Consider the following 112,283-nt stretch of genomic DNA (forward strand, 5'->3'; position numbering starts at 1 on the left):
ATCCCCCGGCCGTCGATCAGGATCAACCGCACAGGGGGCTGCATCGCGTCAAGCTCTAGGCGCGGTCTACCCGCGCCTGATAGCAATTGTTTCGAGCCGAACGCACATGGATATAGGCCACATCGGGGCGCTCAAAGATATCCGTGATCGCGGCGCTCATCTGATCTGTCGGCGTCACGATCCCGGTGCCATAGACAATGCGATCATTGGCACCATAGCCCTTGATAAGATAATCGGGCGACGAGGTCAGAATGTCCGGCAGGTCTTCAGTTGCGTGCCGTTCGCATGGCTCGGCGCACAGAAAGATTGGCCCAGTTTCCGCGTATGGATGTGTCTCTGAAAAGGGCCTGTGGGCCAATATCAGCATCTCGGCGCCTTTGGGAATGTTCTTCAGACAGTGTCGGCATGGGTTACCGGCCCCGGTCGAAATGGCCCGTTCAGGCGGCGTCCCATACGCATCCGGTGCGCCGGCCTGATAGGCGCGGACCTCTTCGGTGGGCAAGGCGGTGATCATATACATGTCAGGTCTCCTTCTTTGACCCAGCATGCTCGTTTGGGTGCGTTCAAACGACCCGTTTCCTGCGCAATGGCGCAAAGGACTCGAAAAAGAACAAAACGTGAATATAATAGGGAATCGCCATGTATGCCGAACTGTCGATCACGTCGAATTTCACCTTCCTCACCGGGGCCTCGCACCCCGAAGAGTATATGGAGCGTGCCGTGACCCTCGGCCTGCCCTCTATCGCGATTGCCGATGACAACTCGGTCGCCGGGATCGTTCGCGCCCACACGCAAGGGCGCGAGATCGCCCGCAAGGTGCGTGAACGGCTGGAATGGGAGGCACAGAATACCTTGATCGGCCCGCCCTGTCCCGATCACATCCCCAAACCGCCCTCCTATCCCGTCTATGCGGTGCCACGCCTGATCCCGGCAGCGCGGCTGATCTTTACCGACGCGCCCACCGTCACCGCTCTGCCCCTGAACCGGCAAGGGTGGGGGAACCTGTGCCGTATCCTGTCCACAGGCCGCCTGCGTGCCGAGAAAGGCGACTGCATCCTGCATCTGTCCGACCTGCTGGAATTTTCCGACGGTCTCCATCTGCTGCTCTGGCCACAGGCGATCCGGTCGCAGGGCGGCGCGGGTACATGGCGGACACAGGCGCAACAGCTGACGCGCCGCTTTGCCGGGCGGATGCATCTGTTGATGCACCCTCGCTATGATGGCGCAGACGACGCTTTTTTCTCTTTGTTAGAGACTGAATCGAAGCAGCTCGACCTCCCCACCCTCGCCAGTGCCACGCCGCTGATGCATCACGGTGCCCGCCGCAAACTGGGTGATGTGCTGACTGCCATCCGTTTGCGCCGCAAGGTCGATGAACTGGGCCGTGACGCGCTGGTCAATGGCGAACAGCGCCTGCGGTCTGAGGGCGAGATGCTGCGGATATTTAAAGGTCATGAGAGGGCCGTTGCCTGCGCCCACGCACTCAGCGAGCAACTCACTTTCTCACTTGATGAATTGCGCTATGAATATCCCAACGAAGGCAGCGAACAGGAAACCCCAACCGAACGCCTGCACCGTCTGGTGCATGAAGGGTTGGCTTGGCGCTATCCGGAAGGGGCGTCGGACAAGGTCAAGAAGATGCTGACCCATGAGCTCACCCTCATCGGCAAGCTGAAATACGAACCTTACTTTCTGACTGTTCATGACATCGTCACCTTCGCCCGCTCACGCGACATCCTGTGCCAGGGGCGCGGATCGGCGGCCAATTCGGTGGTCTGCTTCTGCCTCGGCATCACCGAGGTGAGCCCCGAGATGGGTACGATGGTGTTCGAACGTTTCGTGTCCGAAGCGCGGGATGAGCCGCCCGATATCGACGTGGATTTCGAGCATGAACGCCGCGAGGAAGTGATTCAGCACATCTATGACCGCTACAGGCGGGAACGCGCTGGTATTTGTGCTACGGTCGTCCATTACCGCGGCAAGCGCGCCATCCGCGAAGTCGGGCGCGCCATGGGCCTGACAGAGGACACGATTGCCGGGCTCAGTTCGCAGCTATGGGGCTTTTTTTCAGCCGAAGGGCTTGAGGCGCAGCGAATGCGCGAGATCGGTCTTGACCCCGATGATCATCGCCTGAAACAGACTCTATCCCTAGTCTATGAGATCAACGGCTTCCCCCGCCACCTGTCTCAGCATGTCGGCGGTTTCGTCATTACCGAGGGGCGATTGGACGAGCTGGTTCCCATCGAAAACGCCACGATGGAGGGCCGCACAGTCATCTGCTGGGACAAGGACGATATCGACAGCTTGGGCATTCTCAAGGTCGATGTGCTGAGCCTTGGGATGTTGACCTGCATCCGCAAAGCATTCGATCTGATCCACCACCATCATCATACGGCTTATACGCTGGCCACCCTGCCACCCGGAGATTCAAGGGTCTATGACATGCTGTGCAAGGCTGACAGTATCGGCGTGTTTCAGGTGGAAAGCCGGGCCCAGATGAACTTTCTGCCGCGGATGAAACCACGCAATTTCTATGATCTGGTCATCGAGGTTGCCATCATCCGCCCCGGCCCGATCCAGGGCGATATGGTCCATCCCTATATTCGGCGGCGGAATGGCGAAGAACCGGTTGTCTTTCCTTCGGATGAACTGGGCGAGGTACTGGGCAAGACCATGGGGGTACCGCTGTTTCAGGAACAGGCGATGCAGATCGCCATCGTTGGCGCGGGGTTCACCCCGGAACAGGCGGACCGGCTGCGCCGCTCGCTGGCGACGTTCAAGAAGCACGGCAATGTCAGCGAGTTCCGCGCCCTGTTCCTGCGCGGGATGAAGCGCAACGGATATGAGGATGACTTTGCCGAACGCTGTTTCTCGCAAATCGAAGGCTTCGGTTCTTACGGTTTCCCCGAGAGCCACGCGGCCAGCTTTGCGCTGCTGGTCTATGCCTCGGCCTGGATCAAATGCCACCATCCGGGCATCTTCGCCTGCGCGCTGCTGAATTCCCAGCCGATGGGGTTCTATGCCCCCGCCCAGATCGTACGGGATGCCCGCGAACACGGGGTTCAGGTGCGCCCGGTCTGTATCAATGCCAGCTTCTGGGACAACGTGATGGAGCCGGACGGCCATGGCGGGCTGGCCCTGCGGCTGGGGTTCCGCCAGATCAAGGGCCTTTCCGAAGAAGACGCCAGCTGGCTGACCGCTGCACGCGGCAATGGCTACCATCAGGTCGACGACGTCTGGCGCCGGGCGGGACTTGGCCCCTCGGTGATCGAACGGCTGGCCGAGGCCGATACCTTTGCCGCCTGCGACCTGACCCGGCGCGAGGCGTTGTGGCAGGCCAAGGCAATTGCCACCGCCAAACCCCTGCCTCTGTTCTCGCAGGATCTGGAAGGCGAGGCGCTGGACGAACCCGAAGCCTACCTGCCGCAAATGACGTTGGGTGAGCAGGTGGTCGAGGATTACGTCGCCACCCGCCTCAGCCTGCGCGCGCATCCGGTCGCCTTGTTGCGACATCTGCTGACACCGGACGGGCGCGACAAAACCACCTCTGTCACATGACAGCGGAGCAACCTATCTGGCGTTGAACAGAGTCGCAATTCAGGCCATCATGACCAGACCCACCCTTCCCCCGCGCTTTCCCGCGACGCCCGAGCAGATCAACGTGCAGGTCCGCGCCTTTTACGCCCGCGTGCGGCAGGACGCGGTACTGGGTCCGGTTTTCAACAAACATGTCCATGACTGGCCCGCACATGAGGACAAAATCGCCGCCTTCTGGCGCAACGCCATCCTGTTCGAGCGCAGCTATGATGGCAATCCGCAACGGATCCATATCGAACGACCCGATGTGAAACCCGAGATGTTCGCCCATTGGCTGGACCTGTTTGAAGAGGTCGCCACCCAAACCCTACCCTATGAGACAGCTACCCCTTGGGTCGCGCTGGCCCGACGCATCGGTGTTGGGATGAAGGCGGGCGTGCAATCCGCAAGACAGCCCAAGGACGCGCCTCCGATCCTGCGTTGATCCCACGACATGGCAGCTTTGCATGTTAGCGGTAAAATAGGGGCTATGCGGACCTGCCAAATGGGTTTACTCAGGGGCAAGACAGCCCCTTTTGGCTGCAACGGCATCGTGCCACCACACCGACATCGCCTGAGGCCAGACCATGAGCACTCAAAACACCACCCTCCGGGGACTTGGGTTCGCGTTTCTTGGATTCGCGGTCTTTGCCAGCCATGACGCGCTGATCAAGGTGCTGGGCGGCACATATTCCGTGCTGCAGATCATATTTTTTGCAACCTTGTTTTCCTTTGTGCCCATGGCGGTCACGATCCTGGCCGACCGCACGACCGACAACTTCCGTCCGCATCACCCGTGGCTGGTGCTGTTGCGATCGGGTCTGATGGTCACGGCCATGTCCTGTGCATTCTATGCCTTTTCGGTTCTGCCTCTGGCCGAGGTCTATTCGCTGCTCTTCTCATTTCCTTTGATCGTCACCGTCCTGTCGATTCCAATCCTGGGCGAGGTGGTGCGCGCGCAGCGCTGGGCGGCCGTCGGCGCTGGGCTGATCGGGGTGCTGATCGTGTTGCGGCCCGGAACGACGGATATCACTCTGGGTCATCTGGCCGCTTTGACCGCCGCCTTCTGCAGCGCATTTGCCTCGGTGCTGGTGCGCAAAATCGGGAATGAGGAACGATCCGCCGTTTTGATCCTGTATCCGATGTTGCTGGCGATCCTGATTATGAGCCTCGCGCAACCGGCCGTTTATCAACCGCCATCTCTGTTGCATCTGGCAATGATGGCACTGGTTGGCGTGTTTTCGGTCATCGCGCAGCACCTGATCATTCTGGCCTACCGTGCGGCCCCGGCAGGGGTTGTGGCACCCAGTCAATACAGTCAGATCGTCTGGGCGACAATTTTTGGTGCTGTGTTTTTCGGAGAAACACCTGACGTCTGGGTCGCCGTTGGCGCTGGCATCATCATCGCGTCCGGGGTGTTTGTGGTCTGGCGGGAAAGCCGCGCAGATGTGTCGCCAAATAAACCCGTTCTGCGGGTCCGGTCACCTCGGGCCGACACCGGCGCGACCGCGAGGCCGTCACCGCAATCGGATGACAAGACCTGAAACGCGCCGCCATTTTCGCTATCTGCTCTGTTAGAGCCTGTATTTGTCAATAGACTACAACCGACCGGATGCTTTCGCCCCTGTGCATCAGGTCAAACCCGTGGTTGATGTCATCAAGGCTCATTGTATGGGTGATCATCGGGTCGATCTCGATTTTGCCGTCCATGTACCAGTCGACGATCTTGGGTACATCGGTCCGCCCGCGCGCGCCGCCAAAGGCGGTCCCGCGCCACGAACGCCCGGTCACCAGCTGGAACGGACGGGTCGAGATCTCGGCCCCGGCAGGGGCAACGCCGATGATGATCGATTCACCCCAGCCTTTATGCGCCGATTCCAACGCATCGCGCATCACGCCGACATTGCCGGTGGCATCAAAAGTATAGTCTGCGCCGCCTTTGGTCAGGTCGACCAGATAGGGAACCAGATCGCCTTCGACCTCTTTGGGGTTCACGAAATCGGTCATGCCAAAGGCCGTAGCCATGTTGACTTTGGATGGGTTCAGATCCACGCCGACGATCTGGTCCGCTCCGGCCAGACGCAGGCCCTGGATGACGTTCAGACCGATGCCCCCCAGACCGAAGACGATGGCACGGCTGCCGATCTCGACCTTGGCGGTGTTGATCACTGCACCGATCCCCGTAGTCACGCCGCAACCGATATAGCAGATCTTGTCGAACGGCGCGTCTTCCCGCACCTTGGCCAGAGCAATTTCCGGCAGAACCGTGTGGTTCGAAAAAGTTGAACAGCCCATGTAATGCAGGATCGGATCGCCATCGAGCGTCGAGAACCGAGAGGTGCCGTCAGGCATCAGACCCTTACCCTGTGTTTCCCGGATCGCCTGACACAGATTGGTCTTGGGATGCAGACAGTATTCGCATTCGCGACATTCCGGGGTGTAGAGCGGGATCACGTGATCACCCGGTTTGAGGCTGGTCACGCCTGCTCCGATCTCGACAACCACGCCTGCGCCTTCGTGGCCCAGAATGGCCGGGAACAGGCCTTCGGGGTCGGCACCCGACAGGGTAAATTCGTCGGTGTGGCAGATACCGGTGGCTTTGATCTCGACCAGAACCTCGCCCGCCTTGGGGCCTTCGAGGTTTACGTCCATCACTTCCAGCGGCTTGCCCGCCTGAACGGCAACGGCGGCACGGGTACGCATTGTCCACTTCTCCCTGTTCGTTTTGACCCGACCCTGCGGCAAATACAGGGTGTTTTCAACTGCGCTTTGATGGCAGGTTGGCTAAATGTTTGATATTGCAGAAACGACATTGCCCGAAAGAGGACCGCCAATGTACCGATTTGTTCCGATCCTGACCCTTCTGGCGGCATGTGTTGAAACGCCATCCGCGCCCGAAGACGATGTTCTTCCGCCTGAACCTGCGCCGGTTGATCTGGCCTTTTGCAAGGGCGAAGCGTTTGCGGAATCAGTTGGCCAATCGGTATCGACGATTCAGGCAAATCTGCCGGAGCGCGCGTGTTCTGGGCCCTGATGACATTGCGACGCAGGATTATCGCATCGACCGGCTGAACGTGTATGTCGACAGTGAAGGCATCATTCAGCGCCTGACTTGCGGATAAGGGCAGACTCGACTCGGGCGGCGATTCTCATTTAAGAACAAAATGAGAACATTATAATATCTGCCTGATGCCAAAACGCCGAATACTCTCGATCTGGTTCCCCGTCTGGGGGCTGAACGGCTGATCCGCACCGCACGCGGGTTGCAGGACGGGCCTTTGGCCGTGGTGGCCGAGCAATCGAACATGCAGGTCATCACCTCGCTGAATGCCGACGCTCAGGCCGCCGGTCTGCGGGTGGGTCAGCCGGTGCGCGATGCCCATGCCATGTGCGCAGCACTTGTGACCCGCCCTCGTAACGCCCCTGCCGAAGCCACATTCCTGACCGCGCTGCGCCGCTGGGCGGGCAAGTTCAGCCCCTGGGTGGCCGAAGAGGCGCCAAACGGGCTGATCGTCGACCTGTCTGGCTGCGCGCATTTGTTCGGCGGAGAAGACGTGCTGCTGAATGTCATTGAAACCGACTGCGCCGATATGGGTCTGAGCGTGCAGATGGGCATCGCCGACACGCTGGGCGCGGCCTGGGCACTGGCGCGCTATGCGGGGCAGGAAGCTGTATCGGACCGCAACGGTGATGCAATCAGCCAAGAGGCCCGCGCCACCCGCGCCCGGGCCACCAAGCGGCGGCACTGGACCAAAGGCGGGGCCGCGCCGCAGGTGATGGCCTTGGGCGGCGGCGCGCGCATCGCGCCGCCAGGACAGGCCTATACCACGCTCAGCCCTTTGCCCATCGCGGCGCTGCGGCTTGAGGATCGGATCGTGACACAACTGAACCGGCTGGGCCTGCGCCGGATCGGCGACCTGCTGGGCCAGCCCCGCGCCTCGCTAGCGCGCCGGTTCGGGCGCGGGCTGGTGCTGCGGCTGGATCAGGCCATCGGCAGCGCGCCCGAACCGGTATCACCCGCCCGTCCACCACATCACTTTGCCGTGCGGATGACCCTGCCCAACCCGATCGGACTGATCGAGGATATGATGGCTGCCGTCGACCGGGTCCTGCCGACGCTCTGTACCAAGCTGGAAGAGAAGGGGCGCGGTGTGCGTACGCTACGGCTCGAGGCGCATCGCGCCGATCAGGCTGCTGAGATTATCGACGTTGGCTTGGCGCGCCCGACCTATGATAAACACCGTATTCGGCCTTTGTTAGAGATGAAAATCGACCAGATTGATGCTGGCTATGGCATCGACATGCTGCGGCTTGAAGCGATCCAGACCGAGCCCGTCCATGCCCGAACCCGCACCGGCCATGCCGAGGCCAGCACCGCCGCGCGCAACCGGATCACGGGCAAGATGGGCGTCGAAGACCTGATCGGCAAGCTGGGCGCGCGGGTGGGGTTGGAGGCGATCACAAGACGCCACCCGGCGGCCTCGCATATCCCGGAAAAGACAGCGCAGACGCTGGCGGCTGCGTGGTCAGACACCGCACGGGACTGGCCCGCCCCGCTGCGCCCACGCCCCCTGCAGATGTGGCAGCCTGAACCGGTGATGGCACTGGACACCCCGGATGTTCCGGTTGCGTTCCGCTGGCGCGGACGGGACTGGCAGATGGCACAGGCCACCGGCCCGGAACGGATCGCGCCGGAATGGTGGCTGGACGATCCCAACTGGCGCAGCGGGGTGCGGGATTACTGGGTGGTGGTGACCGAACAAGGTGAGCGGCTGTGGCTGTTTTACGGGCATGGCGGCACCATGTCGGCGGGCTGGTTCTGCCAAGGGCAGTTTGGTTAGGGTCTATTTTCCGCGATAGACCAGCAGGTCCGGCAGATAGTCAATCAGCCGGATCACCCAGGAAAACGGCGCCGGAAAATCGGTGCGGAACCGGCGCCGGGACATCGCCTTGACCACACGATCCGCCGCATCTTCAGGCGTCATCAGCATTGGCATCTTGAAGTCGTTCTTCTCGGTCAACCGGGTTTTAATAAACCCAGGATTGACAATCCGCACAGTCACGCCCGTTCCGGCCAGATCGTGCCGCATGGTTTCCGCCAGTGAAATCAGCGCGGCCTTGCTGGACCCATACCCGATGGCCGCCGGTAGGCCGTGATAGCCCGCAAGCGAACCGATGAGGGTGATCTCTCCCCGCTCCGCCCGAACAAAGCCCGGGACGGTTTCTCCCAGAACCCGCAGGGCACCGGTGTAATTCACATCACTCATCGCCAGCGCGGCCTCAGTGTCCCAATCTATCGTCCGCATCGGGTCATAGGCCCCGGCATTATAGACCAGACCGTCCACGTCACCGGCATAGGCCACGGCACGGCGGACAGCCGTCAGATCGGTCACATCGAACGGCACCGCATGTGCGTCAGGCAGCGCATCGCAAATCTCAGCCAGACGGTTGGCATTGCGCGCTGACAGGACCAGTTTGGCGCCCTGGCTGCTCAAGGCTTCGGCCAGCGCCCGGCCCAGCCCCTCGCTGGCGCCAATGATCCAATAGGTCTTTCCGCTGAAACTGCTCATGTTCTTGCTATCCGGGATACCGTGCGGAACACGCCCCAACACTTTCTTGGCTTCACTTCAGTCATGATATGAATTTTACGAGCGCGCAACATGGCTGGATCACGTGACAGCACAGGAAAACCCAATCGCAGGTCCGTTTGCTGTAGCTGGGAATTTAATCTTAACTGATTGATCCGCGCCCAAACCTGATACGTATCCCTTTGTAAAATGTCGCACAAAGAGGATCATATGTTCGACGAGACACGGGGCGTACGTAAAAAAATCGCAATTGTAGGTGCAGGCATTTCGGGTTTATCCGCAGCTTACTATCTATCCGAAGACCACGATATCACCGTTTATGAGGCCGAACCGCGTCTGGGCGGACATGCCCGAACCGTCATGGCAGGCAAAAACGGGGACCAGCCGGTGGACACCGGCTTTATCGTTTTCAACTATGCCACCTACCCTTACCTGACAAAACTGTTCGAGGAGCTGAATGTCCCCGTCGTCAAAAGCGAAATGAGCTTTGGCGCCACCATTGACAACGGCCGCATCGAATATGGCCTGAACAACCTGCGCACGCTGACCGCCCAGAAGCGCAACCTGGCGCGCCCATCCTACTACAAGATGATCGCCGACATTCTGCGTTTCAGCCGCGAGGCGCCGGATGCAGCAAAGGACGACGATACGACAATTGGCGAGCTTGTCGACCAATTGCGCCTGGGTCACTGGTTCCGCCACAACTACCTGATGCCGATGTGCGGGGCAATCTGGTCGACCCCAACCGAGTTCGTTGACCAGTTTCCGGCCCGCTCGCTGGTGCAGTTCTTTCGAAACCATGCCCTGCTGGCCAGCGGCCGCGCGAAGCAACACCAGTGGTGGACTGTCAAAGGTGGCAGCATTGAATATGTCCGCCGGATCGACGCCGCGCTGCGCGCACGCGGATGCGACATCCGACTTGCCAGCCCGGTCGACAGCGTTCGGCGCGACGACGTTGGGGTGACCGTCACAAGCCACGGGCAGTCAGACGAATTCGACGAGATCATCCTCGCCACTCACTCCGACCAGTCGCTGGCCATTCTGGGTGAACACGCAACCGCCGAAGAAGGTGCCGCCCTGGGGGCGATCCGCTATCAGCCCAATTCTGCAGTCCTGCATTGCGACCCGGCACAGATGCCCAAACGGCGCGCGTGTTGGTCCAGTTGGACCTACCGCTCTCACGCGGGAAATGTCGGAGTCACCTACTGGATGAACCGGCTTCAGAATATTCCCGACAGCGATCCGTTGTTTGTGACGCTCAACGCCGCATCGGATATTCCGGAGGAAAAATTTACGACCAGGTCGAGTTCGCCCATCCGGTTTTCGACAAGGCGGCGCTGCGTGCACAAGGGCAGATCCGCGATATTCAGGGACAAAACAGAACCTGGTTCGCCGGAGCGTATAACCGGCACGGGTTTCACGAAGACGGGATTGCCAGCGCGATGCATGTCGTCGGGCTGCTGCAAGGCACCCCGCAAACTTTCGGAGCTGAAAATGGCATTCTTGAAAAAGACCCGGCCATACCCGTTGCGGCCGAATAACCAAAGCCTGCGCGCTGCGCTGCTTTCGCTTGTGCTGCTGGCCCCGGGTGGGCTGGCGGCCTCCCCGCTGGATAGTCAGCTCAGCGATCCCAAACTGCTGGGCAGTTCCACGTTCCGCTTTCTTGGGCTGCCGCTATACGACGCCAAACTTTATACGCCCGGCGGCGCGCCGTTCAGTTGGGACGAGGATTTCGGGCTACTGCTGACATATCGCAAGAGCCTCACGCAAAAGGCACTGGTCAATTCGACCTTGGAAGAGATGGACCGGCAGGGGAACAGCGCGTCCATTCGCGGGCAGTTGGAGACATGCTTTAAGGCTGTCAGCAAAGGCGACAGCTATCTTGCCATTTCCGAAGGGCCGAACAAAGTGGGCTTTTGGCGGAACGGTGCGCAGACCTGTACATTGTCAAACCCGGGCATCAAACGCGCTTTCATGTCGATTTTTCTGGGCAGCGACACGCGATCCGCAAGCTTTACACAACAGTTGAAAGGGAAGTGATGCTGTACCCGCGTGTCAGCCTCTATGCGCTGATGCTCGCCGCGGCGGGTATTCCACTTTATATTCACCTGCCGCGCTTTGCGGCAGTGAATCTTGGTATCAGTCTGGGCGTCATCGGAACGGTCCTTCTGGTGATCCGGCTGGTCGATCTGGTGCAAGACCCGCTGATCGGCTGGGCAATTGACCGGTGGCCCAAGGGCCAGATTCTGTTTGCCGCGGTCGCCGCAATTGGTTTGGCCGTCGGTTTTCCCTTGCTGTTTTCTCTGCCCGAGGGGGCCAGTGTTGCAGCGCTGGTCGCCATTCTTATCCTGCTGTTTTCGGCCTATAGTCTTGGCGCGATCCTGCTCTACGGACGCAGCGCCACATTGGCCAAACGTCCCGATCCAAAAGAACTGATGACGCTGGCGGCCTATCGCGAGGGCGGACAGTTGGCCGGTGTTGTGATTGCCGCAAGCGCGCCGGCACTATTCGTGGCGTTGGGCGCGCAAGCGCAAGGCTATCCGGCCTTTGGTCTGTTTCTGGGCCTTCTGGCTATCCTGACGCTGATGCTAACCTTTCCGATGTGGCGCCGCACGCCGATCACCGGGCACAGCCTGTCTTTTGCCGGGCTGGGTCAGGCCGGGGCATTGCGCCTGCTGGGGCTTGCCCTGGTCAACAGCCTGCCAGTTGCGATCACGTCAACCTTGTTCCTGTTCTTCGTCGAGGATCGGTTGCAACTGCCGGGCAAAGCCGGACCGCTGCTCATCCTGTTCTTTCTGAGCGCGGGCGCAAGCGTGCCGCTCTGGGCAAAGCTCAGCAACCGCATCGGGCCAAAGCGTACCCTGATCATCGCCATGCCCCTTTCGATTGCGGGCTTCATTGGTGCTGCCACACTGGCCGCTGGTAACCTTACGGGATTTGCCCTGATCTGCATTGCATCAGGCGCGGCGCTTGGGGCGGACATGGTGGTGTTACCTGCCATGTTCTCGGTCGTTCTGACACGATCTGGCCTGAACGCCTCGGCGGCGTTCGGCATCTGGTCATTTGCAGGCAAGCTGGGCCTCGCCCTGGCTGCCTTTTTCACCCTGCCATTGCTTGAACGCAATGGCTTCACACCCGGTCAAGCCAATTCCGCACAGGCGCTGGATACACTCAATCTGGCCTATGCTGTGTTGCCCTGCATTCTCAAACTTGGGGCATTCGGAATGGTGCTGACCCTGCCTACAGAGGTCGCGAACAAATGAATGTCGTTGTCATTATCTTGCTAGCCCTCCTCGCTGCAATCATCGCGAAGAGCCGCCTTATGAGTTTTCGCTCCCAGTCACCGTCGGACTATTCCGGGACGGGGCCAGAATTCTCACTTCAGAAACATCTGAACGGCGAAATCCTGTCTGAGGGTCTGATCTATGGACCCAATGCGAAAATGTCGAACAGCTTTGTCGCACGCATGGTCGGCGAATGGAAAGGGAACTCGGGCACTCTGGCCGAGTATTTCACCTATTCCAACGGTAAGAAGATGACCCGCAAATGGTACCTGACCGTGGGGACCGGAAACACCTTTACGGCAACCGCCGATGACATCGTGGGTGAAGGCAGAGGCACCATTTCCGGATCGACGGTCAAACTGAACTATCGGATCATCCTGCCAAAGGATGCAGGCGGTCACACACTCGATGTAACCGACTGGATGTACCTGACCGAAAACGGAACAATCATGAATCGGTCGGAGATGCGTAAATTCGGTCTCAAAGTGGCCGAACTGGTTGCCACGATGCGCCCGGCCCCCAAGGCCAAGCCGGTGCACCTGAATGGCGCCAACGGATATGACACCGCCTCGGAAGGACAACCGCTGCAATGATCTCGTATCGTTCCCTCGTCACCATTGTTGCGATTGCCGGGCTGACGGTGCTGGCGGCCTGTTCCGCCAAGCCCCGCATTCCGGACACATTTCTGTCCGACCGCAAACTGAACCTCGAAGAGTTCTTCGAAGGCAAAACCGTTGCCTATGGTCAGTTCCAGGATGTTTTGGGCAATGTCCCGCGCCGTTTTTCGGTTGATATCGATGGCACATGGGACGGTGAGACGCTGACACTGGTCGAGGACTTCCTGTACGACGACGGCGCGACGGAACAGCGTATCTGGACGTTGACCAAGACAGGCGAAGACACCTGGACCGGGACCGCACCCGGCGTTCTGGGCACCGCAACCGGAATCGAGCGTGGGGATACCTTCAACTGGACATACAAGATCGATCTACCGGTCAAAGACGGCACCATGCGGGTGAATTTCGATGACTGGATGTGGCTCTTGGAAGATGATCGGTTGCTGAACCGGGCCTATGTCTCGCGCTTTGGAATTCGGTTGGGCGAAGTCATCCTGTTCTTCGAAAAGAAGTGATCCTGCAGGCCACCTGACCATTGCGGAAAACGGCGGTTGACACATGCCGTGCGATCAGATCACGTCACCGCATTAGGCACCTGAGTGGATCATATGCGGATCGTTCAAAACTCACATAGCGCGGCATTTGCCCACCAGCGCCCGCACTCTCGTGATGAACGTTGCCTTTGGTGCAGAACGCGTGGCCTCGGCGCTGTGAACCGCAGCCGATACCCGACCGGAGAGGATATCCCAGAGCTATGACGCCGCTGCCCTATGTCCTTGATCCGAACGACCCAGAGGTTCACCCGATGGGCCTTATCGTCCTGCAAACGGACGAAACCATCGAGCCCGACTTCCGCGCTCTGTTCGCCGCAGACAAAAGCCCGATCTATGTCAGCCGAATCGCCAGCGACCCCGAAGTCAGCACCGATGCCCTGGCTCAAATGGAAACGGCCTTGCCTGCAACCGCCGACCTGTTGCCAAAGGCGCGGCCCTATCGGGTCGTTGGGTATGGCTGTACCTCGGCCAGTTCCGTGATTGGGTCCGAACGTGTCGAGCAGTTGGTCAAACAGACCTGTACCGTCGATGTCGTCACCAACCCGCTTCGTGCCGCCTCTGCCTGTGCGGCGGATCTGGGCGTGTCCCGTTTTGCCCTGCTGTCGCCGTATGTCGAAGAGGTGAACACACCCCTGCGCCGCGCTTTTGCGGCAAACGGCATATCAATGGACGTGTTTGGCACGTTTGCCGAGGCTGAAGAGGCGCGGGTCGTGCGTATCTCGGAACAGTCCGTCGTCGACGCGGCCACCAAGCTTGGTTCTGACCCAACCGTCGACGCCGTATTTCTGAGTTGCACGAATCTCAGAACGCTGACCGCGATCCCCCTTATCGAGGCGAAAATCGGCAAACCGGTGCTGTCCAGCAACCAGAGTCTGGCCTGGCATATGGCGCGCCTGAATATGTCGCAAACATGAGATGAAGGGACGCTTTGCACGGCTCTGATGCTTTACTGGTCTGCAAGCATTTGTTAGCGTTTTCCGAAATGCATGAGATGATCAGATGAAATCCGGTCGCACCGGGTAATCGTTTGGCAAAACAGGGGGTCTTGTTGACCGACACATCTAACGACACCGCGTTTGTCGAGTTTCAACGCGTTCAAAAGTCTTATGACGGCGAAAACCTCGTTGTAAAAGACCTCAATCTGGCAATGCCCAAGGGAGAGTTTCTGACAATGCTAGGCCCGTCAGGGTCCGGCAAAACCACCTGTCTGATGATGCTGGCGGGGTTCGAAACCGCCACACATGGCGAGATCTTGTTGGATGGGCGTCCCATCAACAACATCCCGCCGCACAAGCGCGGAATCGGCATGGTGTTTCAGAACTATGCGCTGTTCCCGCACATGACAGTGGCCGAGAACCTGTCCTTTCCGCTGGAGGTCCGAAAGCTGGGCAAGTCCGAGCGGGAAACCAAGGTCAAACGGGCGCTCGATATGGTGCAGATGGGAGCTTTTGGTGGTCGACGTCCGGCGCAGCTGTCCGGGGGGCAGCAGCAACGGATCGCGCTGGCTCGTGCCTTGGTCTTCGAACCCGAACTAGTCCTGATGGACGAGCCACTGGGCGCTCTGGACAAGCAATTGCGCGAGCATATGCAGTTTGAAATTACCCGGCTTGCGCATGAACTGGGCATCACAACCGTTTATGTGACCCATGACCAGACCGAAGCGCTGACGATGTCGGATCGCGTCGCCGTCTTTGATGACGGGCGTATTCAGCAACTGGCACCGCCAGACCAGCTCTATGAAGAGCCGGAAAACAGCTTCGTGGCGCAGTTCATCGGCGAAAACAACACTATGGAAGGCGTGGTGAAGTCCATCGACGGCGAGACCTGCCTTGTACAACTGGATGACGGGTCAGAGATCGACGCGGTACCGATCAATGTGCACAGCCCGGGCGAGCGCACCAAGGTGTCGATCCGGCCCGAACGTGTGGAATTCAACAAGGACCGTCTGCACGCCGACGCGCATACGCTAAAGGCAACGGTCAAGGAATTCATCTATATGGGCGACGTGTTCCGGTTCCGCATGTCTGTTGCGGGTAACGATGAGTTCATCGTCAAAACACGCAACGCCCCCGATGCCGTGCGGCTGCAATCAGGTCAGGAGATCGAGATCGGCTGGCTGCCACAGGATTGTCGTGCGCTTGACGCATAGACCATGCCGCGCGTGACAAGCGCGGTTTCACTGAGGGACCGGCTGGTGAAAACCCGTGCGCCAGCTGAACACATACAAAACGGGATGTACTGGGAGTAACACATGAAACCAACTAAAACTCTGCTGACAGCAGCTGCGCTGGCAACTGCCGCCGGTGGCGTTTCGGCCCAAGAGATGACCATCGTGTCCTGGGGCGGCGCCTATTCCAAATCACAGCTCAAAGCGTATCACGAGCCCTATTCGGAAAAGACCGGCGTCACCATCCTGAATGATGACAGCTCGGCCGAAGCGGTCGCCAAGTTGCGCGCAATGAACGAAGCGGGCAACATCACCTGGGACGTTGTTGACGTTGTGGCGGCGGACGCGATCCGCCTGTGCGACGAAGGTCTGGCGATGGAGATCGATTTCGACACTCAACTGGCCGCCGCACCCGATGGTACACCGGCCTCCGAGGACTTCGGTGACTTGCTGGTCAGCGACTGCTTCATCCCGCAGATCGTATATTCAACCACATTCGGTTATCGTACCGATCTGGTTGGCGACACGCCTCCGACCGAGGTTTGCGCGGTGTTTGACTTGGAAACCTATCCCGGCAAGCGGTCGCTGGAAAAGCGTCCAATCAACAACATGGAATGGGCGCTGCTGTGTGACGGCGTTGCCAAGGACGATGTCTATGACGTTCTGGCCACTCCGGAAGGTCAGGATCAGGCATTGGCCAAGCTCGATACCATCAAAGACAGCGTTGTCTGGTGGTCGGCAGGCGCGGACACCCCGCAACTTCTGGCGGACGGCGAAGTCGTGATGGGCTCGACCTATAACGGACGTTTGTTCAGCGTGATCGAAGAGCAGAAGCAGCCGGTTGCGATGCTGTGGGATGCGCAGGTATTCGATCTGGACGGCTGGATCATTCCGGCTGGCCTGAGCGAAGAGCGCACGCAACAAGCGCTGGACTACATCATGTTCGCAACTGACACCCAGCGACTGGCAGACCAGGCCAAGTGGATCTCCTACGGTCCGGCCCGTGCTTCGTCAGCGCCGCTGGTCGGTCAGCATGCTGAACTGGGCATCGACATGGCACCGCACATGCCCACCGATCCGGAAAACGCCAAGAACACGTTCCTGTATAACTACGAGTTCTGGGCGGATTACCGCGACGACATCGACGCCAAATTCCAGGCGTGGCTGGCGCAATAATCGTCTGCTGATCTGACACAACCGTCGGGGGCGGTGCGCCGCCCCCTGACCCGGACAAACCCAAGGGGCACCAATGACTGACGCAAGCCAAAACGCGGGACCCATGCTGGCGGCGGACGGCACACCGCTCAAGCAATCGCTGGCACGTTCCTTGCGCCGGCAGAAGCTGCGCGCTTTGCTGCTGGTGGCCCCCTTGCTGCTGTTTGTCATGTTCTCCTTCATTGTGCCCATTGCCGCGATGCTGTTCCGTTCGGTGGAAAACAGCATCGTGCAAGAGACACTGCCTCTGACGGTTCAGGCGCTGCAAAACTGGGATGAGAGCAGTGGCGAATTGCCGGACGAGGCCGTCTACGACGCTTTTGTCCGAGACATGGTGGTGGCAGTCGACAACAAGACCCATACCCGACTGGGCTCGCGTCTGAATTATGAAGAAACCGGCATGTCGTCGATGTTCCGCCGGTCCGGTCGAAGTCTGGGTAAATTGGACCCTGAAACCGACGGGCCGTTCAAGGATCAAGTGATCGAGATTCACGATGGGTGGGGCGAGCCCAATACCTGGGCAGTCATCAAGACCCACTCTCCTGCAATTACCAACGGCTATTTTCTGAATGCGGTTGATATGCGCCGGACTACGGAAGGTGCGCAAGCTCAACCCGAAAACAAACAGATTCTGTTAAAATTGTTCGGGCGTACCTTATTCATGTCGCTGGTCATAACAGGGGCCTGTATCTTGCTGGCCTATCCCGTCAGCTATCTGTTGGCCACGCTTCCTATGCGAGTTTCAAACCTATTGATGATCCTCGTGCTCTTACCATTCTGGACATCCCTTCTGGTGCGCACATCCGCATGGAAGGTCATGTTGCAACAACAAGGGGTTATCAATGACACGCTGGTCTGGCTGGGTCTGGTCGCAGATGAATCGCGTCTGATCATCATCAACAATCAGATCGGCACAATCGTGGCGATGACACATATCCTGCTGCCTTTCATGATCCTGCCGATGTACTCGGTGATGCAGACCATTCCGCCCTCGTACACGCGCGCTGCGAAATCCATGGGGGCCACTAACTGGACGACCTTCTGGCGCATTTATTTCCCGCAATCCATTCCGGGCATCGGCGCGGGGTCGATCCTCGTGTTTATTCTGGCGATTGGCTACTATATCACGCCGGAAATCGTGGGCGGGACCAAGGGCGTGTTCATCTCGAACCGGATCGCCTTTCACATCTCATCCTCGCTGAACTGGGGGCTGGCAGCGGCACTGGGTACGATCCTGTTGGGCGTGGTGTTGTTGCTCTACTGGGTCTACGACAAGATCGTCGGCATCGATAACGTGAAGCTGGGATAACGACATGGCCGCATTGACACCGATATCCCGCAAACCTCTGTCCATGGTCCTGCCCAGCGTTGCGCTGGCCGGCGCCTTTGCTGGCATCTTTGTCGGCGCAGGCAACGGCTCGATCCTGCTTGGCATCTTAGGCGGCGCAGTCCTGATCGCCGCCGTTGCATGGGTCTACATCACGGTCCTAAAAAACGAGAGCCTGGCGCGCTGGATCAATATTCTAGGCTTTGGCCTGGTCGGGTTCCTCTTTTCCGGGCTGATGGGCGGCATCCTTGGCTTGTTAGGGGGCTGGTTCTTTGTCTGGTTCATCTACTGGCTGTACGAGGGCCGCTATCGCCGGAAATTACTGCCTTACCTGACCGGGCGGCAGGTATTCAATCACTACCTGTTCCGCGTGATCTGCGGTGCAGTCTTTGTCTTCCTGATCACACCGATCCTTGTGGTGTTGCCCCTGTCGTTCAACGCGCAGGATTTCTTTACGTTCACACCCGAGATGCTGCGCCTGGACCCCGAGGGGTACTCGCTGAAGCACTACCGCGACTTCTTCACCAACAACGAATGGCAGCGCAGCTTCAGGAATTCGCTGATCATTGCGCCAATCGCCACGGTGATTTCGGTAACTCTTGGCACTCTGGCCGCCATCGGTCTCAGCCAGTCTCATGTACCGGGACGGCGCGCGATCATGGGTATCCTGATCTCGCCAATGATTGTGCCGCTGATCATCTCGGCCACGGGCATGTTCTTTTTCTACAGCGACATCGGCCGCTTTCTCGAAGGCACACTGGGCATGAACAAAAACTTCGTGGGCTATCTGAAAGTGATCCTCGCCCACGCGGTCCTTGGCATTCCGTTTGTGATCATCACCGTGACCGCCACGTTGGTTGGCTTTGACAGATCACTGACGCGCGCGGCAGCAAACATGGGTGCCGGGCCGGTGCGCACCTTCTTTAAAATTCAGATGCCGCTGATTCTGCCGGGCGTGATCTCGGGCGGGCTGTTCGCGTTCATTACGTCATTCGACGAGGTGGTCGTTGTCCTCTTCGTAGGATCCGCCAGCCAGAAGACCCTGCCGTGGCAGATGTTCACCGGCCTGCGCGAACAGATCAGCCCGACCATTCTGGCCGTCGCTACAATCCTGGTGGTGCTGTCCATCGCGCTGCTGACCACCGTCGAACTGTTGCGGCGCCGTTCGGAACGTCTGCGGGGGCTTTCTCCCGCTTGACGGAGCAACCTGACTGATCTAACGATTCATCCGTCCAACCCTGCTGCGATGGCGTCGCGGAGCGACAGGGTTGATCGGCTCTCGGACCCCGAGACCGCCTGTCCTGAACGCCGGGACAAGTGGCCGGGTTTGCCGCCCGGCAAAGATGAGAGACCTTGTGATGACAGACACACCAAAACGCCCCGAATTCTTCACCTGCCACAACGGTGACAAAGCCCCACTGCCCTTTAGCAAAGGTGAATATGACCGCCGTCTTGGCACCCTGCGTGCGATCATGGCCAAGCATGATGTACCCGCCGTTCTGCTGACCTCAATGCAGAACATCGCCTACTACTCGGGCTTTCTATATTGTTCTTTCGGTCGCCCTTATGGCTGCGTCGTCACGCAAGACGCCTGCACCACCGTCTCCGCCAACATCGATGCCAGTCAGCCCTGGCGTCGTTCGGTCGATGAAAATGTCATCTACACCGATTGGAAGCGCGACAATTACTGGCGGGCAGTGGCCAGCCTGATCGGCGGTGCCAAACGGATTGGCATCGAAGGCGACCACATAACGCTTGCTGCACGCAACACGGCGCTGGACATGTTGGGCGGGCCAGAGCTGATCGATATCGCGCCCGATACAATGCTTGCCCGCATGGTGAAGTCGGCAGAAGAGATCGAGTTGATCAAAGGTGGCGCACGTACCGCAGATGTGGGCGGGGCCGCCATCCACGCAGCGATCCGCGAAGGCGCCACCGAGATCGAGATCGCCATGGCCGGGCGCGACGCGATGGAAGCGGAAATTGCCCGCGCCTACCCTGAGGCTGAGTACCGCGACACCTGGGTCTGGTTCCAATCTGGTCTGAATACCGATGGCGCACACAACCCGGTGACCAAACGCGCGCTGCAAAAGGGCGATATCCTGTCGCTGAACACCTTCCCGATGATCTCAGGCTACTACACCGCGCTGGAACGTACTCTGTTCCTCGGCGAACCCGATGCGGACAGCCTGCGCCTGTGGAAGGCCAACGTCGCGGCGCACGAACTGGGCCTGAGCCTGATCAAGCCCGGTGCCACCTGCTCGGGCATCACTGCCGAGATCAATCGGTTCTTTGCCGATGAGGGCTTGTTGCAATACCGCTCGTTCGGCTACGGCCACTCGTTCGGTATTCTCAGCCACTACTACGGGCGCGAAGCCGGACTGGAGCTGCGCGAAGATATCGACACCGTGCTCGAGCCGGGCATGGTTGTCTCGATCGAGCCGATGCTGTGGATCCCCGAAGGCCAACCCGGTGCTGGCGGCTATCGCGAACACGATATTCTGGTGGTGGGCGAAGACGGGGCAGAAAACATCACGGGGTTCCCGTATGGGCCCGACCACAACGTGATCAACGCCTGATCTTTGGGTGGGGCGCAGGGTGCGCCCCATTCCCCGTGTAACGGTTGGTATCGGTATGGAGATTGGTAAGTCTGGAAAACCGCGACCGGGACAATGCCTCAGCTGTTCAATCCCGGCATTTGGTGGATGGGAGTCAGGTGGAATCGGCCCGGTACCGGCGAAACAACTGACCCGGAATCGGAAGTCGCAAGGCCAGCAGACCCAGAATGATCACCAGATAGACCAACGGTTCAATCTGAAACCCTTTGGCCAGTAACACGTAGTGGATCGCCCCAAGGAGAGCTGCGGGATAAATTAGGCGATGTAGTACCCGCCATGATGGACCCAGCTTACGAACCGACCAGTTGTTCGAGGTGAGCGCCAGCGGCACCATCAACAAAAACGCCGCCATCCCAACCGTTATATAGGGGCGCTTGAGAATATCTGCCCAGATCTGGCTGGGCACCTGAACATCCAGAACCAGCCAAACCAGAAGGTGCAGACTGACGTAAGCAAAGGTCAGAACCCCAAAGGCTCGGCGGAATTTCATCAGGTTCAGGCCAAGATGCCGACGCAGCGGAGTGACCGCCAGACCGACGATCAAGAGTTGGAGGGCCAGTTCCCCAAATTCATGTTCAAGCGCTTCAATCGGCTCGACCCCAAGGCCGCCGGTCAGTGCGAGATAGAAAAACCAAGGCGCAGGGAGGGAACCAATCAGATAAACCGCCCATACGGGGAGTTTTCGCAGTATCTGGTTCAGCGCCTGCATGACCTCAGTAATACTCTGACAGATCCATTCCGTCATACAGACCGGCAACCTCTTGTTCGTAACCGTTGAACATCAATGTGGGCTCCCGACGCGCGAACAAACCGCCCCCGATGCGGCGCTCGGATGCTTGTGACCAGCGCGGGTGATCCACATTCGGATTCACATTGCTGTAAAAGCCGTATTCCCGCGGGTTTGACATGTTCCAACTGGCGGGGGGTTCATCTTCGGTCAGGGTGACCCGCACAATCGACTTGATCGACTTGAACCCGTATTTCCAAGGCACCACCAGCCGCAGCGGAGCGCCGTTCTGATTTGCAATCGGACGGTCGTAAATGCCGGTTGCCACAAGTGTCAGCGGATGCATCGCCTCGTCCAGCCGCAAGCCTTCCCGATACGGCCAATCGAGCACGGGGAACCGAACGCCTGGCATTTCATCCGGTCGATACGCGGTCTCAAAGGCCACATATTTCGCGCCTTCCTGCACGCCCACCATGTTGAGCAGATCGGCCAGTTCGAACCCGTTCCACGGAATGACCATTGACCACGCCTCGACACATCGGAAACGATATATACGCTCTTCGATCGTCATCTCCGACAGGATGGTCTGAAAATCGTAATCGCCGGGGCGGTCGACCAGACCGTCAATCTTGATGCTCCACGGTTCGGTCGTCAGGGCGCCAGCATATTTGGCCGGGTCGTCCTTGCCAGTTCCGAACTCATAGTAGTTGTTGTAGGACGTGATCTCTTCCCACGTATTCGGCTCCAGAGCATCCTGTGCTGCAACGGGTCGAGACATCGCGGCCAGCCCGACACCTGCCATCCCAGCCATGACCTGCCGCCGGTTCAAAAACGCAGCCCTGGGGGTCACGTCTGCATGTGTCAGAGTATTGGTCCAGCGATGTGCCATTTTGGCCTCCGAAGTCAGTCAACCTGGTTGGTGATTTAAGGCGTGATAGCACAGAGCCAAGGAAACCGGCGTAACGATTGAGAGACGGGACTGTAACGAAACCTTTGCATTTGCGGCACCTGCGGGTCCGTTAATGGTATCGAATTCCGCCGGGGTCGGCCGGTGTGCCCATTACTCCCCGTCTTCAAGAAGTTTGCCCGCGATTGGCAGAAACTGCTGGCACCGATAGCGGCGCTTGGGTAACTCGGGCTCATCCGAAAGTTGATCAGAGTGTGTCACCGTGCTCGTTATTGACGCTATTCCCTTTTCGTTCTCCATTTTGTGGCGTTTTGTCGTGACCTTCCCGATTCTTGTCATCGGCCTTGTCCTCTACGGATTGGTGGGCGGGCTGATCGGGGCCTTGTTCGGGTTTCTGTTCCCCGGCACAAACGTCTTGATCGTGTTTCTGGTCAGCGCATCCTCAAGTGTCATTCCAGTTCTGGTCGGTGCCCGCTTTGGTTTTCAATCCCGGCACATCCGGCCCAGCAGCGGGTACAAAAAGTTGATCCTGCCTGCGCTTATGTACGGTGCGCTTGAAACCCTAATTACAGCGTTGGCGCTGCTTCCGATTCTGGGCACCGCCATGCTTTTGTTCACGCCGGACGCGCTGGATTTTGCGACGGCGCAAGGATCTGAAATCTCGCAAATCCTTGAAACGTCCGGTCCGCTTTTGGCATTGGCGCTTGTTCCGTTGATTGCCATCTGCGGCATCCGGGCCTGCCTGCTGGTGCCCATGGCATCAGCGTCAATCGGCAGAGACCCGAACAATCACTCCTATACACCGTTCCGGAACTTCGGGGCTTCGTTCTGGCCGCTGTTTGCTCTGGTGGTCCTCAGCTATCTGGGTATGGCGATCATCTATGCGGTGTCCTTTGTCGTTCTTCTGGCGCTGGCGGCAACCGGAATACTCGATGGCCAGATACAGGATTTGCAGGCGATGATTGACGGTACTGCTCCGTTTCGGCCCAATTGGGCAATGATCGTCATTGCAGCGGTCTATATTGTCATCGCCTTGTGGAGCTTCAGCCTGCAATGCGCTGGCGGGGTGCTGGGTTATCTGAAGCTGAGCGGTGGATCGGCTCCGATAACGGGCGCGGAGGTTTCGGATCCGCAGCCAGTGCCGCCGCCGACCACAAATTCTGGGCCGCGGATGACCGCCGAAGAATTGCGGGCTCTGCGAAAAAGCCGGCAGACATAGGCACGCCGCAGCAAACACACGGCCCAGGAGATTCAGCACGAAGCGTATGCAAGTTGTCAGACCAACATCGTGGTAGCCTGCTGCACGGCTGTTTTACCGGGAAGTCTCTCACCCGTAGCCCGTCGACGGTTTATGACTTCGTTCGAATAAGTCGAGAAAACAACCGACCGTCTGTCACGGCAAAGCCCAGAGCGATAATTGCGAACCCGACCCAGGCCTCGGGCTTGATGCGTTCGTCCAAAAACACGGCGCCAAGACCAATGGCGAACGGCGGAATAAGCAAGGTCACCAGCAAAAGATTGGCAGCCCCTGCCCTTGCCAGCAGCGCAAAATAGAGAACATAGGCCAGCGCGGTTGAAAGAACGGCCAGTCCGATCAAAGCGCCCCATACATCGGTTGACAGCTCAAAGCTGGGCGGGCCGTTCGCAATCAGGACAACCGGAAGCATAAGCACGCTGCTGCCGACCAACATGCCAAAGGCATTCACAAGAGGTGGTTGGCCTGAAAGCGCCGTTTTGCCCCAGACACCGGCAAACGCATAAGAAAGAGTGGCACCAAGAATCGCGAGCTGCGCAACATTGCTTGGATTAAATTCAATCAAGGCGCTGGGTCCCATGATAAATGCAACCCCTGCTATGCCCAGTGCAGCACCGAGAATTTTCTTTGAGGTCAAGGGTTCATCTTTCAGAAAGATACCTGCAACAACCGCCCCAAACATGGCGGTCGTCGCATTCAGTATCGACGCCAACCCACTTTCGATCTGCAACTGACCCCAGAATATCAAGGAAAATGGAATGGCATTGTTGAGGGCGCCCATTACAAGATAAGCCGCCCATGTTTTCGGTGATTTTGGAAGGGTGAGCCCCCGAAAGCGAAGGACGAGTGCAAGAACAGGTACCGCCCAAAGCACGCGATGGAGCGTGATTGTCAGCGGGGGAACCTGGCTCAGCGCAATCTCAGCAAAGAAGAATGAGCCGCCCCATACCGCTGCAAGCAAGAGCAGCAGGACTATGGATTTCAAGTCCATTATCTGACTGGGTTTTTGAATCATCCGCAATAGGTCCGGCTGGCATAGGAACACCAGCTTGATAACCGAAGCGATCTTTGGGCGGCGACCCGTTTCTTGCGCGTAAGGCTGCCTGAGATCGTTTTTCAAACCCAAGCGGTGGCATCGGAGCGCTTTTGGCAAGGACATGCCGTCATTCGATCGCCATCGACCGGAAACAAACACAAACAAAAAGACCCGCCAGGTTGGCGGGTCTCATCATCTTTGATGTTCAAGACGTTCAGTGCACCACAGCATCATCTGGTCTGGGCCGTTCGGACGTGCCCAACCGATCGCCAATGATCAAACCATCCGTTCCTGCAGTGACAGGAACGGTCTCGCCATCCTTTATGTCGCCAGCCAGCAGCGCCTCGGCCAGCGGGTTCTGCAACGCGCGCTGGATGACGCGCTTGAGCGGACGCGCACCGAAGACCGGATCATAGCCTTCGTTGGCCAGCCATTCCTTGGCACCGTCGTCCAAAGCCAGCTCGATCTTGCGGGCGGCCAGACGTTTCTGCAGGCGTGCCATCTGGATATCGACGATGCCGTCCATATCGGCGCGCTTGAGGCGATCAAAGATGATGGTCTCGTCCAGACGGTTCAGGAATTCCGGCCGGAAATGCGCCCGGACCGCATCCATCACGTCGCGCCGCGCCTGTGCGCTGTCCGCGCCTTCAGGCAGTTGGCTGAGCGCCTGAGACCCAAGGTTCGACGTCAGGATGATCAGCGTCTGCTTGAAGTCCACGGTGCGGCCCTGCCCATCGGTCAGCACGCCATCGTCCAGAACCTGCAGCAGCACGTTGAACACATCCGGATGCGCCTTCTCGACCTCATCGAACAGCACAACCTGATAGGGTCTGCGCCGCACGGCTTCGGTCAGCACACCACCTTCGTCATAACCGACATAGCCCGGAGGGGCCCCGATCAGACGGGCGACCGCGTGTTTCTCCATGAACTCGGACATATCGATGCGCACCATCGCGTTGTCGTCGTCGAACAGGAAGTTCGCCACGGCCTTGGTCAGCTCGGTTTTCCCCACGCCGGTCGGGCCGAGAAATAGGAACGAACCCAGCGGGCGACCCTCATCATTCAGGTCCGCACGCGCGCGGCGCACGGCGTTGGCGACAGCAGTCACCGCCGCATCCTGACCGATGACGCGGGAGTGCAGATCATCTTCCATCCGCAGCAGCTTCTCGCGCTCGCCTTCCAGCATTTTCGAGGTCGGGATACCCGTCCAGCGTTCGACAACGCTGGCGATCTGTTCAGGACGCACCGTTTCCTCGGCCATCATGGCGTTGCTTTCGGCGTTTTCGGCCTCGGTCAGCTGCTTCTCAAGCTCGGGGATGACGCCATAGGACAGCTCACCGGCCTTGGCGAGGTTGCCTTCACGCTTGGCGATCTCCAGATCGGCCCGCGCCTTGTCGAGTTGTTCCTTCAGATCCCGCGCACCCGCCAGCTTATCGCGTTCCGCCTGCCATTGGGCGGTCATCTCGGCGGATTGCTCCTGCAGGTCCGCCAGATCCTTTTGCAAGGTTTCCAGACGATCCTTGGAGGCCGCGTCATCCTCAAGCTTCAGCGCCTCTTCCTCGATCTGCATCTGGAGAATCTGGCGATCTAGCTGATCGAGTTCCTCGGGCTTGGAGTCCACCTCCATCCGAAGACGCGACGCCGCCTCATCGACCAAATCGATGGCTTTGTCAGGCAGGAAGCGGTCGGTGATGTAGCGATGCGACAGCGTTGCCGCTGAGACCAGCGCCGAGTCCGAGATGCGCACACCGTGGTGCAGTTCGTACTTTTCCTTGATGCCGCGCAGGATGCTGATCGTGTCCTCGACCGTCGGCTCGGTAACCATCACTGGCTGGAAACGACGCGCAAGGGCCGCGTCTTTTTCGACGTATTTGCGGTACTCATCCAGCGTGGTTGCTCCGATACAATGCAGCTCCCCCCGGGCAAGCGCAGGCTTGATCAGGTTGGCGGCATCCATCGCGCCGTCGGATTTGCCGGCACCGACCAGCGTGTGCATCTCGTCGATGAACAGGATGATTTCACCGGCGGCTTCGGTCACTTCGGTGAGAACGGCCTTGAGGCGTTCCTCGAACTCACCACGATATTTCGCACCGGCGATCAGCGCACCCATATCCAGCGCGAGCAGCTTCTTATCTTTCAGCGATTCCGGCACGTCACCGTTGATGATGCGCAGGGCCATGCCCTCGGCAATCGCGGTTTTACCGACGCCAGGTTCCCCGATCAGAACAGGGTTGTTCTTGGTACGGCGCGACAGAACCTGCATCGAGCGGCGGATTTCCTCATCGCGGCCGATGATTGGGTCAATCTTGCCTTCAGCCGCGGCCTCGGTCAGGTCGCGCGCGTATTTCTTGAGCGCGTCATAGCCCTCTTCGGCCGAAGCGGTGTCCGCAGTGCGGCCCTTGCGGATATCATTGATGGCTTCGTTCAATTTCTGCGCGGATACTGCCCCGGCCTCCAAAGCGCCCTTGGCTTTGGATTTCACCATGCAGAGCGCCATCAACACGCGTTCGACCGGCACAAAACTGTCACCCGCCTTGGTGGCAATCTTGGTGGCCTCGTCCAGAACCTTGGCGGTCTGGCCATCCATGTAAATCTGGCTCGCGTCGCCGCTGACCTTCGGAATTTTCCCCATCGCGGCATCCAACGCCTCGACCACGCGGTTCGGCGCTCCGCCCGCGCGTGTGATCAGATTGCTCGCCAGCCCCTGATCATCGTCCATCAATGCCTTAAGTATATGTGTGGGCTCCAGCCTCTGGTGCCCCTCACGCATGGCAATGGTCTGCGCCGCTTGCACGAATCCCCGTGCCCGCTCGGTGAACTTGTTCAAGTCCATAGAATTCTCCTTTTCCTAAGCGCCCTGTTTTGATGCGCCCGCTGGGCGGCGCGCCTCGGTCTGGGCCTCACATTCAATCTGGGAAACATCTGAACCGGTTCAAGAGGCTATGGCGCAAATTCCGCCCTCACCGTCGCGGTACGGAATAGATCGTGTAGCCACCGGTTTCAGCCATCTGTCGCGCACCATACGATGCCACCAAAGACTGCGCTGCGTCACTTCCGGTTGGACAGGCAACCAGATCGGCCGTATCGTCCAGAAATTCGGCGGTAAACGCGGTTTCGCCGGCTGTTTCACACCAGTCATCAGCAGACCTGTAGCCACTGATCAAACGCAAATTATCATTTGTCGGCGGCGGAGGCGGCGCAACAATGACGTCTGGTGTGTCGTTTTCCGGTCCTTCGCTACACGCCCCCAAGACCAGACCGAGCCCAAGCACTGCCAACTTCCTCATTTGCTGTCCCCTTTGTTCTCAACGACCAGATTGCCGGACCATACCACATATTGCAGTACCCGACGTGACCTTGATCACGGATGACATGCATGGACATACCGCCCCGAAGCCGCTACGACGCAAGCGTTTGGCAAAATGGAGCGTTCGCAATGTCCGATGATCGTCTGATCGTGGCCCTCGATGTCCCAAACGCCCTGCAGGGTCTGGCGATGGCCGAAAGGCTCGGCGACAGCGTGTCATTTTACAAAATCGGTTTGGGCATGCTGACGGGCGGTGGATTGGCATTAGCCAATGAGCTGAAGCAGGATCATGGCAAGCGCATCTTCCTTGATATGAAGCTGTTTGACATCGGCAACACTGTGGAAAACGCCGTGCGAGGACTTGCGCAGTTCGACCTGGATTTTCTGACGGTGCATGGCGATCCGCATGTGGTGCGTGCCGCAAAAGAGGGAGCGTTGGGCAAGGATCTCAAGATTTTGGCGGTTACCATCCTGACCTCTTTGAACCGGGACGATCTGGATGCCAGCCTTCTCAAACCCGGCGACGTGCGGGAATTGGTGGTCGAGCGCGCGGCCAAGGCATTTGAAGCCGGTGCGGATGGCATCATCGCAAGCCCACAAGAGGCCGCGCTGATCCGCGCCTTGCCGCAGGCCGAAGGTCGCCTGATTGTCACCCCTGGGGTGCGCCCCTCAGGTGCCGATCTTGGGGATCAGAAACGTGTCGCGACCCCGGCCAAAGCGATCCTTGAAGGCGCCGACCACATCGTCGTGGGTCGCCCAATTTATCAGGCTGACGATCCTAAGGCCGCCGTGGACACGGTTCTGACCGAGTTAAATTCTTTGACACGACATTAAGCGGTTCTTGGGAATCGGCGCGGACTGGACCGGGAAACACTCGCAATATCTTGACCTTACGTCAGTTTTGGGCTCTGCAAGCGCACAGCGCCCCTGTGCCTCAAAGCACACAGGATCACCACAAGTTATGGGGCAGCGGGCTTAAACCTATCTAAATATAGCGATTTGCGCGATTCTGGTGGCGAAACACTCCCCAACGAACCGCGTCTTCCTGAGGTTCGTTACTTCCCCCCGCCCTGTGAGCGGGGGGGCTTCTTTTCAGACACTGCAAGCTTTCTTGAACCTTTGATCCTGCGACAGGCGTGATATAAGGACACACAGACTGTTGTGCGGATTGCGAGACAGCTTCGATGCCCGGTCTTTGCCGAGATTGCCTTGCGTTATTGACAGAAGAACGGCGTTGCCCGTCCTGCGGCAGCCCGCGGGTGACGTCGCACCCCGAACTCTTTGACCTGTCCATCGCGCATATGGATTGCGATGCCTTCTACGCGTCGGTTGAAAAACGAGACAATCCCGAGTTGGCCGACAAACCGGTGATCATCGGCGGGGGCAAACGCGGTGTGGTCTCGACGGCCTGTTACGTCGCGCGCATTCGCGGGGTGCGCTCTGCCATGCCGATGTTCAAAGCTCTGAAACTCTGTCCTGAGGCAGTCGTGATCAAACCGCGTATGTCCGTCTATGCCGAGGTATCCCGCGAAATCCGCGCGATGATGGATGAACTGACACCCGACGTGGAGCCCTTGTCCCTGGACGAAGCCTTCATGGACCTGTCCGGAACCGAACGCCTGCACGGCGCGCCGCCTGCGGTGATGCTGGCGCGACTGGTTAAGCGTATGAAGGATGAATTGGGCCTGACCGGATCCATCGGTCTCAGCCATAACAAGTTTCTCGCCAAGGTCGCTTCGGATCTGGACAAACCGCGCGGATTTTCGGTGATCGGCAAGGCCGAGACGGCCGCATTCCTGAATGACAAACCCGTGCGGCTGATCTGGGGTATTGGCCCGGCAGCCCAAGAGTCACTGGAGCAGGCCGGAATCCGGGTCTTTTCGGACCTGTTGCGCTGGAATCAGGAGGCGCTGGTCGCCCGGTTTGGATCGATGGGCTATCGCCTGTGGCATCTGGCCCGCGGTCAGGACAAGCGCAGAGTATCGGCCCATGAGCCGATGAAGTCGATCAGCAACGAGACGACATTCTTCGAAGACACCTCCAGCCTTGATATTCTGGACGGTCATTTGTGGCGCATGGCCCTCAAGGTATCCGACCGCGCCAAGGCCAAGGGGTTGGCCGGGCGCGTGGTTACGCTCAAGCTGAAGAAAGCCAACCATAAAATCCTCACCCGGCGGGTGTCGTTGCGGGATGCCACCCAAATTGCAGACCGGATTTACCGAACCGCGCGCGGATTGTTCGATCAGGTCGGCGATGAGGGGCCATACCGGTTGCTGGGATGCGGCCTGTCCGATCTGTGCGCGGCGGATCAGGCAGATGCGTCCGGAGATCTCCTGGATCCGGGGGCAGCGCGCAGATCGCAGGCCGAACGCGCAACGGATGAAATCCGGCTGAAGTTCGGCAGCAATGCAATTGTGAAAGGCCGCTCGCTACGCTGAGCGCTACTCCGCAGCCAGTTTCACCGGCTGCGCACCAATGCCGGCAATTTCGGCAATCACCTGTCGCAGAACACTGGAAAACGCCGTGAAATTGGAATTCGGCGTAATCTTTTCCTCGTCCATGTAAAGCGCACGGTCGACCTCGATCTGGACGGCATGCCGCTGCTGCCCCGGGCGGCCATAGGTCTGGGTGACATAGGCTCCCGCAAAAGGCGCATTTCTCACCACGTTCAAACCGGCCGCGACAAAGGCCGCCTCGATCCGGTCCACGATTTCGCCCGAGGCCGAGGCGCCAAAGCGATCGCCCAGCACAATCTCGGGCCGTTTGCTCTGCGCAGTGCTGGCCATGGCAACGGCCTCACGAGGCATTGAATGACAATCAACCAGTATCGCCTGACCAAAGATCTCGTGCGCTTCGGTCAGCAGCGACTTCAACCGGGCGTGATAGGGCCGCCAGTAGGTATCGATCCGCAATCGTGCCTCGTCCATCGTCAGCTTGCCCCTGTAGATCGCCCGCCCATTTGCCACAACGCGCGGGATCACACCCAGTCCGGACGCCACACGCGGATTGTGCCCATGCCTGCGGGCACCTTGAATAAGCGCCGGATCCAATTCATCTGCGCTGCGGTTGAGATCCAGATAAGCGCGCGGCATAGCAGCCGCAATCAACGGTGCACCGAACTCCGCGGCCGGCGCGAACAACAGATCGACGAACGCATCCTCTGACGATCGAATCGCATTCTGTTTCAGAACGGTGCGCTTCAAAAGGGCATCAGGATAGTCTCGCCCACTATGCGGGGACGAAAAGACCGCGCACGAGCTTCGGTTTGCGGGCATATCCAAATTGTAGGCTGCGGTCTGCATGGTCCCTCCGTCTTCGCATTCAACATAGACTGGAAAATTGTTCTTCCAAACCCCTTGAACCCCTTTGCGACTCCTTTTATAGAGCCCGCTACCGGCGCGGAGTTCCGCGCCCCATTTCGTTGTGGGGCAGGGGTCGCAAAGGTTCGTGGGCGGTTAGCTCAGCGGTAGAGCACTTCGTTGACATCGAAGGGGTCACAAGTTCGATCCTTGTACCGCCCACCATCTATTCGCTGTTCCGGACGCCCGGGACACCCGCTAACCCAGGCGCTGCCCACTTCGCAGATGAAGGCGCCGCAGGAATTGGAGACGGACCATGAAGGTCAAGAACTCGCTCCGCTCGCTCAAGAACCGGCACCGTGACTGCCGGGTTGTGCGTCGCAAGGGCCGCGTCTATGTGATCAACAAGACACAGCGCAGGTTCAAAGCGCGTCAGGGCTGAGAACAGCACACGCAGATTCGAAAGAACCGCGCCGACCAAGCGCGGTTTTTTTGTGACCCGGATCATCCAGACAAACCATCCGGAGATCGCACGGTACCGCTCTCGGCTGACCTTAGCCTTCTCAGTTCAAAACCGCAGCGCGCCTCTTTAGGCGCATGGTGCGACCGTCCCGAATACTTAGCCCCATCAATGTGAGATTGATTGCCCCCGCGATCAACTCCACGGCCTGAACGGCAACAAAGCTGGTGTCGAACGACCCAGCATTTGCCTTTGAACTGAGAAAGAACGCGGCCGGGACAAGGACCAGCAGACCGTTCGCGGCAATAATCGGCATGCGCCTCCTCTTTGCCATCGCAGGTTTATCCTTGCGGCGCCGTCCCATCGACATCCCGGTTGCACCCACAATTGCCATCGCCGGGATCAGGATCAACAGTCCGTATAGGATCATAGATTTGACCGCCGCAACGATGTCGTGCGTTCCGAATAGCTCGCTTAAGACCGTCGAGGTCCAAAAGGTCAGGATCATCACAAACCCGATTACTCCGGCGACTGGGTGTATTCTTCTCAGCATTTCCTTGCTCCGGTTTTGACGGTAAACCCTGCGTGCTCCATCACGCAAAGGGGCGTTTGGCCATTTAATATAGCAAGCTATATATATTTGCATAGCAAGCTATTCAAGTATTAGACTTTGGCATGGAACTCAGAAAAGAAGATTCAGCTGGATATCTCGTAAATCACATGGCGCGGTTGTTTGCCCGGGAATTGCAGCATCAGATTTCGCCCCTGGGCATCGTTGTCGGACAGTTCCCGGTTCTGCTGGAGCTGTGGCACAAGGACGGCGTGTCGCAAAAGGATCTGTTGAAAAAGATCGATGTCGAGCAGGCGACACTGGCAAATACACTCAATCGCATGGAGCGTGACGGCCTGATCAAACGCACAAGGAACCCGACCGATGCCAGGACTCAGCACATCTGGCTGACAGAAAAGGCGGCTGTATTGCGGGATAGTGCATACACATGCGCGCAAAGCGTGAACGCAGATGCCCTGCGTGTTTTGAATGCCTCTGAACAAGAGCGATTCATGGATTTCATGCGCCGGGTGATTGCCGGCCTTCAAAGCCCATAACCCTGGAAAATAACAGTTGTGCAGATTTAACGGATCTGACTTGCCACACTGCTTCGAGGTTGGCGGATGAACGCATGCGGCCTTTTGACCAACTAAATCTATCGGATTTGCTTGAATCTCCTCTGGAATCGTTTAATTGAGCAAATCAGTCGGATTAATATCCGCGCGAACAAAAATGTTGGGAGAAACTATGCTGAAATCCTCGACCTGTATTGCCGTTGCCATGACGGCACTGATTGCCACCTCGGCGGCCGCCGAAGGTGAGCTGAACCTGTATTCGTCACGTCACTACGACACAGACGAACGTCTGTATTCCGATTTCGAAGAGGCGACCGGGATCAAAATCAACCGTATTGAAGGCAAGGCCGATGAGCTGATCGCTCGTATGGAAGCCGAAGGCGCAAACTCGCCCGCTGACGTTCTGCTCACCGTCGACACGTCGCGTCTTGAGCGCGCCAAAGACGCAGGCGTGCTGCAGTCGATCGACAGTGCAGTCCTCGAAGAGCGTATCCCCGCAAACCTGCAAGACAGCGACAACCAGTGGTTTGGCTTCTCGCAGCGTGCGCGCATTCTGTTCTACGACAAGAACGACGTGAGCGAGCCGCCGCAAACCTACGCCGAACTGGCCGACCCTAAATACAAAGGTCAGGTTTGCATCCGTTCAGGCACCAATGTCTACAGCCAGACCATCCTGGCAGCGATCATCGAACATGCCGGTGCTGACGCCGCGAAAGACTGGGCTGAAGGCGTTGTTGCAAACTTTGCCCGCGATCCGCAGGGCGGCGATACCGATCAGCTGCGTGGCATCGTTTCCGGTGAGTGCGACATCGCGATGTCCAACACCTATTACTTTGCCCGCGCGATCCGCAAAGACGTGGACGGCGTCTCTGCTGAACGTGACATGATCGGCTGGGTCTTCCCGGATCAGGACGGCAACGGGTCGCACATGAACCTGTCTGGTGGCGGCGTTGCGGCAAACGCACCGAACAAAGACAACGCCATCAAGTTCCTGGAGTATCTGGCGAGCGATCAGGCTCAGCAGTACTTCTCGGCCGGTAACGACGAATACCCGGCAGTCGAAGGCGTTGCCATTTCGGCGTCTGTTACTGAATTGGGTGACTTCAAAGGTGACAGCGTCGACCTGTCAGCCGTTGCGAAGAACGTGCCCGAAGCACAGAAAATCTTTAACGAGGTCGGCTGGAAGTAAATTCCAACCCTCTCCGAGCAGTGTAAGGGTGCAGAGGTTTCTGCACCCTTTTTTGTTGTGGGCCTAATTATTTTGGGTATATTTCTCATATTAGGAACAGATTCTCGTATGTGATCTATGCTTGAAGCCCTCTCAACCCGACTTGCAGCACGCCTTTACGAACTACGCCACAGGCACGGATGGTCGCTGGATCAACTGGCGGACCGCAGCAAGATCAGCCGCGCCACCCTGTCGCGTATGGAAAAAGGCGAGGTCAGCCCGACAGCAGAAAATCTGGGCCGACTATGCGCAGCGTATGGTTTGCCGATGTCCCGGTTGCTGATGATGGTCGAAGACGGCTTTGACCCCAAGGTTCCTTTTGAACGGCAGTTGGAATGGACTGACCCTGAGACTGGGTTCACCCGCCGATCTGTTTCACCTCCGGCCAATGGGCTGACCGGTGAGGTTCTGGAGTGCCATTTGCCACGTGACACGGTGATCACCTATGAGACGCCCCCCAAGCCCGGGCAGGAGCATCACCTGATCCTGTTGGACGGTGGGCTGACGCTTACCGTTGATGGCACGCCACACGCGCTCAGCGGTGGGGATTGCCTGCGCTATCACCTGTCTGGGCCGACACGATTTGAAACAGGCGCCAACCGTGGCGCGCGCTACCTGCTGGTGTTGATATGATCACCCGATTGACGACTGCCTATTTTGAAGACGCGGTGGATGACCTGACGGATATTCTGCACGCCTGTGTTCAGACGGGGGCCAGCATCGGCTTTGTCCTGCCATTTGCACCCGAGGACGCCAGAACCTATTGGCAGGATAAAGTGCGTCCAGATCTGCTCTCGGGGGCGTTGGACCTGTTCGTGGTTTACGGCGAGGGTCAAATCCAAGGAACCGTGCAACTGATCCCCGCAAACATGCCCAACCAGCCGCATCGGGCGGATGTGGCAAAACTGCTTGTTCATCCGAACGCCAGACGGCGCGGTCTGGCGCGCGCGCTGATGCAGGCGCTGACTGAACGGGCCGAGCATCTGGGCCGGACGCTGCTGGTTCTGGACACACGCAGTTCAGATCCATCGCGCCTTTTGTACCAGAGCCTTGGATTTCAGATTGCGGGCGAGATTCCGAATTATTGCCTTAATCCGTTTGAGGACCGGTTTGAACCAACGACATATATGTACAAGGATCTCAATTAGTCTTCCTGGAAGCGCCAGCGTTGGCGTTGGGCCTGTGCAATGGCCATCCTATTCCGCAGCCGTGACCTTCTCAGGAAACTTGTTGGGCAACAATCCTAGCGATTGGGCCTGATGCACGTCCGCCAAAAGGTCGCGTTCTGCCGCGGCAAACAAGTCCTCAGGATCGTTCAACACAAAGTATCCCATCTGGTGCATGTCGATCCGATACGGCGTGCGAAGAATGGTGAGAATATCAAACTCATCCCGATCCGGGATGTCACTGGTGACCGCGTAAACGAGTTCAGTCGGGGAAGAGGCAAGCCCGGACCCAAGCGCCTTGATCTCGCCATCCTGACGGCGCAGGCCGAACTCAATCGAGAACCAATAAAGCCGGATCAGCCAGGAATAGTCCGCAGCATCGGCTCGGACACCGGCGCGGCCGATTGCATGGCTGAACGCCGCAAATCGAGGATCGCTCAACAACGGTGTATGCCCGAAGATCTCGTGAAAGATATCGGGCTCTTCGATGTAGTCGAAATCCTCGCGCGAGCGAATGAAGGACGCCGCAGGAAAGACCCGATCTGCCAGCATGCCAAAGAAGGTCTTGAACCCGATCAGTGCTGGAACCGGTTGTACGCGCCACCCGGTCATGTCCATCAACCGGTCAGAGATGTCGGCGCAGGAAGGCACAGCCGTTTTAGGCAGGTCCAGCCGCGTCAACCCGTCGATGTATTCGCGCGCCATATAGCGCTGCACATTCTCTTCCTGAGCGGCATAGAGGTCTGCCCAAACGGCATCCTCTTCGGTGGTATAGTCAATATGGCCGCGCTCATCGGCCACTTTGGCAGTGTATTTGGTTGATTTTGGCATGGGGATCCTCCTGCTTGTAGACAGGATACCCCTTAATTCCGAAGCGTTTCGTTTGGAAATTGAAAGAAACGCAGTTATCTTGGCATAAACATATCGAAACCTGAGAGAATTCGGAAAGAATGCTTCAATCAGCCGATATCGCCATCTTGCGTGAATTGCAGATCAGTGGCCGGCTTTCGATGCAGGAGTTGGCGGAGCGAACGGGACTGTCCGCCTCGCAATGCTGGCGGCGCGTTCGTGATCTGGAGGCATCCGGCGTGGTTTCCGGTTACCGCGCGCAGGTCGCGGCCAAGGCTGTTGGGTTGAACGCTATTGCCTATGTTCACGTGGCTCTGCGCGACCATCAAGAAGACAGTATCTCCGACTTCCTGCGCCTTGTGGAAACCGAACCGCAGATTGTCGAATGCGCGTCAATCACCGGAGATCATGATTTCATTCTCAAGGTCTACGCCAAGACTCCGGAAGATCTGGAGATGTTCATCATGCAGCGCCTGCTAAAATCCGGACTTGTCCGCGACACCCGCAGCAATTTTGTTCTGCGTCAGACCAAAACGCGCGGGCCTTTACCGATCCTCTGAATTGCGGCGCAGCGTCCAGACCCCTATTCAGCCGCCACCAATTTGTGCACTGCAACGGACTTATCCGGACCGGCGGTGTCGCTTGCCAACCCTTCCCGGAACCGCCCACGGTAAACCAGCGCAAACATGGGCGGTGTGAAGTAGAAGGAAACAACCGTCGACAGCAACACGCCGCCAGCAATCGCAACTGCGAATGGCGGCCAGAAGGCGCCCCCGTCCAAAATCAGCGGCAGGAACCCACCGAACGTGGTAACGGTTGTCGAGATGATGTGGCGGCTGGATCCTGTGACCACGCGCGCCATGGCCGCGCGATCTCCGCGACTGGCCTGCGGGTCTTGCTGCAGGCCGGTCAGGATGATGATGGCAGCATTGATCGAAACACCGATTGACCCGATCACACCGATAATCGCCTGAATGCCAAAGGGAAACTGCATAACGGCCAGCGATAACATCGATAGCCCCGCCGACAGGACGCAGACAACCAAGGTCACCAGTGTCAGCCGGAACGAATTGAACGTCAGCACGATGGTCGCGATCGACAGGGTAACGATCAGCCCGACCGACGCCATCAGGTTTCCGACCGTGTTCGACCGCGCATCACTATCGCCGCCTAAAGAGATTGAGTACCCCTGAGGCAACGCAAAGCCCGATGCATCCAGAGCCTCCAACACGTCCTGCAAAGCTTCTTCCGGCAAAACGCCCGGCACGATGAAGGCCTGGATCGTGTTCTCGCGCACGCCATCCGTACGGGTGATCACACTTTCCGCAGGTTCAATGACAGGCTTGGCCAGTTCTGACAGAGGCACTGCGGGGAATGAACCGGTCGCCGAGATCGCCGGCGCATTTGGCAACAGAATGGGCATGCTGGCAATTGCGCTGAGGTCGGATCGCACATCCTCACCCAAACGCACACGCACGGGCAGTTGTTCCGTCCCCTCGATCAATGACCCGCCGGTGACCCCGACAAGGGCGGTGTCCAGCTGCGCTGCGATATCCGTGACATCCAGGCCCAACAAACGGGCTTTGACCTCGTCGATTTCAAAACGGATCTGCGGGTTGCCACCGTTCACGCTAGCGCGAGCTTGGGTTACGAGATCAAGATTGGCCATCACGGACCGGACCTCATCCCCGAGGTTGCGCAAGACTGTGATGTCTTGTCCCTGAATCTTGACCTCAACCGGCGCGGCGACCGGCGGCCCCTGCACGAGGTTCCGGACGATGATCTGAGCATCGGGGAAATCGGTATCCAGCCGCGTCTGCAACTCTCCGACAAGGCGCGCGGCATCGGCATCGGTTTCAGTTGTGATCATGGCCTGTGCAAAACCCGGCTCACGCGACCGGTTGCCGACAATATTGTAGTAGAAAGCCGGGCCTGACTCCCCAACGGTCCAGTAGACGCTTTTGACCCCAGAGTCGGTCAGCAGCATTTCGTCGATCTGGTTAGCTGTGGTCCGGGTTGTTGCGATGGACGTGCCCCCGGGCATGTCAACTTCGATGTAGAACTGGTTGCGGTCCACGCCGGGAAAGAACTGTGCCGTCAGGGTCGGGAACGCCGCAAACCCCAAAACCGGCAAGATCAGGGCCACTGCAATGGACCGTATCGGATTGGCGACGGACAATCGGATCGAAGCCTCAAACAGACGGCCAAGGGGGGGAATGCGGATACCCTGGCTCAGCATTCCGGCGTCAGATTTGCTCGACAGAACCCAGCCTGCGATGGCCGGTGTCACTGTCAAAGCGACAAACAAAGACCAGACCAGCATCAAAACCACGGCGATGGCGATGGCGCCGACAAAATCCCCGGCAGGCCCCGGCAGCAGGATCATCGGCATGAACGCCAAGGCGGTTGTTACGGTCGACGCCAAAAGGGGTGCCGCCAGACGGCGCACCGCATCCCGAACGGCCGCGATACGCTCCATCCCGTCCTGAAGGCGGCGCCGGATCTCGTCCGTCATGACAATTGCCGCGTCCACCAACAAACCCAACGCAACGATCAATCCGGTGACGGACATCTGGTGGATTGGCAGTCCGATCATGTTCATGGTCGCAAGCGTCGCCAAGGACACAACAGGTAGTACGAGCGCCACAATGGCTGCCGCCCTGACGCCCAGCGTCACGAACAGCACCGCCACCACCAATGCGACGCCGATGGCCATGTTGATCCCAACCTCAGTCAGGCGATCGGTTGTGTATCCACTTTGATCAAACAGCAGCATTTCCTGAATGCCCAAGGGGACGGCATCGGCACCAGCAGTAAGCTCATCGCGCACGAACCCCATCCAGCGGTCAATCTGAACGCCGTCTTGCGCCAGCACGCCGATCAAAACTGCGGGCATCCCATTGGCCACAGCGATGGCCGATTGCGGCATACGGGCTCCACGGTCGACAACTGCGATGTCACCGAGCAGGACAACTGCGCCTTCGGTGCTTTCGCGCAGAACGATGTTCCGAATGCGATCCAGTGTTTCGATTTCGCCGCTGATATTGATGGTCAGATCAACATCAGATTGCAGCCGACCGGACTGGATCTTGCCATCCGCCTCGGCAATACGCTGCGAGATTTCCGTCGCGCTCAGGCCCAATGCCGTGGCCTTGTCCATATCGACGCTGACCAGAATCTCTTCCTCGGGCTGCCCGAAATAGTCCACTGCGCGGGTCGCAGGAATTGCCCGCAGCCTGTCGCCTAGTGCTTCGGCATGGCGGGACAGAAGCGTAACGGGATAATCCGCGCTTTCTGCCGCGACCGCTATGACGGCTGAGTAAGCCGAGACACCTTCGGCGTCGAATTCAGGTGGCAGAACACCTGCCGGAAAGTTCTGCGCTGCATCATCGACGGCGTCGCGCGCTTCGGACCAGACCTGCTCGATGGTTGCTTCGTCCAGCGTCTCCAGCAATTCGACCGACACCACGGACACGCCCGATCTGGAAACCGAACTGATTTCGTCCACCTCGGCGATCTTTCGCAACTCTTCTTCTATTTCTGCTGTCACCAGAGCCTCGACCCGCTCCGGGTCAGCCCCCGGAAATTGCGTGGTGACCGTTGCAAACAGGTTGGTGATTGTAGGGTCTTCCTGACGGCCCAGCGACAGGAAAGAAGACAGCCCGGCAGAGACAAGGACCAGAATGATCAGAGCGACCAGCCGTGGGTGACGAAAGGTAAGCGTTTCCATCTGCCCGCTCCGTCACTCGGTCATTTCAAAGGCAACACGCTGCCCGACGGTCACCCGTTGCGGACCCTGGTCGATCAGAACCGTTCCATCCGGAAAGGCACCGCGCACAAAGACACGCTCGTCTTCCGCATGCAGCACTTCGACTGTCGCCACGCGCACCGTTTTTTGCGGATCGGCAACAAGCAGGGTCCACCTGCCCCGGGTCCCTTCTTTAAGAGATGTCGTCGGTACCCACGTACCCGCGCTTTCAACCGGTTGACGAATGTGGACGCGCGCAGTCTGACCAAACGCGACGTCGACGCCATTCTGCAGATCGAAGAGGGCGGTTCGTGTACGCGTCAGCGGATCAATGTCGGGCCGCAGCGTTGCCAAGCTTGCAGTCAGTCGCTCACCACCGATTTCGATCTCCACCTCCGACAACAGCATCGGATCCACATCCAGCGGAATACCGATCCGAACCTGTGGCGATACAACTTCGACCATGCCTAGGACAAGATCACCGGGTCGCAGGGTTTCTCCTCCATCTACATGACGGGCCGCCACACGACCGGCAAATGGGGCCTCGATGCTGGATTTTTCGATCCGCACTGTCACGTCCTGAAGGGCGGCATCAAGCTCACCCATTCGCGACATCAATTCGTCCTGCTGGGCCACCGCTTCGTCCAGACGCGCCTGGCTGGTGAACCCCTGCTCGATAAGTTTCGCGTTCCGTTCAACAGTTTTTTGCGCAAACACCAATTGCGCTTCGACGGCGTCGCGAGAAGCGGTCAAGCGGTCGCGCTCAACGTCCAGCAAGGCGACGTCGAGGGTCGCTAACAGCTGCCCTTTCGCAACTCCATCGCCTTCGTCGACAAGTATCTTATCCAGCGTTCCGCTTAGTTCGAATGAGATGTCGGCGGACCGCTGGGCTTCGACCTGGCCGATAAATACACGATCTATCGAATAGCCGGTTTCCTGAGTGATCGGCGTTGCAGACACAGGTGTTACTGCGGCCGCGTCGGGCGCAGGCACAGCGTCGGCCCGACGTGTCAATTCCGAGGCCCCGAAATGAACCGCAGCGGCGGCGGCGGCTATGACACCGAGGGTCAGACCAAACCGCACGCCACCACGGAAGAGGCGCGCCAAGAGGCTGCGCTTGGGCTGCGTTGAGGGAGACTTTGCAGGTTCCGACATTTCAGGGCCTCGTTAAGTTAGCGTCTCTAACATATGTTAGTTCTTCTCACTTTGACAAGGTATACGCGATCTGCCACATGTTGGATCATGACGAGCAACGAAAAAAATCAGGCATTGCGCACAAAGAAGAGGCATCAGGCAGCCATTAAGAAGGGCTACCATCACGGGGACCTGCGCGCGGCTCTTATCGACGCGACGCGGCAATTGGTTGAGGAAAAAGGTCCAGACACCTTCTCGGTTTCCGACGCCTGTAAACTGGCGGGCGTTTCGACGGCGGCACCCTACAAACATTTCAAAGATAAAACAGAAATGCTGGTTGCGGTGGTTTTAGGAGGTATGGCGCGGCACCGCGAAAACACACTCGCTGCGCTGGAGGGCATCCCCGAAGCAACTCCTGAGCGCATCACGGCGATTGGGATGGAGTATGTGGCCTTTGCCATTCGGGAACCCGGCGTATTCCGATTGAAATTCGGGGGATTCACCGATCGCATTACGGATCCGCGCCTCGAAGATGCAGGCCAACAGGTTTTTGGAATCCTGCTTTCTGAAGTCGCGAAATGCCTGGGAGAGTCGGAAGTCACCGATGAGGTGCGCCGTCGTGGCTTTCTGTTATGGAGTTTCGTTCACGGCCTGTCCTTTATCCTGCGCGATCATGGTCTTGCAGAAAAAGCCGCTGCTTTCGATTTGCATGACATGTTGGAAGACGTAGCTGAACGTATGCTCAGCTGACCGGCACAGGTCTGGCCGGGATTGCCCTGAGGATTGCTGATGTGGCCCGTCCTCCACTACGGAACGCCGACGGGACCACTCAGCGAAAGCTTCTGGACCCGTCTTTCAGTCCGAGCAAAACGGCCTAGAAATCCAAATTCTCGACACTCAGAGCGTTTTGCTGGATGAACTCACGGCGGGGTTCGACCACGTCACCCATGAGCTTGGTGAACAGATCATCTGCTTCGACCATGTCATCTACACGCACTTGCAGCAACGTACGCGCATCCGGGTCGAGCGTCGTTTCCCACAGCTGATCCGGGTTCATCTCGCCCAGACCTTTGTAGCGCTGCAAGGACAGGCCCTTTTCACCCTCTTCCAGAATGGCGCGCTGCAAATCCAGAGGGCCGTGGATCACCTGGCTGCGGTCACGCCGGATCAGGGTTGCCGACGTGTTGTAAATCTCCTGAAGGCTTTGCGTGAAGCTGCCGGTCTTGCGCGCCTCACCTGATCGGAGCATCGGGCCGTCCAGCGTGCGAACCTCTTCGACACCGCGCAAGATGCGGGCCAGGCGGATGCCATGGTCCTGTGTGATACGGCCCTGCCAACCGCGTTCGTATTCCAACGCGATAAGGTCCAGCCGCGCGGCGACCTTGTCGGCCACGCCCTGCAGGTCGGCGTCCACCGCGCCGGGGACAAAAGCACCGGCGACGGCGGCTTGTTCCAGAATGTGACGCGGATAGTGCGTTGGGAAAGCATCCAGAACGCGTTTCAACTGACGGGCTTCATCCACTACGCGGGTCAAATCCTGGCCGATGATTTCCTCACCAGACCCGAGCTGCAGCACGGCACCCTCGACCCCCTGATTGATCAGGTAGTCGTCCAGCGCGGCTTGGTCCTTCAGATAGACCTCGGACTTGCCGCGAGATACTTTGTAGAGAGGTGGCTGCGCGATATAGAGATATCCGCCTTCTATCAGTTCGGGCATCTGCCGGTAGAAGAAGGTCAGCAACAACGTCCGAATGTGCGCGCCGTCCACGTCCGCATCGGTCATGATCACGATCTTGTGGTACCGCAGCTTTTCGATGTTGAACTCATCGCGGCCAATGCCGGTGCCCAGCGCCATGACGAGGTTGCCAATCTCTTGAGACGACAGCATCCGGTCAAACCGTGCGCGTTCGACGTTCAGGATTTTTCCACGCAGTGGCAGAACGGCCTGGGTCAGCCGGTCACGCCCGGTCTGAGCTGAGCCACCCGCCGAGTCCCCCTCAACGAGGAACACTTCGGTCTTGGACGGATCTTTTTCGGAACAGTCTTTCAGCTTCCCGGCCAGATAGTTCACATCCATTGCCGTCTTGCGACGGGTCAGTTCACGGGCTTTCCGGGCTGCTTCGCGGGCCAGAGCGGCCTCGATGATCTTGCCGACAATGATCTTGGCCTCATTTGGGTTCTCTTCGAACCATTCGGCCAATTTCTCATTCATCAGACTTTCAACTGCCGGGCGCACCTCGGAACTGACCAGCTTGTCCTTGGTCTGGGATGAGAATTTCGGGTCAGGCACTTTGACCGACAACACGCAGGTCAGACCCTCGCGCGCATCATCGCCGGTGAAACTGACCTTTTCCTTCTTCGCGATGCCGCTGGACTGTGCGTAGTTGTTGATCGTCCGCGTCAGGGCACCCCGGAAGCCCGCTACGTGCGTACCCCCATCGCGCTGGGGGATGTTGTTGGTGAAGGGCAGAACCGTCTCGTGATAGCTGTCATTCCACCACATGGCGATTTCAACGCCGATCTCATCCCGTTCGCCCTTGATGTAGATCGGTTCCGGCATGGCCGCCGTTTTTGAGCGATCCAGATACTTAACGAACTCCTTGACGCCGCCTTCGTAGAACAGCTCGGTTTCCAGGCGTTCCGCCGGACGTTCGTCGATCAGAATGATGCGCACGCCCGAGTTCAGGAAGGCCAGTTCGCGAAGACGTTTTTCCAGCGTCTCGAAAGAGTATTCCAGATTCGAAAACGTGTTGGTCGAGGCCAAGAATCGCACCTCGGTCCCGGTGCGGCCGCCAGCCTCGCCCACAACTTTCAGATGCTCCGCCGTCTCGCCACCTTCAAAGCGCGCAACGTGCTCTTTTCCGGCCCGCCATATGCGCAACTCCAGCCAATCTGATAAAGCGTTGACCACCGAAACACCCACACCGTGCAGACCGCCCGACACTTTGTACGAGTTGCTGTCAAACTTCCCGCCCGCATGCAGTTGGGTCATAATGACCTCGGCGGCGGAAACGCCTTCTTCGGGGTGCGTATCGACCGGAATTCCGCGCCCATTGTCGCTTACCGATACGCTGGAATCGGCGTGGATTTTTACGGTGACATGGTCGGCGTGGCCGGCCAATGCCTCATCAATTCCATTGTCGACGACCTCATACACCATGTGGTGCAGGCCAGAGCCGTCGTCCGTGTCCCCGATATACATACCGGGGCGCTTGCGAACAGCCTCTAAGCCTTTGAGAACTTTAATGGAATCTGCGCCGTATTCTTGCGGTGCCTGTGCGTCTTCGGACATGCCGTTAGTACCTTTATTATTTTGCTATCTTATACGTTCTCTGGTGGGGAATGTCACGCGATCCCCCAATATTTTGTGTTTGAGATTGGTCTTTTGTGCGGCGTCAGAGACGATCAATATCCGCTGCAATATCCGCAGCTATGGCGAAGGCATCCACATCATCGCGTTCCGCAGACAGCCGCAGCCCCAACAGGTCAGACTGATAGCGCGTTGCCAACCGCTCCGGGTCGTGTTCAGGGCCGATCTCGCCTGCCTGCTGGGCTCTCCGGAACAGGGTGGAAAAGCAGGCTTTCATCTCAGCCATATGCGCTCCTGCCTTTTCGGCCAGTTCGTGATCCTTTGCCTGCAACTCCGCATAAGTCTTGGCCAACATACACGCTTTGGCGGGCAGCCCCGCAGCCTCGACCACCAGCCGGGGCTGCGCCTGCAAAGCCGCCTTGGGGCCCAGTTCCTCTGCCAGTGCAGTCATGCGCGCGACGCCTTCCTGCGCATAGCGTTCTAGCGCCAGCGCATAAAGCGCATCCTTGGACCCAAAAGCTGCGTAAAAGCTGCCTGGCTTTAGTTTCAGTTCTCGCTCGAGATCCTTCAACGAGGTGCCAGCCCAACCCTGACGCCAGAAGATATCTCTGGCTTGGTCGATCAGAGCCTCTCGGTCATATGCAGGTTTTCGGGGCATTGGCTTCACCAATTCTTGAACGTTTGCTCAAATATATACTTGAGTGATCGCTCAATAAACCCTAAATACGACCCGTCGCACCAGAAACAGGAGTTCCGACATGGCAAATTTCCCCTCTCACGATCTCGAATCCGCCCCGGAAGGATCCAAACCACTGCTGGAAAAATCTCAGGCCGCCTTTGGCCGGCTGCCGGGTCTGCACAAGGTCATGTCCGAAAGCCCTCAGCATCTGGAAGGCTACCAGGTCTTGCATCATCTCTTTCTGAAAACCGATTTCGACAATGACGAAAAGACCGTCGTTTGGCAGACCATCAATGTGGAAAACGAATGCCACTACTGCGTTCCGGCCCATACGGGTATCGCCAAGATGATGAAAGTGTCGGACGAGATCACCGAAGCCCTGCGCAATGAAACCCCGCTGCCCAATGCCAAGCTGGAAGCACTGCGTACGTTCACGCTGCAGATGATGCAAACACGCGGCAATGTCACCGAAGAACAGTTGCAGGCGTTTTTTGATGCTGGCTATTCACACCGGGCGGTGCTGGACGTCGTGTTGGGCCTCGCGCAGAAAACCATGTCGAACTACGTCAACCATATGGCACAGACACCCGTTGACGAAGTCATGCGGGGCTTTCTCTGGGAACGCAAAGTGGCCGAAACCGCTTAAGAGGTCACGACCGAGCCCTCATCGCTTTCGGCGACGGAAAACAGCTGGGCACGTTCACCCAGTTCCGCAAACAACTCAGGCCCGGTGCCCGTCATCCAGGCCTGAGCCCCCAAAGCACATATCTCATCATAAAGCGCGGCGCGGCGATCAGCGTCCAGATGGGCTGCAACCTCATCCAACAGTACGATCGGCGGCGCGCCGATCAACCCAGCCAAAGCCCGGGCGTTGGACAGGATCAGCGAGACCAGCAGCGCTTTTTGCTCGCCGGTTGAACAATCGCGCGCGGGCACGCCTTTTGCGGCAAACACACCGTACAGATCGGTTCGGTGCGGCCCGACCAGAGTACGACCGGCTGCCAGATCGCGAAACCGGCTTTCCGCCAATGCCTCTTGCAGGTCATCGACTGTCGCAGGCATTTCGCCTTCGGTCTGCACCAATTCCAGCTCTGCCGACGGAAACGCGGTTTCTGCCTTGGCTTGCGCGCCCCTGATATGATCCAAAGCTGCCATCCGCGCCGCGTGGATCTGATGACCCGTCTCGGCCAGTTGCCCTTCCAGAGCCGCATACCAATGGGCGTCCCGCACCTGTTCTTTAAGCAGCCGATTGCGTTCCCGCATCGCTTTTTCGTATGTCAGCGAGGTCTCGGCATGTGCGGGATCAAAGCTCAGGGCGATCCGGTCTAAAAATCGGCGGCGTCCCTCGGCACCTTCGATCCACAAACGATCCATCGACGGGATCAGCCAAACAACCCGCGCCAGTTTGCCCAAATCGATCTGACTGGCGGTCTTGCCATCAATCCGCACCTGCCGCGCCGCGCCCCCTTCGGACCAGGTTTCGATTTCGGATATCTGCCCCTGCGCCTGGAGCACACAAGTCAATTTCCAACCAAGCGCCTCAGGGCGACGCGTCATCTCTGCCGCGCTGGCCCGCCGCAATCCGCGACCGGGGGAAAACAGTGAAACCGCCTCAAGGATATTGGTCTTGCCTGCACCATTCAGCCCATAGAGCGCAACCGGGCGCCGGTCCAAGGCAAGACGCGCCAACTTGTGCGACCGGAAATGTGAGACCGTCAGCTCGGTCAGGGCCAATGCCATGACCCCTCCCTTCATCTTTTTACAAATACTCGCGCCGCAGGCATCGCGCGCCAGCGCGATCAGACGCGCATTGGCATGACGACATAAACCGCGCTCTGGTCATTGCCCTCGCGCATCAATGTCGGATCGCCCGCCGAATTGAACAGGAACACCGCGTTTTCGCGATCGACCTGAGACGCGATCTCCAGCAGGTATTTGGCGTTAAAGCCGATTTCCAGCCGCTCGTCGCCGTAGGCAACCGCCAGTTCTTCTTCGGCGGCACCGCTGTCAGGCGCGTTGACGGACAGCACCAGTTTGTCCCCGTCCAATTGCAGCTTTACCGCGCGCGAGCGTTCCGAGGAAACGGTTGCGACCCGATCCACCGCCTGCGCAAACTCTGCCGCGTCCACTTCCATCTTGCGGGTGTTGCCCTGCGGAATGACGCGGGTGTAGTCGGGAAAGGTTCCGTCGATCACCTTGGAGGTGAGTGTAATATCCGGCGTCGCAAAGCGTACTTTGGTTTCGCTGACCGATACGGCGATGTCCATTTCATCATCGTCCAGCAGCTTGCGCAACTCGCCCACGGTTTTGCGCGGGACGATGACGCCGGGCATGTCTGCGGCACCCACGGGGCAGTCCGCGTCGATCCGCGCCAGGCGGTGCCCGTCTGTTGCCACGCAGCGCAGAACTTCTCCACCGTCGGACCCTTCGGTGACATGCATATAGACGCCGTTCAGGTAATAGCGGGTCTCTTCGGTCGAAATCGCGAATTTCGACTTGTCGAACAGCCGACGCAAGAGGGCTGCCGTCGCCGTGAAATTCGACTGATACTCCGAGGATGCCATGACCGGAAAATCCTCTTTCGGCAGGGTCGCCAGTGAGAAATTCGACCGACCGGCCTCAACCGTCAGACGCCCCGCCGCACTGTCCGCCGTCAGGGTCACCAATGCCCCGTCCGGCAGCTTGCGCACAATTTCATGCAGGGTCGTTGCGGCAACAGTTGTGGCCCCGGCTTTCTCAACCTGCGCAGGCGCTTTGTCGACCACTTCGATATCCAAATCCGTGGCCCGGAACTGCACTTGATCGCCTTCGGCCTCGATCAGCACATTGGCCAGGATCGGAATTGTGTTGCGGCGTTCCACAACGGATTGGGCCTGCGAAACGGCCTTGAGAAGGGCGGCGCGTTCGATGCTGATCTTCATACCCTCAATTCCTCTGACTTGAGTGCTTACATGGGCGGGACTGGAACGTTAGCGGTTCAGCCCTGAGGCACAAGGATTTTTTACGGATTTCTGGGTTGGAAAGGCCACAGCGTCAAGGGGCACATTGTCCATCCGGTACAGTTCCTGGGCAACCGTGGGCAATACCGCACATGAATGCGCCCCGGTTGTGGTTCCGGGGCGTTTCACGCGTGTCAGAGGCTGGACACTCAGGCTTCCAGCGACCGCCTTAGCATTTCAACATCCTCGGCGATCTGACCATCGGTCAGCTTCAGTTCTTCGATCCGCTTGACACCATGCATGACAGTTGTGTGGTCGCGCCCACCAAAACGGCGGCCAATCTCGGGCAGCGACCGGCTGGTCAGTTGCTTGCACAGATACATCGCCACTTGGCGTGGACGGGCGTATGAGCGCAGGCGCTTGGGCCCGATGATATCGCTGAGCCGGATGTTGTAGTAATCCGAGACTTTGCGCTGGATCTCTTCGACGGTGATTTTGCGTTCGGAGGCGCGCAGTACGTCTGCCAGACAATCCTGGGTCAGTTCCATGTCGATCTCGCGTCCAACCAGAGACGCGAAGGCAAACAGCCGTGTCAATGCGCCCTCAAGCACACGCACATTGGTCGAGATGCGATGGGCGAGGAACTCCAGCACGCCGTCGGCGATAACCAGATCCGGGTACGTGTTGCTGTAATGCTGCACCTTGTTCTGCAGAATACCCAAACGCAACTCGTAGTCGGTTGGATGCAGATCCACGACCAGACCACATTGCAGGCGCGATTTCACTCGGTCCTCAAGGTCCTTGATCTCGCCCGGTGCACGATCCGCGGAGATGATGATCTGCTTATTCTGGTCCACAAGCGCATTGAATGTATGAAAGAACTCTTCCTGCGTGGAATCCTTGCCGGCGATGAACTGCACATCATCGACCATCAACACGTCGACCGAACGGAACAGATGTTTGAAATCCATCATGCGGCGTTCGCGCAAGGCTTGCACAAACCTGTACATGAACTGTTCAGCCGACAGATAGAGCACGTTCAATTCGGGATGCTTGGTTTTCAACTCCCACGCAATGGCATGCATCAGGTGGGTTTTACCCAGGCCGACGCCGCCATACAGCACCAGCGGATTGAACGTGACGGGGCCGCCTTCGGAAACGCGGCGCGCCGCAGCATGCGCCAGTTCATTGGGTTTGCCGACGACAAAACTGTCGAACGTAAATCGAGAATCCAGCGGTGCGGCCTGCAATGAGTCCAATGCGTCTTGCGGATTATCCACTTGCGGCACAACACCTACCTCCCGGGTCGCTTCAGATGAGGGCTCGGTCACGCGCGTGGGCTGAGCCGGCGAATTGGCGGCGACACGAAAAGCCAGTCGCTGCACCGTTTCGCCCGAGGTGTTGAGTTCATACAAAATGAGGTCGGCAAAGTTCTGGCTGACATAGTTGCCCATGAAATTGGTCGGCACCGAAAACACGGCTACACCGTCCTGCAACTCCTGAAATTCCAGAGGTTCAATCCAGGTGGTGTAGTTGTTCCGACCAATGGTCTTCAGCAGCTTGTTACGCAGTAGTCCCCATTTCTCTTGTGTCATTCAGCGCCTCACGCATCCCATTCTTTATTGGCCTGTCGGCCTTATTAACTGTGTCCCGGTCGCCCGGATTATGAATTCACACGCAAAAAGGGTTCCTCTCGCCAAACCAAATCGTTCAGCGGGTTTCCTTCTTCAACTCTGCGCTGCCTGATCCTGGAAACGCCCCAAAACAAGGGTGCCCCGGAGATCGGGTTGCGCATCGCAATCATTTTTCGACAGGGCCAAGATCTTCGGTTGTCCCGAGACCTGAAGCAGATCGGCAGCCCGGCTTTTACCGGTTGACGACAATCGTCCCGCAATCGTCCTGATGCCCGTCAGGGTGATTGCTGGGACCGCCTGTCCCCCCAAGCGAGTGAATCGCTGGATCAGTGGTAACAAGAGCAAGCGGGGCGCGGCAACGAAACTCTGATATTGACTCGGCACTTTGGCCGAAAGAATCTCTCAGTAATGTGAAGGCGCGGTTTTCCGGCAACACGAAAAAGGCGTCGCAGCCCGCGACGCCTTTCGAATTAGTTCAGCCTTGCTTACGTGACCCAAGGTTAACCAAGGACTCAGCCCAACGCTTTTACACGCGAGGAGAGGCGGGACATTTTGCGTGCTGCGGTGTTCTTGTGGAAAACACCCTTGGTGACACCGCGCATCAGCTCGGGCTGTGCCGCGCGCAAAGCTGCGGTTGCGGCCTCCTTGTCGCCGGAGGCGATCGCTTCTTCGACTTTGCGCAGGTAGGTGCGGATGCGCGAGCGGCGCGCTTTGTTAACGGCGAAACGCTTTTCATTCTGACGCGCGCGTTTCTTTGCCTGGGGCGAGTTTGCCATGTGTTTCTCTGACCTTTGTTCGGTACGGTTATCTGGGTTGCGCGCCACGGGTCTATCCGCACCGGATCAGGAATCACGAGTGTGAGTCGGGCCAGAGCGGGCCGCACGCGCATGTATAGCGGCGCTAGTTATCCAAGTTTGCGGGGTTTGCCAAGCCGATTCTTCTTTGCCGCATAACGGCAATGAAAAAGGCGGGACCTGCCCGCCTTGTTGTTCCAAGTATCAGCGGCAATCACTTGTCGCGGAATTGGGCCGCACGCTTTTCCAGAAACGCCGCCATGCCTTCTTTTTGGTCTTCGGTCGCGAACATCGAATGGAACACGCGACGTTCAAACAGCATCCCTTCGCTCAGCGGCAATTCGTAGCTGCGATTGACGGCCTCTTTTGCCGCCATTGCCGTCAACTGGGATTTCTCGACGATCTTCTGGGCGGCGCCGATGGCTTCGTCCATCAGTTTCTTGGACGGGACGACGCGGCTGACCAATCCGGACCGCTCCGCCTCTTCGGCGTCCATGAAGCGACCTGTCAGGTTCATATCCATGGATTTGGATTTGCCGACAAAACGCGTCAGCCGCTGGCTGCCCCCCAAACCCGCGATCACGCCCAGATTGATTTCCGGCTGACCGAACTTGGCCGTATCCGCCGCAATGATGAAATCGCACAGCATGGCCAGTTCGCAGCCACCGCCCAATGCGTAACCGGCAACGGCCGCAATGATCGGCTTGCGGATCGCGCAGATCCGATCATTGGCATCCCCAAAAAGGTTCTTGGCGTAGACGTCCACAAAGCTCATCTCGGACATCTCTTTGATATCCGCGCCAGCGGCAAATGCCTTGTCCGAGCCGGTGATGACGATACAGCGCACCTTGTCGTTTGCATCCGCCTCTTCCAGCGCTGTGCACAGTTCACTCATCAGCTGAGTGTTCAGCGCGTTCAGAGCATCTGGTCGGTCGAGCTTGATTAGGGCGACGTGGTCTTCGATTTCGACGATGATCGTCTCAAAAGCCATGAGGTGTGAGCTTCCGGTTGTTCCGTTCAGGTACGATTCCTTACCACGCGAAAATGCTGGATCAAGTCATCTTTGGCATTGCGCGCAGTAGAAGGATGAGCGACCGGATTGAGTGATTCTCTTGATCACACCGCTGCAACCTTGTGTCCGGCAGGGTTCCCCCTCGCGTCCATAGACGTCAAAGCTATGCTGAAAATATCCAAGCTCTCCATCGGCTTGCCGGAAATCTCGCAGCGAGGATCCACCGGCCTCAATCGCCTCCTTCAACACATTGCGAATGATCGGAACCAGTGTCGCAACGCGTTGCTCGGAGATTTGCCCAGCCTTGCGACGTGGCGACACACCCGCACGGAAAAGCGCCTCGCACACGTAGATGTTGCCCAGACCGGCAACGATTCCCTGATCCAGTAGGGCTGATTTGACCGGTGTGTTCCGGCCCTGGAACGCCTCAATCAAATGCGCTTCGTCAAAGCTGTTGCCCAGAGGCTCTGGCCCCAGAACGGACAAAAGCCTGTGGCCATCAACTTGTGCGGTTGGCAACAGATCCATAACGCCAAAGCGGCGCGGGTCGTTAAACGTCACACGCGCGCCATTGGCCATGTGGAACACCACATGATCATGCTTTTCGGGCATTGGGTGCTCGTGGACAAACTGACCCAGAGGATCCCCGGAAACTGTCATCCGTCCGGACATGCCCAAATGGATCAACAGGGTTTCGTCGCTGCTGAGATCGGCCAGAATGTACTTTGACCTGCGCCGCAATCGATCAACCCTTTGCCCGGTCAACCGTTCGGCCATCCGATCGGGAAAAGGCCAGCGCAGATCAGGACGATTCACATCCGCCTTATCAATCACAATTCCTTCCATTGCCGGTGTCAGGCCGCGTCGTACTGTCTCGACCTCGGGCAATTCAGGCATTACAGGTCTCCTAATTCAAAGGGCCGCATTGTGCCCCGGTGCCAGAGCCCTATAACAGAGGCGAAATTCGACAAACGGCAAGGCTTATGTCCGACAATTGCGACAAGACCACTCATTTCGGTTTCGAAACCGTGCCCGAAGCCGAAAAGGCCGGTCGCGTGCAAGGCGTGTTCAACTCGGTCGCCTCGAAATACGATGTGATGAACGACGTCATGTCGATGGGCATTCACCGTATCTGGAAAGACGCGATGATGGATTGGCTTGCGCCCCGACCCGGCCAGCGCCTGCTCGACGTGGCGGGCGGGACCGGAGACATCTCGTTCCGGTTCCTCAGACGCGCAGGCCATGGCCACGCCACAGTGCTGGATCTGACCGAACCGATGCTGGTCGAAGGCCGCCAGCGCGCCGAGGCCGATCAAATGGCCGACAGCCTCGACTGGGTGGTCGGCGATGCGATGGCCCTGCCCTTCGATGACAAAAGCTTTGACGTTTACACGATTTCCTTTGGCATCCGGAACGTCACCCGCCCGCAGGACGCCCTGAACGAAGCGTTTCGCGTGCTGAAACCCGGCGGTCGCCTGATGGTTCTGGAATTCAGCCAGTTACCGAATGACGGGCTGCAAAAACTCTACGACCTCTACAGTTTCAATGTCATCCCGCGCATGGGACAGGCGATTGCCGGTGACCGGGGCAGCTATCAATATCTGGTCGAATCGATCCGCAACTTTCCGGATCAGCAAACCTTCCTGAACATGATCCGCACGGCTGGCTTCGAAAATGCCAAGTACCGGAACCTCAGCCTGGGAATCGCCGCGTTGCATTCCGGATGGAAGATCTGACGCATGCGCGGCCCGCACAACATTATCCGCCTGATCCGAACTGGCGCGACACTGGAGCGGACTGGCGCCATGAACGTCGTGCTCGACGCGTTCGAGGCACCGCGTTCCCTACGGTTCGTCGCGCATGCACTGGGCAAGCCCTTTCAGTGGCTGGGCTACAAGGGTGACCCCGAAATGCCGCCCGCAACCCGCGCTCTGACGGCCCTTGGCCCGGCCTACATCAAATTTGGCCAGGTTTTGTCGACACGCCCCGATGTGGTGGGCGACGAACTGGCGGAACAGTTGCGCGTGCTGCAAGACAAACTTCCTCCGTTTTCCCAGGCCGAAGCAAGGGCCGAGGTGGAAAAGGAGCTGGGGCAACCGGTCGATGAGATTTTCTCAGAGTTCAGCGAGTCTATCGCAGCCGCGTCCATAGCGCAGGTCCACAAGGCCAAGCTGGTCAGCACCGGTGAGGACGTGGCCGTAAAGGTCCTGCGCCCCGGTATTGAACGCGCCTTTCGCAAGGACGTAGATGCGTTCTATTTCGCGGCCCGTATCGTACAGCTGTTCGCGCCGGGCGCGCGCCGACTGCGTCCGATGGAAGTTATCGAACATTTTGACGGCGTGGTACGGGGTGAACTGGACCTGCGTCTGGAAAGCTCTGCCGCCTCGGAGTATGCCGCCAATACCAAGGACGATGCCGGGTTCTGGCTGCCACCCGTTGTCTGGTCCCTGTCAGCCCGCCGCGTCATGACGCTCAGTTGGGCGGACGGTATCCCGTTGGGGGAAAATGCCGCGCTGGACGTGGCGGGTCATAACCGCCGCGATCTTGCCGAACGAGTCCTTCGGATGTTCCTGTTGCATGCCCTGCGCGACGGGTTTTTCCACGCAGACATGCATCAGGGCAACCTGAAGGTCGCAGCCAATGGCGATATCATCGCCTATGACTACGGCATCATGGGCCATATCGATGAATACACCCGCCGGGTTTATGCCGAGATTCTCTTCGGCTTCATCCGACGCGATTACAAACGTGTGGCCGAGGTGCATTTCGAAGCCGGATACGTGCCTGCCGACAGAGATGTCGATGAATTCGCCCGCGCGCTGCGCGCGGTGGGGGAACCCATCTTTGGCATGAACGCCTCGCACATTTCAATGGGACGCTTGCTGAACTACCTGTTCGAAGTGACCGAACGCTTTGGCATGGAAACCCGGACCGAGTTGATCTTGCTGCAACGCACAATGGTCGTCGTCGAAGGCGTCGCCCGCTCACTGGACCCGCATATGAACATCTGGGAAGTCGCCAGGCCGGTGGTCGAGGATTATATCAAACGCTCCATAGGCCCCCGCGCCGCCCTGCGCGACTTTGGCAAAACCGCAATGGTGCTGGCGCGTTTCGGACCGCGTCTGCCGACCCTCGTAGAAAACGCTCTGATCGCGCAAACCCAGAAAGACGACCATAACAACAATCGGTTTACAGCAAACCTCCTGCCAGCGGTTCTGGGTGCTGCAGTAGGCGCTGCGGTCACCCTATTGGTCGTGATGTTCGGCTGACGCCGATCCGTCTGCTTCATCTGGCCCAAAATATCTTCGGGGGGAATCGCGTCGCGACGCGATGGGGGGCAGACAGCCCCCCACCCGGCCTCAGCTCAAAGCCGCTCGATGGCGATGGCGATACCCTGCCCGCCACCGATACACATTGTGATCAGACCTTTGGAGCCCCCGATCCGCTCCAACTCATACAGCGCCTTAAGCGTGATGATCGCGCCCGTAGCCCCCACCGGGTGGCCCAACGCGATCGCACCACCGTTTGGGTTCACCTTTTCCGCGTCCAGACCAAGTTCCTGATTGACGGCCAAAGCTTGCGCCGCAAATGCCTCATTGCTTTCGATGACGTCGAAATCTCCAGCCGACAAGCCCGTCTTTTCCAGCAGGTTCTGCACCGCCGGAATCGGGCCGATCCCCATCACCTCAGGGCGAACGCCGGCATGCGCATAGCCCAGAATACGGGCCTTGGGTTTCAAACCCGCCTTCTCCGCGGCATCTGCAGTTGCCAGAACCATCGCCGCCGCACCGTCATTGATGCCCGAGGCATTGCCAGCCGTCACACGGCCATCTTTCTTGAAGACAGCCCTCAAGCCAGCCAGTGCTTCCGCCGTCGTGGCCTTGGGATGCTCATCGACCTTGAAGTCGACCATGTCTCGTTTGACCTTTACCTGAACCGGCGCGATCTGGGTGTCAAAGTACCCGGCCTCAATTGCCGCCGCCGCGCGGGTCTGGCTGGTCAGGGCAAACGCATCCATCTGCTCGCGACTGATCTGATGCTCGTCTGCGACGTTTTCTGCGGTGACCCCCATATGGCCTGTTCCAAACGGACAGTTCAGGGCGCCCAGCATCATGTCCAGCGAGGTCACATCTCCCATCTTGGCCCCCCACCGCGCCTGAGGCACGATGTAAGGACTGCGCGACATGCTCTCGGCACCACCTGCCACTGCGAACTCTGCGTCGCCCAGCATCAAGGATTGAACCGCCGACACAACAGCCTGCGCACCCGAGCCGCACAGCCGGTTTACATTCATTGCCGGCGTGCCGTTGGGAACACCTGCATGCATCGCGGCAACGCGGGACAGGTACATGTCGCGCGGTTCGGTATTGATCACATGACCGAACACCACGTGCCCGATCTGGGCGCCTTCGACACCCGAACGCTCCAGCGCGGCCTCGGTTGCGACCGTGGCCAGATCAATGGGCGCGGTCGAGGCCAATGCCCCGCCAAAAGTGCCGATTGCGGTGCGGGCACCATCCAAAATTACGATGTCGGTCATGGATCACTCCTCATGAATTTGGTGACAGTATGCACCCTGCGTAAAAGGCTGTCCCCTGAGACGTCCCGTCACAGGCGGAATTGACAATGCAGCGCTCAGAGCGCATGAGATTCCGTCATGACGGAAGATACAGACGATATCCTGACACGCCTGCCCGCCCGCCTGAAAGAGGCACGCCGGGCCAAGGGCCTGTCGCTTGAAGCCGTCGCAAACCTCAGCGGCGTTTCGCGATCCATGGTCAGTCAGATCGAACGCGGCGAGAGCAGCCCGACAATCTCGACCCTATGGAATCTCACCCGCGCATTGCAGGTGGATTTTGCGGGTCTTCTGGAAGAGGCAAACAGTGTCGACGAGATCGAAGTGCTCCGGACATCCGAGGTGCCCAGCATCGATAACATGGGACAGAATTGTCGTATCCGCATCCTGTCGCCACCGGAAGAGGCTGGCGGGCACGAAGTCTATGACATCCAATTCGACAAGAACGGCGCGTTGAACAGCCAACCGCACACGCGCGGCGCGCGGGAGCAGCTGACCGTACTTGAGGGCTCGGTTCAGGTACGCTCAGGTTCCGCAAAAATGGACCTGAGCACAGGCGACACTGCACGGTATGCTGCAGATGTCGCCCATTCCATTTCTGCCAAGGAACCGGCGCGTGTGTTTTTGATCGTCAAAAACGCCTGACCTCGACGCGCTTCCGCCTTCACGGATTTTTTCTTTCATATTGTAATTCCCCTATTTGGGAATTACATCCGTTATGTTAGATATGCGACTCAACGCAAGGAGATCGCCATGGCAGATGCATTCCTGTCCCATATCACGGACACACTCGCGCAGATCGAATCCGAAGGCCTGTATAAACGCGAGCGAATGATCACCTCGCCTCAGGGCGGCGAAATCACCGTGGGCGACAAGCATGTTATCAACCTGTGCGCCAATAACTATCTGGGCCTGGCCGATCACCCGGCGCTGATCGACGCTGCCAAAGGCGCGATGGAACCCAGAGGGTTCGGCATGGCCTCGGTCCGGTTTATCTGCGGGACCCAGGACATCCACCGCGAGTTGGAACAGCGACTGGCGAAGTTTCTGAACAAGGACGATTCGATCCTGTTTGCGGCATGTTTCGACGCGAATGGCGGGTTGTTCGAACCCTTGCTGGGACCCGAGGATGCCATCATTTCGGACAGTCTGAACCACGCGTCGATCATTGACGGCGTGCGGTTGTGCAAGGCCAAACGCTATCGCTATCTGAACAACGACATGAACGACCTCGAAGCCTGGCTGAAACAGGCGCGCGCGGACGGGGCACGGCACATCATGATCGCCACGGACGGCGTGTTTTCGATGGATGGGTATCTGGCCAACCTGCCGAAAATCCGGGACCTGGCAGACAAGTATGATGCCATCGTCATGGTTGATGACTGCCATGCCACCGGCTTTATGGGGTCGAACGGTGCGGGCACGCCAGACCATTTCGGCGTTGATGTGGACATTCTGACGGGAACTCTGGGCAAGGCACTTGGGGGGGCAATCGGCGGTTACATCGCCGGGCCGCAGCCAGTGATCGACCTGCTGCGGCAGCGGGCGCGGCCCTATCTGTTCTCAAACTCGCTGCCGCCGTCCATCGTCGCCGCCGGGCTCGAGGCGATCCGCCTGGTCGAAGAGGGCGACATGCTGCGCGCGCAACTGTTCGGCAACGCCAAATACTGGCGTGCGGGACTTGAGAAACTGGGTTTTGATCTGCTGCCGGGGGAGCACCCAATCATCCCGGTCATGCTGGGGGAGGCACCGCTGGCGCAAGAGATGGCGTCCCGCCTGTTTGACGAGGGTGTTTATGTCTCGGGCTTTTTCTTCCCTGTTGTTCCGCGCGGTCAGGCGCGGATCAGAACACAGATGAACGCAGCGCTGACCAAAGACGAATTGGACCGTGCATTGGCCGCGTTTGGTAAGGTCGGCACAGAGTTAGGGGTGATCTGATGCGCGCAAACACAATGAAAGCGCTGGAAAAGTCCAAACCCGAAGAGGGGTTGTGGATGGTGCAGGCTCCGGTGCCCGAGATCGGCCCGGATGAGGTGCTGATCCATATCCAAAAGACCGGTATCTGCGGAACCGATATCCACATCTGGAATTGGGACGAGTGGGCAGCTGCCACTGTTCCGATTCCGATGATCACCGGTCATGAGTTTGCAGGAGAGATCGTCGAGATCGGTCGCAATGTGACCGGTCTGGAGATCGGCCAGCGCTGTTCAGGCGAGGGCCATCTGATCACCACCGAAAGCCGACAAAGCCGGGCCGGCAAGTTCCACCTCGACCCCGGCACACGCGGTATCGGAGTGAATGAGCAGGGTGCGTTCGCGCAATACCTGAAACTGCCCGCTTTCAATGTCGTGCCGTTGCCGGACGATATCCCGGATGAAATCGGAGCGATCCTCGACCCCTTGGGCAATGCCGTGCACACGGCCCTCAGCTTTGATCTGCTGGGAGAGGACGTGCTCATCACCGGTGCCGGCCCGATCGGTATCATGGCAGCCGCAGTTGCGCGGCACGCCGGTGCACGGCACGTAGTGATCACCGACATCAACCCGGATCGCCTGAAACTGGCCGAACATGTTGTGCCGACAGTGCGGGCTGTCGACGTCAGCCGTGAAGACCTGCAAGACATTATTGCCGAGCTTGGCATGAAGGAAGGCTTCGACGTGGGCCTCGAGATGTCCGGATCGCAGGTCGCTCTCGATCAAATGGTCGAAGCATTGGTGATGGGCGGCAAGATCGCCTTACTGGGCATCCCGCCCAGCAAATCCCCGGTGGATTGGTCGCGCATCGTGTTCAAGGCGATCACGATTAAAGGCGTCTACGGGCGCGAAATGTTCGAGACGTGGTACAAGATGATTGCCATGCTGCAGAATGGACTGGACGTGTCCCGCGTGATCACGCACCGATTTACCGTTGATGACTTTGCCAAGGGATTTGCCGCTATGAAATCCGGGCTTTCGGGCAAGGTTGTGCTGGACTGGACGTAACGCGCTGGAAAGTTGCAGACTGAACCCCTACACGGGTGCAAAAATCGCATCGGAGGGGTGAAATGGGTGACAACAACGACAGGTTTCTGGAACGTGGTGTCGAAGAGTCCCTTGTCACCGATTTTGCCGCCACCCACCGCAAAAGCTATGGCGATTTTCTGCAGCTCAAGACGCTCTTAAACCTACAGAAGACCTTTCAGGACCCTGCTCAGCCCGACGAGATGCTGTTCATCATCATCCATCAGGTCAGTGAGTTGTGGCTGAAGCTGATGCATCACCAGTTGGTCGAAGTACGTCGGTTCTTGCAGCAGGATCAATTCGGCCCGGCGATGAAGAATCTCGACCGGATTAAGGCGATCCAGCGGCAGTTGATCGCAGCGTGGGAGACCCTGCTGACCATGACGCCTGCCGACTACATGACCTTCCGGCAGGCGTTGGGCAGTTCTTCGGGTTTTCAAAGTTATGGCTACCGTCAGATCGAATTCATACTGGGCAACAAAGATGCCGCGACCCTGAAGGTCCATGAACACGACGCGGACGTAATGGAGTTGCTGACCGCGGCGTTGACTAAGCCCTCGCTCTACGATGAAGTACTTCATATGCTGGCCCGGCAAGGCTTCGATGTGCCGCAGGACCTGATCGACCGAGACTACGCGCGGCCCTATTCCGGAGATCCGCGTGTCGTCAAAATCTGGGTCAAGGTGTTCCGCAACACCGAGAGGTATTGGGACCTTTACGCACTGGCGGAAAAACTGATGGATGTCGAAAGCCTGTTTCAGCGCTGGCGCTTTGATCACGCGACGGCGGTGGAACGGGTTATCGGTATGCAACCCGGAACCGGCGGGTCCAGCGGCGTGGCCTTTCTGCGCAAGGCACTGGAACTGCGGTTCTTTCACGATCTCTACGATGTGCGGACGGAACTGATGTACAATGGGCAGAGCTGATCATGCTGTATCGCGGGTTTTCGCAGGAAGAGCTTGAACGGGAATACTCCCCCAGTTCGATGATCGGTGGCGATCTCTCTCCTTATCTTGACAGCTATGCCGCGCTCAGCGCGCAGCACCGCGCCAGCTTGCAGGTGAAAGAAAACCTCGCCTATGGCGTTTCTCCGACGCAGGTGTTGGATTTCTTTCCTGCAAAAGGCGCAGGTGCGCCGCTGCACGTCTTTGTTCACGGAGGCTATTGGCAGGCGCTCAGCCAACGCGAGTCGGCGATGATGGCACCAGCATTGATAGAAGCCGAGCAATCCTTTGCGACCTTGAACTACACACTCGCTCCGGACGCGCGACTGGACCAGATGATTGCCGAATGCCGCGATGCGCTGTTGTGGCTTGCCGCCGAGGCTGGCGGAATGGGATTCGATCCATCACGGATCACCCTGTCGGGGCACAGTGCCGGCGCGCATCTGATAGCCATGGTTATGGCAACCTCAGCCGATGCGCTGGCCCGCGCCGGATTGCGCGTGCGCGATGTGATCCTGATCAGCGGCGTCTACGATCTTGAGCCGATCAGCCTGATCTCTGCGAATGACCCGCTGCAACTGACACCGGTTGAGGTGCACGACCTGTCACCCATCCGGCACCGACCCGCACCCGGCCCGCGCTATCACGTGGCAGTGGCAGAGCGCGACACGCCCGAGTTCATCCGCCAAAGCCGGGATTATGCCGAGTTGCTGCGCAAGGGCGGCCATTCGGTCAGTTTCGACCTGAAAGAGGGGATGCATCATTTTGACATCATCATGCATCCGGGGACGTTTTTGCTCTCATCGCGTTAGCCACAAATGTTGAACGTAATACAGTTTTGGTCTGTGTGTCACAGCGCGGCTTAACCGCTACGAACCACATGCTTGGAACGTATAGGGAAGTGTCCGGTTTGAGCTGATTCCGTTGAAAAACTCTTCCTTGATTGGGTCGTCAGCGCCTGATTCAATCCTCTCAACGAGCGGGAGGGTTTGCGATGATGGGGCCGAGGCAAGAGGCGCAAGCTGCCTTGTTCTACGAGTTCTCGTTGGAGGAGCATGTTCCGCAGGATCACCTGCTGCGTTCGATTGATCGGTTCGTCGACCTAAACAGCATCCGCGCGCACCTTGCGGATTTCTACAGCCACACGGGTCGCCCGTCAGTTGATCCTGAACTTCTGATCCGGATGCTGCTGGTGGGATATTGCTTCGGCATCAGGTCGGAACGTCGACTTTGCGAGGAGGTGCACCTCAACTTGGCTTACAGGTGGTTCTGCCGCCTCGATCTGACGGACGGCATCCCGGATCACTCAACCTTTTCCAAGAACCGCCACGGACGTTTCCGCGAGAGTGACCTGTTGCGGCATGTGTTCGAGACGACTGTCGCACGTTGCATGGCGGAAGGGTTGGTTGGTGGTCAGGGCTTTGCGGTCGATGCCAGTCTGATCGTCGCGGATGTCCAGAAGCAGAACTCCAGCAACCCCGAGGACTGGGCGACGCGAGAGATCGATCTTTCTGATGCGCCACGTGCGGTGCGCGAGTATCTTGATGTATTGGATGACGAAGCCTTTGGAGCCGCCAGCGAAGTGAAGCCCAAGTTCACTGCTCACGCGGACCCTTCCAGCCAATGGACGGCAGCCCGGAAAGGTCCTGCGTTCTTTGCCTATTCGGACAATTACCTGATCGACACAGATCATGGGATCATTGTCGATGTTGAGGCCACCCGGTCCGTCAAAACAGCGGAAGTGGGCGCATCACGCCGCATGATAGACCGGACCAGCGAACGGTTCGGGCTGAAGCCGGGCTGGGTCGCTGCCGACACCGCCTACGGCTCCGCAGAGAACCTCGCCTGGCTTGCGCTGGATCGACAAATCCTGCCGTTCATCCCTGTCTTCGACAAATCGAAACGTCAGGATGGAACGTGGTCGCGCTCTGACTTCATCTGGGATCCTGACAATGACAGGTATCTTTGTCCCGAAGGCAAAGAGCTGAAGCGCACCCGGCAATACCACAAGGACCCCCGCAATAAACAGCCGCGAACAGGGCGTCGCAAATACCGCGCCAGCAAGATGGTTTGCAGTATCTGCCCCGCGAAGGAGAAGTGCTGCCCGAAGGTCGATGCACGTTCCGTCACCCGCGAGCGGTTCGAGGAGGTCCGGGAATTTGCACGCCAATGCACGGCCTCTGAGTTCAATCCAAAGGCTCAGGCGCGCCGCAAGAAAGTCGAGATGCTCTTCGCCCATCTCAAACGCATTCTCAGTTTGGGGCGGCTCCGATTGCGGGGGCCATGCGGCGTTCAAGACGAATTTACCCTCGCAGCTACCGCCCAAAACCTCCGGAAACTGGCCAAACTCAAGCCGCTGGTGCCCGCCATCGGATAAACCGGCGAACCAGCCTTCAACGCCCAAAAGAAATCAAAGCGACAGCTCGCCAAAACGGCTAAGGACGGGCAACTTTTTCAACGGAATCAGCTCAAAACGGTCGTTGACCTAGTCACAGCGTTGCTTTCCTCTGTCACAGGGTTTCTAAAGCAAGCTCGGATTTAGGCGCTTAGCAGCATTTGACGAGAGGTCTGTAACCAACGGGAAATTTCTACGCCCAATCTTGCTTCTATTGCGACCTGCAAAGCAGAGTTTCGAGAGAGCTCTTCGTTCAGCTTTGAGAACTTCCAAGTCAACAGTGTGGTCGGAGCAATCGAACGAACTGTAACCGGCGCGGCAAAGTCACTGCCCTGACTGAGGAACGCGACTGAGCCAATGAAGTTACCTTCGCCAAGGTCGTCAACACGTTTAGAATTCTCTTCAACAGTGACATCACCAGCAACGATCAAGGACAGCTCCTCAACCTGATCTCCTTGCACAATCAGTTCAGAGTCCTTGGGCGTCAATCGACGCTCAGCCATTCGGAGAAGCCTAAATGCATCGTGTTCGGAAAGATTGCTGAGCGCAATCGAATAGAGTCGACGTTCCTCTTCGGTAAATGGTGCAGGGCGCCTTTCCGCCAATAGGCGGGCTATCCAAAAAAGGTTGATACCGATGAAGAACGTGTTCCACCCAATAGGGACCCAAAGAGGTGCGCTTTGAAAATAAAAGTAAGGAATTAGCAGCGATCCACCAACCACCGTGAGAATTCGCAACCACAAAATCTCCCGGACTGAATAGGATAGCAAATAAACGACGTTCGCAGCATTTACCAAGACATCTGGACCAATCATTACCTTGCCCATTTTTCAGAAAAACCAATGGGTACTGCATAATCCATCAAACGGCACCGCGATAGTACGGGTGTGACAAGGCGTAAAAGGATCCAAGGATTTCTGATGCGATGGCCGCTTCGCCGCGCACAGCCGACCTTGAGGCAGATTGACTTAGCATTTGAGGCGGAATTGTCTGACGCGCCGCAGTGATTAGCTCTAACAGCTCAATCTAAAAGAGCAAACAGGTTCGCGACGTTCTACAAAAAGTAAAAACAGCGGCTCGTTTGAGCCGCTGCTTTCTGTTTCTATACCGCAGCGGATCAATCCAGCGTGCGGGTGACCTCTTCGCGCTCGAAGATTTCGATCACGTCGCCCTGACGGATATCATCGTAATTCTCGAATGCCATACCGCATTCCTGACCCGACTGAACTTCGGCCACTTCGTCCTTGAAACGCTTCAGCGTCTTCAGTGTGCCTTCGTGGATCACCACGTTGTCGCGCAGCAGGCGGACGCCTGCGGACCGGCGGGCAACGCCTTCGGTGACCAGACACCCCGCTACCTTGCCGACGCCGGTGACCTTGAAGACTTCGCGAATTTCGGCGTAACCGATGAAGTTCTCTTTGATCTCGGCGCTCAGCAGACCCGAGGCGGCCGCCTTCACGTCATCAACCAGATCGTAGATCACCGAGTAGTAGCGGATCTCCACACCCTTCTGGTTCGCCGTGTTGCGGGCAGAGGCGTTGGCACGCACGTTGAAGCCAAAGACAGGCGCGCCGGAGGCTTCGGCGAGGCCGACATCCGTTTCGGTAATGGCACCAACGCCCGAATGCAGCACGCGCACGCGCACTTCATCGTTGCCGATCTTCTCCATCGCCTGAACGATGGCTTCGGCAGACCCCTGCACATCCGCTTTAACCAGAATGGGCAGTTCCGAGACGTTTTCGTCGTCTTTTGCCTTCTGCATCAACTGCTCGAGAGTTGTGGCGGCACCGGCCGCGGCGCGTTTGTCCTTAGCGGCCTGTTCGCGGTAGCTGGCGATTTCACGGGCCTGCGCCTCGGTCTCGGTCACGTTGAGAACGTCGCCAGCCTCGGGCGTGCCATTGAGGCCCAGAACTTCGACCGGAACAGACGGACCCGCTTGGTCAACGCGCTCACCCTTGTCGTTGATCAGCGCACGGACCTTACCGTACTGCTCACCCACAACGAAGATATCACCCTGGCGCAACGTACCATTCTGAACCAGAACGGTCGCAACGGGCCCGCGACCTACGTCAAGTTGCGCTTCGATGACAGCGCCCTGAGCGGCTCGGTTCGGGTTCGCTTTCAGTTCCAATATCTCGGATTGCAGCGCGATAGCTTCCAGCAGTTCGTCCAGACCCTGGCCGGTGATCGCCGAAACTTCGACGTCCTGGACCTCACCCGACATCTTCTCGACGATGACTTCGTGCTGCAGCAGATCGGTGCGCACCTTGTCGGGGTTCGCATCGGGCTTGTCGATCTTGTTGATCGCCACGATCATCGGCACTTCGGCCGCCTTGGCGTGGTTGATCGCTTCGATGGTCTGCGGCATGACCGCGTCATCAGCAGCCACAACCAGAACCACGATGTCCGTCACCTGCGCACCGCGCGACCGCATCGAGGTAAAGGCCGCGTGGCCCGGCGTATCCAAGAATGTCAGAGTGGTGCCGCCATCCGTTTCAACCTGATAGGCGCCGATATGCTGGGTGATACCACCTGCCTCGCCAGCCACAACGCGCGCATCGCGGATCGCATCCAGCAACGAGGTTTTACCGTGGTCAACGTGACCCATGATGGTAATGACAGGTGGGCGTGGCTTGAGATCCTTATCGTCGTCTTCGACCTCTTTGATGACGTCTTCGACATCCGAATCGGACACGCGCGTCACCTTGTGACCGAATTCTTCGATGATCAGTTCGGCGGTATCCGCGTCGATGGTTTGGTTCTGCGTCACCATCATGCCCATCTGCATCAGCGACTTGACCACATCCGCCACACGCTCAGCCATACGGTTGGCCAGTTCCGAAACCATGATGGCCTCGGGCAGTTGAACGTCGCGAATTACCTTTTCCCGCTCAACCGGGCCGCCCATCGCTTTCTGACGCGCACGCTCTTGCTTGCGCTTCATTGCAGCCATCGACCGCTGGCGATTGCCCTCACCGCCGGTCGCCTGACCCAGTGTCAGCTTGCCGGAACGGCGGTTGTCATCACGCCCCTTGCCACGACCCCGTTGCTCGCGCTCGCGCTCTTGCTTGCGCGGCGCCGCAGCAGGCGCAGGTTTGCTGGCCGCGCTACGCGCCGCTTTCGGCTCTTCCGGAGCGGGGGCCGCAGCGGCACGTTGCGCCGCTTCTTCCGTAGCCTTGCGCTGGCGTTCTTCTTCCTCGGCCTTGGCTTTTGCACGCTCTTGAGCTTCACGCTGCTCGCGTTCCTTAGCCTCTTGTTCGGCGCGGCGGCGCGCACGCTCTTCCTCGCGCGCCTTTTCCTGTGCTTCACGCTGAGCGGCCTCGTCAGCCTCACGGGCCTTGGCCGCCTGCAGCGCCTTCATCCGGCGGGCCATTTCGGCATCAGAGATACCGGCAGGACGACGCGACGGATCGCTCGACGGCGCAGCGCCGCCGCTGGGCTTGGTTGCGCCCGGCTTTGGAACCACCACGCGCTTGCGTTTGGTTTCCACCACGACATTCTTGGTCCGTCCGTGGCTGAAACTCTGTTTCACATTTCCGGGGCGTGCCCCACCACGAAGACCCAATGTCTTTTTGCCGTCACTATCGCTCATAAAGCTTCTTACCCTTCCGCGCGGCCCTTGCCGCCGTCATCCTTTTCGCGCAAGCCACGCAGGCGCTGCGCTTCCTCTACAACACGTTTGGCGAGTCCGCCAGAGGCCAACGCCGCATGAATCACCGTTTGGCGCCCAAATGCTTGTCCAAGCTCGTCTGCCGTAAGCCAACCAATGTACTTGCCGAAATGCGGCGTACTCAGTTTCGACTTACCGCGCCCCGACCCGTCTGCGGCCTGAATCAGCACCTCGGCCTCTTCCCGGTCCAGCCACGTCTTGACCTTTTCATAGCCCGCAACCGCATCGCCGGACTTGCGCGCAAGGCTCAGCAATTCGACAACCCGGCCTGCCAGCTGCTTTTCCACATCGCGCGTCAGGCCCTCGGGCACTGAAACATGAGCCTTGAACCCCCGCGCGAACAGCTTCTTGCCAATGGCCTTGTCCAGTGCCGCACGATCAGCGGCCACATAGACACCACGCCCCAGCAATTTTGCGGCGACATCCGGATACACCTGACCGTCTGGCCCCGTTACAAAGCGGATCAGGCCAAATTTCGGCTGCACCTCGCCCGTGGCGATGCACTTCCGCTCTGGTCCATCAGACCGACCCTTATGGACGCCGCCGCGGCCCATACGCGCCACCCGAGGCCTGAGATCAGGCCTCAGCCTCCTCTTCAGCCGCTTCGCCTTCGTCTGCTTCTTCGGCCTGTTCCAGATCAGCCGGATCAACCCAACCCAACATGATACGTGCCGTCATCACCAAGTCCTGCGCCTCTTCCAGCGAAACACCGAAGGGTTCGAGAACACCGTCATCTTTGATACGCTCACCGTCGACTGTCGTCCAGCCACCGGCCAGTTCCCAGTCGGCGCAGGTCGCAAAGTCTTCCAGAGTCTTCACATCATCCTTGGCCAGCGCTTCTACCATCTGGGGTGTCAGGCCTTCGAATTCAATAAGGCTATCCTCAACACCCAGCGCGCGCCGCATCCAGAGCAGCCTTGGCCTGTGCCTCCAGGAATTCCCGTGCGCGGGTCTGCAGTTCCTGCGCGGTGCCTTCATCCACACCATCAATGACCAGCAGTTCTTCGATCTCGACATAGGCGACTTCTTCGAGGTTGGTGAACCCTTCCGACACCAGCAGCTGTGCGAAGAATTCGTCCAGATCCAGTGTTTCCATGAACAACTGCGTCCGGGCTTCGAATTCCTTCTGACGGCGTGCCGATTCTTCGGCCTCGGTCATGATGTCGATGTCCAGATTGGTCAACTGGCTAGCCAGACGCACGTTCTGACCGCGGCGACCAATGGCGAGGCTCAGTTGTTCTTCGGGTACCACCACTTCGATCTTGCCGGCTTCTTCGTCCAGAACCACTTTTGATACTTCTGCAGGCTGCAGCGCGTTCACCAGGAAGGTCGGCTGATCTTCGTTCCACGGGATGATGTCGATCTTTTCGCCCTGCAGCTCGTTCACAACGGCCTGCACGCGGCTGCCGCGCATACCCACGCAGGCACCGACGGGATCGATGGAACCGTCATAGGAAATCACGGCGATCTTGGCACGCGAGCCCGGGTCGCGGGCCACGGCCTTGACCTCGATGATGCCGTCATAGATCTCCGGCACTTCCATCTTGAACAGCTCGGCCATGAATTCCGGCGCGGTGCGCGACAGGAAGATCTGGTGGCCACGCACTTCGCGGCGGACCTCTTTAATGTAAGCACGCACACGGTCATTCGGGCGATAGCTTTCGCGGCCGATCTTGTCATTACGGCGCAGAACAGCCTCGGCACCGCCCAGATCGACGATGACGTTGCCAAATTCCTCGCGCTTGACCGCACCGTTGATGATGGTGCCTGCGCGATCCTTGAATTCTTCGTACTGACGGTCCCGTTCCGCTTCGCGAACCTTCTGCAGGATCACCTGCTTGGCGGATTGCGCCGCGATACGACCCATTTCCACCGGGGGCACTTCTTCGACGAAGACATCACCGACCTCGGGGTTTTCCATGTATTGTTTGGCCTGCTCGACGGTGAACTCTGCCTGATAGTTCTCAAGCTCTTCATCCTCGACCACGGTGCGCACGCGGGTAAAGGTCGCCTTGCCGGTCTTGCGGTCAATCGACACGCGGATGTCCATTTCCGCGCCGTAGCGGCTCTTGGCGGCACGGGCGAGCGATTCCTCCATCGCTTCGACAACCAGACCGGGGTCGATCATCTTTTCGCGGGCCACAGCCTCGGCGGTCTGCAACAGCTCCAGCTGGTTGGCTGAGGTGATTGCCATCAGTTCGTCTCCTCTTCGGACCCTTCGGTCTCAATCTCGTCGAAAGCGTTTTCGTTCAGGGCACCGGCGTCCTTGCGCTGGCGCAGCATTTCCTTGATCAGATCATCGGTCAGGATCAACTTGGCGTCGCTGAGCCAGTCGAATTGCAGACCGATGGTAATCGTCTCGGACCCTTCGGGGATGTTGATCAGAACCTCATCCCCTTCGATCCCGGCCAATTCGCCCCTGAACCGGCGGCGACCGTCAATCAGTTCCGCGGTTTCGATCTTGGCCTCATAGCCTTCAAACGCCTCAAAATCCTTGAGACGAGTCAGAGGGCGGTCGATCCCGGGGCTGGACACTTCCAGCGTATACGCATCAAGGATCGGGTCCTCGACGTCCAGCGTGGCGCTGACGGCATTGGAAATCTCGGCGCAATCATCCACTTCGATGCCGCCGTCAGGCTTATCGGCCATGATCTGCAACGTGGTCTGCTTGCCGCTCATCAGGCGAACACGGATCAATTCATACCCCAGATCCTCAATCACCGGGGTGATGATCTCGGCCAGTCGCCTATCGATGGCTGCTTTGGCTATCAGGTCGTTTGTCATCAGGTTCTCTACCCTGTCGTCGGGCACAAAAAAACGGGCGCGCGGCCCGTCGAATTTTCCGGTGGAGCCTTGAACCAGAAGTCCAACGCGCCGCTGTTGCAACTGCATATACGCAGGGTTTTCTGAGTCTGCAACCCCCGCAGCGGGACAGTGGCAAATCAGAGCCGGTTCAGGCCATCCACCACCGTTCGGCGATGCGACCATCGTCCAGACACCCGCGACGCCCGATTTGACGTGGTAGACCCACTTTGCCCGACACCGCCAGCGCGATCTGGCTCTTGGACGGGTGATATCGCAGACCCCGGATGCGGTGCGCATCGTTCGGGTTCGGCAGGACGGCGACATCTACATATCCATCGCGCAACGCTTCGGCCCGAACGTGATTGTCGGGAATCACGATGATTTCGACTTCATCCGCCCAACCGGCTTGTCCGTCTTTGTAGTGGTTCGGCACGCGACGCCCCAGAAAATGCCGGTTATCATCGGCCCGCTCTACGCGATAACAGCCGGTGCCGCTGGCGGACCGCAGAGGCGTCACACCTTCCCCATCATGTGTGATGACGAACCGGCTATCGGCCAGTAGGAAGGGCAGGCCGGGATTTGTCTCGGCCAACTCCAGACACACCTGATGCGGGGTCAGAGGCTCTACACGACCAAACTCGGCCAACAGCGCTTGCACATCCTCAACATGCAACGGCGAACCGTCATGAAAGGCCGCATCATCCCGCAGATCGAACGTCCATATCCGCGCCTCGGCATCGGTGTGCCATTTGACCGCCAACTCGCCGCGCAGGGTTCCATCAGGGGCCACTTCGGTCAGCGTATCGAACACTGCACCGCGCGCCACCTGCTCCAGACTGTCATCGCGCGGAACAGCGAGGCGCAATGTCCCTCCAGATTTGGGCGTGGCCGCCAGAGATGTGCCGGTGGCCGCCAACAGCGCGGCGGCGGCACCGGATGCAAACAGGGCACGGCGATCAATGCGCGTCATGCCACACCTTCCGCCACACGATCCATGATACGCACAAGTTCAGCGCTGATCCCTGGCTCAGAGAGGGCGTGGCCCGCGTGCCGCACCATCTTGAGTTCAGCATTCGGCCAACGTTCGGACAATTTCCAGGCAGCCTGCGGCGGGCAAATCATATCATACCGGCCCTGCACGATATGTCCTGGAATATGGGAAATCTTGTCCATTCCGTCCAGAATCTGCCCATCCCTCTCGAGAAATCCACCATTGATGAAATAGTGGTTCTCGATCCGGGCAAAGGCGCGCGCATATTCCCCAGGGCTTTCACCGGTCGTGCCGTTGGAATGGATCGACGCCAAGGCGTTTTCCCAACTGGACCACGCCCGCCCGAACAGGATTTCCGTCGCACGATCGCCGGAAAACAGGCGCCTGTTATAAGCACGGATGGTGTCCGACAACTCATTCTCAGACAACAAGGCCGTGAACTTTGCCCATTGATCGGGCCAGAACTTGCCGGCACCGCCGCCATAGAACCAATCCAGCTCGGCCTTGGTCATCAGAAAAACACCGCGCAAAACCAGACGGCTGACCCGGTCGGGATGACGTTGCGCATAGATCAGCGCCAGTGTCGCGCCCCAGCTGCCGCCAAACACGGTCCATTCCGGAATATCCAGAAGGCTTCGCAAACGTTCAATATCGTCCACCAGATGCCAGGTCGTGTTGTTCTCAACAGATGAATGGGGCCGGGATTTCCCACAGCCCCTTTGATCAAACAGAATCACCCGGAAAATCTGTGGATCGAAATACCGGCGCATCGCGGGGCTACAACCGCCGCCCGGACCGCCATGCAACACCACAACCGGGATCCCATCCGGATTGCCGCTTTGCTCCATATATATCTGATGGCCGTCGCCGACTCTGACCATGCGCTGATCGTACGGATCGATCGGCGGGTACAGATACTGAACTGCGCGCTTTTGGTCCGGGTACTTGTCCATTATGGCCCTATATAGTTCTTATGCGTAAAAGAGCACACGGAGACAGGAATGCAAGCGCATCCGAACACGGTGGACCCGTCAGAGATCGCAAAATTCGAGGCGATGGCCGCAGAATGGTGGGATCCGCACGGGAAATTCAAGCCGCTGCATATGCTCAACCCTTGCCGGTTGGATTACATCACCCAACAGATAGCGGGTGAGTTTGACCGGGATTTGACAGCCTCGGAACCTTTCGCGGGCCTGCGCATCCTGGACATCGGCTGCGGCGGTGGTTTGCTGAGTGAACCCATGGCCCGCCTTGGGGCTGATGTGGTTGGTGCCGACGCCGCTGAACGCAACCTGCCCGTCGCCCGGATCCATGCCGAGCAATCGGGGCTGGAGATCGACTATCGTCACACGACGGCCGAGGATATGGCCGCCACAGGTGAGCAATTCGACGTGGTGTTGAACATGGAAGTGGTCGAGCATGTGGCCGATCCGCAGGCCTATCTAACAGCTACACAACAACTGCTGAAACCGGGCGGGTTACAGGTGTGTTCCACCATCAACCGCAACCCCAAGTCTTATGCCATGGCGATCATCGGGGCCGAGGTCGTCATGCGCTGGCTGCCACGCGGTACACATGAATGGAACAAGTTCATCACGCCTGACGAGCTGTTCGACCTGCTGCGTCAGGCCGGGTTGGAGCCGGTGGATCGCAAGGGGTTTGTCTTCAACCCGATCCTGTGGAGCTGGTCGATCTCGGACCGGGACCTGAGCGTGAATTATGTGACGGCGAGTGTGAAGCCGGGATAGAAACAGTTTGCGCTACCTTAAATCGAAAGCCCAAATAAATCTGTAATACCCCAAGTCATGCAGTCGGTCGGTGTCGCGTTATCGTTTTCACAGAACTCTAAGCCGTCCAATTTTGCCGGATCAAGATCAGTTAGTTCCACCTCAAACTCTGTTTCTTCCAAAGGATCTATCCAGATTTGAGTTGCGGCGAAATACTCCAATTCGGCACCCTCATCGTCGTGGATTACAACGGAAATCCGCAACCAAGTCGTTACATGGTCGGGGGTCTTGTTCTCCAAAACGCCGCCCCAATTTACTACCCCATTTTTTGTCAGAGGCCCTGCACGCCCTATGGCATGATCATTGTGGTAAAGGCGTTTCTGGAATGCGGCAACGCATGTTGCTTTGACGGCCTCCGAAGAAAGAAGCTCACTGTCCGAATAGGACATGCAGGTTTCTACGCCCTTCAGTGTGCCCTTGTTCGTGGCCTCGTTAATCGTTCGTTGCACCGGTTCAAAGCCGACAACCAAAGCTACCACTAGGCAAAACAGCCCCCCAATCAGAAAATTCTTCACTCGGTTGATTCCCATAAATCTCTATTATCAAATCGGCGAGTTTTAAGTGGGTGGTCTAATCTCACTGAATGGCAGGCGTAGATTTCCTAGCACCCCTACTCCCCCTCCAACTGTAACCGTAAATCCCGCAGCACGGGCAACGTACTGCGGACGCGCTCCAAACCCAACTCTCCGACCACCCGGTTAATCAACGGCGCAATCGAGGAAATGGCCTGATCGCGCGCGCGGCGACCGGCGGGGCTGATCGCGACCATCTTGCGGCGGGCGTCGTCCCAGTCGGGGCGGATGTGGATGTACCCGGCCCATTCCAGCTTGGCCAAGGTGTTGGTCATCGCCCCGCGCGTGACGTGGAATGAGCTGGCCAATTGCGCCGGGCTGCGTTCGGCTCCAACAAAAGCCAGATGGTTCAGCACCGAGAAATGCGAAATCTCCATGCCCTTGGGCAGCACCCGGCTCAGCCGGTTGCGCAACAGTTGGTCAGCGGTCAGGATCTCGCTGAACAGCGTGACCGCCAAGGCATTGTGTTCGTCCGTCATGGTCCGGTTCTGGGTCAGGGCCCGTCAAAGGGCCGCACGTGCTGCAATGAGGGCACGCGGCGGCGCGCCTCTGTCACAGAACTATCATCCAAATCGAAAAAGTGAATGCCCGGATCGGTGCCTGCGTCGATCAGCACCTCGCCCCACGGGGCCACAACCATGCTGTGGCCATAGGTAAATCGCGTCTTTCCACGGGTTTTCGGATGTTCTCCGGTCTGGGCGGGGGCAAGCACCCAGCAACCAGTCTCGATCGCCCGCGCGCGCAGCAGCGATTCCCAATGCGCGGCCCCGGTGACCGGTGAAAACGCGGCTGGGACTGTGAGGATGCGTGCACCCGCTTGCGCCAATGCCGCATAGAGCTGCGGAAAACGGATGTCGTAACAAACGGTCAGACCAACCTTTCCGAACTCCGTTTCGGCGATCACGGCTTGATCCCCAGGCCGGTAATTCCTGGATTCGCGAAACGTTTCGGTTTCGGTGACCTGCACATCGAACATATGAATCTTGTCATACCGCGCCACGATCTCGCCTTGCGGGTCGATCATGAAGGATCGGTTGGCAAAGCGCCCATCCGGATCGTGGGTTTTGACCCCAAGCGAGCCGATCAGCAACCAAACACCCAACGCGGCGGCCTGTTGGCGCAGACCTGTCAGAGTGATGTCCTCTTCTTCGTGCTGCAAGACGTCACGCTGCCGGGTCGTGCTGGTCGACACACAGTTCGTGACCTCTGGCGTCAGTATGAAACGCGCGCCCTTATCAGCGGCCTGTGTCATCATGGCACGGACCATGTCCAAGTTTTGGGACGGGTCATCCGACGAGGTGATTTGCAGCAGCGCCGTTTTCATCAGGCAGCCAGCAGGCTATCCAGTTTGCCCTGACGGTCCAACTCGTACAGCTCGTCGCAGCCGCCAACATGATCGGCACCAATGAAAATTTGCGGCACAGTGTGTTTGCCGCCGGCGCGGCTGATCATTTCAGGCTTGCGTTTGGGGTGCAGCAGCACGTTGATTTCTTTGAAGTCAACGCCTTTCTGTTTCAGCAGGCGTTTGGCCGCGTGGCAAAAGCCGCACAACGGTGATGTGTAGATTTCAACCGGTTTCATATTCCGTCCCTATGGGTTTCGCATGACTTTCGGCGAATTAGGTACTCTTGGCAACGCGCGCCAGCACCAACACGAAAATATGATTTGCACCTGATGCAGTGCAAGCGCGCGCGCACTCGGCCAGCGTCGCGCCCGAGGTCATGACGTCATCGACCAGAAGAACACCCCGCCCCTTTAGTTTGTTTTTCCGCCTTGGGTGTGACGAAATGGCGCCGCTAAGGGTTTCGACGCGTTCCGCTGCACTTTTTCCGTCCAGAACCGGCGTCCGAGAATGTCGTTGCAGCAAATCAGGGCAGACGTCCAGCCCGGTTTCGCGGCTGAGATGCTGGGCCAGCAGAGCCGACTGGTTGTAGCGTCGCTTGATCAGGCGGGACCAGTGCAGCGGGACAGGAGCGATCAGCATATCGGGATGGAACAGGTCGCGCCCCGCCTGCGCCATCCAGCGGGCCGCAGGGCGGGCCAGTTCGGGCCGATCCCCGTGTTTCAGGGCCAGAATCAGAGATCGGGCGCGTCCCTGGTACAACAGCGCCGCGCGTCCGGCCCGCCATGGGCGGGGCGTTTTGAGGCAGTCGTCGCATTCAATTCGGTGGCCGTCGGCGGCACCCGGAACAGGTGTTCCGCAGCTCTCACATACCGTGCCACCAATAAAGGGCGTGTCGCGCCAGCATGATCCGCACAGGCCAAAGTCTGACTCGGTCAGCTGCCCGCAGCCAAGACACCGCGGGGGGTAAACCAGCCTGAGAGCAGTTTGAACTCGCTGCCAAATGCGATAGTTGCGACCTATGAAACTGCCTGCGTCCAATGCACCCTCATTGTTTAATCGACCGATTCTGGCCCAGCGACGCGCCCGGGTCCGGGACGACGCCCTGTTCCTGCACCATGCCGCTGTCGACGAGGTGCAGGATCGGCTGTCTATGGTTAACAGATCCTTTACGGATCCGGCGATTGTGACGCCTTTTCCGCAGCTTTGGGGCGATATGATCGATGGTGCCTCTATCATAGCCGATGACGAGATACTGGACCTGAACGCGGGACGTCACGATCTTGTCGTGCACGCGATGGCTCTGCACTGGGCGAATGATCCGGTTGGCCAAATCATTCAATGCCAAAGGGCCTTACGCCGGGATGGGTTGTTCTTGGCCGTGTGTCTGGGCGGGGAGACCCTGCACGAGCTGCGCGCAGCGCTGGGTCAGGCCGAAATCGAAGTCACCGGCGGGCTGAGCCCTCGTGTTGCTCCGATGGCCGAACTGCGCGATCTGGGCGCCTTGCTACAGCGGGCAGGCTTGGCTTTACCCGTGGCTGACGCCGCCTCTCTGACGGCCGAGTATCGTGATCTGGTTCATCTGATGCATGATCTGCGTGCAATGGGTGAGACCAATGTCCTGTCGAACCGCCTCAGGCACACCACACGGCGGCAGGTGTTTGACAGAGCACAGCAGATCTACAATGACCACTTCGCAACACGCGACGGGAAGCTACCCGCAACCTTCGAACTGATCTGCCTGACGGGGTGGTCCCCTGATGACAGCCAACCAAAACCTCTACGCCCCGGATCAGCGCAAACGCGTCTGGCCGACGCGTTGGGCACGGATGAGGGCAAACTGCCCGATTGACGGGCCCACATTTCCCTTTATCTCAGGCCAGAACTCGTAAAGTCAGGAAGCCCCAATGTTTGACGCCACCCGCCCAGTGCACGCGCCCGCCGACCATCCCAAAGTCAAGATGGGACGTGTCGGTATCCTGCTGGCCAATCTGGGCACGCCGGACAACTATACCTATTGGCCCATGCGTCGCTATCTGAACGAGTTTTTGTCAGATCAGCGTGTCATCGACTATCCGGCGTGGAAATGGCAACCGATCCTGCAAGGCATCATCCTGACAAAGCGCCCCTTTAGCTCGGGCGCGGCCTACAAATCGATCTGGAATCACGACAAGGGCGAAAGCCCGTTGATGACCATTACCAAGGATCAGACCGCAAAGCTGCGCGACGCGATGCAGGCCCGCTATGGCGATCAGGTGATGGTGGATTTCTGCATGCGCTACGGCAACCCGTCCACCAAATCCAAGGTCCATCATATGGTGGCCGAAGGATGCGACCGGATTTTGTTCTTTCCGCTCTACCCGCATTATGCGGGCGCCACGACCGCAACGGCAAACGATCAGTTCTTTCGGTCTTTGATGGAAGAAGCCTGGCAGCCGGCCAGCCGGACGGTACCGGCCTACTATGAGGAGCCGACTTATATCGAAGCTCTGGCGCAATCGGTCGAGCGCGCATACGCCGAAATGGACAGCAAACCAGATATTCTGGTCTGTTCGTATCACGGCATGCCCGAGCGCTATCTGCAGCAAGGCGATCCCTATCACTGCCAGTGCGCCAAGACTTCGCGCCTGTTGAAAGAGCGCCTTGGCTGGTCGGACGATCAGATTGTATCGACCTTCCAGTCGCGCTTTGGCCCCGAAGAATGGCTCAGGCCCTACACCGTGGACCACGTGGCAGACCTGGCGCGAGAGGGCAAAAAGAACATAGCCGTAGTCGCGCCGGCGTTTTCTGCCGACTGCATCGAAACGCTGGAAGAAATCAACGAAGAGATCAAGGAAAGCTTTGAAGAGGCGGGTGGCGAGAGTTTCACCTATATCCCCTGCCTCAACGACGACGATTCGCACATTGCTGCACTGAGCACGATCATCGAAAACAACCTACGGGGGTGGCTGGACTAACCCCGGGCATCATTCGAGCATGAAAAAAGGCGGTGGGAAGATCCACCGCCTTTTCTCTAGATGACTGGCGTCAAATTAGCTTGCTGCGACAGCTGCGGCCACAACGACCAGCAGGATCAGCGGCAGCAGGATGCCCTGAGAAGTGCCCTGCGTCTCTTCGACAACAACAGGTGCTTCAACAACCGGCTCTTCCAGGTTGCCCGCATATGCGGTCGAAGCTGCAGCAGTCAGAGCAGCGGCGAGAACGAGTTTTTTCATATTAACCTCCAGAATTTGCGCGATTCCTTTACCCGGAGCCGCACACCTAAGACTTACCTCGTGAGTTTTTTCTAATCAGCAAAGCGGCGAGATTGCAATTGCAACTTGTCCTGCAAGCGGGTTCGTGCGCCAAAATGTCGTCAAATTAGCAACACTTGCGTGCCGACCTTCGCCATAGAAAACAGCTCTTGGATGTCTTCATTGAACAGGCCGATACACCCGTTCGACGATCGACGGCCAATCTTCCGGGTGTCATGCGTTCCGTGGATTCGATAATACTTCCAACTCAGATATAAAGCATGTGTTCCCAAAGGGTTATCCGGTCCAGGCGGAATATAGTCCGGCCATTCCGGATTTCTTTTCTTCATAGAAGGTGTCGGAGCCCAGCTGGGACCTTCGACTTTGCGGATCACGCTGGTGCGTCCTCGGCGGGTCATTTCTTCGGTCAGGGGCACCGAGGACGGGTAGAGCTTGTATACGGATTGGTCATCGGACCAGTAATGCAGCGCCCTAGACACTGTGTCGACCAGAATGGCCCCGTTGCGGGTGTTCGAGAAATAGGGTTGCCAGTCCAGCGCCCGAAAACCTGAAATGTTGCGACGCACGGCTGGTTCTTGCTCGGGCGCGGGGCGCAGTGGGTCACCTGGGATGTACTGCGCTATGGCGGGCGACGCCAACGCCGTTGCCGCGCCAGCCAGAAAACCCCGGCGGGTGGATGAAGGAATACGTTTCTTGACCATCTCGAGCGGTCCTTTGCTATGGCAAATACTGAAATCCGGTCCATTTTATTGCCAGAATGCTTCAGTCGCAAATCAAACCGGCAGAATCACGCGAGAAGTGACCATTGTGCATTTGCTCAGCACGATCAGGCACGCTATGCCCGGTTACAGCACAATAATCAGGTCGATCATGACGCGTATCGTTTCTTTACTGTTGATTTGCTTTGTCGCTTTGGCGGCATGTACGGACACTCGCCCAACTGCCTTGGGCGCAGATGGCCAGCCTTTGCCGACAGTCTACAAAATCCGCGGCAACCCGGAAAAGTTGCAATTCCGGATGCTAGATTCGGTTAATGCGCTGCGGCAGGCCTCGGGTTTGCAGGCCGTTCAACTCAACGCCCAACTCAACGCCGCCGCTGCCACGCACTCCAAGGACATGGCAAGACAGAACCGACCCTGGCACTTCGGGTCCGACGGATCCTCGCCTTTGGATCGCGCCCAACGCGTCGGGTATTTCGGGACTTTCCTGGGCGAGGCGATTTCGGAAACCTACGAAACCGAAACCGAAACGTTGGCCGCCTGGATGCAGGAACCCGGACCCAGATCGGTCATCATGGACCCGAAAGCCACACAGATGGGCTTTGCCTGGCACCAGGAAGGCGGCGGCAAGATCTGGTGGACGCTGGAAATGGGAACCGGCGGGTAAGGAACTGCCGTTTTGAAGCAAGCAAGCCCCAGTTTTCGGGGGCTTTTTTTCATAGCTTATGCGGCTTGCATGGATTGGGCTTCAGTCAGAATTGCATAGAGCTTAACCGGATCCAGGTTTGCACGCAGCTTACTGCAAACCGATGTGTCCCGTAGCGTCCGGGACACCAGCGCCAGCGCCTTGAGATGGTCAACGCCCGCGTCTTCGGGCGCAAACAGCGAAAACGCGATATCTACCGGCTGACGGTCAACCGATCCGAAATCAATGGGTTTTTCGAGCATGACAAAAACGCCCGAAACCGCCTCAAGCCCAGTTAGTCGGGCGTGTGGTAGAGCAACGCCATGGCCCACGCCGGTGGGCCCAAGGCTTTCACGCTCCAAAAGGCAATCGACCACGGTCTGAGCATCAAGGCCCAGTGTGGTGGATGCAACATCACCGATTTCCTGAAACAGCCGCTTCTTGCTGGAAGCGGCGGACAACACACGTACTGCTTCGGGCTTCAAAATGCTCGAAAGCTCCATGATCATGCTCCATTGGCATTGCCCCTGCCACAGCAGGGGCGTGCCTCGTTCTCATTGCCTGTTAAGGATCGATCCAGCCGATATTCCCGTCCTTCCGACGGTATACGACATTCAACCCATCCTTGTTCTCATTCCGGAACACCAGCACCGGGGCACCGGCAAGTTCCATCTGCATTACGGCCTCACCGACACTGAGCGACGGAATCTTGGTTTCCATCTCAGCCACGATCATGGGCTGCAGTGATTCAGGTTCGTCGGCCGTCTCCGATTCGTCAGAGGCGAGGATATAAGAGGACGCTCCGAAGAGTTCAACCGGCTCCGCGCGATCCTTGTGGTGGTCCTTCAAGCGGCGCTTGTAGCGGCGCAATTGGGTCTCCATCTTGTCGCAGCAGCCCTCGAACGCCGCATAGATCTCAGTTGCGTGCGCCTTGGCCTGCGCGGTCAGACCGGTCGAAAGATGCACGGTGGTTTCGCATACATATTCATGCGCTGAACGGGAAAAGACGACATTGGCATCTGTTGGACGCTGGGCATATTTGCCCACGACTTCGCCCAGTTCGGTCTGCACATGGGTCTGCAGGGCCGCGCCGATGTCGATCTGTTTTCCGCTGATTTGGTAACGCATGTGATCTCCTTCACAATTCACACCCATTTCTGACGTCACGTCACGTGTCGCGCTTGTTTTTATCGGGTGGGGGATATCGGCATAAACCCGGATTGTCCCAGACTCTGCCCTTCAATGAAGGGACATCGAGATCCAGACTGGAACCGAAGAAATGCCATGGCCTAATTGAGGCAAGAGACGGCGGAAGAGTCAATCGAAACAGGGCGTGTATATACGCGAAATCCGCCCATAAGCCGCGCGCATTTTGTCGCAAGGTCATGAAATCCGGAAATTTTCGCCAAGATAGACCCGGCGCACGTTTTCGTTCTCCACAACTTCGTCCGGTGTGCCCGACATCAGCACCTGCCCGTCATGCAGGATGTAGGCGCGATCAACGATTTCCAGCGTTTCGCGGACGTTGTGATCGGTGATCAGAACACCAATTCCACGCTTCTTCAGATCAGCCACCAGATGCCGAATGTCTCCGACACTGATCGGGTCGACACCAGCGAAGGGTTCGTCCAGCAAAAGATACTTGGGATCAGCCGCCAGGCAGCGTGCAATCTCGACCCGACGACGTTCCCCGCCGGACAGGGCCAGAGCGGGCGCCCGACGCAGATGTTCGATGGAGAAGTCTGACAACAACTCTTCGAGCCGTTCTTTACGGCGGTGCGCGTGATTGACGGTGATATCCAGAACCGACGCAATGTTGTCTTCGACGCTCATGCCACGAAAGATTGACATTTCCTGCGGCAGATAGCCGATCCCCATGCGCGCACGGCGATACATCGGCAAGGTCGTCACATTCTGCCCGTCAATCGTAACGGTTCCCGCCTCAGGGAACACCAGACCCGCTACCGAATAGAACGTCGTGGTTTTACCCGACCCGTTGGGACCCAGCAGGGCCACAACTTCGGACCTGTCCAGGGTCATGGACACATCGCGGATGACCGTCTTCTTCCGGTAGGACTTGCGCAGTTTTTCGATCTTCAGACCCAAACTGCCTTGGGCGACGGAGAGGCTTGGTCTGGCCATCAGTTTTCGCCCTGCTGCAGAATGGTCTTAACGTTCCCATTCATCGTTGCCGTGCCTGCCGTCAGATTCGCGGTCATCTGGTCGCCGCTGATAACACTGGGCCCCTGAGTCAGCAGCACGTTGCCTTTCATCACGATCACACCGGATTCGATCGTGTACTCGGCATAGTCGCCTTCGGCGGCATCGGGGGGGCTGACCAGAACCACGTTCTCGGTCGCTTCCATTCGTTGGATGGCCGAGCGATCCTGGTTGTAGATGACAAGCACCCGCTCTGCTGTCAGGCGCATTTCGCCCTGAACGACAATTACGTTTCCGACAAATTCGGCAGATCCGTTTTCCTGGTTCACGTTCAAGGTTTCCGACGTCACTTCGACCGGGAGGCTCGGGTCCGCCTTCACCGATCCGAACGCTACCTGCGCTTCCTGAGCGGTTGCAGAAACAGAACCCGCCACCAAAGCAATGCAAACAATAAAAGTACGAAAATCAAACACGTGTTATCTTTCTTCTTTTGCCGGTTCGTATACCAGCTTCACGCCATCTGTAAAAAGAATATGGACCGGACCATCCTCTTTTTCCGTCCCAAATGTCATTCGGCCCGCAGAAAAGTTTCCGATGGCTCCAGTGCCATTCACCCGGCCCGGTGTGTCGCCCCTTATTTCGTCCAGCGACGTGTTGAGAAGATCGGTCGTCACCTGAATTCCGTCGGTTGTCGTGATCAGGACGTCGCCCACGAATGTTGCAACTCCTTTGTCCGGGCTAATCCGACCTTCGTTGGAATCGAGCGTTATGACCCCGCCATTCAGCAACCCGAACCGCCCGCGAAACTCTGCGGCTGACGGCACGGAGCCCTCTGTTCCCTGCGTAGCCTGCGTCGCCTCTATCTGAACATCTTCACCCTTGCGGGTCGTGCCTCGGTAATAAGGTTGCGTGACTACCTGACCCGCCAGACGCTCGTCGATATCCTTCTGCGTGAATGGGACAGACACATCCGTTTCGATGCTGCGCGACAGCAGGAAAACAGTGGACAGCAGGAGGATCGCCGCCAGTGGCAACAGCACCTTGAGGAACTGTACCCATCGGGAATGACGATCCACCTCGGCCTCCCTCACCCCAGCCCGACGCGCAGGCAGTCATGGATGTGCAAGAGGCCCTGTGCCCTACCCGGATTGTCGGGATCAACCACAAAAAGAGAGGTGATCTTGCGATCGTTCATGATTGCTACAGCTTCTTCAGCCAGCGCATCCGGGGCAATGGTTGTTGGGTTTTGCGTCATGACTTCTTTAGAAATTTTATCCAGCAACCCATCCATATGGCGTCGCAGGTCACCATCGGTAATGATACCGCTCAATGCTCCGTGCCCATCTGTGACCCCTGCAACACCGAACCCTTTTTGACTGATTTCAATCAGCGCATCGCTCATCGGCGTATCCGACGCAACCAAAGGTAGCGCACTACCCGTATGCATCAGGTCACGCACTTTGCTGAGTTGGGCACCGAGCTTCCCCCCCGGATGGAAGTCACGAAAGTTCTCGGGCTTGAAATCCCGATACTTCATCAAGGCAATCGCCAATGCGTCGCCCATGGCCAATGTCAGGGTCGTTGAGATTGATGGCACCATCCCAAAGCCGCAGGCCTCGCCCAAAGACGGGATCAGCAGATGCACATCCGCCTGTTTCATCAGCGTGCTTTCGGGTTTGCTGGACAACCCGATCAGCGGAATTCCAAATCGTCGGGTAAAGGCCAGTAGGTTAGCCAGTTCCGGCGCTTCGCCAGAATTCGAGATCGCCAGCACGACGTCACCTTTGGAAACCATGCCCAGATCGCCATGGCTGGCCTCCGCCGGGTGCACGAAATAGGCGGGCGTTCCGGTGCTGGCGAGCGTTGCTGCGATCTTGTGTCCAATGTGGCCGGATTTGCCAATTCCGCTGATGATGATGCGACCGGTTGCCTGCAGGATCAGCTGCACGGCCTCGGCAAAGGGCACATCCAGACTGTCTGCCAAAACGTCTAGGGCCCGGGCCTCGTCGGTGACAACTTGCTTGGCGGTTTTCAGGAAGGACTCGTTATCGGTCATGAGTGCGCAAAGATATCTGTTTCGGGCCAGCCTGCGAGGTCCAGCTTCGCACGCATCGGCAGGAAGTCAAAACAGGCCTGCGCCATTTCGGTGCGACCCTCGCGCTCCAGACGTTTGTTCAACTCATCGCGTAACCGGTGTAGGTACAGTACATCAGACGCGGCATAGTCCAGCTGAGCGTCGGTCAGGGCCTCGGCGCCCCAATCACTCATTTGCTGCTGTTTGGAAATATCGATGCCGATCAGTTCCTGACACAGGTTTTTCAAGCCATGCCGGTCGGTGTAAGTCCTGACCAGCCGACTGGCGATCTTGGTGCAAAAGACCGGCGCGGCCAGCGCGCCAAAGGTATGATACATCGCGGCAATGTCGAAGCGACCAAAGTGAAACAACTTCAGAACGTCCGGGTTTTCCAGCATCGCGGACAGGTTCGGGGCAGAAGTCTGTCCCTTTTCGACCTGCACGATATGGCTGTTACCATCACCGCCCGACATTTGGATGACGCACAGGCGGTCCCGGTGTGGATTCAGCCCCATGGTTTCACAGTCGAGGGCCACAACAGGACCCAGATCCAACCCATCCGGCAGATCGTTCTTGTACAAATGGTTCGCCACGAAAACTTCCTTTGTGTGGTATCGACCCCGAGATAGGCGGTTTGGCGTGCAAACTCAACGCCATGGGTTTGAGACGCGCCATCGAGCGCCGGGTCATTTGACTTTATCCCCATGGGGAGGATAAGGATATTGCATGAAAGATACCCCGCATCAATCGCACCCGCAAATCACCGCGCGTCTCAGGCGGGCGCATGGGCATTTGGCGAAAGTTATCGCGATGCTTGAAGATCAGGCGCCTTGTTCGGACATCGCCCAGCAGCTTTTTGCCGTCGAAAAAGCAATCACCAATGCAAAGCGTGTTTTGATTCAGGATCACATCGACCATTGCCTGTCGCCCACCGACGGAGAGCCAAATGTCGAGGATTTCAAGACCATTACAAAATACCTGTAACCAATGCTGAGTGTTCTTCGGAATCGCACCTATCGCCATTTGCTGGCAGCACAGGTCGTTGCCTTAACGGGCACCGGCCTTGCCACAATTGCATTGGGGCTTTTGGCTTACGATCTGGCGGGCGACGCGGCGGGACTGGTTCTTGGCACCGCACTGACCATAAAGATGGCAGCTTATGTCGGGATCGCCCCTTTGGCTGCGGCGATTGCAGAACAGGTCGACCGGCGTAGAATGCTCGTGCTTTTGGATTTGGTGCGCGCTGCTGTCGCAATGTGCCTGCCTTTTGTAACCGAGGTCTGGCAGGTCTACGTCCTGATCTTTGTGTTGCAATCCGCGTCCGCCGGTTTCACACCGGCGTTTCAGGCAACGATCCCTGACGTTCTGACGGATGAACACGACTATACACGGGCGTTGTCACTGTCCCGTCTCGCCGTCGACATGGAGAGCCTTTTGAGCCCGATGCTGGCCGCGGCACTTTTGGTCTTTCTCAGCTTTGATACGCTGTTTTGGGGTACCAGCCTGGGCTTTGCTGCGTCTGCTATTCTCGTCGTCTCGGTTGTTCTCCCTTCTCCTAAGGTGACCAGAAGACGGGGCGTTTATGACCGCACAACGCGGGGTATTCGAATTTACCTTTCGACGATCCGTCTTCGCGGATTACTGGCGCTCAGTTGGAATGCGGCGGCCCTCAGCGCGATGGTCATCGTTAACACGGTGGTCATCATACGCACCGATTTTGGCCTGTCCGAAAGTGCTGTTGCGATTGCACTTGCGGGCTTTGGCGGCGGATCAATGTTGGCGGCATTTGCTTTGCCTCCGCTTTTGGACAGGTTCCAAGATCGCAACGTCATGCTGAGCGGCGCGGCCATTGGAACCCTGGCTATGGCATCCGCCGCGATTTTGTCGGCAACTACGCCGATGTCACTGATGATGCTTACCGCCTTATGGTGTTGTGTCGGATTTGGGTATTCCACAACCTTGACGCCCTCTGGCCGTCTTTTGACCCGGTCCGCCCGCCCCGAGGATCGACCGGCGGTGTTTGCAGCCCAGTTCACGCTGTCCCACGCCTGCTGGCTGATTCTGTATCCGTTGGCGGGGTGGTTGATGACCCGGTTTGGCGCAACCTTTGCCCTCGCGTGTATGACCATCGCTGCGGTGCTGGGTTTGACCGTGGCCGTGATCATCTGGCCCCGGTCGGACCCGGCGCCGGTCTCGCATCAGTCTTGAGCAGAGGCGCGAACCTGAATTACACCGGACAAACCACAAAACGGAGAGCGCATGGATCAGCTTGACCGCCGTATCATCGCCGCCCTGCAGCACAACGCTCGCGAGTCGACCACCAAGATCGCGGCGAAACTGGGCGTGGCCCGGACCACCGTGCACGAGCGAATCAACCGGATGCAGGACCGTGGAGTGATTGCAGGCTATTCTGTGGTGCTCAACAGTTCCGACGACGCCCCAAAGGTTCAGGTCATTGTTCTGCTGGAGGTGCAACAGAAAGAAACCACCCGCATCATCAAACGGCTCGAGGCGTATCCCGAAGTCAAACTCTGCCTGTCGATCAACGGCGAATTTGACCTCTTGTTGTCCGCCGAGGCGCCACGGATCGAAGATCTGGACATTCTCGTTGACGAACTGGCAAAGATCCCGGGTGTCCTGCGCACCAACACAAGTGTTGTTTTTGGTCGGCGCATCGACCGAAACTAACCAGCCGATAACCCGCTGTAAACCAATGATTGGCTAGCTTGCTCCGGACTGATCAGAACCCCGGACCGGCAGAATGCCAAATTGCAAATTCCCGCTTCTATACCTATTGGCACTGATACTTGCCGCTGAGCCGGGCTATGCTATGCCAAATCCTCGCTTCGGAGGTGTGTGTGATCAGGCAGCCCGTCGCGCGGCTCTGTCAGAAGATGTGCCGCTTGACGTTCTACAGGCCATTTCACGCGTGGAAACCGGGCGGGCGCGGGACGGTCGCCTGGAACCCTGGCCTTGGACCGTCAACGTTGAGGGTCAGGGATATTGGTTTACCTCAGAGGTCGAAGCCAAGTCTTACGTCTTTGATATCTTCAAGGCAGGCAAGCGCAGCTTTGATGTGGGGTGTTTTCAGATCAATTACCGCTGGCATGGGCAGGCGTTCCGGTCGATCGATGCGATGTTCGACCCGGATGAAAACGCGATATACGCAGCCCGATTTCTGAATGAGTTGTATGCCGAACTTGGGTCCTGGTCCGCCGCGGCGGGCGCGTATCATTCCCGCACCCCGTCCTTGGCAGAGGCGTATCGGGGCCGTTTCGAAACCGCGCTGGCACAGTTGGATGGCCAAGACACCGAACGAACGCTGGCCATGTCCCGCGATCCGTTCACAAGCGCGGCCGCTCCTTTGATCCCATTGACCGCCGCGCGCGTCGGCAACGGGATGCTCGGATCATTAGTGCCCGCAGCCGACTCTGCCACCGCCTTCATCGCGTTCAACTAGGAGGTCCGATTGCCCAAGATTGACACCCGGGCCTTGTTTTCGCCCACCGTTCTGTTGGCGCTGGCGCTGATGACGGTCATTGTGATGATGATCCTGCCAATGCCTGCGTGGGTGCTGGACCTTGGGCTGGCCGCCTCGTTTGCGCTGGCGATCCTGATCTTTACCCTGACCCTGTTTATCGAACGACCGCTGGATTTCTCGTCCTTTCCGACCATTTTGCTGGCATCGCTGATGCTGCGCCTGTCGCTGAATGTTTCGTCCACCAAGCTGATCATCGGTCAGGGCCATACCGGCCCTAACGCGGCTGGGGACGTGATTGAAGGGTTTGCCCAGTTTGTCATGGGGGGCAGCATTTTCCTGGGCCTCGTTGTGTTTGGCGTTTTGCTGATCGTGAATTTCATGGTCATCACCAAAGGTGCCGCACGGATGGCCGAGGTCGGCGCACGATTTGCGCTGGACGGGATGCCGGGTAAACAACTCGCCATCGACAGCGACATGTCCGCAGGTGCAATCGATCACCAGCAGGCCAAGGAACGGCGCGAACGGGAACAACAGGAAACAACCTTTTTCGGTTCACTGGACGGGGCGTCGAAATTCGTCAAGGGCGACGCCGTCGCGGGGTTGCTGATCACCCTGCTGAACCTTGTCATGGGCTTGGTGATGGGCGTGATCGTGCATGGCATGCCGGTTTCGTCGGCCTTTGAGACTTACGCGATTCTGACCGTTGGGGATGGGTTGGTGTCGCAAATCCCGGCCGTCATCATCTCGATTGCATCTGCCCTGTTGCTGGCCCGGGGCGGCACGCAGGGCGCAACCGACAACGCGATCTTCTCGCAGCTGGGGCGCCACCCCGCCGCGCTGAGCACTGTTGCGGTGTTAATGTTTTTGTTTGCATTGGTGCCCGGGCTGCCGTTTCTGCCGTTTATCCTCGGGGCCGCCGTACTTGGCTATACAGCCTTTCGGGTCCATCGAAAACAACAGGGCGAAGAGGGAGCCGAGGACACTGCACAAACCGACTCCGATGCGCCTGTCTCACAGGCCATTGGGGATATTCTGGACCTCGACGACGTGCATCTGGAATTTGCCCCGGATCTTATCAGCATGGTTCTGAACGCCGGCACGGGTCTGGATGCCCGGATCGCAAATATGCGCACCTATGTGGCCTCGACCTTTGGCCTGATCCTGCCGGACATCCGCCTGACCGACCGCGCAGATTTGCCGACCGGAACCTATGTGATCAAGGTGCACGGCGTGGAACAGGCCCGAGGGGTCCTCAACCCCGATCTGGTTCTGGCGCTGGTGCAGGACGGGCCGGACCTGCTGCCGGATGGCAATGATGTGACCGAGCCTGTCTATGGCGCTCCGGCGCGTTGGATTCTGCCAAAAGATCAGGAAGAGGCAGCGCTGAGCGGGGCCACCATTGTGTCGCCTCCGGAAATTCTGGCGACGCATCTGTTGGAGATCATCAAACAGAATTTCTCGCGCCTGCTGACCCTGAAATCCCTGCGGCGCCTGCTGTCCGAAATGACCCGGCTGAGCGATCCGGTGCGGGCCGAGGCCAACCGCAAATTGCTGGACGAATTGATCCCGGACAAAGTGCCGATCGACACATTGCACGCGGTGTTGCGCCTGCTGCTGGACGAGCGGGTCTCGATTCGCAACATGACCCTGATCCTGGAGGCTGTTGCCGAGGCGCGACTGACAACCACCCAGCCCGAAGGGATTTGCGAACTGGTCCGGCAGCGGCTGGGATTTCAGCTGGTTGCCGAGATGAAACGCGAGGATGGATCCATCCCGCTGATCCAACTGGATCCCGACTGGGAGGATACGTTCGCCACTTACCAGATCGACACGCCCAATGCCGGTCTGGACGTGGCGTTGCCGCCCAACCTGTTCAACAAACTGGCGGATGGGGTGGTCGGTACAGTTGCAAATTCGGCGGACCAGGGCTTGTTTCCCGCTGTGGTCACGTCCACCCGCCGCCGCCGCCTACTGAGGACAATAATGCAGGCGCGCGGCGTGTCCAACCCTGTTCTGTCATTCGAGGAAATCGGGTTGGAGGCGCGGCCCGCTTTGGTTGGAACGGTGCCCGCATGATTGCCCTGCCGCCTGAGCTTCTGCCGCAACTGGGCACGGGCTTGTGGCACCTGTTCGTCGTATTCCTTCGAATCTCCGCGTTGGTTTCGCTACTGCCTGCCTTCGGCGAACGCAGCATACCCACGCGGGTGAAACTGGGGATCGCTGCGGCCTTCACGCTGATCGTGACCCCGGCCGTGTCCACGCCCCTTGCCGCACCCGGTTTGCTGCCGACGGTGCGGTTGGTCGGAACGGAGATCCTGATCGGCCTCGCATTGGGCATGGGTTTGCGTCTCTTTGTTCTGGCGATGCAGACCGCAGGGTCCATTGCGGCCCAATCCACCTCACTGGCACAGATTCTGGGCGGTGCAGCCGTCGACCCTGTTCCGGCGATGGGATATCTGCTGACTTTAGCGGGACTCGCTCTGGCGGTTCTATTGGGCCTGCATGTCCGTGTGGCGCAGTTCCTGATCCACAGCTACGCACTGTTTCCTGTAGGCCAGACACTATCGGCGCCCGATTTGTCGCAATGGGGTGTGCAGCAAATTTCGCGCAGTTTCGGACTGGCCTTTGCCCTGGCGACGCCGTTCGTCATCGCATCGCTGATCTACAATCTGGCACTAGGCGTGATCAACCGAGCCATGCCGCAATTGATGGTCGCCTTTGTCGGCGCGCCGGCCATCACTTTTGCGGGGCTGTTCCTGCTGTTTGCCGGGGCACCCTTGATCTTGTCGGTTTGGTCTGACGCGCTGTTCGACTTCATTCGCAACCCGACCGCGCCAGCACCATGAACGCCTCGGACGACGACAGTGACAAATCCTTTGAGCCAACGCCGCAGAAGCTGGAGAAAGCGCGGGAGAAAGGCGAGGTCGCAAAATCCACAGATCTGTCAGGCGTGGCCGGTTACGCCGGACTCCTGATTGCACTGCTCACAGCAGGGCCCTATGCAGCCGTACAACTGGGCACGGCTTTCATGGTTCTTATTGATCAGTCTGAGCAACTGTCAGATCTGATGACGCTTGGCCCGGCTTCTGCGCCTGTTGGAGGGCTGCTCAAAGGACCACTTGTTCCAGCAATCCTGTTGTTTGCCCTTCCGGCGACGGCTGTGTTGCTCAGCCTGATCGCCCAGCGCGCACTTGTTTTTTCTCCCGACAAGCTGAAACCAAAGCTCTCGCGTATCTCGATTACTTCGAACGCAAAGAACAAATTCGGTCGGGGTGGCCTTTTTGAGTTTGCCAAGAGCTTCGCCAAACTTGCCATCTACAGCACCTGCCTGGCGCTTTTTCTGTGGGCGAATCTGATGGAGATTCTGTCAGCCAGCGCGGCGCCATCGCGGTCCTCGATCCTGCTGATGATGAACCTTTTGTTTCGGTTTTTATTCATTGTCATTGTGATCGCACTGGCCATCGGAATTGTCGACTACCTGTGGCAATACGCCGAACACATCCGCAAGAACCGGATGTCGCGAAAGGAAATCCAGGATGAGACCAAGGACGCAGAAGGCGACCCGCACGTCAAACAACATCGCCGCCAGCGCGCCCAGGAAATTGCCACGGGCCAGATGATGGCGGATGTGCCAACCGCCGATGTGGTCATTGTGAACCCCACACATTTCGCTGTTGCGCTCAAATGGTCGCGCGCGGCCGGGGCCGCACCGGTCTGCGTGGCCAAAGGCGTCGACGAAGTCGCTGCCGCAATTCGATCCACGGCGGGGCAGTCGGGTGTCCCGATCCATGCCGATCCGCCAACCGCGCGGGCACTGCACGCGACGGTCGAAATCGGACAAGAAGTGCCCGAAGAGCTTTATCGCCCAGTGGCCGCCGCGATCCGATTTGCCGAAGCGATGCGCAAAAGAGCAAAAGGACAGGTGCGATGAGACGTACTCACCTGCAGAACCTTGAAACAGTGACCGAGGCGATGTTTCAGCAGAAGTTCCAATCGCTGCGCCCGGTGCTTGAGGCTGAAGCAAGAATTCACAACCAACTGTCCCGCTTGGATGAACAGATGCATCAGGCGTGCCGGGACAGCACCAGCAGCGACGGCTACAAAGTGTCTGGCGCGGATATCTTGTGGAATGGCTGGGAATCCGCCACCCGCCGTCAGCTGAACATGGAACTTGCCCGGTTGCGGTCTCAGAAGCTCGACGCTCTAAGCGCGCTACGCCAAGCCTTTGGTCGTAAAACCGCGGTTCAAACTCTGTCAGTTCGTCTGCAGGGCGCTGACAGACAGGCCCGGATCAGAAAACAGTTGGAGCAGTAGAGCCACCTGATACAGACCTCGTGTTTTACGCGTTCAGGTCTCAGCTATCCTGCCTGTTGACGCTCGTGATTAGAACCTGCGAGACATCACTGCCTAGTTCCTTACGGACCACTTCCAACAACGACTTGCGCAATACATCCAGATTGTCGGATTGCGTGAATATGCCGTCAAAGCCACCCGTATTGGCATGGTCAAAGAGGACCTGAAGGAACCCATCGCGTAGTTTAGGCTCAATTGCATAAAAGGTTTCGGTGACCGACGGTTTCGCCTCAAGACTCAGAGACATCGTGACCAAAGCCCTGATCTCGTCATCTTCGACAACCGGGACAACAAACTGCTTGGTCATCTTAAGATATTCGAAACCGGGCGACCCGCCGGATGCATCGGCATGTCTTTCAGTTGGTGCTACCGGTGCATCTGTCTGTTGGTCTGTTTTTGCTGCGGCGTCCTGTTCCGAAAGCGTGTCCTCCGCTTCCCCAGAAGGTGAAAGGAACACACCTGCACCGATTCCGGCTCCAAGCCCGGCAACCATGAAAATCAGAGGTATCAGCAATTTCGCCATAACCAGACCTCAGAAAGGCAAAAGGGAATCGAGGACTTGCTGGCCATATCTTGGCTGCTGCACGTCGGTTATTTGCCCGCGGCCGCCATAGGACACCCGCGCTGACGCTATTTTGTCATAGGTGATCTCATTCTTGCGTGAGATATCCTGCGGGCGGATATATCCGGCGACCAGCAACTCCCTTAGCTCGAAATTGACGCGCAGTTCCTGAGACCCAGAGATAGACAATACCCCATTCGGCAGAACATCCAGTACGGTTGCTGCGACGCGCAGTGTCAGTTTCTCGTTTCGCCGAACCGATCCGCGCCCAGAACTGGATGCGTCAGAGTCAATCGAGACCGCCTCTTCCAGAGATGCGCCCTCTGGCAAGCTGTTTTGCGCCCGTTGCGGCAAACCGAATAGACCGACAACCCCGAGGTTTTCTGAGCCGGACCGAGAACGGTTGGTGTTGTTGGAAATCTCTGCCTCTTCGTCCAGCTCGATGACCACCGTCAGGATATCGCCTTTCTTGATGGCGCGTTGATCGCCCAAAAGCGAGTGTTGACCACCGCTCCACAAGGATGCCCTGTCGACATTGCGCTGAGATTGGGTGTGCAGAGGCAGGCCGGGCCACAGCATGGCAACCTGCTCAGGCGACTCTTCCTGAGGCGTGAAACTTGGCGGTTTCCCCAAGTGATCCAGACGCCCGCACGCAGACAGGGCAAATACCGTGATTACAAGAGATTTTGACAACGCAGACATCAGTTTACCTCGATTTGGCCATTTGGCCGGATTTGGCCTGACACAGTGGTACGCGACGATAGGTTCATGACGCGGATGCGATCGCCAGCGGCCCCGCGCCCCAGGGCGCGGCCTTCGGTCGTGATTGAAAGAGCAGCGCGTCGAAACACCAAAAGAACCAGATCATTTCGGTCCACAATGGCTGGGGGGCCCACGTCGGTTTCGCGAATCGGGCGGCCCGGATAAAGGGCCACACGTGCTTCCTGTCCGATCAAAGCCTCTGTTTCTGAGACAGCTCCTGGTATCGTCTTGGGCTGTGTCTCCAGATCTGCAGCGACGATAATCTCCTTGGCACGGATCGTCCGGGTCGACACAACAATGTCAGCCTGCGCACTCAAAGGCAGGGCTATTGCGACGGACAGGAGCAGCGCACGCATCACCGCACCTGGGTCGTTGCGGCCATCATCTGATCGGCGGCCGAAATGACCTTTGCGTTCATTTCATACCCGCGCTGCGCCTCAATCAGTTCCGTCACTTCACGCACGGCGTCAACGGAACTGTCTTCCAGATAGCCCTGCCGCAAGGTGCCAAGACCGTCCTCACCCGGCGGTCCCACGACCGGTGCCCCAGAGGCCTCGGTTTCTTTGAAGAGATTGCTGCCGATTGCCTCGAGCCCCTTGGCGTTCGAAAAACTCGTCAGGGTGAACTCACCCAACAACTGCCCTTCGGCAGTGTCATCGAAATAGGCATAAACTTCTCCCACTGCGTTGATCGAGATTGATCTGGCATCATCCGGAATCGTGATCTCGGGAGCGACGGCAAAGCCATCGGAGGTTACAATGAGGCCTTCGGCCGACCGTTTCAGACTGCCATCACGGGTAAAGGCGGACTGGCCATTCGGCAGGGTCACCTCCAGATATCCTCGACCCTCAATCGCAATATCCAGATCGCTGCCGGTCTCAGACAAAGCGCCTTGCGCCAGTTGCACAGTGACAGCGGCGGGGCGCACACCGAGGCCCAATTGAATGCCCGTTGGCAAAACCGTTCCGTCCGAAGCGTTCACGGTTCCGGCGCGGGCCATCTGCTGATAATGCAGATCCGCGAATTCCGCGCGTCGCGCGTTGTAGCCTGTGGTGTTCATGTTCGCCAGATTGTTCGAGATCGTCTCGACCCGCATTTGTTGCGCGGTCATGCCGGTGGCGGCAATTTTCAGTGCACGCATGTCTGTGTCTCCTGTATCAGTAAATCAGCGCATCAGCGCCTTGAACGCACCGCGCAGCCGCTCGTCTTCGGTTTCCAGAAAGCTCTGGCCCAGTTCATAGGCGCGCTGAACCTCGATGAGGCGGGTCACCTGTTCGATGGCGTTGACATTCGACCCCTCGAGAAAACGATGCAAAACAACCGGTTCTTCAACAGGTTCCACATCGCCCTGAGCGCGGAACTGTGTGTTGCCTTCGCGTATCAGATCCTTTGGCTCGCCGACGCGATAAACACCAATCTGGCCCAGAAGCTGACCATTCACGCTCAGCGTGCCGTCGCTGCCGACATCGATTGAGGCAATATCCGGTGGCACGAAGATGGGCGATCCGTTGCTGTCGAGCACACGCGCCCCGTCCATCGTGACCAGATCTCCCTGCGCGTCAGGAGAGAAGCTACCCGCTCGCGTCAGACGGTTGCCTGCCGGTGTTTCAATCAGGAAAAACCCTTCACCTTCGATGGCAAAGTCGAACTGGCCACCGGTTTCCGTCAGAACACCCTGTTGCAGGGACGTATTGCGAGCCTCGGACCGGCTCATCGAAAGCGAGGGGGAATTGGGCAGGTCCTTGATAAACTCCGAGAAAACCAGGCCTTGCTGGCGATACCCGGTCGTATTTGCGTTGGCGATATTGTTGGCCACCAGACGCATTTCCTTCATCAGTCCAGATTGGCGGGACAATGTGGTGTAAGCCGTATCCATCAGCGGCCTCCTGCGATCAACGGGACGAGTGTTCCGGTAAAAAAAGTGACAAGCGTTTGGGTCATGAACCCCATCGAAATCCAGAACACGATGACAATAGCGACGAGTTTCGGAACAAAGGTCAGGGTCATTTCCTGGATCGAGGTCAAGGCCTGAAACAGGCCCACGACCAGACCGGAGAGAAGCGCCATGGCCAGGATCGGAACCGAGGTAATCACCGCGATCCACAGCGCCTGACGCACAACGTCATAAAAAAGACCTTCGCTCAGCATCGCTCAGACCGGCATTCGCAGGATTTCCTGATAGGCTTCGACCACCTTGTTGCGCACGACCACGGCGGTTTCGACCGCCAGTTCGGTGTGCGCCAGCGCCTGGACCAGAGCATGCGGGTCGACCTGGCCGGTCATTGCCGTTTCTGACATCTGCTCGCTGTGTTTCAGGGTGGTGGCAAAGTCCTGAAATGCGGATCGCACCCCTTGGGCCACACCACTGAGATCGGGATCGGCCTGTGTGGCGGGTCGTGCAAACGCATAGTTCTGCGCCGCCGTCAGTGATCGGATATCCATTCTGGGTTTCCTTTATTTTCTAAGCAGTTCCATCAGGCTCGACGACATCTGCCGCGCCTGGTCGAACATCTTGAGGTTGGCTTCGTAACTGCGCTGCGCCTCACGCGCGTCGGCGATTTCGATCATCAGATCGACATTTGACCCGCGATAATGGCCTGTCTTATCGGCCATCGGGTGACCGGGATCGTAAACGCGGCTCAGATCGCTCCGGTCGAGCCGTATGCGACCGGCCTGAACGATGTCTTTGCCGTCTTTTTGAACCGTTTCGAACGGCACTGTCTTGCGCCTGTATCCCGGCGTATCCGCGTTCGAGATGTTTTCAGACACGTGGCGCAACCGGGCCGATTGCGCCCGCAGGGCATTGGCGGACGCGGTCAGGGAATGGGAAAAATCGCTCATATCAGCCTCTCCTTACGCGCGACCCAGACTGGACCGCAGAACGCCGATAGAGGTTCGATAAATCGCCAAAGCACGGTCATGTTGCCGCTTGACCTCGATCGCTTTCAGCATTTCCGCTTCCAGCGAGACACCGTTTCCATTGGGATCACCCGAAGGCGCGGCGACATGTTCCGCCCAGGACTGACCCGTCAGTGTGGCGCCGTGCAGATGCCCGGGTCGGGTCGCAATCATCTCGGGCCTGCGCCCGGTGGTTTCATATGCTGTTTTGAAGGCTTCAATATCGCGCGGCTGGTATCCCGGCGTATCCGCGTTGGCCATGTTGCGCGAAATGACCGCCTGCCGTTGTCCGGCATGAGTTGCCATTGCGTACGCTGTCTTAAAGACGTTCAGGTCAGAGAACATCGGGGCTTCTCCCTCGATCAATTTCAATCAAGGCTTAACCCCGATTCCTTTAGAAACCGTTTTCGACAAACCAGTTGGAGACCCCGTCATGTCCGATCTCGATCCGATACTTTTGAAAAGTGAATTCGACAGGATGCGTGCCGTGCGGCATGTGGGGTCGGTGACCGGTGTGGCGAATGGTGTGATCGAAACAACCGGCTTGACCGCGCATGCGCGAATCGGGGATCTTCTGACACTGCATCGCCGCTCGGGTCCGGATCTGGCAGGTGAAGTGCTGTATGTCGGGTCGGACCACGTTCACATGCTGCCGGGGGCCACGCCCGAGGGGGTCAGCCTGGGAGATCGTGTGACACTTGACCCCTCGCCCGGGTTCGCGCCCGGGATGCACTGGCTTGGCCGTGTCATTGATCCTTTCGGACAACCGCTGGACGGCAAACCGCTGCTGGGCGGACCACATGACCGCGACATTATGCAAGCGCCCCCGCCGGCGGTTGACCGCAAGCCCTTGGGAGAGCGTCTGGCAACCGGTCTGGCCGTGCTAAACACAGTGTTGCCGATTGTGCGCGGGCAGCGGGTTGGTCTGTTTGCGGGTTCCGGGGTTGGCAAATCCACGTTGCTGGCGACGCTGGCGCGATCCATGCAGGCTGATGCGGTCGTAGTCGCCTTGGTTGGGGAGCGCGGGCGCGAAGTAAACGAGTTCCTTCAACACGCGCTCGGACCGCAAGCCATGAAACGGTCCGTTGTTGTGACCGCGACGTCGGACAAGTCGGCCCTGGCGCGCAGACGCTGCGCCTGGTCGGCCATGTCGGTGGCGGAATTCCTGCGCGATCAGGGTCTGAACGTGCTGTTTCTGGCGGATTCCGTCACGCGTTTTGCCGAGGCACATCGCGAAATCGCCGTGGCCATGGGAGAATCGCCGTCATTGCGCGGTTTTCCCCCGTCTGTGACGCCCTTGATTGCCAACCTTTGCGAACGGGCTGGTCCCGGAACCCTTGAACAGGGCGACATTACCGCGATATTCAGTGTTCTGGTCGCAGGGTCCGATATGGACGAACCCGTTGCGGACATTCTGCGGAGCGTTCTGGATGGTCACGTTGTTTTGAGCCGTGACATTGCCGAGCGCGGCCGTTTCCCCGCCATCGATCTGAGCCGGTCAGTATCCCGCAGCCTGCCTGGCGCCGCTACGGAAACCGAAAACCAGATGATCGCGGAAACCCGCAAACTGGTGGGCAGCTACGAGCAATCCGAGGTTATGATTCGGGCCGGGCTTTACTCCGAAGGCGCGGATCCCTTGTTGGATCAGGCGGTGCGGGTCCACGAGGAACTGGATGGGTTTTTCGGCAAAACCGACGCCGAGGGCATTCAGAACAGCTTCGACCGCCTGTCCGTGATCCTGCGGCGCGCCAATGCAGGTCTGCCAAAGTAACGCCCGTCCGCAACCTGATCGGTTTCAGGCGTTAAGCCCGCCTTAACACCTCTGCTGCTACCCCCGTAATCGGGTGAGAAAAGGTGGTGGAGATGGGTGCGCAATCCAATGCGGCGCCAATCATCATCAAGAAGAAGCGTGTGACGGCTGGTGACAGCCATCACGGTGGCGCGTGGAAAGTCGCGTATGCGGACTTTGTCACAGCCATGATGGCCTTCTTCATGTTGATGTGGCTGCTGAATGCAACGACCGAGAAACAACGCAAAGGCCTGGCGGATTACTTTTCGCCTTCGATTCCGGTCAATCCGGTGTCGGGCGGCGGGAATGATGCTTTTGGCGGCAACAACATGTTCTCGGAAAAAACGCTGGTTATGGACGGCTCGGGTGCCAGCAACCAAAACCCGACCGAAGCCCGAGAGGCGCGCGGATCAACTGGCGTGGATTCTGATGGCGGAGGCAAAGGTGCCGTCGAAGATTTCTCATCGCTCGAAGCACAGCTTCTGGGCCGCACGGGTGAAAGCACGGTATCAGACGACCTTCTCAAGCACATTGTCACCCGTGTCACAGATGAAGGGTTGGTCGTAGAGCTGTTCGATACGGAAGATCAAACGCTCTTCCAACCAGACACAGACACGCCAACACCGGTCATGCGCGCGCTGGCTCTTGTGGTTGCGCGATCCTCGGACCTGGTGACAAACGCCGTGGCCGTTGAAGGGCATGTCAGCGCCTTTCCCATCGTTCTGGCAAAAAACCCCGCCTGGGATGTGTCGACGGCCCGTGCTCAGACGGTCCGGCAGATGCTGCAAAACAACGGGTTGGAGCCGCAGCGGCTGGATCGGGTTACAGGCCACGCGGATCGTAAGCTGCACAGCGATATACCAATGGCACCGCGCAACAACAGAATCGAGATCATATTTCTGCGCGACACCTAAAGGATAGATAGCATTTTAGCTGTTAGCGCGCTGTTAAGGGCAGGAACGTTACTGGTTGCATCAACGATTGACGCAACAGAAGGGAGCGCCGATGACAATTTCTTCTTCGCTGAATGCCGGTGTGGCCGCATTAAAGGCCAACGCGAACAGGCTGGCCACGATTTCCGACAATATCTCCAACGCTTCAACCTTCGGTTACAAGCGGGTGGAGACGGATTTTCATTCCATGGTCGCCTCAGGCCAAGGCGGCAGCTATTCGGCCGGGGGTGTGCGCACGACCAGCCATCGCCTGATTGACCAAGGCGGTTCGCTGGTGACAACCAACAGTGCAACCGATCTGGCCGTTCGCGGACGGGGCATGTTGCCGGTGCGCCCAAGCTCTCAGATTGCGGCTGGCTCGAATGAGATGCTGCTGACAACAACTGGCTCATTTGAACCAGACAATCAGGGCTATCTGGTATCCAAATCGGGCCTGGTCCTGCTGGGATGGCGTGCCAATCCGGATGGGTCGATGCCAGCCGTACCAAGAGACACGCCTGCAGCGCTGGAACCGATACAACTGAGCGTCAATCAACTGTCCGGTTCCCCGACGACGCAGATGAGCCTGCGGATGAACCTGCCTGCAACAGAAACGGATGCGGGTGCGGCGGGTGAGACGCAGACTCTGTCGGTCGAATACTTCGACAATCTTGGCAAATCCGAAAGCGTCGATATCGAACTGGTACCAACGGTACCGGGAACGGGGTCCAGCAACGAATGGACCATGATTATGCGCGACTCCGCCTCAGGTGGTGCGGTGATCGGGGAATACACGCTGACCTTCACGGACAACCGAACAGCGGGCGGCACGCTTGCCACCGTCACAACCGTTTCGGGCGGCGCCTACGATCCGGCCACGGGCAGCGTTGTCGTAAACGTCGCCGGAGGACCGATGGAGGTCAACATCGGTCAGATCGGTGACGCTGACGGGATCACGCAGCTATCGGATACATTCGCACCCGGATCTATCGCGCGCGACGGTTCGGCGGTTGGAACACTGACCAGCGTTCAAGTTGACGAAAACGGGTATGTGTTTGCACTGTATGACACCGGCGTCAGCCGCCGGGTTTTTCAGATACCTTTGGCAGATGTGCCGAATCCCAACGGGCTGACGGCGCTCGACAACCAGACTTACGCCCCATCCCGCGAAAGCGGCAACTTCTTCCTGTGGAACGCTGGAGAAGGCCCAACCGGCGAAGTCGCATCCTTCGCCCGCGAAGAATCCACCACGGATATCGCGACCGAGCTGACCTCGATGATCCAGACACAGCGCGCTTATTCCTCAAGCGCCAAGGTGATCCAGACCGTCGATGAGATGCTACAGGAAACCACCAATATCAAACGCTGATTTGAGCTTTGACCACCGGAAAGGACCCGTCGGATGAATCTGTCGACAGCTTTGAACAACGCCATGAGCGGCCTGACCGCGACGAGTCGGGGCGCGTCTGTTGTATCCGGGAACATCGCAAACGCCCTGACACCTGGCTATGCAAAACGCTCGCTGGAACTGACATCAAACCTCATTTCAGGCAATGGCGTACGCGTTGCGGGGGTCATCCGACATCAGGACCCGGTGCTGACCGCCAATCGCCGAGCCACCGATGCCGACTTAGCCTATCGCTCGGCGGTGTCTGATTTTCACACACGCTTAGAGGGGTTTGTGGGCACGCCCGAAGATGCGGCGTCGCTCTCTAATCGCTTGACCGAATTCGGAAACAACCTGATCACGGCGGCCAGCCTTCCAAATTCGGTCGAACGGCTGGATCAATTGGCCCGCAGCGGTCGTGACCTGACAAACGGCTTGAACCGCGCGTCCGAAGGGCTGCGACAGTTGCGCTCGGACGCCGATCGCACGATCGGGTCACAAGTGGCCGCGTTGAACCAGGCCCTTCAAGACATCGAAGATCTGAACGCGAGGATTCCATCAATTCGCAATTCGGGTGGTGACATCAACGGATTTCTCGATCAGCGCCAAGTCCTGATTGATCAGGTCAACCAACTGATTCCGGTGAATGTCGTTCCACGCGACAATGATCGTGTTTCTCTTTACTCCGATGGCGGGCTGATCCTGCTCGAAGGGAAAGCCTCCGAGTTTTCCTTCACCATCACCGGCGATACGCAGCCCCATATGACAGTGGCCAACGGTCTGTTGTCAGGGCTGGAGATGAATGGAAATCCGGTGCGAATCAGTGGCGATACCGCGCAAATCCGGGGCGGTGCCTTGGCAGGTCAGTTCGAAATCCGTGATGAACTTGCACCCGAAGCTCAGACTCAGCTCGACACAGTTGCCCGCGATCTGATTGAACGGTTCGAATCCCCCGGACTGGACCCAACGGTCCTGGCGACCGATCCGGGATTGTTTACCGATGATGGCAACCGCCTGGATCTGACCATGCTCTCGGGTCTGGCATCCCGGATTAGCCTCAATACCAGTGTTGATCCCGATACGGGCGGCGACAGCTGGCGACTGCGCGCGGGGCTCGGGGCCACTGTTCCGAACGATCCCGGAGACGCGACCCAATTGCAGGCCTTTAGTGCCGTTCTGGGCGATGCCCGACCGGTTCCAGGGGCGATCTTCGGAACCGGGGCCATGCGTGCAGCAGAGATAGCTGACGCGATGATGTCCCGTACGGGGGCAAATGCCCATGTTGCCGAGCAACGCAAAACCTTCGCGGCCGGCGCTCAGCAGCAGATGGCACTGCTTGAGGCAGAACAGGGCGTGGATACTGATGACGAGCTGCAACGGTTGATACAGATCGAACAAGCCTACGCGGCCAATGCACGTCTCATCTCGGTCGTGGATGAGCTGATGGAAACCCTTCTGAGGTTGTAAACATGACTTTGACGTCCATAGGAGATCTCGCACGTAATTTGACTCTGCAAACCCGGTCAAATGAACTCAAACATCAAATCGAAGACCTTTCGCATGAATTGTCGACCTGGAAAGCAAAGGATGTATCCGCGCATTTGATGGGCGATTACTCCCACCTTCTCGATTTAGACCGCAGTCTGACCCGGCTGGATGCTTTTGACGTTGCCTCAGCGGAGGCTGAATTGTTCACTGATACTATGCAGCAGAGCCTGACGCTGTTTAGCGACTCCAGCGGCGAGATGACGGCGAGCTTGCTGGCATTCGGCACGGCAAATCACGCTGTCACACACGAACAGGCTTCGGTTCAAGCTCGCAACGAGTTGGATACTATGATGTCCGCGTTGAACACGCGTATCGGCAACAGGAGCCTGTTTTCGGGTATTGCCACAGATGTCTCGCCACTGCCGTCGGTCGAGACTCTGTTGACCAACCTCGAGGCGGAACTGACCGGCTTGGCGACCATCACTGACATCCGCAATGCCGCTGACGCCTGGTTCAACGACCCTGCGGGGTTTGACACGGTCATTTACCGGGGATCCGACACAGCCCTGTCGTCGATGCAGATTGCCGAAAACGAGCGGATTTCTCTTTCAATAGCGGCAACAGACCCTGCTTTGAAAGCCGCCATGCGTGACGTGGCAATTGCAGCGCTTGTTGCGGATAACGCGCTGGCCATTCCCACAGATCAGCGAACAGGATTGTTCAAACAGCTGGGGGTCGCATTGGCCAATACGCAGGATGAAATCGTCAAACTTCAGGCCGAGGTCGGCGCCGCCGAATCCCGGGTCGAGCAGGCCGTAACCCGAAACGCTGCTGCGCGCACCAGTCTGGAATACAGCCGCAATGTGCTGATCGGGGTCGATCCGGATGAAACCGCTGTCAAACTAAAAACCGTACAAAGCCAACTTGAAAGCCTCTACACCGTCACCGTTCGCAATGCGGGCCTGTCCCTGGTGAACTTCCTGAGATGAGGGTTCTTGTTTTTCTCATTGCGCTTCTGCCCGGCGTGGCATTTGCTGGTGCGATCCGGTTGAAGGATCTGGTGGATTTTGACGGCGTACGGGGCAACGATCTTGTGGGCTATGGCCTTGTCGTGGGGTTGAACGGAACAGGCGACGGACTGCGGAACTCACCCTTTACGGAAGAAATCATGTCCAACATCCTTGAACGCCTGGGCGTCAACGTCACGGGTGAGGATTTCCGGCCCAAGAATGTGGCGGCCGTCCTTGTGACCGCCAGCCTTCCCCCTTTCTCGCGGGTCGGGGGTCAGATTGACGTGACTGTGTCCGCAATCGGGGATTCCAACAGTCTACTGGGCGGGACGCTGATCATGACCCCGCTCAACGCGGCGGACGGGCAGATCTATGCAGTGGCGCAGGGGACGGTTCTGGCGGGTGGCGCAGTTGCCGAGGGTGAGGCGGCCTCCGTCGTTCAGGGCGTTCCCACGTCCGGGGTCATTCCTTCTGGCGCGCGGGTGGAGCGCGAAATCGATTTTGACCTGTCGACGCTGACCCAGATGCGGCTGGCCTTGCGCGAACCCGATTTTACAACGGCTGGACGTATCGAGGTGGCCATAAACACTGAATTCAACCGTGCCGTGGCGATCATGCGGGATTCCGGAACCGTCGAACTGAATATCGCCGCAACGCAAGCCATTTCCACGGCACATGCGATTGGCCGGATCGAGAATATCCTGGTTGAACCGGAAACCAAAGCACGGGTTGTCGTTGATCAGCGTTCCGGCACCATTGTTATGGGTCAGGAAGTGCGTATTTCGCGTGTTGCAGTATCCCAGGGCAACCTGACCCTGACCGTCGAAGAAGCCCCGATTGCGGTTCAACCCAACCCCTTTGCACGGGGAGAGACCGTTGTTGTGCCAAGGACCATCGCCGGAATCGAAGAGGAGGAGGGCACAGGTCTTGCCGAGATTCCCGAGGCGACAACCCTGTCCGAGGTCGTGGCCGGGCTCAACGCTTTGGGTGTGTCGCCGCGGGACATGATCGACATTCTGAAGACGATCAAGGCCGCGGGCGCGCTGCATGCCGAGTTCATCGTCCGGTAGCTCTGGGGCGGTTCCAGCAGGCCATTTCTTCGACCAAAAAAGGTGACGGCATTTCTGCAATGGTGCCGACTATTTCGATTTCCAGCTGTCCAGCCAACGGCGGAGGCGGGTACGGCGTTCGTCAATCGCGTCTCCGGCCGCATAAAACCCGTCCTCGACATTCTCGAGCATCGGATCGATCCGTGCTTGCCGGAACCTGCGCCACCGAACCCAGAGCGCCCAGACCAACGCGGCCAACACAGTCAGGAACACAATGTTGAACCACGGGATGATACGGGTGTCCGGACCATCGACATGCCGGATGGAAACCGCATTGGGAAAGATCGACATAAACTCATTCCGCCAGCCGTAATGCGTGACCACAACCCAATCCGGGTCATCCTTGGTGGATTTCGCATCGTTGGCTTCGGTGTAAAGGTTTGCTGTGTCGAACTTGAAATAGGGCGGCCAACCCCAACTGGTATCCTCGTTCCGATAGACGATCGGCTTACCGTTTGCGCGCACCGCCTGAATAAACTGCACATCACGGTTTGACAGGCTCGTCGACTGATCATCAGGTTCTGACCAGAAGATACGGGTCCAATCGTTCAGGTCTTGCCGTTCCTCATAGGTATTGACGATCCGCACGATATCCTGCTGCGGCAGCGAGTATTGCAGGATCGTGCCAATGGTGACCCAGAATATGATGATGAACGCCCATTTCACATAGGCCATGCCAATACCCTCACATGTAATTCACGATATAGATCAGTGCGCCAATCGCCACCCATGGCATAACATAGACACCCAGGATCAGTTTGCGCCGGAACGAATTGTCATAGACATGCAACCCGCGCGCGACAAAAGCGTCCTTGTTGCCGGTCTTACCTTTCTCGTCCCACCAGTTTTCAAGCTTGCGGCGGCGCACACTGCGCGAATACAGAGACAGAGCGACATAGGCGACCGTCTGGATCACCAGCAGGATCAGAAACAGCCGCAGTGCTCCCAACATCTCTAACCCCTCCTCACGGCGCCCCAAGGCCCGACCCGTGCAATCACCGCATCGCTGACCCGGTCGTTGCCGCTCATATCCGGTTCATGGCCGAACAGCGCAGCACGGGCACCGACCTTGTCCACCTGATACTCTCGGGCGAGAAAATCGGCAACATAGGCTTTCTTGGTCTCGGGCCATTTGGCGTAGGTTCTGTAGAACAGTTCCTTGTGGCAAATGAACATCTGACGCGGGTCCAGCGGGGCAAGCTCGGCCAGCAACATATTGACCAGATCGCGACTGGGTGTGTCGGCGGCGCGCAGCGTATAGAAATAGGCCGGGTGGTCCGACGTGATGCGCGGCCATTGCCCTCCGTCCGTCGCCCACCGCAACAGCTGCGCCAATCCGTGATAGGCCTTGGGCAGTTGGTCGGAGTGTTTGCGAGCCAGCCGGCGCATATCGCTGCGGTCCAGTTCCGTCAAATCGACATCGGCATCGGCCGCGGCAGCGACTGTAAGAAAGTCCATCTTCTGCTGCAGGACCGCAGCCGAATCGACACCGCGCGCCTTCACGATGGGTTCGACCAGATCGTTATAGTCGAGGAACTTGGCAATCTGGTTCCGCTGAGACGGGTCAAAGACGTATTTGATCGGAAGGTCATCAGGCATATCGCCCATGCAAATTGCCGCCGGGTGATCCAGATCGGGGAACAGATAGAGCCCACCAAAATGCGCTGTCCAGAAGTTGCGCTGCTCAAAATCCGTATGGCGCAAGCGGACAGGATTGCGGGTGACGTCGCCAGTTTCTTTCGCCGTGTCGATCATCCGGGCGATCAGCACATCGTCGAACCAGGCGTCTTCTTCGGTTTTGAACTGCTCGACCATGCCCGCCAGTTGTTCCGCCTTACGCAGGGTGCCGCCGACCGTGTCGGCCTCAATCTCGATCTTGCGCAGGTTCAGCAGTTCATTGGGCGTGGTGAGTTTGATGACCGAGTTCACCAGCTCTCCGGCCACTGCATCGGTGGCGGTCAGGGCAAACAACTGCGCCTCGTTCATCTCGATAAACTCACGCAGAATATCGCGCGAGGTCGAGAATTTGACGTTCAGCAGAGGCGCGCGTTTCTGCTCGGTCGTCAGCAGGATGAACTGCCGGTTGACCCCGTTGGGGTTGAGGTAGAGCGGGTCGTCCAGTTCAATCCCCACCTCCGGCGAATAGCCCGAAACATCGACATGGAAATCCGTCAGCGCCGTGGTCTTGCCCGCCAGATGCTGCAACGCGCGGTTATACCGCTCGACCAGAGCCGGGCTGGAGATGTGGACGAGGTTGCCGAACATCAGGCCTTTTTCGATGAGGCGGATCATTGGCTTTCCTCTAGATTTCTGTAGTCGCTTAACTCTCTCTTGAGACGAACCCACTCAGACTTCAGATACAGATTCACCAAATTCATTAAGTCAAATGCAATACTCTCTTTTTCGGCCTCTTTTTCATTGATGAGTCTTAGCAGTTGCTTGAATATTGCTTTAGGTGCGTCTTCATTGGGATTCATTCTCAATAAAACGCTTTGAATCCGTTCATTTACCTCTGCAAACTTTGCGTCGTCTCGCTTTCCATATTCGGGGGCAAACGCCAAAATGACAGCAAAGTCATCGCGTAGTTGGTCTATCCAATTCTGGCGGAAATCTGCAAGTTTCATGCGCCTTGAAAGCTCGAGCTGCAGCTTTCGTTCTTGAGCGGCTCGATATTGCGCCTCCTTTGAAGCTGCTGCTGAACGCTTCTCGGCAGAACGATTTATTATTGTAGTTACTGCAAGAGTAATCAACGGCACGACCACCAGAGTTATCAATTCCTTGTGGCCAATAATCCATTGGTTCCATGCAGTGAGAAGTTCCAAACTCAAACCCTCCCTTCTAAATACGGCTTCGTGTTGTGTTCTGTATCTTTCAGATCGCAATCCTCTTGAACCGACCAACAACCACAACCGCCAGCACCAACAAGGGCAATGCAAACGACCGCCCTGTGATCTGCAAGTTGAACCCAAGGTAAGACACCACGCTGCCCTCAAACAGGATCAGGGACTCTTCCCATGAAGTGCCCTCGAACCCGCTGCCCGCGTTGACACCGAACTGGGTCAGGAACAGCACCGCCACAGCGCCCAGAAATCCGATCACGCCCCAGCGCAGAGGTAGGATCAGACCCAATACAAGCGCAAAGCCAGAAATCGCGTAGACGAGCATTATCCCTTCCCCTCAAGGTACCGCCGCTTGGCCTCTTCCATTCGGCCCATCTCGCGCACCGTGTTTTCAATGGCGACCTCGTCGCTCTTGTCGGCATATCGGAACTCACTGTCGGCGTAGCGGTTGATCTCCTGTATCACCATGTCCACCGTGATCGGCTGACGCAGGTCTTCGATCATGGCCTTCTTAGTGTCGTAGTCTCGGAACAGGAACAACTCGGGGGTTTCCATCCACTCGTCGGGCAGTTCGAAATCCATCGCGCGGACCTTGACCGCGTCGGTGATGTTCTTGATCGCGCGGCCGGTAAAGCGCTCATCGGCCTGTTGGATCGCCTTGAGGTAGGTGCCCAGTTTGGCAATCGTGTCCATTTGCCCGATATCGTCGGACACCCGATCATAAACCTGCAGCAGCGCGTCCTCATGTGGGCGGGAATGACTTTCGAAACTGGCGGCGACGGCCTTTTTGATCTCTTGCGCAGCATAGGCTTCGTGCTCACCCAGCGGGATATCGTGGTTGCGGCCCATCAGCAGGTGCAGGATATCAATGTAATCCTCACGCGTCTGCGGTCCGTCCACCAGAAACCGCGCGCCCGCCCGCTGGCGCAGGGCGTCGTCCACGTTTTCGGGGTAGTTCGAGAACATGCCAAAGGTGCAGTTGCCGCGCACGACGGTATTAGCGCCTGCAAAGCTCTCCATCAGCACGGCGGTGATTTCCAGCTGCCCCGCCGAGGACTGCCGGTCGCCGCGTTTGCCTGCCAGCTGGTCGATATCGTCGATGGTGCCAAAGCCGATGACCGAAGGGTCGATGATCGTGTTGATGAACGCCTTGGCGTTCTGGCCGGATTTGCCTTGATAGCTGTCGATATTGTCGGTGCTCAGGTTCTGATAGCGGAACGGATAGCCCGCGTTCTGGCAATAGTCGTTGATCAGCCCGGCCATCATCTGGATCAAAGTGGTCTTGCCGGTGCCCGGTTTGCCATCGCCCATGAAGGTAAAGATGAAACCGCCAAGCTCGGCAAACGGGTTCAGGCGGCGATCGAAGTCATAGGCCATCACCATCTTGGCGAGCTTCATCGCCTGATATTTGGCGATATGGTTGCCGACCACCTCGTTCGGTTTCTTGAACGTCATGGTCAGGGTGGTTGATTTGGCCTTGGATGCCGGCTCAAACCCCCGGATGGTCAGGTCATCGGCTTCGATATGCCAGGCGGCGTTCTGGAACGGGGCGAGATGGCCGACGGATTGCGCGCGCAGGGCAATCTTGTCCATCAGCTGCTCGGCATAGGCGCTGATGGCGGCGATCAGATGCGCGTCGTCAGGGGCGTGCTTGGCCAACACCTGATCCAACTCCCACAAGGCACCGTGCAGCGCAAGCTGACCATTGTCGGTCAGAACCTCTTCGATTTCACCGAGGTCAATGGTGGTCTCGTGCATATGCGACGACATCAGATAGGCCAGTGCATTGCCGAAGGTGTGAGATGTGATCAAAGCCTCAGCAGTCAGCAATTCCGAGAATTCGGTCTTGCGCGCAACAGGCAAATCCCCGGCAAGGTTTGCGCGTTTCAGATCGGCCAGCGGGGTCTGCTCCGCATAAGCCTCGGCCACGGCCAGAGCAATGGCAATGGCCCGACGAATGGCCTGTTGCGTGGTGGCCTGCGGCGGCGAAACCAGCGTATCGCCATCGTCCGAGGCCTCAATCCGTTCAACCAGATGCACCCCATTGGCGCGCACGGTGCGGCGAGTGACAAGACCCGGCGTGGTGGACCTAAATCGCCGACCTGTAGAGACGCCCGGAGACCGTTCAACAGTAGCTTCAACAGGTTTGGCAAATCGCGGTGCGTGTTCGAACGCGTTCAGCAAAGCGGTCGCCGCCGGATAATGCTTGCGAATGTCGTCTTCACGCAATTCCATCTGATCTGACGTCAAACTCATCTCAAAAACCGCCCTTGCTTCATCTTTTCAAAAATACTCCCGCCGAAGGCGAAATCAGTACCTCAACACCTGCCCGGACTTGCTGACCACAAATTTGCGCACGTCCCTAAACCCCGGTGGGTTGCGTTCGGCTAACACCTGAAACGGGCGTTGGGGTAGGATAATCGAGCGTTCCGTCTGCGTCGCTCCGGTCTCGGCCCCTTGCCCGCCAAACGGATCCAGCGCAAACACCTCGCGCTCGACGGTCGAGAACCACCCAGCGCGTTCCTCGATCACCTCTTCGCTTTCCAGCTCCTCAGTGGTCCAGGCCAGCGCCCAATCCTGCCCCTTTGGCGCCTGCGCGTCCTCCAGCACCTGCCGCAGGGGGCCGGATTGCTCGGTAAAGGCAGAGGAATACATCGGCCCTACATGGATGCGCCGCATGTGCTTAGGGTGCAGGTCGTCGAAATCCTGATCAAAGCCCTTGGCGATTGTCACCAGTTTCAACCCGCCTAAGGATTGAGCCATCAGATGCACCTGCACCTCGGGCCAGCGGCGCTGATCCTTTGGCAGAGCCGTCTTGCCGCTATCCTCCAACTGCATCAGGTAGATGACCGGCAGATTGATCTGGCTGTCATAGACCGCCCAGTGGATCATGAATTTTCGCCGCTCGCCCTCATTCCCGATCCAATGGCATTCGGGATCGTTGCGGGCCCAGAACAGCTCTCCCTTCAGCAATTCCTCGTAATAGAGCCTTTGGGACAGTGCGAATTGCAGCTTGGTGGGGATTTCCTGATCGCCAATGATCGTGCGGACCATGTCGGTTTTCAGATCGTCTTCCGTGGGCATATTCGCCAGATGCACCTGCGCCTGCTGCGCGTCATTGGCCATGGTCAGCAACTCGGCCGCCACGGGAAACCCGCTGTCGCGCTTATCCATGGCGAGGCTGCCAAAGAACCGCCCGGTATCGCGCCCAACCAGCAGATACTTCATGGATAGCGCGCGGAACGTGTAGAGCAACCCCGAGAGGTAGCGCGACACAATCCGCACCTCTTGTTTGCTGATCGCGCCCTCGGCCTCCATCGTCGCGGCCACGCGTAGGAGGTGGACTGTGATCACCTCGAATTTGCGGAAATAGCGGCGCGAGGCGAAAGTGTCGGTCAAGCCGACATGGTCTTGGGTGGGATTAATTTCGACCACGAATGAACTTTCTATATCTGGTCCAATCTTTCGCAAAACATCCCAAACGATCTCTAACTGCACGTATCGCTTGGATCACGGACATACCGTTGTTCCGAAAGATCGCTTCGTTAAAGTTGACCAATCCCATCCAAATTGCTGGAAGCCAGATACGGATTACAAAATAAAAATAGGCCGGTAACAGCAGGACACTGAACAATATGGCCAAACCTTCAACGATTCCGTCACCAGTTAAACCCAAGAAGCCAAGGGCCCATAAAGTCAGCGTAAAGATCACCAGCACTACTCCCAACGCTCCAACGAATATGAGCATTGGGCCAAACATTAGAATGAAAGAGGCCATTTAACCCCCATACAAATTCTTATCATGCTTCTCGACAATCGAAGCGAACCGGCGGGCAAAGCGTTCATCCGCCTTGGCCTTTTTCTCTAGCACGTCTCGGGCGAAGACCATGTGGTCCTCGTGTGCCTCCAGCATGTCGGCCATCTTCTGGTTGGTCGCGGTGCCGATGGCGGCCATGGCCGTCTGCGCCTCTTGGTCGGTCTGCACGCCGATCTCGTTTATGCGGTGGGCCACGTCCTGCTGCTGCGCTGTTTTCAGCGATTTGGTCAGGGCGTCATACAGCACGACGCGCTGTTGCGTGTCTGTCTGCAGCTTGTTGATCAGCACCATCTGTGTCGCCGCCTGGTTCTGGAGTGAATCGACCCAGGTCTTGCCCTTTTCGATATACCGCTCCAGCGTTTGGCTTTTGGCCAGCTTGACCTGCTCTTCCTGAACCTTGGCGTTGTATTGCTTGTTCAGCTCGGCCAGTTCGGTTTCCAGCTGGGTCCGCGCGGCGGCGTCCTGTTCAACGCTGATCTTGTTTTCCAAGGTGATGATCGTCGGGTCCATGCCCTGAATCTCAGCCCGCAGCGCCTCAAGTTCCGCAACAGTCGCCTCGCGGTCGTCCAGCGTGACGGTCAGGTTGTCCTCGACCTTCACGCGCTGTTCTTCCAGCACAGCCAACTGCCCTTCCAGCAGCTTCACGATCACATCCGACTTAGCAATCAAATCCTGCAGCTTGTCGTCGATATTGGCGGTGCGCATCCGCTCCTGCCGCATCGACTCGGATTTGGCCTTGGCGAAGATACCGACAAAGGACTCCCACCCGGTTTTTGACCGCATCTCGTCAAAATCCTTGGAAAAGGCGCTGGTGACGTCGTCCAGACCCATGATCAGCTCGGCGATATTGGCGTTCATCACCTCGGTATGGGCGTGTACGTCCTCAAGCGTGGCGTTTTCGATGTCGATATCCGCCTCGGCGGTGCCAATCTTGGCGCGGGCCGCTTCGATCCGCGATGTCAGTCCTTCGATCTGCGACTGCGACTCACGCACTTTGGTTTGCGTCTCTTCAATCAACGCCTCAAACTGCTGGTTCGACATCTGTGCTATCCCTTTTTCTTTATATACCCAAATATATAGGCGATGTTACGATCATTTACATCCCCCTGGGCCTCCAAATCACTGGGACTTTGGCAAAAACACAAAGAAAAAGATAGGCGCGACTCTGCAGCCAAAACGGGAGCCAGAGACTGCGACCCGTGCGCAACGTCGCGCCTGGAATTTTTGATCAAATCTGGATTGATCCGGCGGTGTGTGTGGCCATAGACATTCCCTGCCCCACCTGATTGTGTGCACGCAAATCATTCCCTGCCGGAGGCTTACCTATGCTGGACGCGACCACCGATCTGAAATCCATCCTGAAAGACCCTGAATTGCTGGCCACCCAGGCCTATATCGGCGGGCAATGGGTCGACGGAGACAATGGCAACTTCGCGGTCACCAATCCAGCCCGTGGAGATGTGCTGTGCGACGTCGCGGATCTGAGCCGCGCCCAGGTCGTCGGCGCAATTGCACAGGCTGAAGCGGCGCAGAAAGACTGGGCCAAGCTGACCGGGAAAGAACGTGCGGTGATCCTGCGGCGCTGGTTCGATCTGATGACGGAAAACGCCGAGGACCTGGGAAAGATTCTCACGGCCGAGCAGGGTAAGCCGCTGGTCGAGGCGATCGGCGAGGTCAGCTATGGTGCGTCTTTTATCGAGTTTTTCGGCGAAGAGGCCAAACGGGTCTACGGTGAGACCATCCCCGGCCACCAGCGCGACAAACGGATCATGGTATTGAAGCAACCCATCGGCGTTGCCGCATCGATCACCCCGTGGAACTTCCCCAATGCCATGATCACCCGCAAGGCCGGACCTGCGCTGGCCGCCGGCTGTGCCTTTGTCGCACGTCCCTCGGAAGAAACACCCCTGTCTGCCCTGGCGCTGGCCGTGCTGGCGGAGCGCGCGGGCATTCCGGCCGGCGTGTTCAACGTCGTTCCTTCGGTCAATGCTAGCGAAATCGGCAAGGAGTTCTGCGAAAACCCCGGCGTGCGCAAACTGACCTTTACGGGATCGACTCAAGTTGGGCGCATTCTGCTGCGGCAGGCCGCCGACCAGGTCATGAAATGCTCGATGGAATTGGGCGGCAACGCGCCCTTTATTGTCTTTGACGACGCCGATCTGGATGCCGCCGTCGAAGGCGCGATGATGTGCAAATTTCGCAACAACGGCCAGACCTGCGTCTGCGCCAACCGCATCTATGTTCAAGCCGGGGTGTATGACGCCTTTGCCGCCAAGCTGAAGGTTGCAACCGAAGCGTTGTCGGTTGGTGACGGACTGGTCGAAGGCACAACCACCGGTCCGCTGATCAATGACAAGGCGGTTGCCAAGGTTCAGGATCACATCTCAGATGCCACTTCGAAAGGCGGGCAGTTACTGACCGGCGGCCTGCCGCATGATCTGGGCGGCACCTTTTTCCAGCCTACGATCGTTACAGGTGTTACGCAGAAGATGAAGGTCGCGCAGGAAGAAACCTTTGGCCCGCTGGCGCCTCTCTTCAAATTCGAAGATGAGGATGATGTCATCACTATGGCCAATGATACAATCTTTGGTCTTGCCGCATACTTCTACGCCAAGGATCTCAGCCGCGTCTACAAAGTCGTCGAAGCACTGGAATACGGTATTGTTGGCGTCAACACGGGTATTATTTCGACCGAGTTGGGGCCGTTTGGCGGCGTCAAACAGTCCGGCCTTGGCCGCGAAGGCAGCCATCATGGGATGGAGGACTACCTTGAGATGAAATACGTCTGCCTCTCTGTTTGACCATAGGCGGCCTCTGATCTGGACACTCCTTCAGGGGCCGCATCATCCATCCCCAGTTTTAATCGGCTTGTTACAAAAGCGCATTTAAAACGTCACAAAACTGCAACCATCGGCGGCCATCCCACTTACGTCCAAGTGAGAGAGGATACCCACCGATGTCATTGCGTTTTGTTTGCCTGACATCTGCACTTGCCCTGACCGCCGGTCAGGCCTGGGCAGAGATGAATTTCAACAGAATTGCGTCTTTCCCCGTCGTCAAGAATATGGCCGAGGGGGCCGATACCAACCGCGAAACCTCGCCGGAAATCATCGCCGCCACCGCGGATGGCATGACGCTCATCTACACCGACAGCCCGCTGGGCGTGATCGGCATGATCGACATTGCCGATCCTGCGAACCCTGCCCCGCTGGGCGCGATGGATGTGGGTGGTGAGCCCACGTCGGTCGGCATCATCGGTTCCACCGCATTTGTTGGCGTCAACACATCGGAAAGCTACACCGCTCCGTCCGGTAAGTTGATTTCGGT

At 58.1% G+C, this 112,283-nt stretch carries 116 protein-coding genes, 1 tRNA gene and 2 pseudogenes (2 of these 119 running past the window's edge); 58 read left to right on the forward strand and 61 right to left on the reverse strand.

All coding sequences use genetic code 11. The annotated features are described in order from the left end of the window. A protein-coding gene (locus ACR3ES_RS01140) for an ABC transporter ATP-binding protein (RefSeq protein ID WP_170430743.1) crosses the window boundary here: on the forward strand, positions 1 to 59 show its final stretch. Its footprint begins 934 nt before the window's first position; the window shows 59 of its 993 coding nt (coding positions 935–993); the start codon falls outside the window, past its left edge; the stop codon is at positions 57 to 59. On the opposite strand, the gene ACR3ES_RS01145 is transcribed toward ACR3ES_RS01140, so the two are convergent. Beyond that, positions 56 to 520 (reverse strand): DUF1203 domain-containing protein, encoded by a 465-nt coding sequence (locus ACR3ES_RS01145; RefSeq protein ID WP_170430741.1) that lies wholly within the window; start codon positions 518 to 520, stop codon positions 56 to 58. The genes ACR3ES_RS01140 and ACR3ES_RS01145 overlap by 4 nt on opposite strands. Positions 521 to 639: 119 nt before the next feature. Between ACR3ES_RS01145 and ACR3ES_RS01150 the strand changes: the two genes are divergently transcribed. The 3 genes from ACR3ES_RS01150 (at position 640) to ACR3ES_RS01160 (ending at position 5,120) form a co-directional block, all read left to right on the forward strand. Continuing rightward, on the forward strand, positions 640 to 3,558 hold the full coding sequence (locus ACR3ES_RS01150) for an error-prone DNA polymerase (protein WP_170430739.1): 2,919 nt from the start codon (positions 640 to 642) through the stop codon (positions 3,556 to 3,558). A gap of 49 nt (positions 3,559 to 3,607) precedes the next feature. Continuing rightward, positions 3,608 to 4,021 carry a group III truncated hemoglobin gene (locus ACR3ES_RS01155; protein ID WP_170430737.1) on the forward strand — a complete coding sequence of 138 codons (414 nt, stop codon included), beginning with the start codon at positions 3,608 to 3,610 and terminating at the stop codon, positions 4,019 to 4,021. Positions 4,022 to 4,163: 142 nt separating this feature from the next. After that, positions 4,164 to 5,120, forward strand: coding sequence for a DMT family transporter (locus tag ACR3ES_RS01160; protein WP_170430736.1), 957 nt, complete (start codon positions 4,164 to 4,166; stop codon positions 5,118 to 5,120). Between the two features lie 46 nt (positions 5,121 to 5,166). Here ACR3ES_RS01160 and ACR3ES_RS01165 read toward each other — a convergent pair whose 3' ends face one another. Beyond that, positions 5,167 to 6,279 (reverse strand): S-(hydroxymethyl)glutathione dehydrogenase/class III alcohol dehydrogenase, encoded by a 1,113-nt coding sequence (locus ACR3ES_RS01165; protein WP_170430734.1) that lies wholly within the window; start codon positions 6,277 to 6,279, stop codon positions 5,167 to 5,169. A 130-nt stretch (positions 6,280 to 6,409) separates the two neighbouring features. On the opposite strand from ACR3ES_RS01165, the gene ACR3ES_RS01170 reads away from it, so the two are divergent. The 3 genes from ACR3ES_RS01170 (at position 6,410) to ACR3ES_RS01180 (ending at position 8,417) form a co-directional block, all read left to right on the forward strand. After that, a complete protein-coding gene (locus ACR3ES_RS01170) occupies positions 6,410 to 6,610 on the forward strand; it encodes a hypothetical protein (RefSeq protein WP_480634774.1) in 201 nt (66 codons plus the stop codon). Beyond that, on the forward strand, positions 6,549 to 6,698 hold the full coding sequence (locus ACR3ES_RS01175) for an I78 family peptidase inhibitor (protein ID WP_480634765.1): 150 nt from the start codon (positions 6,549 to 6,551) through the stop codon (positions 6,696 to 6,698). Before ACR3ES_RS01170 ends, ACR3ES_RS01175 begins: the two co-directional genes overlap by 62 nt. Before the next feature lie 162 nt (positions 6,699 to 6,860). Next, positions 6,861 to 8,417 carry a Y-family DNA polymerase gene (locus tag ACR3ES_RS01180; RefSeq protein ID WP_480634766.1) on the forward strand — a complete coding sequence of 519 codons (1,557 nt, stop codon included), beginning with the start codon at positions 6,861 to 6,863 and terminating at the stop codon, positions 8,415 to 8,417. Positions 8,418 to 8,420: 3 nt separating this feature from the next. Here ACR3ES_RS01180 and ACR3ES_RS01185 read toward each other — a convergent pair whose 3' ends face one another. Beyond that, on the reverse strand, positions 8,421 to 9,146 hold the full coding sequence (locus ACR3ES_RS01185) for an SDR family NAD(P)-dependent oxidoreductase (protein ID WP_170430727.1): 726 nt from the start codon (positions 9,144 to 9,146) through the stop codon (positions 8,421 to 8,423). 228 nt (positions 9,147 to 9,374) lie between these two features. Between ACR3ES_RS01185 and ACR3ES_RS01190 the strand changes: the two are divergent. The 11 genes and pseudogenes from ACR3ES_RS01190 (at position 9,375) to ACR3ES_RS01240 (ending at position 20,907) form a co-directional block, all read left to right on the forward strand. Further along, positions 9,375 to 10,705: pseudogene (locus tag ACR3ES_RS01190) on the forward strand (NAD(P)/FAD-dependent oxidoreductase). Then, positions 10,659 to 11,204 (forward strand): hypothetical protein, encoded by a 546-nt coding sequence (locus ACR3ES_RS01195; protein ID WP_170430723.1) that lies wholly within the window; start codon positions 10,659 to 10,661, stop codon positions 11,202 to 11,204. The pseudogene ACR3ES_RS01190 and the gene ACR3ES_RS01195 overlap by 47 nt, the downstream one beginning before the upstream one ends. Further along, complete coding sequence (locus tag ACR3ES_RS01200; RefSeq protein ID WP_480425534.1) at positions 11,204 to 12,427, forward strand: MFS transporter; 1,224 nt, start codon at positions 11,204 to 11,206, stop codon at positions 12,425 to 12,427. Before ACR3ES_RS01195 ends, ACR3ES_RS01200 begins: the two co-directional genes overlap by 1 nt. A gap of 59 nt (positions 12,428 to 12,486) precedes the next feature. Beyond that, positions 12,487 to 13,041 carry a DUF3833 domain-containing protein gene (locus ACR3ES_RS01205; protein ID WP_480424657.1) on the forward strand — a complete coding sequence of 185 codons (555 nt, stop codon included), beginning with the start codon at positions 12,487 to 12,489 and terminating at the stop codon, positions 13,039 to 13,041. Continuing rightward, on the forward strand, positions 13,038 to 13,580 hold the full coding sequence (locus ACR3ES_RS01210) for a DUF3833 domain-containing protein (protein WP_170430717.1): 543 nt from the start codon (positions 13,038 to 13,040) through the stop codon (positions 13,578 to 13,580). The genes ACR3ES_RS01205 and ACR3ES_RS01210 overlap by 4 nt, the downstream gene beginning before the upstream one ends. A gap of 239 nt (positions 13,581 to 13,819) precedes the next feature. After that, complete coding sequence (locus tag ACR3ES_RS01215; RefSeq protein WP_170430715.1) at positions 13,820 to 14,533, forward strand: aspartate racemase/maleate isomerase family protein; 714 nt, start codon at positions 13,820 to 13,822, stop codon at positions 14,531 to 14,533. Positions 14,534 to 14,667: 134 nt separating this feature from the next. After that, complete coding sequence (locus ACR3ES_RS01220) at positions 14,668 to 15,768, forward strand: ABC transporter ATP-binding protein (RefSeq protein ID WP_170430713.1); 1,101 nt, start codon at positions 14,668 to 14,670, stop codon at positions 15,766 to 15,768. A gap of 102 nt (positions 15,769 to 15,870) precedes the next feature. After that, the gene (locus ACR3ES_RS01225) at positions 15,871 to 16,962 is read left to right on the forward strand and encodes an extracellular solute-binding protein (protein ID WP_170430711.1); all 1,092 of its coding nucleotides are present in this window, start codon (positions 15,871 to 15,873) and stop codon (positions 16,960 to 16,962) included. A 73-nt stretch (positions 16,963 to 17,035) separates the two neighbouring features. Continuing rightward, on the forward strand, positions 17,036 to 18,310 hold the full coding sequence (locus ACR3ES_RS01230; protein ID WP_170430709.1) for an ABC transporter permease: 1,275 nt from the start codon (positions 17,036 to 17,038) through the stop codon (positions 18,308 to 18,310). Between the two features lie 4 nt (positions 18,311 to 18,314). Continuing rightward, positions 18,315 to 19,526, forward strand: coding sequence for an ABC transporter permease (locus ACR3ES_RS01235; RefSeq protein ID WP_170430707.1), 1,212 nt, complete (start codon positions 18,315 to 18,317; stop codon positions 19,524 to 19,526). Between the two features lie 160 nt (positions 19,527 to 19,686). Further along, on the forward strand, positions 19,687 to 20,907 hold the full coding sequence (locus ACR3ES_RS01240) for an aminopeptidase P family protein (RefSeq protein ID WP_170430705.1): 1,221 nt from the start codon (positions 19,687 to 19,689) through the stop codon (positions 20,905 to 20,907). Positions 20,908 to 21,040: 133 nt separating this feature from the next. On the opposite strand, the gene msrQ is transcribed toward ACR3ES_RS01240, so the two are convergent. Continuing rightward, positions 21,041 to 21,655 (reverse strand): protein-methionine-sulfoxide reductase heme-binding subunit MsrQ, encoded by a 615-nt coding sequence (gene msrQ / locus ACR3ES_RS01245; protein ID WP_170431218.1) that lies wholly within the window; start codon positions 21,653 to 21,655, stop codon positions 21,041 to 21,043. 4 nt (positions 21,656 to 21,659) lie between these two features. After that, positions 21,660 to 22,562: a protein-methionine-sulfoxide reductase catalytic subunit MsrP gene (msrP, locus tag ACR3ES_RS01250; protein ID WP_170430703.1), complete on the reverse strand. Its 903-nt coding sequence runs from the start codon at positions 22,560 to 22,562 to the stop codon at positions 21,660 to 21,662. A gap of 280 nt (positions 22,563 to 22,842) precedes the next feature. Here msrP and ACR3ES_RS01255 point away from each other — a divergent pair, with 280 nt between their 5' ends. Then, positions 22,843 to 23,799, forward strand: a complete 957-nt coding sequence (locus ACR3ES_RS01255) for a hypothetical protein (RefSeq protein ID WP_170430701.1) — start codon at positions 22,843 to 22,845, stop codon at positions 23,797 to 23,799. Between the two features lie 130 nt (positions 23,800 to 23,929). On the opposite strand, the gene ACR3ES_RS01260 is transcribed toward ACR3ES_RS01255, so the two are convergent. The 3 genes from ACR3ES_RS01260 to ACR3ES_RS01270 form a co-directional block, all read right to left on the reverse strand. Beyond that, the gene (locus tag ACR3ES_RS01260; RefSeq protein ID WP_480493504.1) at positions 23,930 to 24,955 is read right to left on the reverse strand and encodes a DMT family transporter; all 1,026 of its coding nucleotides are present in this window, start codon (positions 24,953 to 24,955) and stop codon (positions 23,930 to 23,932) included. Positions 24,956 to 25,085: 130 nt separating this feature from the next. Further along, complete coding sequence (gene clpB, locus ACR3ES_RS01265) at positions 25,086 to 27,704, reverse strand: ATP-dependent chaperone ClpB (protein WP_480424662.1); 2,619 nt, start codon at positions 27,702 to 27,704, stop codon at positions 25,086 to 25,088. 127 nt (positions 27,705 to 27,831) lie between these two features. Continuing rightward, entirely contained in the window at positions 27,832 to 28,158 is a 327-nt protein-coding gene (locus ACR3ES_RS01270; protein ID WP_170430696.1) for a hypothetical protein, read from the reverse strand. A gap of 149 nt (positions 28,159 to 28,307) precedes the next feature. Here ACR3ES_RS01270 and pyrF point away from each other — a divergent pair, with 149 nt between their 5' ends. Then, positions 28,308 to 29,012, forward strand: a complete 705-nt coding sequence (gene pyrF / locus ACR3ES_RS01275; protein WP_170430694.1) for an orotidine-5'-phosphate decarboxylase — start codon at positions 28,308 to 28,310, stop codon at positions 29,010 to 29,012. Between the two features lie 350 nt (positions 29,013 to 29,362). After that, on the forward strand, positions 29,363 to 30,616 hold the full coding sequence (locus tag ACR3ES_RS01280) for a DNA polymerase IV (RefSeq protein WP_170430692.1): 1,254 nt from the start codon (positions 29,363 to 29,365) through the stop codon (positions 30,614 to 30,616). 3 nt (positions 30,617 to 30,619) lie between these two features. Here the strand turns inward: ACR3ES_RS01280 and ACR3ES_RS01285 are convergent, their stop codons facing one another. After that, positions 30,620 to 31,480, reverse strand: a complete 861-nt coding sequence (locus ACR3ES_RS01285) for an N-formylglutamate amidohydrolase (protein ID WP_170430690.1) — start codon at positions 31,478 to 31,480, stop codon at positions 30,620 to 30,622. A 147-nt stretch (positions 31,481 to 31,627) separates the two neighbouring features. Between ACR3ES_RS01285 and ACR3ES_RS01290 the strand changes: the two genes are divergently transcribed. Together ACR3ES_RS01290 and ykgO are read left to right on the forward strand one after the other, a co-directional pair. Continuing rightward, positions 31,628 to 31,702: transfer RNA gene (locus ACR3ES_RS01290), tRNA-Val, on the forward strand. Positions 31,703 to 31,793: 91 nt separating this feature from the next. Next, positions 31,794 to 31,919, forward strand: a complete 126-nt coding sequence (gene ykgO / locus ACR3ES_RS01295; protein WP_008562923.1) for a type B 50S ribosomal protein L36 — start codon at positions 31,794 to 31,796, stop codon at positions 31,917 to 31,919. Positions 31,920 to 32,040: 121 nt separating this feature from the next. Here the strand turns inward: ykgO and ACR3ES_RS01300 are convergent, their stop codons facing one another. Beyond that, a complete protein-coding gene (locus ACR3ES_RS01300; RefSeq protein WP_170430688.1) occupies positions 32,041 to 32,490 on the reverse strand; it encodes a hypothetical protein in 450 nt (149 codons plus the stop codon). Positions 32,491 to 32,612: 122 nt separating this feature from the next. Here ACR3ES_RS01300 and ACR3ES_RS01305 point away from each other — a divergent pair, with 122 nt between their 5' ends. The 4 genes from ACR3ES_RS01305 to ACR3ES_RS01320 all read left to right on the forward strand — a co-directional run bounded on the left by ACR3ES_RS01305 (position 32,613) and on the right by ACR3ES_RS01320 (position 35,438). After that, positions 32,613 to 33,044 carry a MarR family winged helix-turn-helix transcriptional regulator gene (locus ACR3ES_RS01305; RefSeq protein WP_170430686.1) on the forward strand — a complete coding sequence of 144 codons (432 nt, stop codon included), beginning with the start codon at positions 32,613 to 32,615 and terminating at the stop codon, positions 33,042 to 33,044. 190 nt (positions 33,045 to 33,234) lie between these two features. Then, a complete protein-coding gene (locus tag ACR3ES_RS01310) occupies positions 33,235 to 34,251 on the forward strand; it encodes a Fe(3+) ABC transporter substrate-binding protein (protein WP_170430684.1) in 1,017 nt (338 codons plus the stop codon). 117 nt (positions 34,252 to 34,368) lie between these two features. Next, entirely contained in the window at positions 34,369 to 34,923 is a 555-nt protein-coding gene (locus ACR3ES_RS01315) for a helix-turn-helix transcriptional regulator (RefSeq protein WP_170430681.1), read from the forward strand. Then, a complete protein-coding gene (locus tag ACR3ES_RS01320) occupies positions 34,920 to 35,438 on the forward strand; it encodes a GNAT family N-acetyltransferase (RefSeq protein ID WP_170430679.1) in 519 nt (172 codons plus the stop codon). The genes ACR3ES_RS01315 and ACR3ES_RS01320 overlap by 4 nt, the downstream gene beginning before the upstream one ends. A 48-nt stretch (positions 35,439 to 35,486) precedes the next feature. Here the strand turns inward: ACR3ES_RS01320 and ACR3ES_RS01325 are convergent, their stop codons facing one another. Continuing rightward, complete coding sequence (locus ACR3ES_RS01325; RefSeq protein ID WP_170430677.1) at positions 35,487 to 36,287, reverse strand: phenylalanine 4-monooxygenase; 801 nt, start codon at positions 36,285 to 36,287, stop codon at positions 35,487 to 35,489. 119 nt (positions 36,288 to 36,406) lie between these two features. Here ACR3ES_RS01325 and ACR3ES_RS01330 point away from each other — a divergent pair, with 119 nt between their 5' ends. Beyond that, positions 36,407 to 36,865, forward strand: coding sequence for an Lrp/AsnC family transcriptional regulator (locus ACR3ES_RS01330; RefSeq protein WP_170430675.1), 459 nt, complete (start codon positions 36,407 to 36,409; stop codon positions 36,863 to 36,865). Between the two features lie 23 nt (positions 36,866 to 36,888). Here the strand turns inward: ACR3ES_RS01330 and ACR3ES_RS01335 are convergent, their stop codons facing one another. After that, a complete protein-coding gene (locus tag ACR3ES_RS01335) occupies positions 36,889 to 40,035 on the reverse strand; it encodes an efflux RND transporter permease subunit (RefSeq protein ID WP_480424665.1) in 3,147 nt (1,048 codons plus the stop codon). Positions 40,036 to 40,047: 12 nt separating this feature from the next. Continuing rightward, positions 40,048 to 41,208, reverse strand: coding sequence for an efflux RND transporter periplasmic adaptor subunit (locus ACR3ES_RS01340; RefSeq protein WP_170430671.1), 1,161 nt, complete (start codon positions 41,206 to 41,208; stop codon positions 40,048 to 40,050). A gap of 87 nt (positions 41,209 to 41,295) precedes the next feature. On the opposite strand from ACR3ES_RS01340, the gene ACR3ES_RS01345 reads away from it, so the two are divergent. Further along, positions 41,296 to 41,937: a TetR/AcrR family transcriptional regulator gene (locus tag ACR3ES_RS01345; RefSeq protein WP_480424666.1), complete on the forward strand. Its 642-nt coding sequence runs from the start codon at positions 41,296 to 41,298 to the stop codon at positions 41,935 to 41,937. 124 nt (positions 41,938 to 42,061) lie between these two features. On the opposite strand, the gene gyrB is transcribed toward ACR3ES_RS01345, so the two are convergent. Next, complete coding sequence (gene gyrB / locus ACR3ES_RS01350; RefSeq protein ID WP_480424668.1) at positions 42,062 to 44,479, reverse strand: DNA topoisomerase (ATP-hydrolyzing) subunit B; 2,418 nt, start codon at positions 44,477 to 44,479, stop codon at positions 42,062 to 42,064. Positions 44,480 to 44,582: 103 nt separating this feature from the next. Next, positions 44,583 to 45,155 (reverse strand): TetR/AcrR family transcriptional regulator, encoded by a 573-nt coding sequence (locus ACR3ES_RS01355; protein WP_170430666.1) that lies wholly within the window; start codon positions 45,153 to 45,155, stop codon positions 44,583 to 44,585. Between the two features lie 100 nt (positions 45,156 to 45,255). On the opposite strand from ACR3ES_RS01355, the gene ACR3ES_RS01360 reads away from it, so the two are divergent. Further along, positions 45,256 to 45,822 (forward strand): carboxymuconolactone decarboxylase family protein, encoded by a 567-nt coding sequence (locus ACR3ES_RS01360; RefSeq protein ID WP_170430663.1) that lies wholly within the window; start codon positions 45,256 to 45,258, stop codon positions 45,820 to 45,822. Here ACR3ES_RS01360 and recF read toward each other — a convergent pair. The 6 genes from recF to mutM form a co-directional block, all read right to left on the reverse strand. Further along, complete coding sequence (gene recF / locus ACR3ES_RS01365) at positions 45,819 to 46,916, reverse strand: DNA replication/repair protein RecF (protein WP_170430662.1); 1,098 nt, start codon at positions 46,914 to 46,916, stop codon at positions 45,819 to 45,821. The genes ACR3ES_RS01360 and recF overlap by 4 nt on opposite strands. 59 nt (positions 46,917 to 46,975) lie before the next feature. After that, positions 46,976 to 48,097: a DNA polymerase III subunit beta gene (gene dnaN / locus ACR3ES_RS01370; protein ID WP_170430660.1), complete on the reverse strand. Its 1,122-nt coding sequence runs from the start codon at positions 48,095 to 48,097 to the stop codon at positions 46,976 to 46,978. Positions 48,098 to 48,324: 227 nt separating this feature from the next. Further along, positions 48,325 to 49,710, reverse strand: coding sequence for a chromosomal replication initiator protein DnaA (gene dnaA, locus ACR3ES_RS01375; protein ID WP_170430658.1), 1,386 nt, complete (start codon positions 49,708 to 49,710; stop codon positions 48,325 to 48,327). A 551-nt stretch (positions 49,711 to 50,261) separates the two neighbouring features. Next, on the reverse strand, positions 50,262 to 50,525 hold the full coding sequence (gene rpsT / locus ACR3ES_RS01380) for a 30S ribosomal protein S20 (RefSeq protein WP_170430656.1): 264 nt from the start codon (positions 50,523 to 50,525) through the stop codon (positions 50,262 to 50,264). 232 nt (positions 50,526 to 50,757) lie between these two features. Next, positions 50,758 to 51,534, reverse strand: a complete 777-nt coding sequence (locus ACR3ES_RS01385) for an enoyl-CoA hydratase (protein ID WP_480424671.1) — start codon at positions 51,532 to 51,534, stop codon at positions 50,758 to 50,760. Positions 51,535 to 51,600: 66 nt separating this feature from the next. Next, entirely contained in the window at positions 51,601 to 52,452 is an 852-nt protein-coding gene (gene mutM / locus ACR3ES_RS01390; protein ID WP_170430651.1) for a bifunctional DNA-formamidopyrimidine glycosylase/DNA-(apurinic or apyrimidinic site) lyase, read from the reverse strand. An 86-nt stretch (positions 52,453 to 52,538) separates the two neighbouring features. On the opposite strand from mutM, the gene ubiE reads away from it, so the two are divergent. Both ubiE and ubiB read left to right on the forward strand, forming a co-directional pair. Next, positions 52,539 to 53,291, forward strand: a complete 753-nt coding sequence (ubiE, locus tag ACR3ES_RS01395; RefSeq protein ID WP_170430649.1) for a bifunctional demethylmenaquinone methyltransferase/2-methoxy-6-polyprenyl-1,4-benzoquinol methylase UbiE — start codon at positions 52,539 to 52,541, stop codon at positions 53,289 to 53,291. A 3-nt stretch (positions 53,292 to 53,294) separates the two neighbouring features. Further along, positions 53,295 to 54,824: a 2-polyprenylphenol 6-hydroxylase gene (gene ubiB / locus ACR3ES_RS01400; RefSeq protein WP_170430647.1), complete on the forward strand. Its 1,530-nt coding sequence runs from the start codon at positions 53,295 to 53,297 to the stop codon at positions 54,822 to 54,824. Positions 54,825 to 54,919: 95 nt separating this feature from the next. Here ubiB and ACR3ES_RS01405 read toward each other — a convergent pair whose 3' ends face one another. Next, a complete protein-coding gene (locus tag ACR3ES_RS01405; RefSeq protein WP_170430646.1) occupies positions 54,920 to 56,095 on the reverse strand; it encodes an acetyl-CoA C-acyltransferase family protein in 1,176 nt (391 codons plus the stop codon). A 117-nt stretch (positions 56,096 to 56,212) separates the two neighbouring features. Between ACR3ES_RS01405 and ACR3ES_RS01410 the strand changes: the two genes are divergently transcribed. From ACR3ES_RS01410 to ACR3ES_RS01435, 6 genes are all read left to right on the forward strand, one after another. Then, the gene (locus ACR3ES_RS01410; RefSeq protein WP_170430644.1) at positions 56,213 to 56,776 is read left to right on the forward strand and encodes an XRE family transcriptional regulator; all 564 of its coding nucleotides are present in this window, start codon (positions 56,213 to 56,215) and stop codon (positions 56,774 to 56,776) included. 108 nt (positions 56,777 to 56,884) lie between these two features. Continuing rightward, entirely contained in the window at positions 56,885 to 58,069 is a 1,185-nt protein-coding gene (locus ACR3ES_RS01415; RefSeq protein ID WP_170430642.1) for a glycine C-acetyltransferase, read from the forward strand. A gap of 14 nt (positions 58,070 to 58,083) precedes the next feature. Further along, on the forward strand, positions 58,084 to 59,112 hold the full coding sequence (gene tdh, locus ACR3ES_RS01420) for an L-threonine 3-dehydrogenase (RefSeq protein ID WP_480425535.1): 1,029 nt from the start codon (positions 58,084 to 58,086) through the stop codon (positions 59,110 to 59,112). A gap of 62 nt (positions 59,113 to 59,174) precedes the next feature. Further along, complete coding sequence (locus ACR3ES_RS01425) at positions 59,175 to 60,056, forward strand: tryptophan 2,3-dioxygenase (protein ID WP_480424674.1); 882 nt, start codon at positions 59,175 to 59,177, stop codon at positions 60,054 to 60,056. A 2-nt stretch (positions 60,057 to 60,058) separates the two neighbouring features. Continuing rightward, positions 60,059 to 60,886: an alpha/beta hydrolase gene (locus ACR3ES_RS01430; RefSeq protein WP_170430638.1), complete on the forward strand. Its 828-nt coding sequence runs from the start codon at positions 60,059 to 60,061 to the stop codon at positions 60,884 to 60,886. 182 nt (positions 60,887 to 61,068) lie between these two features. Continuing rightward, entirely contained in the window at positions 61,069 to 62,451 is a 1,383-nt protein-coding gene (locus ACR3ES_RS01435; protein WP_480426422.1) for an IS1182 family transposase, read from the forward strand. Positions 62,452 to 62,612: 161 nt separating this feature from the next. Here the strand turns inward: ACR3ES_RS01435 and ACR3ES_RS01440 are convergent, their stop codons facing one another. From ACR3ES_RS01440 to pip, 7 genes and pseudogenes are all read right to left on the reverse strand, one after another. Continuing rightward, complete coding sequence (locus ACR3ES_RS01440) at positions 62,613 to 63,284, reverse strand: cyclic nucleotide-binding domain-containing protein (RefSeq protein WP_170433917.1); 672 nt, start codon at positions 63,282 to 63,284, stop codon at positions 62,613 to 62,615. 302 nt (positions 63,285 to 63,586) lie between these two features. Then, positions 63,587 to 66,061 (reverse strand): translation initiation factor IF-2, encoded by a 2,475-nt coding sequence (infB, locus tag ACR3ES_RS01445; RefSeq protein WP_170433919.1) that lies wholly within the window; start codon positions 66,059 to 66,061, stop codon positions 63,587 to 63,589. An 8-nt stretch (positions 66,062 to 66,069) separates the two neighbouring features. Then, complete coding sequence (locus tag ACR3ES_RS01450) at positions 66,070 to 66,693, reverse strand: RNA-binding protein (RefSeq protein WP_170433921.1); 624 nt, start codon at positions 66,691 to 66,693, stop codon at positions 66,070 to 66,072. A gap of 22 nt (positions 66,694 to 66,715) precedes the next feature. Continuing rightward, a pseudogene (gene nusA, locus ACR3ES_RS01455) lies at positions 66,716 to 68,333 on the reverse strand (transcription termination factor NusA). Continuing rightward, complete coding sequence (gene rimP / locus ACR3ES_RS01460) at positions 68,333 to 68,923, reverse strand: ribosome maturation factor RimP (RefSeq protein ID WP_170433925.1); 591 nt, start codon at positions 68,921 to 68,923, stop codon at positions 68,333 to 68,335. The pseudogene nusA and the gene rimP overlap by 1 nt, the downstream one beginning before the upstream one ends. Positions 68,924 to 69,092: 169 nt before the next feature. Then, positions 69,093 to 69,914: an ABC transporter substrate-binding protein gene (locus ACR3ES_RS01465; protein WP_170433928.1), complete on the reverse strand. Its 822-nt coding sequence runs from the start codon at positions 69,912 to 69,914 to the stop codon at positions 69,093 to 69,095. Next, positions 69,911 to 70,888 (reverse strand): prolyl aminopeptidase, encoded by a 978-nt coding sequence (pip, locus tag ACR3ES_RS01470; RefSeq protein WP_170433931.1) that lies wholly within the window; start codon positions 70,886 to 70,888, stop codon positions 69,911 to 69,913. Before pip ends, ACR3ES_RS01465 begins: the two co-directional genes overlap by 4 nt. Before the next feature lie 48 nt (positions 70,889 to 70,936). On the opposite strand from pip, the gene ubiG reads away from it, so the two are divergent. Beyond that, complete coding sequence (ubiG, locus tag ACR3ES_RS01475) at positions 70,937 to 71,683, forward strand: bifunctional 2-polyprenyl-6-hydroxyphenol methylase/3-demethylubiquinol 3-O-methyltransferase UbiG (protein WP_170433933.1); 747 nt, start codon at positions 70,937 to 70,939, stop codon at positions 71,681 to 71,683. A 17-nt stretch (positions 71,684 to 71,700) separates the two neighbouring features. On the opposite strand, the gene ACR3ES_RS01480 is transcribed toward ubiG, so the two are convergent. The 5 genes from ACR3ES_RS01480 to ACR3ES_RS01500 form a co-directional block, all read right to left on the reverse strand. Continuing rightward, complete coding sequence (locus ACR3ES_RS01480; protein ID WP_170433935.1) at positions 71,701 to 72,252, reverse strand: hypothetical protein; 552 nt, start codon at positions 72,250 to 72,252, stop codon at positions 71,701 to 71,703. Between the two features lie 80 nt (positions 72,253 to 72,332). Next, complete coding sequence (locus tag ACR3ES_RS01485) at positions 72,333 to 72,773, reverse strand: MarR family transcriptional regulator (RefSeq protein ID WP_170433937.1); 441 nt, start codon at positions 72,771 to 72,773, stop codon at positions 72,333 to 72,335. A gap of 14 nt (positions 72,774 to 72,787) precedes the next feature. Beyond that, entirely contained in the window at positions 72,788 to 73,618 is an 831-nt protein-coding gene (locus ACR3ES_RS01490) for a carbon-nitrogen hydrolase family protein (RefSeq protein ID WP_170433939.1), read from the reverse strand. Next, positions 73,618 to 73,875: a glutaredoxin 3 gene (grxC, locus tag ACR3ES_RS01495; protein WP_170433941.1), complete on the reverse strand. Its 258-nt coding sequence runs from the start codon at positions 73,873 to 73,875 to the stop codon at positions 73,618 to 73,620. Before grxC ends, ACR3ES_RS01490 begins: the two co-directional genes overlap by 1 nt. A gap of 37 nt (positions 73,876 to 73,912) precedes the next feature. After that, positions 73,913 to 74,677, reverse strand: a complete 765-nt coding sequence (locus tag ACR3ES_RS01500) for a double zinc ribbon domain-containing protein (protein ID WP_480424681.1) — start codon at positions 74,675 to 74,677, stop codon at positions 73,913 to 73,915. Here ACR3ES_RS01500 and ACR3ES_RS01505 point away from each other — a divergent pair. Continuing rightward, a complete protein-coding gene (locus tag ACR3ES_RS01505; RefSeq protein ID WP_170433943.1) occupies positions 74,658 to 75,488 on the forward strand; it encodes a methyltransferase domain-containing protein in 831 nt (276 codons plus the stop codon). The genes ACR3ES_RS01500 and ACR3ES_RS01505 overlap by 20 nt on opposite strands. 55 nt (positions 75,489 to 75,543) lie before the next feature. Beyond that, positions 75,544 to 76,593, forward strand: a complete 1,050-nt coding sequence (gene hemH, locus ACR3ES_RS01510) for a ferrochelatase (RefSeq protein ID WP_170433945.1) — start codon at positions 75,544 to 75,546, stop codon at positions 76,591 to 76,593. 75 nt (positions 76,594 to 76,668) lie between these two features. Here hemH and ACR3ES_RS01515 read toward each other — a convergent pair whose 3' ends face one another. Together ACR3ES_RS01515 and ACR3ES_RS01520 are read right to left on the reverse strand one after the other, a co-directional pair. Beyond that, positions 76,669 to 76,851 (reverse strand): hypothetical protein, encoded by a 183-nt coding sequence (locus ACR3ES_RS01515; protein WP_170433947.1) that lies wholly within the window; start codon positions 76,849 to 76,851, stop codon positions 76,669 to 76,671. Positions 76,852 to 76,991: 140 nt separating this feature from the next. Next, positions 76,992 to 77,591 carry a L,D-transpeptidase gene (locus tag ACR3ES_RS01520; protein ID WP_170433948.1) on the reverse strand — a complete coding sequence of 200 codons (600 nt, stop codon included), beginning with the start codon at positions 77,589 to 77,591 and terminating at the stop codon, positions 76,992 to 76,994. A gap of 169 nt (positions 77,592 to 77,760) precedes the next feature. On the opposite strand from ACR3ES_RS01520, the gene dalA reads away from it, so the two are divergent. Beyond that, positions 77,761 to 78,276 (forward strand): divisome-associated lipoprotein DalA, encoded by a 516-nt coding sequence (gene dalA / locus ACR3ES_RS01525; protein ID WP_170433950.1) that lies wholly within the window; start codon positions 77,761 to 77,763, stop codon positions 78,274 to 78,276. Between the two features lie 56 nt (positions 78,277 to 78,332). Here the strand turns inward: dalA and ACR3ES_RS01530 are convergent, their stop codons facing one another. The 7 genes from ACR3ES_RS01530 to ACR3ES_RS01560 form a co-directional block, all read right to left on the reverse strand. After that, positions 78,333 to 78,797 (reverse strand): PTS sugar transporter subunit IIA, encoded by a 465-nt coding sequence (locus tag ACR3ES_RS01530; protein WP_170433952.1) that lies wholly within the window; start codon positions 78,795 to 78,797, stop codon positions 78,333 to 78,335. Between the two features lie 61 nt (positions 78,798 to 78,858). Continuing rightward, positions 78,859 to 79,422, reverse strand: coding sequence for a ribosome hibernation-promoting factor, HPF/YfiA family (gene hpf, locus ACR3ES_RS01535; RefSeq protein ID WP_480424683.1), 564 nt, complete (start codon positions 79,420 to 79,422; stop codon positions 78,859 to 78,861). Positions 79,423 to 79,677: 255 nt separating this feature from the next. Continuing rightward, complete coding sequence (gene lptB, locus ACR3ES_RS01540) at positions 79,678 to 80,436, reverse strand: LPS export ABC transporter ATP-binding protein (protein WP_170433956.1); 759 nt, start codon at positions 80,434 to 80,436, stop codon at positions 79,678 to 79,680. After that, a complete protein-coding gene (locus ACR3ES_RS01545; RefSeq protein WP_480634675.1) occupies positions 80,436 to 80,927 on the reverse strand; it encodes an LptA/OstA family protein in 492 nt (163 codons plus the stop codon). The genes lptB and ACR3ES_RS01545 overlap by 1 nt, the downstream gene beginning before the upstream one ends. Before the next feature lie 3 nt (positions 80,928 to 80,930). After that, positions 80,931 to 81,530, reverse strand: coding sequence for an LptA/OstA family protein (locus tag ACR3ES_RS01550; protein ID WP_170433958.1), 600 nt, complete (start codon positions 81,528 to 81,530; stop codon positions 80,931 to 80,933). Positions 81,531 to 81,541: 11 nt separating this feature from the next. Next, on the reverse strand, positions 81,542 to 82,510 hold the full coding sequence (locus ACR3ES_RS01555; protein ID WP_170433960.1) for a KpsF/GutQ family sugar-phosphate isomerase: 969 nt from the start codon (positions 82,508 to 82,510) through the stop codon (positions 81,542 to 81,544). Then, entirely contained in the window at positions 82,507 to 83,121 is a 615-nt protein-coding gene (locus ACR3ES_RS01560; RefSeq protein ID WP_170433962.1) for a ribonuclease D, read from the reverse strand. Before ACR3ES_RS01560 ends, ACR3ES_RS01555 begins: the two co-directional genes overlap by 4 nt. A gap of 133 nt (positions 83,122 to 83,254) precedes the next feature. Between ACR3ES_RS01560 and ACR3ES_RS01565 the strand changes: the two genes are divergently transcribed. From ACR3ES_RS01565 to ACR3ES_RS01600, 8 genes are all read left to right on the forward strand, one after another. Beyond that, positions 83,255 to 83,512 carry a metal-sensing transcriptional repressor gene (locus ACR3ES_RS01565; RefSeq protein ID WP_170433971.1) on the forward strand — a complete coding sequence of 86 codons (258 nt, stop codon included), beginning with the start codon at positions 83,255 to 83,257 and terminating at the stop codon, positions 83,510 to 83,512. Between the two features lie 3 nt (positions 83,513 to 83,515). Continuing rightward, on the forward strand, positions 83,516 to 84,736 hold the full coding sequence (locus tag ACR3ES_RS01570) for an MFS transporter (RefSeq protein WP_170433973.1): 1,221 nt from the start codon (positions 83,516 to 83,518) through the stop codon (positions 84,734 to 84,736). Between the two features lie 51 nt (positions 84,737 to 84,787). Further along, complete coding sequence (locus tag ACR3ES_RS01575; protein WP_170433975.1) at positions 84,788 to 85,216, forward strand: Lrp/AsnC family transcriptional regulator; 429 nt, start codon at positions 84,788 to 84,790, stop codon at positions 85,214 to 85,216. Positions 85,217 to 85,322: 106 nt separating this feature from the next. Next, a complete protein-coding gene (locus ACR3ES_RS01580; RefSeq protein ID WP_480493499.1) occupies positions 85,323 to 85,988 on the forward strand; it encodes a transglycosylase SLT domain-containing protein in 666 nt (221 codons plus the stop codon). A 9-nt stretch (positions 85,989 to 85,997) separates the two neighbouring features. Beyond that, on the forward strand, positions 85,998 to 88,085 hold the full coding sequence (flhA, locus tag ACR3ES_RS01585; RefSeq protein WP_170433981.1) for a flagellar biosynthesis protein FlhA: 2,088 nt from the start codon (positions 85,998 to 86,000) through the stop codon (positions 88,083 to 88,085). Continuing rightward, positions 88,082 to 88,855 carry a flagellar biosynthetic protein FliR gene (locus ACR3ES_RS01590; RefSeq protein WP_170433983.1) on the forward strand — a complete coding sequence of 258 codons (774 nt, stop codon included), beginning with the start codon at positions 88,082 to 88,084 and terminating at the stop codon, positions 88,853 to 88,855. Before flhA ends, ACR3ES_RS01590 begins: the two co-directional genes overlap by 4 nt. Further along, positions 88,852 to 89,940 carry a flagellar type III secretion system protein FlhB gene (flhB, locus tag ACR3ES_RS01595; RefSeq protein ID WP_170433985.1) on the forward strand — a complete coding sequence of 363 codons (1,089 nt, stop codon included), beginning with the start codon at positions 88,852 to 88,854 and terminating at the stop codon, positions 89,938 to 89,940. Before ACR3ES_RS01590 ends, flhB begins: the two co-directional genes overlap by 4 nt. Further along, positions 89,937 to 90,323, forward strand: a complete 387-nt coding sequence (locus ACR3ES_RS01600; protein ID WP_480424688.1) for a hypothetical protein — start codon at positions 89,937 to 89,939, stop codon at positions 90,321 to 90,323. The genes flhB and ACR3ES_RS01600 overlap by 4 nt, the downstream gene beginning before the upstream one ends. Positions 90,324 to 90,363: 40 nt before the next feature. Here the strand turns inward: ACR3ES_RS01600 and ACR3ES_RS01605 are convergent, their stop codons facing one another. Genes ACR3ES_RS01605 through ACR3ES_RS01645 form a run of 9 tightly spaced genes read right to left on the reverse strand, consistent with a single transcriptional unit; the run spans position 90,364 to position 94,929 of the window. Then, entirely contained in the window at positions 90,364 to 90,885 is a 522-nt protein-coding gene (locus tag ACR3ES_RS01605; RefSeq protein WP_480424690.1) for a flagellar basal body-associated FliL family protein, read from the reverse strand. A gap of 9 nt (positions 90,886 to 90,894) precedes the next feature. Further along, positions 90,895 to 91,626, reverse strand: coding sequence for a flagellar basal body L-ring protein FlgH (gene flgH / locus ACR3ES_RS01610; RefSeq protein WP_480424691.1), 732 nt, complete (start codon positions 91,624 to 91,626; stop codon positions 90,895 to 90,897). After that, positions 91,626 to 92,042, reverse strand: a complete 417-nt coding sequence (gene flgA, locus ACR3ES_RS01615; RefSeq protein WP_170433991.1) for a flagellar basal body P-ring formation chaperone FlgA — start codon at positions 92,040 to 92,042, stop codon at positions 91,626 to 91,628. The genes flgH and flgA overlap by 1 nt, the downstream gene beginning before the upstream one ends. Continuing rightward, positions 92,042 to 92,827, reverse strand: a complete 786-nt coding sequence (flgG, locus tag ACR3ES_RS01620) for a flagellar basal-body rod protein FlgG (RefSeq protein ID WP_170433993.1) — start codon at positions 92,825 to 92,827, stop codon at positions 92,042 to 92,044. The genes flgA and flgG overlap by 1 nt, the downstream gene beginning before the upstream one ends. 24 nt (positions 92,828 to 92,851) lie before the next feature. Continuing rightward, positions 92,852 to 93,562, reverse strand: a complete 711-nt coding sequence (locus tag ACR3ES_RS01625) for a flagellar hook-basal body complex protein (RefSeq protein WP_170433995.1) — start codon at positions 93,560 to 93,562, stop codon at positions 92,852 to 92,854. Further along, complete coding sequence (locus ACR3ES_RS01630) at positions 93,562 to 93,834, reverse strand: flagellar biosynthetic protein FliQ (RefSeq protein ID WP_170433997.1); 273 nt, start codon at positions 93,832 to 93,834, stop codon at positions 93,562 to 93,564. The genes ACR3ES_RS01625 and ACR3ES_RS01630 overlap by 1 nt, the downstream gene beginning before the upstream one ends. Positions 93,835 to 93,837: 3 nt before the next feature. Continuing rightward, positions 93,838 to 94,128, reverse strand: coding sequence for a flagellar hook-basal body complex protein FliE (gene fliE, locus ACR3ES_RS01635; protein ID WP_170433999.1), 291 nt, complete (start codon positions 94,126 to 94,128; stop codon positions 93,838 to 93,840). Between the two features lie 12 nt (positions 94,129 to 94,140). Continuing rightward, a complete protein-coding gene (flgC, locus tag ACR3ES_RS01640) occupies positions 94,141 to 94,527 on the reverse strand; it encodes a flagellar basal body rod protein FlgC (protein ID WP_170434002.1) in 387 nt (128 codons plus the stop codon). A 12-nt stretch (positions 94,528 to 94,539) separates the two neighbouring features. Next, the gene (locus tag ACR3ES_RS01645; protein WP_170434004.1) at positions 94,540 to 94,929 is read right to left on the reverse strand and encodes a FlgB family protein; all 390 of its coding nucleotides are present in this window, start codon (positions 94,927 to 94,929) and stop codon (positions 94,540 to 94,542) included. Positions 94,930 to 95,062: 133 nt separating this feature from the next. On the opposite strand from ACR3ES_RS01645, the gene ACR3ES_RS01650 reads away from it, so the two are divergent. The 6 genes from ACR3ES_RS01650 (at position 95,063) to ACR3ES_RS01675 (ending at position 102,260) form a co-directional block, all read left to right on the forward strand. Continuing rightward, positions 95,063 to 96,355 (forward strand): FliI/YscN family ATPase, encoded by a 1,293-nt coding sequence (locus tag ACR3ES_RS01650; protein ID WP_480425537.1) that lies wholly within the window; start codon positions 95,063 to 95,065, stop codon positions 96,353 to 96,355. Between the two features lie 92 nt (positions 96,356 to 96,447). Continuing rightward, positions 96,448 to 97,287 carry an OmpA/MotB family protein gene (locus ACR3ES_RS01655; protein ID WP_170434009.1) on the forward strand — a complete coding sequence of 280 codons (840 nt, stop codon included), beginning with the start codon at positions 96,448 to 96,450 and terminating at the stop codon, positions 97,285 to 97,287. Positions 97,288 to 97,378: 91 nt separating this feature from the next. Continuing rightward, on the forward strand, positions 97,379 to 98,674 hold the full coding sequence (locus ACR3ES_RS01660) for a flagellar hook-basal body complex protein (protein ID WP_170434011.1): 1,296 nt from the start codon (positions 97,379 to 97,381) through the stop codon (positions 98,672 to 98,674). Positions 98,675 to 98,707: 33 nt separating this feature from the next. Further along, entirely contained in the window at positions 98,708 to 100,159 is a 1,452-nt protein-coding gene (gene flgK, locus ACR3ES_RS01665; RefSeq protein ID WP_170434013.1) for a flagellar hook-associated protein FlgK, read from the forward strand. A 137-nt stretch (positions 100,160 to 100,296) separates the two neighbouring features. Then, the gene (locus tag ACR3ES_RS01670) at positions 100,297 to 101,169 is read left to right on the forward strand and encodes a flagellin (protein ID WP_480493497.1); all 873 of its coding nucleotides are present in this window, start codon (positions 100,297 to 100,299) and stop codon (positions 101,167 to 101,169) included. Next, entirely contained in the window at positions 101,166 to 102,260 is a 1,095-nt protein-coding gene (locus tag ACR3ES_RS01675) for a flagellar basal body P-ring protein FlgI (protein WP_170434016.1), read from the forward strand. Before ACR3ES_RS01670 ends, ACR3ES_RS01675 begins: the two co-directional genes overlap by 4 nt. 69 nt (positions 102,261 to 102,329) lie before the next feature. On the opposite strand, the gene ACR3ES_RS01680 is transcribed toward ACR3ES_RS01675, so the two are convergent. From ACR3ES_RS01680 to ACR3ES_RS01720, 9 genes are read right to left on the reverse strand one after another with little or no spacing between them, the layout of a single operon-like run. Then, positions 102,330 to 102,974, reverse strand: coding sequence for a DUF1523 family protein (locus ACR3ES_RS01680; RefSeq protein ID WP_170434018.1), 645 nt, complete (start codon positions 102,972 to 102,974; stop codon positions 102,330 to 102,332). A gap of 10 nt (positions 102,975 to 102,984) precedes the next feature. Further along, complete coding sequence (locus ACR3ES_RS01685; protein WP_170434021.1) at positions 102,985 to 103,251, reverse strand: hypothetical protein; 267 nt, start codon at positions 103,249 to 103,251, stop codon at positions 102,985 to 102,987. Between the two features lie 2 nt (positions 103,252 to 103,253). Beyond that, positions 103,254 to 104,591: a DUF6638 family protein gene (locus tag ACR3ES_RS01690; protein WP_170434023.1), complete on the reverse strand. Its 1,338-nt coding sequence runs from the start codon at positions 104,589 to 104,591 to the stop codon at positions 103,254 to 103,256. Continuing rightward, positions 104,588 to 105,121, reverse strand: coding sequence for a hypothetical protein (locus ACR3ES_RS01695; protein ID WP_170434024.1), 534 nt, complete (start codon positions 105,119 to 105,121; stop codon positions 104,588 to 104,590). Before ACR3ES_RS01695 ends, ACR3ES_RS01690 begins: the two co-directional genes overlap by 4 nt. 49 nt (positions 105,122 to 105,170) lie before the next feature. Further along, on the reverse strand, positions 105,171 to 105,464 hold the full coding sequence (locus ACR3ES_RS01700; protein WP_170434026.1) for a hypothetical protein: 294 nt from the start codon (positions 105,462 to 105,464) through the stop codon (positions 105,171 to 105,173). Further along, complete coding sequence (locus tag ACR3ES_RS01705; RefSeq protein ID WP_170434028.1) at positions 105,464 to 107,395, reverse strand: ATP-binding protein; 1,932 nt, start codon at positions 107,393 to 107,395, stop codon at positions 105,464 to 105,466. Before ACR3ES_RS01705 ends, ACR3ES_RS01700 begins: the two co-directional genes overlap by 1 nt. Positions 107,396 to 107,449: 54 nt before the next feature. Next, a complete protein-coding gene (locus ACR3ES_RS01710) occupies positions 107,450 to 108,574 on the reverse strand; it encodes a hypothetical protein (RefSeq protein WP_170434030.1) in 1,125 nt (374 codons plus the stop codon). Continuing rightward, positions 108,561 to 108,917, reverse strand: a complete 357-nt coding sequence (locus ACR3ES_RS01715; RefSeq protein WP_170434032.1) for a hypothetical protein — start codon at positions 108,915 to 108,917, stop codon at positions 108,561 to 108,563. The genes ACR3ES_RS01710 and ACR3ES_RS01715 overlap by 14 nt, the downstream gene beginning before the upstream one ends. Then, positions 108,918 to 109,997: a coiled-coil domain-containing protein gene (locus ACR3ES_RS01720; RefSeq protein ID WP_170434033.1), complete on the reverse strand. Its 1,080-nt coding sequence runs from the start codon at positions 109,995 to 109,997 to the stop codon at positions 108,918 to 108,920. A gap of 284 nt (positions 109,998 to 110,281) precedes the next feature. Between ACR3ES_RS01720 and ACR3ES_RS01725 the strand changes: the two genes are divergently transcribed. Then, a complete protein-coding gene (locus ACR3ES_RS01725; protein ID WP_170434035.1) occupies positions 110,282 to 111,757 on the forward strand; it encodes an NAD-dependent succinate-semialdehyde dehydrogenase in 1,476 nt (491 codons plus the stop codon). 155 nt (positions 111,758 to 111,912) lie between these two features. After that, positions 111,913 to 112,283: the 5' portion of an esterase-like activity of phytase family protein gene (locus ACR3ES_RS01730; protein ID WP_170434037.1), read on the forward strand. Its footprint extends 1,813 nt past the window's final position; 371 of the gene's 2,184 nt are visible here — the first part of the coding sequence; it begins with the start codon at positions 111,913 to 111,915; the stop codon falls past the right edge of the window.

The sequence above is a fragment of the Ruegeria sp. B1 genome (genome assembly GCF_056535885.1).

Bases quoted from the DNA above. Each gene is read 5' to 3' on its own strand.
- ACR3ES_RS01570 (WP_170433973.1), top strand. From the start codon at position 83,516: ATGCTGAGTGTTCTTCGGAATCGCACCTATCGCCATTTGCTGGCAGCA.
- ACR3ES_RS01520 (WP_170433948.1), bottom strand. From the start codon at position 77,591: ATGGTCAAGAAACGTATTCCTTCATCCACCCGCCGGGGTTTTCTGGCT.
- ACR3ES_RS01405 (WP_170430646.1), bottom strand. From the start codon at position 56,095: ATGACCGACATCGTAATTTTGGATGGTGCCCGCACCGCAATCGGCACT.
- ykgO (WP_008562923.1), top strand. From the start codon at position 31,794: ATGAAGGTCAAGAACTCGCTCCGCTCGCTCAAGAACCGGCACCGTGAC.
- fliE (WP_170433999.1), bottom strand. From the start codon at position 94,128: ATGGATATCCGATCACTGACGGCGGCGCAGAACTATGCGTTTGCACGA.
- ACR3ES_RS01240 (WP_170430705.1), top strand. From the start codon at position 19,687: ATGACAGACACACCAAAACGCCCCGAATTCTTCACCTGCCACAACGGT.
- ACR3ES_RS01185 (WP_170430727.1), bottom strand. From the start codon at position 9,146: ATGAGCAGTTTCAGCGGAAAGACCTATTGGATCATTGGCGCCAGCGAG.
- ACR3ES_RS01685 (WP_170434021.1), bottom strand. From the start codon at position 103,251: ATGTTGGGAGCACTGCGGCTGTTTCTGATCCTGCTGGTGATCCAGACG.
- ACR3ES_RS01280 (WP_170430692.1), top strand. From the start codon at position 29,363: ATGCCCGGTCTTTGCCGAGATTGCCTTGCGTTATTGACAGAAGAACGG.
- ACR3ES_RS01335 (WP_480424665.1), bottom strand. From the start codon at position 40,035: ATGGAAACGCTTACCTTTCGTCACCCACGGCTGGTCGCTCTGATCATT.
- ACR3ES_RS01655 (WP_170434009.1), top strand. From the start codon at position 96,448: ATGGGTGCGCAATCCAATGCGGCGCCAATCATCATCAAGAAGAAGCGT.
- ACR3ES_RS01340 (WP_170430671.1), bottom strand. From the start codon at position 41,208: ATGTCGGAACCTGCAAAGTCTCCCTCAACGCAGCCCAAGCGCAGCCTC.
- ACR3ES_RS01530 (WP_170433952.1), bottom strand. From the start codon at position 78,797: ATGGAGCTTTCGAGCATTTTGAAGCCCGAAGCAGTACGTGTGTTGTCC.
- ACR3ES_RS01300 (WP_170430688.1), bottom strand. From the start codon at position 32,490: ATGCTGAGAAGAATACACCCAGTCGCCGGAGTAATCGGGTTTGTGATG.
- ACR3ES_RS01630 (WP_170433997.1), bottom strand. From the start codon at position 93,834: ATGCTGAGCGAAGGTCTTTTTTATGACGTTGTGCGTCAGGCGCTGTGG.
- ACR3ES_RS01235 (WP_170430707.1), top strand. From the start codon at position 18,315: ATGGCCGCATTGACACCGATATCCCGCAAACCTCTGTCCATGGTCCTG.
- ACR3ES_RS01430 (WP_170430638.1), top strand. From the start codon at position 60,059: ATGCTGTATCGCGGGTTTTCGCAGGAAGAGCTTGAACGGGAATACTCC.
- pyrF (WP_170430694.1), top strand. From the start codon at position 28,308: ATGTCCGATGATCGTCTGATCGTGGCCCTCGATGTCCCAAACGCCCTG.
- ACR3ES_RS01210 (WP_170430717.1), top strand. From the start codon at position 13,038: ATGATCTCGTATCGTTCCCTCGTCACCATTGTTGCGATTGCCGGGCTG.
- ACR3ES_RS01385 (WP_480424671.1), bottom strand. From the start codon at position 51,534: ATGGCTTTTGAGACGATCATCGTCGAAATCGAAGACCACGTCGCCCTA.
- ACR3ES_RS01415 (WP_170430642.1), top strand. From the start codon at position 56,885: ATGGCAGATGCATTCCTGTCCCATATCACGGACACACTCGCGCAGATC.
- ACR3ES_RS01505 (WP_170433943.1), top strand. From the start codon at position 74,658: ATGAAACTGCCTGCGTCCAATGCACCCTCATTGTTTAATCGACCGATT.
- ACR3ES_RS01410 (WP_170430644.1), top strand. From the start codon at position 56,213: ATGACGGAAGATACAGACGATATCCTGACACGCCTGCCCGCCCGCCTG.
- dnaN (WP_170430660.1), bottom strand. From the start codon at position 48,097: ATGAAGATCAGCATCGAACGCGCCGCCCTTCTCAAGGCCGTTTCGCAG.
- ACR3ES_RS01270 (WP_170430696.1), bottom strand. From the start codon at position 28,158: ATGAGGAAGTTGGCAGTGCTTGGGCTCGGTCTGGTCTTGGGGGCGTGT.
- ACR3ES_RS01145 (WP_170430741.1), bottom strand. From the start codon at position 520: ATGTATATGATCACCGCCTTGCCCACCGAAGAGGTCCGCGCCTATCAG.
- ACR3ES_RS01450 (WP_170433921.1), bottom strand. From the start codon at position 66,693: ATGGGCCGCGGCGGCGTCCATAAGGGTCGGTCTGATGGACCAGAGCGG.
- infB (WP_170433919.1), bottom strand. From the start codon at position 66,061: ATGAGCGATAGTGACGGCAAAAAGACATTGGGTCTTCGTGGTGGGGCA.
- ACR3ES_RS01670 (WP_480493497.1), top strand. From the start codon at position 100,297: ATGGGCGATTACTCCCACCTTCTCGATTTAGACCGCAGTCTGACCCGG.
- ACR3ES_RS01325 (WP_170430677.1), bottom strand. From the start codon at position 36,287: ATGCCAAAATCAACCAAATACACTGCCAAAGTGGCCGATGAGCGCGGC.
- ACR3ES_RS01355 (WP_170430666.1), bottom strand. From the start codon at position 45,155: ATGCCCCGAAAACCTGCATATGACCGAGAGGCTCTGATCGACCAAGCC.
- ACR3ES_RS01720 (WP_170434033.1), bottom strand. From the start codon at position 109,997: ATGTCGAACCAGCAGTTTGAGGCGTTGATTGAAGAGACGCAAACCAAA.
- ACR3ES_RS01660 (WP_170434011.1), top strand. From the start codon at position 97,379: ATGACAATTTCTTCTTCGCTGAATGCCGGTGTGGCCGCATTAAAGGCC.
- ACR3ES_RS01320 (WP_170430679.1), top strand. From the start codon at position 34,920: ATGATCACCCGATTGACGACTGCCTATTTTGAAGACGCGGTGGATGAC.
- ACR3ES_RS01170 (WP_480634774.1), top strand. From the start codon at position 6,410: ATGTACCGATTTGTTCCGATCCTGACCCTTCTGGCGGCATGTGTTGAA.
- ACR3ES_RS01195 (WP_170430723.1), top strand. From the start codon at position 10,659: ATGGCATTCTTGAAAAAGACCCGGCCATACCCGTTGCGGCCGAATAAC.
- ACR3ES_RS01680 (WP_170434018.1), bottom strand. From the start codon at position 102,974: ATGGCCTATGTGAAATGGGCGTTCATCATCATATTCTGGGTCACCATT.
- ACR3ES_RS01690 (WP_170434023.1), bottom strand. From the start codon at position 104,591: ATGATCCGCCTCATCGAAAAAGGCCTGATGTTCGGCAACCTCGTCCAC.
- ACR3ES_RS01675 (WP_170434016.1), top strand. From the start codon at position 101,166: ATGAGGGTTCTTGTTTTTCTCATTGCGCTTCTGCCCGGCGTGGCATTT.
- msrQ (WP_170431218.1), bottom strand. From the start codon at position 21,655: ATGCAGGCGCTGAACCAGATACTGCGAAAACTCCCCGTATGGGCGGTT.
- ACR3ES_RS01285 (WP_170430690.1), bottom strand. From the start codon at position 31,480: ATGCAGACCGCAGCCTACAATTTGGATATGCCCGCAAACCGAAGCTCG.
- ACR3ES_RS01160 (WP_170430736.1), top strand. From the start codon at position 4,164: ATGAGCACTCAAAACACCACCCTCCGGGGACTTGGGTTCGCGTTTCTT.
- hpf (WP_480424683.1), bottom strand. From the start codon at position 79,422: ATGCGTTACCAAATCAGCGGAAAACAGATCGACATCGGCGCGGCCCTG.
- gyrB (WP_480424668.1), bottom strand. From the start codon at position 44,479: ATGTCCGAAGACGCACAGGCACCGCAAGAATACGGCGCAGATTCCATT.
- dnaA (WP_170430658.1), bottom strand. From the start codon at position 49,710: ATGACACAAGAGAAATGGGGACTACTGCGTAACAAGCTGCTGAAGACC.
- dalA (WP_170433950.1), top strand. From the start codon at position 77,761: ATGACGCGTATCGTTTCTTTACTGTTGATTTGCTTTGTCGCTTTGGCG.
- ACR3ES_RS01440 (WP_170433917.1), bottom strand. From the start codon at position 63,284: ATGATTGGTCCAGATGTCTTGGTAAATGCTGCGAACGTCGTTTATTTG.
- tdh (WP_480425535.1), top strand. From the start codon at position 58,084: ATGAAAGCGCTGGAAAAGTCCAAACCCGAAGAGGGGTTGTGGATGGTG.
- ACR3ES_RS01715 (WP_170434032.1), bottom strand. From the start codon at position 108,917: ATGGCCTCTTTCATTCTAATGTTTGGCCCAATGCTCATATTCGTTGGA.
- pip (WP_170433931.1), bottom strand. From the start codon at position 70,888: ATGGACAAGTACCCGGACCAAAAGCGCGCAGTTCAGTATCTGTACCCG.
- ACR3ES_RS01590 (WP_170433983.1), top strand. From the start codon at position 88,082: ATGATTGCCCTGCCGCCTGAGCTTCTGCCGCAACTGGGCACGGGCTTG.
- lptB (WP_170433956.1), bottom strand. From the start codon at position 80,436: ATGGCCAGACCAAGCCTCTCCGTCGCCCAAGGCAGTTTGGGTCTGAAG.
- ACR3ES_RS01645 (WP_170434004.1), bottom strand. From the start codon at position 94,929: ATGTTCTCTGACCTGAACGTCTTTAAGACAGCGTACGCAATGGCAACT.
- flhB (WP_170433985.1), top strand. From the start codon at position 88,852: ATGAACGCCTCGGACGACGACAGTGACAAATCCTTTGAGCCAACGCCG.
- ACR3ES_RS01490 (WP_170433939.1), bottom strand. From the start codon at position 73,618: ATGAAAACGGCGCTGCTGCAAATCACCTCGTCGGATGACCCGTCCCAA.
- ACR3ES_RS01485 (WP_170433937.1), bottom strand. From the start codon at position 72,773: ATGACGGACGAACACAATGCCTTGGCGGTCACGCTGTTCAGCGAGATC.
- rpsT (WP_170430656.1), bottom strand. From the start codon at position 50,525: ATGGCAAACTCGCCCCAGGCAAAGAAACGCGCGCGTCAGAATGAAAAG.
- flgG (WP_170433993.1), bottom strand. From the start codon at position 92,827: ATGCGTGCACTGAAAATTGCCGCCACCGGCATGACCGCGCAACAAATG.
- ACR3ES_RS01150 (WP_170430739.1), top strand. From the start codon at position 640: ATGTATGCCGAACTGTCGATCACGTCGAATTTCACCTTCCTCACCGGG.
- ACR3ES_RS01480 (WP_170433935.1), bottom strand. From the start codon at position 72,252: ATGGGAATCAACCGAGTGAAGAATTTTCTGATTGGGGGGCTGTTTTGC.
- ACR3ES_RS01305 (WP_170430686.1), top strand. From the start codon at position 32,613: ATGGAACTCAGAAAAGAAGATTCAGCTGGATATCTCGTAAATCACATG.
- ACR3ES_RS01605 (WP_480424690.1), bottom strand. From the start codon at position 90,885: ATGGCGAAATTGCTGATACCTCTGATTTTCATGGTTGCCGGGCTTGGA.
- ACR3ES_RS01600 (WP_480424688.1), top strand. From the start codon at position 89,937: ATGAGACGTACTCACCTGCAGAACCTTGAAACAGTGACCGAGGCGATG.
- ACR3ES_RS01435 (WP_480426422.1), top strand. From the start codon at position 61,069: ATGATGGGGCCGAGGCAAGAGGCGCAAGCTGCCTTGTTCTACGAGTTC.
- rimP (WP_170433925.1), bottom strand. From the start codon at position 68,923: ATGACAAACGACCTGATAGCCAAAGCAGCCATCGATAGGCGACTGGCC.
- clpB (WP_480424662.1), bottom strand. From the start codon at position 27,704: ATGGACTTGAACAAGTTCACCGAGCGGGCACGGGGATTCGTGCAAGCG.
- ACR3ES_RS01515 (WP_170433947.1), bottom strand. From the start codon at position 76,851: ATGAAAAAACTCGTTCTCGCCGCTGCTCTGACTGCTGCAGCTTCGACC.
- ACR3ES_RS01650 (WP_480425537.1), top strand. From the start codon at position 95,063: ATGCGTGCCGTGCGGCATGTGGGGTCGGTGACCGGTGTGGCGAATGGT.
- ACR3ES_RS01700 (WP_170434026.1), bottom strand. From the start codon at position 105,464: ATGCTCGTCTACGCGATTTCTGGCTTTGCGCTTGTATTGGGTCTGATC.
- ACR3ES_RS01330 (WP_170430675.1), top strand. From the start codon at position 36,407: ATGCTTCAATCAGCCGATATCGCCATCTTGCGTGAATTGCAGATCAGT.
- ACR3ES_RS01725 (WP_170434035.1), top strand. From the start codon at position 110,282: ATGCTGGACGCGACCACCGATCTGAAATCCATCCTGAAAGACCCTGAA.
- ACR3ES_RS01705 (WP_170434028.1), bottom strand. From the start codon at position 107,395: ATGAGTTTGACGTCAGATCAGATGGAATTGCGTGAAGACGACATTCGC.
- ACR3ES_RS01230 (WP_170430709.1), top strand. From the start codon at position 17,036: ATGACTGACGCAAGCCAAAACGCGGGACCCATGCTGGCGGCGGACGGC.
- grxC (WP_170433941.1), bottom strand. From the start codon at position 73,875: ATGAAACCGGTTGAAATCTACACATCACCGTTGTGCGGCTTTTGCCAC.
- ACR3ES_RS01215 (WP_170430715.1), top strand. From the start codon at position 13,820: ATGACGCCGCTGCCCTATGTCCTTGATCCGAACGACCCAGAGGTTCAC.
- flgH (WP_480424691.1), bottom strand. From the start codon at position 91,626: ATGTCTGCGTTGTCAAAATCTCTTGTAATCACGGTATTTGCCCTGTCT.
- ACR3ES_RS01205 (WP_480424657.1), top strand. From the start codon at position 12,487: ATGAGTTTTCGCTCCCAGTCACCGTCGGACTATTCCGGGACGGGGCCA.
- ACR3ES_RS01360 (WP_170430663.1), top strand. From the start codon at position 45,256: ATGGCAAATTTCCCCTCTCACGATCTCGAATCCGCCCCGGAAGGATCC.
- ACR3ES_RS01165 (WP_170430734.1), bottom strand. From the start codon at position 6,279: ATGCGTACCCGTGCCGCCGTTGCCGTTCAGGCGGGCAAGCCGCTGGAA.
- ACR3ES_RS01200 (WP_480425534.1), top strand. From the start codon at position 11,204: ATGCTGTACCCGCGTGTCAGCCTCTATGCGCTGATGCTCGCCGCGGCG.
- ACR3ES_RS01315 (WP_170430681.1), top strand. From the start codon at position 34,369: ATGCTTGAAGCCCTCTCAACCCGACTTGCAGCACGCCTTTACGAACTA.
- flgK (WP_170434013.1), top strand. From the start codon at position 98,708: ATGAATCTGTCGACAGCTTTGAACAACGCCATGAGCGGCCTGACCGCG.
- ACR3ES_RS01345 (WP_480424666.1), top strand. From the start codon at position 41,296: ATGACGAGCAACGAAAAAAATCAGGCATTGCGCACAAAGAAGAGGCAT.
- flgC (WP_170434002.1), bottom strand. From the start codon at position 94,527: ATGAGCGATTTTTCCCATTCCCTGACCGCGTCCGCCAATGCCCTGCGG.
- msrP (WP_170430703.1), bottom strand. From the start codon at position 22,562: ATGGCACATCGCTGGACCAATACTCTGACACATGCAGACGTGACCCCC.
- ACR3ES_RS01565 (WP_170433971.1), top strand. From the start codon at position 83,255: ATGAAAGATACCCCGCATCAATCGCACCCGCAAATCACCGCGCGTCTC.
- ACR3ES_RS01465 (WP_170433928.1), bottom strand. From the start codon at position 69,914: ATGACGCGCATTGATCGCCGTGCCCTGTTTGCATCCGGTGCCGCCGCC.
- flgA (WP_170433991.1), bottom strand. From the start codon at position 92,042: ATGCGTGCGCTGCTCCTGTCCGTCGCAATAGCCCTGCCTTTGAGTGCG.
- ACR3ES_RS01555 (WP_170433960.1), bottom strand. From the start codon at position 82,510: ATGACCGATAACGAGTCCTTCCTGAAAACCGCCAAGCAAGTTGTCACC.
- ubiE (WP_170430649.1), top strand. From the start codon at position 52,539: ATGTCCGACAATTGCGACAAGACCACTCATTTCGGTTTCGAAACCGTG.
- hemH (WP_170433945.1), top strand. From the start codon at position 75,544: ATGTTTGACGCCACCCGCCCAGTGCACGCGCCCGCCGACCATCCCAAA.
- ACR3ES_RS01425 (WP_480424674.1), top strand. From the start codon at position 59,175: ATGGGTGACAACAACGACAGGTTTCTGGAACGTGGTGTCGAAGAGTCC.
- ACR3ES_RS01575 (WP_170433975.1), top strand. From the start codon at position 84,788: ATGGATCAGCTTGACCGCCGTATCATCGCCGCCCTGCAGCACAACGCT.
- recF (WP_170430662.1), bottom strand. From the start codon at position 46,916: ATGGCATTGGCCCTGACCGAGCTGACGGTCTCACATTTCCGGTCGCAC.
- mutM (WP_170430651.1), bottom strand. From the start codon at position 52,452: ATGCCTGAATTGCCCGAGGTCGAGACAGTACGACGCGGCCTGACACCG.
- ACR3ES_RS01310 (WP_170430684.1), top strand. From the start codon at position 33,235: ATGCTGAAATCCTCGACCTGTATTGCCGTTGCCATGACGGCACTGATT.
- ubiG (WP_170433933.1), top strand. From the start codon at position 70,937: ATGCAAGCGCATCCGAACACGGTGGACCCGTCAGAGATCGCAAAATTC.
- ACR3ES_RS01225 (WP_170430711.1), top strand. From the start codon at position 15,871: ATGAAACCAACTAAAACTCTGCTGACAGCAGCTGCGCTGGCAACTGCC.
- ubiB (WP_170430647.1), top strand. From the start codon at position 53,295: ATGCGCGGCCCGCACAACATTATCCGCCTGATCCGAACTGGCGCGACA.
- ACR3ES_RS01155 (WP_170430737.1), top strand. From the start codon at position 3,608: ATGACCAGACCCACCCTTCCCCCGCGCTTTCCCGCGACGCCCGAGCAG.
- ACR3ES_RS01625 (WP_170433995.1), bottom strand. From the start codon at position 93,562: ATGGATACGGCTTACACCACATTGTCCCGCCAATCTGGACTGATGAAG.